We start from the raw sequence: 115,343 nt of genomic DNA on the forward strand, positions 1-115,343 counted from the left end.
GAACATCCAAAAGTATTAATATCATTTTTAAATGCAGTATTAAAACCAATTAAACCAATTATTGAAGTAGAAATAAAAAATTCGGATATAGAAAAAGAATACATAGATGATAAATTTTCAAGATTGGATGTAAAAGCAAAAACTAGTAACAATGAAATTATAAATATAGAAATACAATTAAAAAATGAATATAATATGATTCAAAGAAGTTTATATTATTGGAGTAAATTATATGAAGAGCAATTAACAGAAGGGGATAGATATGACAAACTGTGTAGAACTGTTTGTATAAATATTTTAGACTTTAAATATCTAAAAAATGATAGATTTCATAATGGATATAGATTAAAAGAAATAGAAACTAATGAAGAGTTGACAGATTTAGAAGAGATACATTTTATAGAAATACCAAAACTTAAGAAGTTAGAAAAATCAGAGGAAGTAGTTGATTTATTAGAAGGTTGGGTAGAGTTTTTAAGAGATCCAGAAAGTGAAGTTGTAAGAAAATTAGAAATGAGTAATAAAGAAATAAGAGAAGCAAAGGATGAATTATATAGATTAAGTAGAGACTCAAAGGAAAGAGAATTATACTTTATGAGAGAAAAATCTTTAAAAGATGAGATAAGTGCATTAGCTAATGCAGAAGAAAAGGGAATGCAAAAAGGAAGAGAAGAAGAGAAAATTAATATAGCTAAAAATATGATTTTAAATGGTATGAGTAATCATATGATATCAAATATAACTGGATTAACCATAGAAGAAATAGATGAAATAAGATAAACATTTATAAATTTTAAGTGAATAAAAGAGGCTTGATATTTGGATATAACCATATCAAGCCATTTTTATTGAACATCTATTTGAAGTTTTTTAGTAATTTATCATAACAATAAAAAGACTTTTCTTTGTCAAATAAGTTTATTTTACCTATAAATTTAAATCCACATTTTTTTAATAATGAGTTCATCTTAGTATTTATAGAGTAAGTATCTGTTTTTAAGTAGACAACATTATTATAATAGGCTAATTTTTCAGCAAAGTTTATAAGCTCAGTTGCTACTCCTTGTTGCCTAAATCTAGGATTTACTGCCATTCTGTGTATCATCATTGATTTATCATTAGATGACCAGTTTAAACCTTCGTATTCAACTGGTTCTATAAAGTTAACACAGATAAAACCTTTTATATGACCACAGTCGTCATCTACATATAAATCCCCATTTTCTATATCATCAGCAAAATCTTCGTCTAGAGGATAGTTTTCACCCCATTGAGTATTATTGTAAGTTTTCATTTCTTCAATTGTGGATTTTATTATTTCCATTATGGTGCTTATATCATTTAACCTAGCCTTCCTAATCATATTTAGAACACCTCCAAAAGTGCTTGAACTTTCAATTAAATAGATTCTATTATATAATAAATTATAAATAAAAATTGGATAAAGAGATATTAAAATTTATATGAAACATTGAAAATTACGTTGTTTTATAGGAGGGATATAATGAGTAAATATACAAGTGAAGAAATAGAAAATACATTAAAGATTATCGAGTCTACAATTATAAATTGTGAAAAAATACAACCTAAATTTAAAGAAGGTACACCTCAATTATCGCTTTCTAGAAATCGTATAAAAGCTTTAAATATTTCAAAAACATTAATAACAAATGATGAGCATAGTTATACACAAGAAGATTTGTCAAAAGCAGAAGTTCAAATAACTTCTATTATTAATAAAAGTAAAAAGGCCTTTATTAATGCAAAAGAAGGTACAGGCACATATACACGTTTGAAGAGAATAATAGATGCTATGACAATTTCATTAGATTATATTCAAGAAGGTATAAATAATTTAATAAAAATGTAGGTTAACTTTATAATTATATAATGAGGGAATATTATTAGAAAGTATATACGCAATTGTTATATAATGAGAAGTAACGATATTATTTATATTATATATAGTAATTTGTAAGTGAGATTATTTTAGTAAATAAGAGAGGATGTAATAAATGTTTAATACTTTAAGTTATATAGGAAAAAAGTTAAATGATGCAGGTGTAACATGGGGAGTTGGAGCATCTATACTGCTTAATAAGTTTGGTTTTATAGACAAAACTAATGATATAGATATTTTTATAAACATTGATGATATTAAAAAAGTAGATGAAATCCTTAAAAGTATTGGAGAAAAAAAAAGAAATGGGAAAAGAGTTCAACATACTCAACAAAATATTTTTATGAGTATGTAATAAATGGATTTGATGTTGATGTAATGTCTGGATTTGCAGTTAATCATAATAACGGAGTATTTAGATATATATTTGATAATAATTCTATATCAGAATTTAAATTAATTAATGGTGTAAATATACCATTTACTTCATTAGAAGACTGGTATGTAATTTATCAGTTAATTCCTAACAGACAAACCAAGGTAGATATGATAGAAACATATATTTTATCTAATGGAATTAAGAAACCAATGCTCTTAGAAAGAGCATTAGAAGGTTGTTTACCTGTAGATGTAAGATTGAAAATTGAGAATATATTAAATTCATAATTTAATATATCGATTAGATATGAGTGACAATATTAATAAATTACGAACTATAACGGTAGGGTATCAATCCTACTTTTTTATGCCTAATAATAAAGATTATTATCTAACTTAAATTAAAAATAAATATAGCCACCTTTAGCTTAGGTGGCTATATTTTGAGCAATGTACAAAGTCTTTAGTCATATTAATGAAGTAAATTTTATGTTAATACCTAGGATTTTGTTCAGAAGACTGTGCATCTGATTTAGTATTATGAACAGTACCAAAAGGATGTTTAGGTGGAGCATAAACAGAGTATACTTTAAGAGGTTCATTACCTGTATTGATTATATTATGCCATTTACCTGCAGGGATTATGATAGCAGAGTCATCATTAACTCTTCTTTCAAAGTTTAAGTTATTTTGACTATCACCCATTCTAACAATACCTTGACCGTCCTCAATACGTATAAATTGATCAGTTGTTGGATGCATTTCTAAACCTATATCGTCTCCAACATTAATACTCATTAATGTTAATTGTAAGTAACTTCCTGTCCATAAAGCTGTACGGAAAGTATTGTTTTGAGATGTGGCATCATCAATATCAATTGCAAATGGATTTGGTCCATAATCCTGTAATTGAGTATATTGTTGATTTTGAGTATATTGTTGATTAGAATTTGGAGCATACATTGGTCTATTATTCAATGAACCATATTGATAGGCATTATATATTTGTGAGTTAAGCCAAAACAAATATGGATACATATTATACATTTGTGGATTAACCATATAAGGATAGGGATATGATGTAGGAATATGATACATATTTATCACTCCTTCTTTTTTTAGACTTTATAACATTATATTGAATTATATTTATTAATATTACTATTTTTATAACTCAACTGTCTAATATCCCATTTATTAAATTATATATTTAATAAGACTATTAGGAAAAACATTTTTTATTTCAGTCATGAAGAAATCTTTCATATCAGCTAATTCCTCTTTAGTATAAACATATTTACCATATCCAAACTGACCATATTTAAACTTTCTATCATCATTGTTCATAGGTAAAGTAGTCTCTGGAAATATTTCAAGTACTCTATTCTTAGCCTTAGTAGTATATCTATGTGATATTACTTCAAATATAATTTGTTTATCAAAATCTTTAGGTAATTTTTCTTTTATACTTTTAATTAAATCTCTATATTCATCTTTCCAATTTTCATAAAGAAAAACAGGCGCTATTATAAAGCCTATTTGATATCCAGCATTAGCAACTTTTACAGCAGCCTCAATTCTTTTATTAGCAGATGCAGTATGATGTTCATGAGTATCTATTATTCTTGGAGTGTTTATACTAAATCTAATTTCTGTATGATTATTATGCTTTGCATCTAATAAGGTATCTACATCGTTATATTTGGTTACAAATCTAAATCTACCTTTTTCTTCTTTGCCTATGAATTCTATAGCTTTTTTCAATGAATTAGTATAAGGTTCAAGGGGTACAGGGTCAGATGTTGCGGCACCTTCAAATATAGTTACAGATGGAAGTCTTTCATCTATGTACTCTTTAGCTTTATTTAAAATTTCATCTATATTAACAAATACTCTTACATAAGGTTTATCACCTAATTGAGTATTTAAATAACAATATTCGCATCTTCCCATACATCCACTAACTAAAGGTAATTGATAGTTTGCAGATGGTTTACATGTTTGAAATTTTAAGCTTTTACGTTCTCCAACAACTAATGTTTCTTTACCAGATCTATATTGGTCATGTAAATTATCTCCTGGTATATGACTCTTAATTCCATTAGAACTTGCATTTATAATTTCAATTTTAGGATTATCTTTTACTTTATTATAAATGTTTTTGCCAATCTCTGTATCTAGAGAGTCTTTTTCAAATATAACTCTTTTAGGAATAAACATTATATCACCTCTTAGTATATTTTATTAATTTGATTTTATTGTTTGTTTATTTAGATTTTACATACAGATATAAATTAAAAAGATAATAAAAAAATAGCTAATAACAAATAATATAGAAATAATATAAAAAATGGACAATATAGTAGGTGACAAGTTATGAGAAAGCCAAAATTAATTATTAGCAAATGTCTTAATTCAGAAAAGTGCAGATATAATGGTCAAATTTACGATGACAAGGTCATATCTTTATTAAGAAAATATGTAGATTTAGAAACTGTATGTCCAGAAAAAGAAATAGGCCTTACAGTACCGAGAGAACCTATAAGAATTGAAAAACATGATGACAAATATAAATTAATGCAACCTAGTTCTAATATAGATTACACATCTCAAATGACTGAATTTGCAGAAGAATTCTTAAGTAAAGTAGAAGATGTAGATGGATTTATATTAAAAAGTAAATCACCATCTTGTGGTATAAAAGATGTTAAAATTTATCCTAAGAATCAAAAATGTAGCATAAGTAAAGATGGACGAGGTGTTTTCTCAACTAAAGTTGTAGAAAAATATTCAAGTATTCCAATAGAAGATGAAGGTAGATTAAGAAACTATAGCATTAGGGATGAATTCCTTACAAAAATTTTTACAATAAATAATCTAAAATGTGAAAATAGTATTTTAGATTTTCATAATAAGAATTCATTATTATTAAAATCATACAATGAAGATATTTATAATGAACTAAACACTATAGTAAGTAAAGAAAATATAAATGAAGATGATATAAATTTATATAAAAATAAGGTATATGAAATTTTAAATAACAAAAGAGATAAAAGCAGTAAATTAAATCTTGCTAGAAACTTATTTGAAAAATATACAAATTATTTAAATGAAAATGAAATAAAATACTTTAATAATTTATTAATTCTTCATGAGAATGAAAAAATACCATTTAGTTCAATTCTTGTTGCACTACAAATATATGCAATTAGATTTGATGATAAAGATTTATTAAACCAAACATTTTTTAATCCTTATCCAACAGATTTAATAAGTATAAGTGATTCAGGAAAAGGTAGAAATATATAATTTAGGAGGGTAATAATGGAAGTTAAATATGTACAAGGAAAGCCATTATTTACATATATAAATAAAAATAAAAAACAATACCCATACTTAACTGAAGATATAGAAACTGATGTATGTATAATAGGAGGAGGGGTTACGGGAGCTATAGCATCTTATTATTTTAGTAAAAATAATGTTAAAGCAGTTGTTTTAGAAAAGAAAAGAATAGCTCATTTAAGTACTAGTGTAACTACATCTCTTTTACAATATGAATTAGATGATAACTTATCAGATCTTACAGAATATACAAGTTTAGAAAATGGAATAAAGTCTTATAAATTAGGTCTTAAAGCACTTGATGAAATTGAAGAATTTATAAAAGCAAATGGTAATAAGTGTGATTACAAAAAAAGAGATACACTTTTATACACAGCTAAAAATAATGAAGTAAATGCTATAAAAATAGAGTATGATTATAGAAAAGAAAATGGACTAGATGTTGAATATATAGATGAAAGTAATAATAAATTTAGTTTTGATTTAAAAGCAGGTATGATATCAAAAAATGGTGGAGCAGAGTTAGACCCATATAAATATACAAATCAATTATTAGATGTATCTTGCAATATGGGTGCTAAAGTATATGAAAATACAGAAGTTGTTGATTTAATTCATCATGAAGATTATATAGAAGTTATAACTGAATTTGGATATAAAGTAAAAGCTAAAAAGGTTATAGTTGCAACTGGTTATAATACAAAGTTATTTACTAAGAGAAATTTTGGAACTAAAACAACTACTTTTAATATAGTTACTAAGCCTGTTTCTAACTTTGATGGATGGGAAGAAAAGATACTTATAAGAGATAACTGCGATCCTTATAACTATCTAAGAACTACAGTAGATAATAGACTTATAATTGGAGGAGAGGATGTTGATTTTATACCAGATATATTTGATGAAAAATTAGCTAATGAAAAATATGATATTTTAGAAAATAGATTAAAGTCTATGTTTAAAGATATTGATAATATAGAAGCTGAGTTTAAGTATTGTGGAGCTTTTGCTTCAACACCTGATAATTTAGGATTTGTGGGACCTGGTAGTGAGCATAAGAATTTATGGTATTTATTAGGTTACGGTGCAAATGGGATTTTATTTGCAATACTTGGTGCAATGATGTTAAGTGATTTATATAAGGGTAATGAAGATAAAGATATGAAGTTATTTAAGGTAGATAGATTTGATAAATAATTATATTTTCTGAAAATTAAGAAAATGTTATTGACATGTAAAAATAAAGATAGTATTATGTATATATAATACTTAATAAAACAAAAGCAATGACAAAGACAAAAATACTTAGAAGTGTAAATACAGAGAACCAACATTTGCTGAGAGTTGGATATTACATAAAGTATATAATGATCACTTTGTAGCTTTCATGGTGAAATTAAAGTAATCATGAACGTTTACCAGCGTTATATGGTTAGGATTAAGACTTAAAAAAGTCCGATCTGATGAGTGGTAGCTTAATTTAAGCTGCAAATAAGGTGGTAACGCGAAATTATAACTTTCGTCCTTATATTATGAAAATATTCATGTATAAGGACGGAAGTTTTTTTATTTATAGAAAAAGGTGGTGAGATAAAAGTGGACATTGATATTAGTGACATAGGACTGATACAAATTGAAAATACTGAAAATTTAGAAAATAATAAGATGAAATTATGGGGAGGAATAAGTAAAATGAGTTCTTTAAAAAAAGTAAGTGATGTAGCATCAAAATATATGGCTTTAATAGTATTAGTAGTAGCAGGATTAAGTGTACTAAGACCAAGTACATTTTTATTTGCAGCACCTTATACAAATCAATTATTAGGGGTAATAATGTTTTGTATGGGAGTAACTTTAAAGCTAGAAGATTTTAAATTAGTATTAACAAGACCAAAAGATGTACTTTGTGGAAGCTTAGCACAATATACAGTAATGCCACTTTTAGCATACCTTGTATCAAAGTTATTAAACTTACCAACAGAATTTGCAGTTGGCTTAATATTAGTAGGATGTTGCCCAGGAGGACAAACATCAAATGTAATGGCTTATATAGCTAAAGGTGATGTAGCTTTATCTGTAACGTTAACATCATTATCAACAGTATTAGCTCCACTTGTAACACCAGCACTTGTTTTATTATTAGGAGGAGAATCTGTAAATGTATCAATGAGTGCTATTTGTATGTCTATAGTTAATGTGATATTAGTTCCTATATTATTAGGATTTTTATGTAATAAATTCTTCTCAAAAGCAGTTGAAAAAGGTTTAGATGGATTACCACTTTTATCAGTAGTAGCTCTTAGTCTTATAATAGGTGGAATAGTAGGAAAGAATTCACAATTATTTATGTCTTCAGGCTTACTTTTAGTAGTAGCAGTAGGAATACATAATATGTTTGGATACTTAGTAGGTTACTTAATAGCTAAGGCAGTAGGTATGGAAGAAGCAAAAAGAAGAACAATGTCTATAGAAGTAGGCCTACAAAGCGGTGCACTAGCAACTTCTTTAGCTACTCAATATTTCTCACCGATGACTGTTATACCAGGGATTGTAGCTAGTGTTTATCATGCAATATCTGGAGCACTTTTATCTAATTACTGGTCAAGTAAGGCTTTAGATAAAAATAAAGATAGTAAAGAATATAATAAGGTATTAGTATAAAAATGAAATCATAAATTAATTATAAAGATAAGTTTATATTTAATAATGAGAAGAGCAGTATAGTATACTGCTCTTTTTGCTATGAATTAATAGTAATATTTGGAATAGAATGTTTATATAGAGTTTAAATAAAAGTAAATAAGGAGGAATAGATGAAATACGATGTTATTGTCATAGGTGCAGGTATATCGGGACTTACAGCAGCTGCCTTATTATTAAAGAGAAGATTAAAAGTATGTGTTATAGACGCACAATTTAAACCAGGTGGTTCTTGCGGAATATTTAAAAGAAAAGACACTGTATTTGAACAAGGAGCGGCTATGATTTATGGATTTAATGATAAAGGATTTAGCCCACATAGATTTGTATTTAATGCACTAGAAGAACCAATAGATATAATAAAACATGATAAGCTTTATGCTATAAACTTTGGAGAGCATAGAATAGTATTTCATGAAGATATAGATTTATTTATAGATGAATTAGCAAAAGTATTTCCAAAGGAAAAAGAAAATTTCAAAAGATTTTATAAGGATTTATCAAAGCAATATTTAAAAGTAATAGCAGAAAATCCAGCCTTTATATCTCCAGATGCAATAAAAAAAGAAGATGGATTAAAATCATTTTTAAGACATCCAATAGAGTACATAAGATTTTTAGGATATATGAATAAAAATACAGAAAGTATATTAAAAAAATACTTTAAAGATCCAAATGTATTTGATTTATTTGATAAGTTAACATCTACATATTGCTATACAAATGTAGAAGAAACACCTGCTATATTATCTTCAGTAATGTTTGTGGATAATCATTTTGGAGGTAGTTATTATCCAGCAGGCTCAACATTAAATTTAATTGGTAAGTTAGAAAAAGTGATTGAAGAAAATAATGGCGATATGATATATAATTCAGAAGTTGTAAAAATAATAGTAGAAAATAACAAAGCTATAGGTGTGAAACTAGATAATGAAGAAGCTATATATGGAGAATATATAATAAATTCTGGGACTGTTTGGAATTTATATAATAAATTATTAAAGGATAGTGCAGATGAAAACAATATAAAATGGGCAAACTCATTAGAACCATCATACAAGTCAAGTGTATTATTTGCACTTGTAAATAAAGAAGTAATACCAAAAGAAACACTTCCAATAGAAATGCTTATAGGAGATAAAACTAAATTAAATGAAGATGAAATTACAGTATACATATTAAGTATAGATGATAAAACACTTTGCGAAGAGAAGTATCACAGTATTATGGCAATAGGCCCTAGTTTAAAAGATTGGCCAAAAGGATTTAAAAATAGATATAACACTGAAGAATATAGAAATATGAAAGAAATTGAGAAAAATAGAATGCTAGATGTTTTAGAAAAAAGATTCCCAGGATTTAAAGAAAACTTATGTCATGTAGAAGTAGGAACACCTACAACATTAAATAGATATATATTAAAAGAAGGTGGAAGCGTAGCAGGTCCTAAACAAAAACTAGGGCAACATATGATGAAAAGATTAAAATCAAAAAGTGAAATAGAAAATCTTTTTAATTGTGGAGAATCAACAGTTATGGGAACAGGAACTCCTGCTGTTACAATATCAGGTATAAGTGCAGCAAACCTTATACTTAGAGAACTAAATTTAGATGAATTTGAATACAAAGAAAATATGAAAAACTATGTAAATATAGTTAAAAAGCCATTTGACTTTAATCATATCAAAATAGGAAAAAATGAAAAAGAAAATAATCTTGCTAAATTAGCTTTAAAGTGTCAGTTTTGTGATAACCCATCTTGTGAAAAAGCATGTAAATATAATATTTCAATAAGAGATATAAATAGAAGAGTTGCAGTAGGTAACTTTTATGGAGCTAAAAAATTATTAAAAGATAATAAGTCATGTAAAAACTGTGAAAGCAAAGACTGCGAAAATAAATGTATTAGAAAAAGTTACAAAGAATCTGTAAGTATAAAGGAGATAAATTCACAGCTATAGGAGGGATTTTATGTATATCCTTCAAGTAAAAAATTTGCATAAAAGGTATGATGATTTTGAGGCAATAAAAGGTATAAATTTAGATATAAAAAAATGTGAAATATATGGACTATTGGGTCCAAATGGAGCAGGAAAAAGTACTTTAATAAAATCTATATGTGGTCTTGAAAAAATAACATGTGGAGAAATAATATTTGAAGAAAAAGAAAATAACGTAAATAAATATAAAAGAAATATAGGACTTTTACCACAAGATATTGCTATATATAATGATTTTACAGCAAAAGAAAATGTATCTTTTTTTTGCTCCTTATATGGATATAATGGAAAAGAACTTAAAAAAAGAGTAAATAAAGCATTAGAATTCGTAGGGCTATTAGATGTTGAAAATAAAGTATCAAAAAACTTTTCAGGCGGTATGAAAAGAAGATTAAATATGGCTTGTGCAATAGCTCATAGTCCTAAATTAATAATAATGGATGAACCAACTGTGGGAATAGACCCTCAGTCTAGAAATCATATATTACAGTCAGTTAAAAAACTAAATGAAGAAGGATCAACAATAATATACACATCTCACTATATGGAAGAAGTAGAAGAACTATGCACTAACATATCAATTATGGACAATGGAAAAATAATAGCAAATGGAAGTAAAGAATACTTAAAGTCAAGCTTAGTTAATTACAATACATATACAATAAACTTAAAAAATGAAATATACAATATAGATAAATACATAAGAAAAATAGAAGGTGTTCAAAAAGTAGAAATAGATAAAAATAAAATAAAGTGCTATTATTCAAAGGATAAAAATATAACTCAAAAGCTTATAAACATTATATCAAATCATAGTGGTGTTATAGAAAATATAAAAAGCGAAATTCCCACATTAGAAAGTGTATTTCTAACATTAACAGGTAAAAAACTAAGAGATTAATATAACTGAGGGATGATATGATTTTAATAACTTTAATTAAAAAGGAAATTATGCAGTTTTTTAGGGATAAATTTAATGTGTTAGTAATGTTTATATTTCCTGTATTTCTTATAGTAGTAATGGGGTGTGCCTTAAATGGATTAATGAATGTAGATTACAATATATTTGAAAATAAAAAAGTATATTATAAAATAAATGATTTAAGTAAAGAAAATAAGTACTATAAAGTATTTAATAGCTTTAAAGATATCTGTGAAGAAACTATTAAAATAGAATTTAAAGAAATAAATGATGATAATAAAGCAAAAGAATATATTAATAAATCACAAGGTCTAGCATTTATAAATATACATGAAGATAAATTTGATTTTTATAGAAATGAAAAAAAAGAAAATGATTCACAAAAAATATTTAGAAGTATTTTTGAACAATATATAGAAAAATATACACTTACTGATACTATAATAAGAAAAAATCCTAATATTATAAATGATTTAATAAAAGAAAGTAATATAAAAATAAAAGAAGAAGGTACATTAAGTAGCGGAATAGATTCATTTACTTATTATACATTTTCAGAACTTGTATTAATAATACTTTACATATCTCAAATAACCTGTGTATCAACATATAAAGAAAGCTTTCAAGGTACATTGAGTAGATTAAGAATATCTAAAATTAGCAACTTTAAAATAATAATATCAAAAGTAATTTTAGGTATAATAGTAGGTTTAATACAAATTTTAGTAGTATATTTTATAAGTAGAGTTTTTCTTAATGTAAATTGGGGGCAAAATTTAGTCAAAACCTTACTTGTATTAATATCTTTAATAATATTTAGTTCAGTACTTGGAATCACAACTAGTATAATATTTAAAGATAATAAAACTTCATCTAGTTTAATTAATACATTATTAATAATTTTAGGTTTTTTAGGTGGAGCATATGTACCAATTTCACTTATAAAATCAATTAAAATAACAAACATACTATGTCAAATAACACCTACCTATTGGGCAAACATATCATTACTTAGCCAAAGCTTAAAAATAAATACTAATTATTTTTATATATCAATAAGTTTATCCCTAGGATTATCTGCGTTATTAATGATAATAGGAATTTTGGGATGTAAAGTAAGGTTAGGTGATTATAATGATTAAAATTATTATAAATACAATTAAATTATTGATAAAGAAAAAAAGCTTTATAGCTATGTCAGTAGTAGCACCAGCAATAGTTATAGTATTCTTTAGTTTTACATTTGGAGGAAACTCTAATTATAAGGTAGGAATAATAGATAAAGATAATAGTTACATATCAAATGAAATAATAAATACAATAAATGAAATAGAAAATATAGATATAGTAGATATAAGTAATGAAAGCGATGAAATGTTATTAGCATCTCATCAAATACAAGTAGCAGTAATAATAAATGATGGCTTTAGTGAAAATGTATTAAACTTAGATAAAGATAATATAATTGTAAAATCAATTTCAAACAGTGATGTTAAATCAATATTATTATCTATTATAGAATCTAAAATAGATAATCTAAATTTAATAGCTAAAGTAAGTAACAATGATATAGAAGTTTTTAAAGAATATAATGAAACATTTAAAGATAAACTACTTACATATAATATAAATAATGTTAAAGAAATAAGACCATCTATAGATAACTCACTTGGAATAGTTATTATGATGGTTCTTATAAGTGGAATAACTATTACTAATTTTTTAATAGAAGATGAAGAAAATAATACAAAATCAAGAGTATTAGTTAGTGGAATAAATAAATTTAAGTATTATAGCTCACTTTTTATAGTATTTTATTTACTATCTAGTACTAGCAGTTTTATATATTATACTGGTTGTAAAATGCTAGATTTAGATTTTAATATGGATAATACGACTAATTTTTTTATAGTTATGCTTATATTTAATTTAATTTCTATATCATTAAATTTGTGTATAGTAAGTTTTACTAGAAATAGGTACGTTGCTAGTACTGTAAATATACTGATTGTTATACCTACATGTATGCTATCAGGGATGTTTTGGGACTTTGAAGTTATGCCTACTTATCTTCAAAATATAGGAAACTTTTTACCGCAAAGATGGATATATATGTGTGTAGAGAACTTGCAAAAGTATAATAATTTAGGAGCTATAAAAGAATACATATTATATATGATGATACTATCTACAGTACTTTTTAGTATAAGTTTAATTTTATTTAGTACAATAAAAAAAGTTTGACGTCAAACTTTTTTTATTGTACTATTAGTTTGACATCAAATTAACTTAATTAACAAAGGAGAAAAATATGAATGTTATAGAAGCAATACAGGCACGTAAAAGTGTAAGAAAATTCAAAGATGAAGTAGTACCAAAAGAAGATATATTAAAGATGCTAGAATTAGCAACAGAAGCTCCTTCGCCAAAGCATCAACAAAATTGGAACTTTGTTGTATTAACTAATCGTGAAATAATAAATAAAATGGCTGATATAGTAACTGAAAGTCATGAAAGATTAGGTCAAATAGCAAAGACTGAAAAAGATAGAAAAATACATATGAGTGTAATAAAATATTATACATGTTTTAGAAATGCTCCAGCAGTAGTAATGGTATATGGTTCTGAATACAAAATGATAGAGTATAAAATACTAAAAGAGAATGATGCATCTCAAGAAGTATTAGATACATTAGTATCACCTCAATCAGCTGCTCAAGGAATAGGTGCTGCAGTTGAGAACTTCTTATTAGCAGCAACAGAAATGGGATATGGTACTTGTTATATGACAGGACCTACTCATGCTAAAGTAGAAATTGAAAATTTAATAGGTTTTGATAAGCCAGGATTTGAATTAATGTCTATGATAGCATTAGGAGTTGCTGAAGAAAATACAGCTCCTAAACCACCTCGTAAACCACTTGAAGAAGTAGTAACATTTATAGACTAAAAATAATAAAAATAGAAATGCCTATATGAATAAAGCATTTCTATTTTTCATTTTCAACCTTAAAGTTAGTATTAAGTTTTCTAAGTAATCTTAAGAATTCCTCTTTTTCCTCTGGAGTAAAGTTTTTATAAGCAGTTTCTCTTACTTGTGATGAAATAAAATTAAACCTATCTTCGATATCCCTAGCTTTTTTAGTTAAGCTTATATAAGCAACACGTTTATCTGTAATAGATTTTTCCTTTTCTATATATCCTAAACTTATAAGTTTGTTTACTAGTGGAGTTACTGTAGATTTATCTTTACCAATTTTTTTAGCTATCTCTTTCATAGTTAGCTTCTTATCACTTTCATAAAGAGCAGTTAATATATTCCCATGTGTTGGTATCAATTCAGTCAAATTATTTTCTTTTAATTTATTTTCAATAAACTTTATCATATTAGCTTTAGTTCTACTTATAAAATAAATAATATATTTATCCTTCATATTAATTCTCCAATCTAGATAAAAGTATATTCATCTTAATATATAATACCACATATAAATATATATTTAAAAAATAAAAATGCCCAGTAAATAATTTACTGGACTTTATCAATAGTTTATTTATACTACAATATTTCCACCGTTAGGATGCAATATTTGACCAGACATATAAGAAGAATCATCACTAGCTAAAAATAAAAAGCAAGTAGCAACTTCATATGGTTGCCCAGCCCTTTTCATAGGAACTTCACTAGTATATGTTCCGAAAGTTTTAACTTCCTTTGCAGAAAAAGAAGCAGGTATTAAAGGTGTCCAAATAGGACCAGGTGCAACACCATTAACTCTAATTTTTTTGTCCATTAAAGATTGAGATAATGATTTAGTAAAAGTAAGTATAGCACCCTTAGTAGAGCTATAATCAATTAACTGTTTATTTCCTTCAAATGCAGTTACAGATGTTGTATTAATTATAGAAGCACCTTTTTTCAAATAAGGAAGAGCAGCTTTAGTCATATAAAAATAAGAAAATATATTTGTTCTAAATGTTTTTTCTAATTGTTCTATAGAAATATCTAAGAAATCATTTTGAACATATTGAACAGCACAGTTATTTATTAAAATATCTATTTTTCCAAATGTGTTGATAGTATTTGTAACAACTTCATCAGAAGAATTAGGAATAGTCAAATCACAAGGATTTAATAAACATCTTCTACCTATTTCTTCAATTCTACATTTTGTTTCTTGAGCATCTTTTTCTTCACTTGGGTAATATGCTATAGAAATATCCGCTCCTTCCTTAGCAAAAAGATAAGCAACAGCTCTACCAATACCACTATCTCCACCAGTTATAATAGCAACTTTATCTTTTAACTTATCACTTGGTTTATGACAAGGATTCTCTGAAATAGGTCTTGGAACCATTAGATATTCTAATCCGGGCATAGTATCTTGGTGCTGAGGAGGGAAGGCTATATTCACATCTCTACATATTGTCTCGCTACCAATAAACTTATAAATAGGATACATATATTACACCACCTTAAAATAGTTTAGTTAACTATAAAATGTATATTAGAACTAAAGAAAAGTATTACTAAAAGTATAAAATTAAAATATATTAATAATATAATTTTAAAAATAATTGTACTTCATCAAAAACGGAACGGTATAGACATTTTTTGTCTGAAATTTATGAACGTATGTTTGGTAAAACTATTGAAATATATTTTTAAGACTGATACTATTAAATTATGAAAGGGGGGGAGATAAAATGAAAAATAAAGATTTAGAAAAAATTATAAAAATGTATGATGTAATTGAAAAATACTTTAATATTCATGGATATGCACCAAGTGTTAGAAATATAGGAGCAATGCTTGGAATATCATCAACATCCACAGTACATAGAAGACTAAATAAGTTAGAAGAATTAGGATGGATAAGTAAAGGCAAAAACATTACCAGATCAATAACTCTTAACTCTATAACATGGAAATAAAAAGGGGATAAAAAATGGCTTTGTATAGAAATGTAAATGTAGATATATGGAAACATCCAAAAATTTCTGTTGATATGAATCATAAAGAAAAATTACTTTTCTTATATATTTTAACTAATAACTCAACAAAACAAAGTGGGATTTATGTTTTACCAATAAAACAAATTGGATTTGATTTAAATATACCTCAAAAAACAGTAAAATTAATTTTAAATAAGTTTGAAAATGATTTAAATTTAATAAAATATAATTTTAAAACTCATGAAATAGCAATAAAAGGATGGGGAAAATATAATTTTAAAAATTGTGGTAAACCAATGCTTGATTGTATAAAATCAGAACTAAAAGACGTTAAAGACTTGGAATTACTTAAAGTTGTAAGTCAAAATATAAGTAAAAAAGAAGTAAAAGACTTATTTGAAAGAGCTTATAATGGTGAAAATATTCAAGAAGAAAAATTAACGTCACGTGAATTTAAAAATGAAGAAGATAAAAAATTAAAATACCAAAAAGAAAAACAAAAACAAAAACAAAAACAAGAAGAAAAAGAAAAAGAAGTTCAAAAGAAATCTAATATTAGATCTATAAATTTTTACCAACCCAAAGAAGAAGATTCACTTTATAAATTACCAAGTAAAGAAGATTTAGAAAAAGCAAAAGCTATTAGTCAAATAGATTTATAGGAGAATTAAGATGGATAAAAGTAAATATAAATGTGACAAGTGCAAGGATATGTTATTTATTTTAGATAATGATGAAGCTACACCATGTTCTTGTAGAAGTATAAGAATAGCTGAAGATTTACTCAAAAAGAGTGGAATTAGTGAAGCATTTAAAGAAAAAAGCTTTGAAAATTTCAACTATAAAGTAGATTATCAGATATTAGATGCATATACAAAAGCTAAGACATATGCACAAGATATAATAATCAATTTTAAGCAAAATAAAAGAGCTTTAACTAAAGAAAGCTCAATTATATTTATGGGACAAGTATGTTCTGGGAAAACCCACTTGTCAATGGCAATTGCCAACAGTTTACTAAACAAAGGCATAAGCGTAATATATATGCCTTTTAGAGATATTATAACACAAGTTAAACAAAATATGTTAGACGAAGAGTATTATAGAAAAACTATAGATAGATATAAAAATGCAAGAATTCTTTTAATTGATGACTTATTTAAAGGTAATATTACCAAAAGCGATATTAACATAATGTTTGAGATAATAAATTATAGATACCTAAACAAATTACCTATGATAATTAGTACAGAGTGCACAAAAGATATGTTACTAAATATTGATGAAGCTTTAGGAAGTAGAATAATTGAAATGAGTAAGGACCACATAATTGAACTTAGAGGTAAGAAATTAAATTATAGAATTTACTCATAAATATAGGGGGAAATAAATATGGGAATGTTAAATAAATTTTTTAATAAATCTGTAAAGGAAAATATATATCCTTTTGGAAGCAAAGAATGTACAAGCTATTTAAGAGAAGCTTATAAAAATAGCATAGATGACACTATATTATTAACTGAAGATATTTATGAAAAATTAGAAAAATATGATGAAATAAATAAAATGTTATGTGAATTAGAATTTGATAAAAAAGTAATAGAGCATTTCTTACAAAATGAAATGAAAGAATACGAAACAGCATTTTGTAAGGAAAGAAAAATAACTTGGAAAAGTAGTGAAAAAACAACAATAGATACTAAATCATTAAAAAAAGACAATCCTGAACTTGCAAGTAAATATTCAAAAACAACTAAATCTAGAATGTTTAAAATATATTAAGTAAAAGGAGAAATTTATATGGGAACTATGTTAGATAAAGTAAGTTTAGATGATATTCCAGAAAGCTTTAGAGAATTAGCAGAAATTATTGGGATAGATGCTTTTAAGAAGTTGGTAATTAATTATGGTGGAACTTCAATTTATGTTCCTGTAAAAGAAAGTATTAGCAGAAGCGTTAGGGATAAGATTTTAAAAGATACATTTGATGGAAATTATAAGAAAAGTGCAAGCACTTATAGAATTAGTGAATCTCATGTAAGAAGAATATTGAAAAACACTTAAATATACACTAGTATAATTTAAAATAAAAATTTCTAGTCATGTGACTTAGGGGATGCCACCAATGACTAGAAATTCTTGTTTTGATTCAAATATATGTAAATATTAAGAATTTATTTGAGAGATAAAAGGGTTTTAGATAAATCATTTATACTGTTTGATAGTGCTTGTAGTTTTCCTTCAATCCTTATAAGTAAATACATAGATAAGGCTATTGGAAATCCTACGTTGGCTATAACAGTTAAAAAATCACTATCCATAAAATCACCTACTTAAGATCGTATTCAGTAGAGTTAGTTTCAACTACTTTAGCTTTTACTACTTCTATTAAATCAACTTCACCAGGACAGAAGATATTTTTTTCTATGATTAAGTTCATAGCAGATATAACTTCACTTTCAGATAAGTTTTCTTTTGGATCATCAATTGTTAAGTTTACGTTTTTATCACCTTGAGATTTAAAAGTCATTATTAATTTTTTAGTAGTTTCCATAAATAGTACCTCCTATATTTAATAAGTATTTTTTATGATAAAGATGTAGAGTCAAGTTTTAAAACATCATACAAATCATGTTTTTGTAAAGAAGCTATAGCATTAGCTACTTCTAAAACATCATCAGCATTAGCATCTGATTTTAAATTTGAAAAAGTTTTACTACCTGTTAATGCTTTACCGTCTGTTCCAAGACCCTTGTCAAATTGTAGCTTTAAAGATGAAGCATTTTTAAATTCTGTTGCCATAAATATTACCTCCTTTTTATTTGGGAAACTTCCCTTGATTTAATTAAATGATATAACTTTTATTTATTATGGGCTGGTAATATATGATAAAAATTATTGGGGTGATTATATGAGAAATTTTATTAATATAGAAAAAGGGCTTGCTTTAGTAGAAGCTCTAGAAGGACAAACTAAACAAGATAGAATAAATGGAGTAAATAAGTATGCGAGTATTGTAGCGTTAGAAGAAGTAAAGGGATTAGAAGAAGAGATAAGTCTGTTAAGAACAAAGGCTTCTTATTTAGATAAAATTATGAATCATAAAGGTACTATTACGGTGACTACTATAGCAGATAATTATGGTATGAGTTCTAGAATTTTTAATAAGCTACTTCATGAGCTTGGAATTCAGTATAAGCAAAGTGGAGTTTGGCATTTGTATAGTAAGTATAAGGATAGGGGATATGTGAATATTAGCTATATTGAGATGAAAGATAATACTATACCTAATATGAGATGGACTAATAAAGGAGTTATGTTTTTGTATAATAAGTTAAAAAGTGTGGGGATTTTACCTGTTTTTGAGAGGGTTATATAGGAAAATAAGTAAAATTATGTATATATAAAAGAATAATGATATAATTTAATAGATATTTAATAATGTTGTTAATTAATTTTAACAACAGGGATATATAAAATATGAAAACTAACTTACACAGATGGAATATAGCACATAAAGGACATTGTAAATGGTATTATGTAGACCATAACAATGAAACAATACATATATTCAATCAAAAACACGACTTAAATATGGAAACAGAATTAGAATATATATTTGGATATCATAAAAATCATAAATGTTTAATAGAAGAATTTAAAAATAAATCTTATAATGTAATAGTTTACAAAGGTAATGAAAATAACTTATATGATGAAATCTTAGTAAATCCAACTTATTATATAGATAAAGGTAATAACATTCACTTAGAAAAATTATAACATTAAACATATGACATTAGGGGGATTAAAATGGAAACCATAGGGGAAAGAATTTATAGAAGAATGAGAGAGTTAGATTTTATCCAAAAAGAACTAGCAAAAAAATCAAATATAACAGAATCAAACATATCTAGATATATAAATGGACTAACAGAACCTAAATCAGCAGTAACAAAAAGAATAGCAAATACACTACATGTATCAACAGACTATTTATTAGGATACGAGAAGAAAATAGAAAAAGATATAAAAGTTATATTAGAGAAAGTAGCAAAAATATTAAAAGAAGATAATTTAACCTATAACGGGAAAATAGCATCTAAAGAAACAATAGATGCTGCTTTAATGACTATAAATATGGGGATTTTATATACTAATGATATTAATAAGGATACTGTAACTGAATAGACACAATTCATCAGATAGAATATAATTTATTCCTAAGGTGGAAAATAAAAATAATAGGGGGAATACTATGAGATATTGTATGTTTCCATGCAATTTAAGTAAATATGACATATTAGGTAGCTTTTTAAAAAATGGATTTGTAGATTATGGAACAAAGTTTGATTTAAACGTAGGGGATGAAGTATATATATACACAGGAGCACCATATAGTGCAATATTTTTAAAATGTTCAGTTAGGGCTATTCTTAAATATGAAGAAACTATAAATGATGAAGAATTTAGCATAGAAAATGATGAAAATCAAGAAATATCTAAGAAGCCTAGATATGTAAGGCTGGTACCTGTTAAGAATTATTTAAATAAAATAGATAAGGTTAATAGTGAAAAGTTAAGAGATCATGGAGTAAAAGGATTTTCATTCCAAGTTCAACTATCACAAGAAACTATTGATTACTTAGAAAGTATATAGTTAAGTAAAAGCTAGTCGAAAAAGACTAGTTTTTATTTTATTAAGGGGAGGTAACTTTGAAAGAAACACTAAAGAATCCTTTTGGACTTATAAATGGAGCATTATATCATGTAAAGGACATATCAAAACAATGTGATGTATATTGCTCAGAATGTGGCAATAAGTTAATTTTAAAAGATGGAGATATAATGGTTAAACACTTATCTCACAGTATAAAAAGAGATAACTGTATAAATGAGAGCATTATACATAAATATATAAAACAATATCTATATGAAAAAATAGTAAGCTTGATTATAAAAAATCATAAAGTGATATTTGAGGGAAATAAGTTAAAACTTGCAAAAGAAGAATTATTAAATATAAAAGAAAAGTATATAGAATACAGAAACTTAGATATAAACTATATACCTGATATATTTCTAGTACTTGAATGAAATTATAATGTGGCTATAGAGATATGTTATAAAAATAAAAAGGACTTAGATTATCTAAATAAGATACTAAGTAATTCAAATATAGATATAGTACTAGAAATATGTGTGACAGAGGATGATTTGATAGATTTTAATGAATATGAATTAATTAAAAAAGCTAATGTAATATACAATAAAATAGAAAGAAAATATAGTATAGCTCAGGAAAAGGTTAATAAATTAAGTATTGAAAATAAAAATCTTAAAGAAAGGATTAAAAATGATTATACTTTAGAAAATAAGAATTTATTTAAAAGAATTAAATTTCTAAATGAAGAACTAAAAAGATATAAAAGCCTTGTCCAACATTTAGGCAAAATAAGTGAAAATCAAAGAGAAGAAATAGAAAAATTAGAAGAAGAAAATGAAAGGTTAAAAAAAGAGAGTTTGATTTATGAAGAACTTGAATTAATAAAAAATTATTAGCAAAAGTTTATTCAATAATTAATGAAAATAGTGTTATAGATCAAACTTATCATATAGATTATTATAAAGTTATAAGTGAGGATATATGTAGTAGATTAAGGGATTTATCGAATAAAATAGATATTTTAGTAGAAGGATATAGGGATATTGAGGATTATATAAGTTATGATATACATAGTTTTACTAATCAAGAGATATTAAAATCATTATCTGATTGTAAGTTTAAATATGAAGTAAATGATTTTAAAAGTGTAATTGAATCAATAGTTAAGCGAGTTGAAGATATAAGTAAGGGACATAAGATAAACAAAAATATAGATTATTATAAAGATAAGGTTAAAAACCTAGAGAATACAATACAATTGCAAGAGGATATATTAAGGTATTTAGGTTTATTAGATGGCATTAGTGATAGTTTTGATAATGCTAAGAAATTAAAGCTATATATTGATAAAATTAATTTAGATAATAATATCTTAAAAAGAAAAGTTGCATATTATGAAGAAAATGGTGTCCAATCTAAATTTGTTTAGACAATATAATAAATATATTATAAAATTAATAAAGAGTGCTATAATCTTCGGGGGAATCATCAAAGATGACCCATTTCAAAGAGAGGCACTCAATTTTATCTAATTATAGTATATGTTTTGTTATTTAATTATTGCCAAGTTTTAAACTAATATAACTATACTTAAATATTATAACTATTTTTATTATAATGTCAATTGAAAAATATGCAAACCAAGGTATTTATATAAGAATATATGATATTTAAATAATAAAATAGGGAAAATAAGTGCTAAATACCTAGCACTTATTTTTATGTTAATATATAAATAGAAAATCATACAAGGGGGAATACATTTGTATCTAGGAAATGAATACACACTAGTAGAAAAACCAGCAATAGATTACCTAAGACAATTAGGATATTTATATATAAATGGAAAAGACTTAACACCAGAACATGGAGAAAGAGACACACTAAGCGAAGTAATCCTAGCAAAAAGAATGAAAACTTCCTTAAAAAAAATAAACCCATGGATAAGTGAAGAAAATATAAACAAAGTAGTAAGAATACTTCAAAGACCAGAAAATCTAGGAAGTGGCTTACTTGAAATAAATGAAAAAATATACAACTATATAATAAATTTAGAATTAACAGTAAGCGAAGTAATTGATAATAAAAAATCAACACCAACAGTTAAACTAATAGACTTTGAAAACATAGAAAATAACGACTTTTTAGTAGTAAATCAGTTTAAGGTAAAAGGAGAACAAGAAAGTATAAGACCTGATATAGTAATTTTTATAAATGGTATGCCAATAGCTGTACTTGAATGTAAATCACCATTTAAAGAAGGTAACTCTAATGAAAATGTAGGCAAAAATGATGGATATGAGCAGCTATGTAGATATATGAATAAAAGAGATGCCAATTATATAGAAGGAGCAGAAAGGTTATTTTATACTAATTTTATAACTGGAATATTAAATAAATATACAGCTTTTATAGGAACTATAAGCAGTGGTTATAAGCATTATGTAGAATGGAAAGATGCTTATCCAGTTTTAAATAGTGAAGTGAAAGATTATAAAGATAGCCCACAAAATATATTACTTCAAGGTGTATTTAAAAAAGAAAATTTATTAAATATAATGCAAAACTTTATAGTATACGATTTAGATAAAGAAAACAGTATAAAAATAAAAAAAGTTGCTAGATACCAACAATTTAGAGCAGTTGGAAAATGTTTAAAAAGAATAGAAGAAGGAAAAACACCACTAGAAAAGGGTGGGGTAGTTTGGCATACTCAAGGTTCTGGTAAATAACTTACAATGGTATTTTTAGCTAGAAATATAAGAAATACAAAGAAACTAAGTGATTCTACTATAGCAATAATTACAGATAGAACTGATTTAGATAAGCAAATATTTGAGACTTTCCAAAATAATTTAAATAATACTACTCCAGTAAGAGCTGATAGCATACAAAAAATGAAGGAGTTACTTAGAAATTCTAATGCTCAAATAATAACTACAACTATACAAAAGTTCCAAAGTGAAAAGGAAGAATTAAATATTGTAGGATTAAATGAAGAAGAAGCTAATAATATAGGAAATCTATATTTTGAAAAGGATTATGAAGTACTCTCAACTAAGAAAAATTTAATAGTAATGAGTGATGAGGCTCACCGTAGTCAATATAGCACTACTACTGCGAATCTTCGTTATGCTTTACCTAATGCTACTTTTATAGGATTTACAGGTACTCCTATAGACAAAGAGGATAAGTCTACTCCTAGAACTTTTGGTTCATATATAGATAAGTATTCTATAAAAGATGCAGTGGCAGATGGTGCAACTGTAAAAATAGTGTATGAAGGTAGAAGACCTGATTTACATATAAAAGGAGATACCTTAGAAGATATATTTGAGAAAGAGTTTAGTGATAGAAGTGATGAAGAAAAAGAAGCTATAAAAAATAAATATGCAAATAAAAGAACTGTTGTAGAAGCAGATGATAGAATAGATGAAATTGCTAAGGATATATTAAAACACTACAAAGAATTTATATATCCGAATGAATTTAAAGCTCAGATTGTATGTGTATCAAGAGAAGATTGTGTAAAGTATTATAATGCTTTAAATAAGCATATGAAAGATATTATGGATGAGGAGTTAGAGTGTAAAATTATATTCTCATCATCTCAAAATGATAAGCCATATTTAAAAGAACATCATACAACTAGTAAGCAGCAAGAGGAAATTTTAAAAGAGTTTAAGAAAAGTACAAAAGAAAGTAAGTTGTGTTTTATTATAGTTAAGGATATGTTACTTACAGGATTTGATGCTCCTATTGAGCAGGTTATGTATTTAGATAGACCACTTAAAGAGCATACATTACTTCAAGCTATTGCAAGGGTTAATAGAACTTGTGGTGATAGGAAAAAATGTGGTTATGTTGTAGATTATTATGGTGTTTTAGACTTTTTAGATGAGGCTTTAGTTATATTTGATAAAGATGAGTTGGGAAGCCCTATGCAGTCTATAGATAGTATTTATGATGATATGATGAATCTTAGAGAAAATGTTATGAGGATGTTTTCTGGAGTAGATAAAAATAATATAGATGCACTTGTAAGAGTGGTTGAGCCAGAAGATAAAAGAGCAGAGTTTGAAATTGCTTATAAAAAGTTTGTAAGTTCTGTTGAAATGCTTATGCCAGGTAATGTTTCTAAGGATATATTAAATGATGTTAAGTGGTTATCATATATTAGGGCAGCTGCTAAAATGAGATATAATCCTGAGAAAAAGCTAGATATATCAGATTGTGGAGAGAAGGTTAAGGAGATTATTTCTAAGCATTTAGAATCTAATGGAGTTATATCTTGGATTACTCCTATAACTTTATTTGAATCTGATTTTGAGAAAAAAATAGAGAATAATATGTCTGATGAAGCTATAGCATCTAGTATGGAGCATGCTATAAAGAATGTATTAAATCTTAAGATGGACGAAAATCCAGTTTATTTTACAAGTTTATTTGAAAAACTTGTTGCTATACTTGAAGAAACTAAGGCTGATTGGACTGAGAAAAAAGCTAGATTAAAAGAATTTATAGATAGAGAATTAAATAGCGAAGAAGAAGAAGCTGCTAATGATTTAGGACTTACGAAAAAAGAGTTTGCAATTTTTGAGACTTTAATAAAGGTTTTAGAAGATGGAGCAAATTTAAATTCTAAGGTTTGTGAGGAAGAAGAAGTGTATATGTCTGATTCTAGTGTAGAATTTATTAAGGAATTTTGTAAGGAATTCAATATTAAAATGATAAATGATTGGTATATGACAGGATGGAGTGAGAATCCAACTAAAGTATCACAGGTAGATAGTAAGATTTATATGTATTTAATAAGTAAGTCAGCAAAACTTAGAGAAGTTTATGGAAATGACACAATGACAAAAATAAAAGATTTAAAGGAGCAGATGGTAAATTTATCTAAGATACATTATGCAACTTTAGACTAGAGGTAAGAATATGAAGTTAGAATTTAAATATGGAACTAGGGAAATTAGTTTTAATTTAATATATAGAAAAAGAAAAACTATGAGTATTGAAGTTGAGCCAAGTGGAGAGGTTAATGTAATCTCTCCATTTGGAGTTGATAAGGATATTATTTTAGAAAAAATTAAATCAAAGGCTAGTTGGATAGTTCAAAAGCAGTATGAAGTTAAGTATGTAAATGATACTAGGATAAATAGGGAGGCAGTAAGTGGTGAGTCTTATATGTATATTGGTAGAAATTATTCTTTGGATGTTGTTTTAGATGATAGTATAAGTGATATAAGTGTGAAGTTGTTTAGAGGTAAGTTTGTAGTTAGAACTTATACTAAGGATGAAGAGGCTATCAAAGAAGCTTTAAAAAATTGGTATAAAGAAAAGACTTTATCAAGACTAAAGGAAAGAGTATCTTATTATCAAAGTTATTTTAAGGATGAGGTATCTGGCATTAAGGTAAAGGATCAAAAAAAGAGATGGGCTAGTTGTACTGTTAAAAATGAGTTACTTTTTAATTGAAGATGTATAATGGCTCCTTCTAATGTGTTTGATTATATTGTTGTTCATGAAATGAGTCATATGGAGTATAAGGATCACTCAAAAGGATTTTGGGATAGGGTGTGTTCCGTTATGTCTGATTATGATTTGAGAAGGCAGTGGCTTAAGAATAATGGTATTAAGATGGATTTATAAAGTATTTGAGTAGGATTTATGTAGAGCAGAGATATATATTATTCATTTTTATAAACATCCCTATTGACTATCCCCTAACAGGATAGTTTATTATATTATAAATAATCACATATTACAAGGAGGTCCATATGGAAAATGCATTGCAAAAGAAAGTCAAATTGACTTCATTATTAAAGTATACATTTCCAACAGTAATAATGATGGTGTTTTTTTCACTTTATACCATAATTGATGGAATGTTTATATCTAAATTTGTTGGTGCAAATGCACTTTCAGCCACAAATATAGTTTATCCGGTAATAAATATATTAATAGGAATTGGAGTTATGTTTGCCACAGGAGGTAGTGCTATAGTTGCAAAAACTATGGGGGAAAACAAAACTGAAAAGGCAAGAGAGTATTTTACGCTTATAACAGTAAGTGCAATAATTTTAGGTATTATAGTTGAAATCATATGTATACTTTTTATGAAAAATATAATATATATGCTTGGTTCTACAGACTCATTATATTTTAATTGTAGAGAATATTTATTCTTTATGATAATTTTTACTCCATTTATAATACTAAAGCTTTATTTTGATTATTTTTTAGTAACAGCAGGTGTTCCAAAGCTAGGTCTTATAAGCTCTATTTTGGGTGGAATAATAAATATCGTATTAGATTATGTGTTTATAGTTCAATTTAATATGGGAGTTAGAGGTGCTGCATTAGCAACTTGTATAGGATATATTTTACCAAGTTTAGTTGGGTTAATTTACTTCTTTAATAAAAAGAACATGCTACACTTTGTAAAGTTTGAGTTTAATTTTAAAGTTATTTTAAACAGTTGTTCAAATGGGATGTCAGAAATGGTATCGCAAATATCATCAGCTCTTACAACACTTGCATTTAATATAGTAATGATTAAGCTTTTAGGAGAAGATGGAGTTGCTGCAATTACAATTATGCTTTATATTCAATTCTTATTAAATTCAGCATATTTAGGATTTACTTCAGGTACATCACCTAGAATAAGTTATAATTATGGGAAACAAGATGAAGAGCAAGTAGAAAAATTAGTTAAATATAGTATTATAATAATTTCTGTATTTGGTATTATAACATTTGTTTTATCTAGAGTTTTAGCAGAAATTTTAATATCATTATTTGCAACAAAGGGAAGTAATTTATTTGATATATCTTATAATGGATTTATGATTTTCTCAGTAGGATTCTTAATATCAGGATTTAATATATTTACCTCTGGAATGTTTACTGCATTTTCAAATGGAAAAGTATCTGCTATAGTATCATTTTTAAGAACCTTTGGATTTTTCTTACTTGGTATAGCTATACTTCCAAAAGTTATGGGAGTAAATGGAGTTTGGCTTGTAGTTCCATTTGCAGAGATTGCAACTATTATAGTTTCATTTGCTTTTATGTACAAATATAGAAAAATATATTTATATAAAAATGCATTTACATTAAAAAAATCTATGTCTATTGATTTTTAAATAAATTAAAAAATAGACGTGTAAAATATATTTATTAAGGCATGGATAGCTAATTCTCATATCCATGCCTATATTTTGTCAAACATCTAACCTAACGAATAATTATCATAAAAATATACTACCTATAATGAAAGAGTATCTATAAAATTTCTAGATAGTTGAATTTGAGGATATTGTACTAAAAAATGGATAAAAAGTACAATAGTTTAATTTTAAAATGATATATAATATAATTTGTAGATAATTAGATAATAAAAGTTATGTATTAACTTAAAAAAGGGGAGGAGTAGAAAACTATGAAATTTACTTATAAGCATACAATGTATGCTTGTTTTACGGGATATATTGTTCAAGCAATTATAAATAATTTTATTCCATTGCTATTCTTAACATTTCAATCATCTTATAATATACCCATATCAAAAATAACATTTTTAGTAACTTTTAATTTTGGATTACAATTAATAATTGATTTTTTAGCAGCCGGATTTATAGATAAAATTGGATATAAAATATCAGCTATAATCGCTCATATTTTTGCTGCTTTAGGTCTTATATTATTAGTGCTATTACCTGAATTATTTAGCGATCCATTTATTGGTTTAATGATATCTGTTATGGTTTATGCTGTTGGAGGAGGATTAATAGAGGTTCTAATAAGTCCTATTGTAGAATCATGTCCAACAGATAATAAAGAATCAGCCATGAGCTTACTTCATTCATTTTATTGTTGGGGGCATGCAGGAGTAGTATTATTATCTACTTTATTTTTTGCTATATTTGGAATAGGAAATTGGAAACTACTTGCTTTTATATGGGCTATTATTCCAGTAGCTAATGCATTTTTTTTTATGAAAGTTCCAGTACTTCATTTAATTGAAGATGGAGAAAATGGATTATCAGTCAAAGGTTTATTATCAAAAAAGCTATTTTGGATAATGGTATTATTAATGATATGTGCTGGTGTTAGTGAACAGTCAGTTAGCCAATGGGCATCAACTTTTGCTGAAAAAGGGCTTGGAATTAGTAAGACTGTTGGGGATTTAGCAGGTCCTATGATTTTTGCAATAATGATGGGTATATCAAGACTATTATATGGAAAGTTTGGAGAAAAGATAAATCTTCAAAAGACTATGCTTTGTAGTGGAATTTTATGCTTAATTAGTTATTTAATAATTTCATTATCATCTTGGCCTATATTAGGACTTATAGGGTGTAGTATAAGTGGTTTTTCAGTTGGTATACTATGGCCAGGAACATTTAGTATTTCTGCATCAGAAATAAAAGGAGGCGGAACCGCTATGTTTGCTTATTTAGCTTTAGCTGGAGATTTAGGGTGTTCATTAGGTCCAACTATTGTAGGAAGATTCTCAGGTATGTTTAATGATAATATTAAAATTGGAATTTTAGCAGCGAGTATATTTCCGATTTTATTGATTATAGGAATTATTATAAATAAATATATTCAAAAAGATAAGGATAATGTATCGATAAGAATATAATAAAAGTAAGGGCATATGTCCTTACTTTTATTATTAAAATAGTTTATAAAATTATTATGATATTAAAATAAGATGTTTTATTAATATTTAAATCTTTTTAGGTAATATTATTGTAAAGGTTGACCCTTTGCCTAATTCACTTGTAACAGTAATATCTCCACCATGGAGCTCAATTAATCCTTTTGTAATAGTAAGTCCTAGACCGCTACCTTTTGAAAATTCTCTTTTTGAACTTACAACTTGGCTAAACCTATCAAATATACTATCTATTTTTTCTGGTGGTATTCCGCTACCATTATCACTTATTTCTATAGTTAATATATCTTTTGAATCAACTATATTAACAAGTATTTTGCCATAAGAATCGGTAAATTTTATAGCATTACCAACAATATTTATAATACATCTTTCAATAGCATCTTGATCAAATTTCATAATACAATCTTCTATATTTGTATCGACAATAAGGTCTATTTCTTTTTCTTCAGCTAAACTTTTTAACGATAAAGCTGCCTCTTCAACTACATATATAATATCATTTTCTTCTAAAAGTAGATTATAAATACCTTCATTCATTTTAGAAGAATCAATTAAATCATTAATAATATTTAAAAGTCTTTTTAAATTATTATCATTTATCTTCATATATCTTGATAGTTCATTTGAAGAAATAGATCCTGTTTTATTAAGATTAACTATCAATTGTTGGGTTGCTCCTATAACATTTAATGGAGTTCTAAGTTCATGTGACATATTGATCAAGTAATTATTTTTACGTTTTTCTAATTCAATATTTTTCTGAAGAATTTCATTTTTTTCATTTATTTCTTTAGCTAATTGCTTATTTTTTAGAGTAATAGCATTCTTCAAATGTACTATTTTAAATGAAACATATATTATAATTATAAAAAATAGTAAGAAATAAATAAATTTAGCAAATTTACTTCTCCAAAATGGCGGATTTACATAAAAAGAAATACTTTCAATTTCACTATGATTTCCATTAAAATTTTGAGCTATAAAATCTATAGTATATTTTTTATCAGCTAAATTTGAGAGTGTAACTTCATTATCATGCATTAATGTCCATTTATCATTATTTATACGATAATAAAAATCAATATTTTGCACATTATTATAAATATTAGTAAATAAACTCATGGTAATAAAGTTTTCTTTATAGTCCATGGAAATATTATTTGAATCATTTATATCTACTCCATTTATAGAGACATTGTCAAAGTGTAGCACAGGAGAAGTTGTATTACTTTCTATAATATTTGGATCTATAACATATATACCACTAATAGATCCCAAAATATATTCTCCGTTTTTTGTTTTTAAAAATGAGTTTATAGAAAATTCTACTTTATTTAAATATTTTTTTACAGTTGTTAATTCATCATTTTTAAACTCTAAACAGTTTATCCCTGAATTTGTACTTATCAATATTTTATCATTAAAAGGGATAATACTATAAATAGTATTATTAGAAAGTCCATCTTCAATGGAATATGATTTGAATTCTTTAGTCAACCTATTATATTTATTCAGAGCACTTTCAGTACCAAACCATAAATTTCCTTTAGAATCTTCAGTAATCGATAAAATAGTATTATCAGAAATACTATTTTCAAACTCATTATATTTGAAGAGATTTACAGAGTTATTATTAGGGTCAAATTGTATCAAACCTTCTTTACTTGCACCACCAAGCCAATAAATACTTTGTGAATCTTTAAAAATAGGTCCACCTAAGTTAATATTTATGTTATTTTCAGTAAGCAGTTTGTTAATACTTTTTACGCTAAAGTCATTTAAATCAACAATATCAAAACCACCTATAGTTCCAACCCATAGATAGTCTCCATCTACATATAAGGTATGGCAAAATTTATTGTCCAATAAACTTTGTACTTTTAAAGTTTCTCTATTAATAATATTTAACCCAACGGAGGATGTAGCAAAAACATATTTTTCATTACCTTTTATATCCCAAATAGTATCAGAATTTAATTTGTTATCAGTTTTAGTATTCAGTTGTTTGATAGTATTATTTTTTTTATCCAATATACTAATACCATTTCCATAAACCCCAAGCCATAGATTTTCGTTAACATCTTCATATGTACCAACTATAATGTTATTTTTTACATCTGGGTCAACAACAAAATTATCATAATAGCTTATTCCTAAAGTACAGTCTACTGTACTTATTCCACAAAATGTACCTATCCATAAAAGTCCGCTAGAATCTTTCATAATGTAAGAAATATTATTATTAATTAATGAATATTCATCATACGAATTATTTGTAAAATGTTTTGGGAAATCGTTTTCTTTATATATATATAATCCGTTAGTTGAGCCGACATAAATTCCTGTATTATCATTATAAATATGGTTAATAGTATGGGAATTACCACTATCGTCATTAATATATAACTTATATTTATTATCAATTTCTTTAGTGCTAATATTATAAACATATAGACCATCATATTCAGTTCCTAAGTATATAGCATCTTTATATAATGATAAAGTTGTAAAAATAGCATCTTCAGTTAAGGATTTAATAATGCTATATTCGTTATTGATCATGTCATATTTTAAAAGGTGATTTTTTGATATCATATAAATTTCATTATCATTATAAAACTCTATAGATAATATCTTTGAATATGAAAGTTTAAAGTCTTGTTTAACTAAAGAAATAAAATTATCTTTAGTATGATCATAGATATTTAATCCATTTGATGTAGCAATTATAATATCACCTTGATTATTAATTTTGATATCCATAATTTTATTTGATGAGAGTGAACTATTAGTTACAGTGTAATTAGTTATTTTCTCAGTTTTTAAATTAATCTTACTTAAACCATCATGTGTTCCTACCCATAAATTATTATTTAAGTCTTCGTTTAGACATGTAATATAGCTATCAATAATATTTCGTTTTTCACTAAAGCCTTTATTATAAATTTCAAATTTAAAGCCATTGTATCTATTTAGGCCATTTTTAGTACCAATCCAAATATAATCTGAGCTATCTTGATAGATAGAATTTATTGAAGCTTGTGATAATCCATCTGATGTTGTAAGATTATAAAACATAAATTCAGAGGCATGAGCTATTGCAGGCAAGCCTATACATATTAAAAGCAGTGTCATAAATGTTATTATCTTATCCCTATTCATAAATATACAAATACTCCCCTTAAATATAATTATATTTTAATTAAATATTATTTTATATACTTTGTCATATCATGTCAATTGATTTATAGGGAATTATGAAGTGAGAAAATAACATAATTCGTAATGTATAGAATTATTTTGAAATATATTGCATATAAAGTATGATAAATATAGAATTGTCAACTGAATATACAGAGACTAATAAAAATATTAGAAGACTTTAACTATATATTTAATTTTAGCATTAAGAAATCAAGTATTTATTTAGACACAAGCCTAAGGATTTTATCATCAAATTCATTAGGGTTTCCTCGACCATCTCTATTACTTGTTGAAATATAAATATATCCGTCGTTTCCTTGAATTACTTCACGTAATCTACCATAATTATTCTTAAAAAATGATTCTATATTTATAACTTCTGTTTTATTATCATTTAATGACATCACCAGTAGTTGTTGACCATGAAGATTAGCAACTAACAGTTTATCTTTCCAATCACCTTTATTTGCAAAAGCAATACCAGATGGAGCCCACGTTTCTTCTTGACTATGAACTAAAGGTTTTTGAATAGTAATGACATTAGAATCTTCATAACCTTGAACAAGAGGCCATCCATAATTACCTCCTGGGATTATTAGATTTATTTCATCATGAGCAGATTGACCATGTTCTGATGAGTATAATACATTATTAGAACTCCAAGCTAAACCTTGTGGATTTCTATGACCTAAACTATAAACAGGTGAGTTTGGAAATAGATTATCTATAGGGATATTACCATTAAGTTCAATTCTAAGTATTTTTCCAGCCAAACTTGATGTGTCTTGAGATAATGATGGATTTTGAGCATCTCCTGTTGTTATATATAATTTTCTATCAGGACTTATTTTTATTCTTCCCCCATTATGAAATTGATTATCAGGAATTTGATCTAAAAGAATTTTATCAATTGATAGAGTATTATTTCTTTCAAGTAGTCTTATTACTCTATTTAATATTTTATTATTATCACTATATGAATGCATAACGTATATATAATGATTTTGTGAATAATTAGGGTCTAGTGCAATTCCCATAAGGCCACCTTCACCTTGAGCTACAAATGGAAGTTCAAATCTTATAAGTGGATTTGGATTTAGTATATTATTTTCAATAACTCTAATTGATCCAGATCTTTCTGTAAAATATATTCTTTTATCATTGCTTATATCTATTGCCCAGGGGACATTTAAATTTTGTGCAATGACTTCTATTTCATAGGTAATTTGTCTTGATAATATAAGTTTATATATGAAATTATAGATTTTTTTCTTCATAATGAGATATCCTCCAAATTATATAGGTATAATATCATTACTTTAATATATGAGTATTGATACCTCAAATTGATTTATTGAGTATAGATTGGAGAACTGTATCAAAAGTAAAAGAGTATTGTAAATTTAAATATAGAGTAAAAGTAATTAACATGTTGTAGTATACTATAATTAAATAAGCTTAAGATAAAGGGAGAATAGAGATGTGTGAAATAAAAAATAATTGCAAAAGATTATTATTAAATATAAAAAAATGTGAACAATCTATTACAATTGATGGATATACTGATGCAGGTATTATAGGATATTTTCTTAAAATACCTTTTAAAAAAAGTCATACAAAGCGTTTTTTACAAATTGAATCGGATATTAAAAATATAAAAATATATATAAATGAAAATAATATAGATATAGACATAGATACATTTGAAGAGTATAGCAATTCATCAATAATCTATAATTCAAATCAATTATATACATTATCATATAAACAATATGAACATAGAATAGATTACTTAAATAATTTAAAAGAAAAAATCCTTATTTTGATGGAAAGAATATAATTAAGTTATTTAAAATTAAAAAAAATATATAATATATATTTAAAAATGTTTATATAAAAAATAGCTGGGTATATTTTAAATAATTAAATGTATATATAAAATACACATTAAAAAAAGGAGAAAATAAATATGTTAAATCAAAAAACAATAGATATAGTAAAAAGCACAGTACCAGTATTAAGAGAACACGGATTAGAAATAACAAAAACTTTTTATAAAACAATGTTTGCTAATAATCCCGAAGTAAAAGAAATGTTTAACATGGATAAGCAAGAATCTGGAGAACAACCAAAAGCACTAGCAATGACAGTATTAGCAGCAGCTCAAAATATAGATAATTTAGAAGTATTATTACCAGCAGTAAAGAAAATAGCAAGTATTCACGTTAATTCAAAAGTAAAATCAGAACATTATCCAATAGTAGGTAAGAACTTATTATTAGCAATAAAAGAAGTTCTAGGGGATGCAGCAACAGAAGATGTTTTAAATGCATGGGAAGAAGCTTATGAAGTTATAGCTAAAGTATTCATAGATGTAGAAAAAGAAATGTATGTAAATCAAATATGTGTAGATAATCAAATACATCAAAGAATGTAACTTAATAAAAGCTCCTTAAAGTATTGATATTTATATCACTACTATTAAGGAGCTTTTATTAATCCCTTGTAATTATTAAACTTACTATGATGATTACCATTCATTTATGATTAAGAATAAAAACTTGTCTATTTTTGTGAAAACCCCTAATATTATTAATATAATTTCAATTTATATATTTAAAGAAAAAACATATTAAATTTATAGCTATAATAAGTGGAGGTTTTTATGCAAAATATGAGATATTATTATGATTTTTCTGGTCAAAAATTCGGATATCCTTTAAGCTTAAGCATTAATAGCTTTAGCAGACAAGTGTTTTCCCGTCATAGAAGCCTAGAAATAACCTACGTTTTAAAGGGAGAATATGAGGCTATTACAGAAAACTTTTCTCATACAATTAAAGAACATGAACTAGTAATAATTGCTCCGAATGATATTCATATGATTCGTCAAAATTCTAGAGAAGAAAATGTGATTTTAACTATACATATTGATTTTTCTCTATTTCCATCAGCAATGATAGGAGAAATAAAGCATTCTTACGAATCAATTGTTTGTACTGATAATAATAATTTTAAATTATTGAAAAAATTAAAGATTCAAATAGGTAAATTAATTGGAGTTTTGTTACGTGGCAATAATAATCTATTTGAGTTAAATACAATAATGATGGAAATTATTAATATAACTTCTAATAACATGCAGTACCCTATTGAACATTTGCCTCTTCAGTCTACTCATAGAGAAAATTATATTAAAGCTATTCAATATATAGATAGTCATTATAAAGAGGATATACGTTTAAGTGATATAGCAAACACACTTATGTTTAGTATTTCTTATACGTCTAAACTATTTAAAAAATATACAGGCATTCCATTTGTAAAATATGTTGCTCTTGTAAGAGTACGTGAATCTATAGAATCTTTATTGGAAGGGAAAAAATCTATTGAGCAGATTGCTGATGATTGTGGCATGCCAAATTCTAAAGCATATACTACAGCTTTTAAGGAACTATATGGAATTGCTCCTAGCCACTATCGAAAAAAGTTTGTCAATAATATTAAATTTAATGAAGATAAAAGAGAGCAATTAATGTATTTAGATTATAACCAAATGGAGCTGCTTCAACATCTATTAGAAGAATCAGAAAACATAATTTATGAAAATGTTGGTATAAAAATTAAAGAAAAAGAAGGACATATTCTTTGCTTTATTAAAACGTCTAAAGATGTAAGAAGTACTATGACTCACTGTAATGATGAAATTATTATAGATATTGCTAAAGATTAAAATCTACATTAAGACTTTCTATTATAAGTCATTTTTTCTTTAATTTTATCTCCTTTCGTCTTTAATCTTCAAATACAAGGACATATTTTGACCCTTAACATCAAGCTTGAACAAGGAAAGTAATCAAAAAATATGATAACATCAAATAAAAAGGAGATGAGGATATGAAAAAATATAGTCATTTATTTTCGCCTATTAAAATTGGTGAAACCATAGTTAAAAATCGTATTTTTATGCCACCAATATCTACAAATCTAGCAGATAAAGGTTATGTAACAGATACTTTAGTTGAGCATTACGCGGCAAGGGCAAAAGGTGGTATTGGTCTTATTGTAACTGAAGTAACTACTGTTGAACCTGTTTATACATATTTACCTGGAGATATGTCCATAAGTGATGATTCTTATATTCCTGGTTGGAAAAAGTTGACGGAGGCTGTACATAAGTATGGTGCAAAAATACTTCCACAATTGTTCCATCCTGCTTATATGGCATTTCCTGTTCCAGGAACACCTCGTTTAATTGCACCATCAAATGTTGGACCTTCCTATGCAAAGGAAGCTCCAAGACCAGTAACTATACCAGAATTAAAAACTATTATAAAGCAGTTTGGTGAAGCCGCATTAAGAATTAAAATTGCTGGAGGAGACGGTGTTGAAATTCATGCGGCCCATGCTCATGGTCTATTAGGAGGTTTTTTATCTCCAATATATAATAAAAGAACTGATGAATATGGAGGAGATATTAATGGCCGTTTGAAATTAACACTAGAAGTTATTGAAGAAGTTCGTAAAACATGTGGAAAAGATTTTATTATTGATGTAAGAATTTCTGGTGATGAATATTGTGATGGTGGTTTAAATATTAATGATGGAATATATATTGCTAAGCAGTTAGAAAAACATGGAGCTGATATGATTCATGTATCTGGAGGAACTACTATCATGCGTGGTAGCTCAATACCTGCACCTGGTACAAAGCAAGCCTCTCATGCTAAGCTATCAGAAGAAATTAAAAAACATACGTCAATTCCGATAGCTACTGTTGGAAGAATTACAGAGCCTTGGATTGCTGATGAATTAATTGCAAATGGAAAGTCAGATATCTGTATGATTGGAAGAGCTAATTTATGTGATCCTGAATTTGCTAATAAAGCAGAAAAAGGGTTAGACAAGGATATACGTCCATGTATTGGATGCCTTCGTTGTCTAAATGGTATTATGTTTGGAAATCGTATAGCTTGTACAATAAATCCATCTCTTGAAATTGAAAATGAAGATACTCTTAAGTTATCTGATACAAAGAAAAAAGTTCTTGTTATTGGTGGGGGACCTTCTGGTATGGAAGCGGCTTATGTTGCAAAGAAAAGGGGACATCATGTAGTTCTTTGTGATAAGAATGAAGAACTAGGGGGACTTATGCGTATAGCTTCTATACCAATTGCTAAGCAAGATCTTTCAAAAGTTACACAATACATGGTTAGAAAACTAGATGAAAGTGGAGTTGAAGTTCGTTTAAACTGTAATGTTAATAAAGAACTATTGCAAGATGAATTTTCTGATTATGAAGTGATTGTAAGCAATGGAGCTTCCCCTATTGTTATTCAACAATTTACAGCCTTTAAACATTGGGCAACAGCCGATGATATTTTAGATGGCAAGGTATTTCCTGGACATAAAATTGTTATTATTGGAGGTGGTTCTGTAGGTTGTGAAACTGCAGATTATCTTGCACCTTTAGTTTATGATCGTTTTCCTAGAGATAGAAAAGTTACTGTAATTGAAATGGGTAAAGAAGTCATGGAAACAGAAACAGGTCCAGGGAGAAGTTTACTTGTGCAGCGTATGATGAAAAAAGGTATAGAGTTAATCTGCAATGCTAAGGTTGAAAGTGTAGAAGAAGATAAAATTTATTATAGTAAAGACTGTGAAATCCACTGTATTGATGATTGTGATACACTTATATTCGCAGTAGGTTACAAAGCAGACTCTAGGTTAGTTGATACCTTAAAGGAACTTCAAATGACTTATCATACTATAGGAGATGCAAACAATGTTGGAACAATAAAAGATGCTATTAATGCAGGATATGATATTGCTAAAAAGTTGTAATATAAACAATCTAGGAGATGGATTGAAAATTTATTTTATATTAAATATAACTTAATATAAAATAAATTTATAAAAAATACTGTAGATAAGTTTGATTATTACAAATCTATCTACAGTATTTCTTTATAGATTATAATTTTTAAATTCTTTTGGAGATATTTTATATTCTTTAGTAAACGCTTTATAAAAAACAGAGTAATCTGAAAAACCACACTGATGTGGAATCTCTTTTAAAGGAACATTGTCCATAATTAGTTTTTTAGATGTTGTAAGTCTTTTTTGTGTTATTAATTTATATACACTAGTATTAAAATTCTTTTTAAATAGCTGATTAACACTAGACTCACTTATATGAAAATGATCAGCAATAGATTTAATAGTGATTTTTTGTGATAAATTATTTGATATATAGTGTAATATCTCATCTAGTAATATGGTTTTTTCTGGCTTAGAATAAGATAAATTTTTATAACAATGAGCTCTATAAAATAAACAATATAATTGAACAAATAAGCTATAACAGAAAAATTCGTTAGATGGATTTGAATTAGCTTTTTCTTGAAGTAAAAGCTCTATAATTTGTTCTACTTGTAAATAAAGTGTGCTATATGTTTGAAGAACATAGTGACCATTTAACATGGGGTCATGTTCAATTTTTTCAGTTAATTTAAGCATTTTACTACATTGATTATAAAAATTTGAGTTGATCCATATTACTGTACGATGATAAGTTTCTTTTGAGGCTTCACATAGCAGTGGTCGATGAGAAGCTCCAGGTGGAATAATTATTATACTTCCTTTTTGAATATTGTATCTATCATCCTCTATTAAATATTGAATATTTCCTGACTTACAAAAGATTATTTCATAAAATCCATGATTATGTAAAGTTACAGTGTCTTTTTCAGAATCAATCATATCATGTGCATCAATAAACGAGCTATTCATTTCTATATCTTTATATCCAATGTAGCTTCCATCATCTGTCAATATGCCTAAAAAATCTGTTCTTTTTTGATTTACTATTTCATTAAGAATTTCTGTATCATTTATTACACTTATCTTGTTTAATCTTATTAACTCTTCAATTTCAGAAAGTTTCATATATAATTTCTCCTATTAAATTAACAAAATTTAAATTACTAATTACTAATAATAGTAATGATTTTATGTAATATTTGCAATGTTTTTTGTAAATTATGCAATTTAAATTGCAAATAAAATAGATTATTATAGAGTTGTAAACGTTTTACTAAAAATCATTAAATTATTTAGGGGGAAGATATATATGGTAAACAAAAGCGTGCGTCCTTTTGGTAAAAAGGATGAAATAGGTTATGTATTTGGAGATATGGCAGGGAGTTTTGTTAATTTATTTGTAGATGCATACTTTTTAATATTCTGTACTTATGTATTAGGAATTAGTAGTGCATGGATGGGGACATTATTCTTAGCAGCTAGATTATGGGATGCTATTAATGACCCTATAATGGGTTCTTTACCAGACAGATGGATGATTGGTAAATCAGGTGATAAGTTTAAGCCATGGATTAAAATATTTATGGTTCCACTAGCATTATCAGGAGTATTGTGTTTTACTAGTGTTCCATTCACTGGAGTTGCATTACATGCTTGGGTAGCTTTTGTATATGTATTATATGGAATGAGCTATACAGGAACTTCAATGCCTTTTGGAGCTATGGCAAACGTTGTTAGTACAGATCCAATTGATAGAAGTAAGTTATCAAGAGCAAGAAGTATAGGTGGTACACTTGTTGGTATAGGGGCTTTATCTTTTGTACCAGTTATATGTTTTGATGCAAATAGCAATATTATCCCAGAAAGATTTACATTATTAGGAATTATATTTGGTATTTTAAGTATTATTAGTTATTCTCTTTTATTAAAAAATACAGAAGAGCGTGTTCGTGTTGAAAAGAAAGAAAATGGTGAGAAGTTTAATTATGGAAATGTTTTAAAAGCAGTTGTTAAAAATAGACCATTAATAGGAGTCATGATAGCAACTATAGGTAGTATGCTTTATATAACTGGCTCTAGCCAAATAAGAAGTTATATATTTAAAGAGTATTATCAAAATACTTCTATAATGACTTTACTTAGTTTTGCATCAGTGCCAATTCTTTTACTTTGCTTCCCACTTGTTCCAAAACTTGTTGAAAAGTATGGTAAAAAGGCAACTTTAATGGCAGGAATTTTATTTAGTACTGTATTCAGTGTTATTCCATTTGTAGTTGAAATAAAGAATGTATATGTATATTCAGCTTTATACTTAATAGCGATGATAGGTCAAACTGCATTTACTATGTTAATTTGGGCATTAGTTACAGATTGTCTTGATTATAGCGAATGGAAATTTAACGAACGTAGTGACGGTTCTATGTACTCTTTATATACATTTAGTAGAAAAATAGGATCAACTATCGCTTCTGCATTTGTATCATTTGGATTAGGAGCAATAGGATATGTATCAGGAAGCAATGTAGTACAAACTGCAGAAACTATAAATGGTATATATCTTCTTGTAACATTACTACCAGTTATAACTTGTGTATTACAAGTAATAGGAATTGGATTTATATTTAATCTTAATAAAAGTAAAACAGAAGAAATGTATGATGCATTAAAACAAAAAAGAGAGAAAAACATTAAAGAAGTGGGGAATTTATAAAATATGAAAAAAATAGATATCCATCTTCATTTAACTTTAAATCAATACCCTAAAACTGATAAGATGTTTATTTCAAGTGCAGAAAATATGATACCTCACTTAAATAAATTAAACATTGAAAAAGGCATTCTAATGTCAGCTGGAGAAAACAATAATTCAATGATGCCAATTGGTTATAATGACGAATGTAGAAAAATATGTGAAATATTTAAAGATAAATATGTTTGGATGTGTAATTTAGATTATAATAATGAAGATAGTATATATGAAAGATTAAGTTTATACAAAGAACAAGGTGCAGTTGGTATTGGAGAATTTATGATTAATCGTAAATTAAATGATACCTTTATACAAAAAGTATTTGAAGCTGCAGAAAAATTAGATTTACCCATTTTATTTCATATGAGTCCCAAAGAAGGATATCAGTATGGTATTGTAGATGATAGTGGACTTTTCATGTTAGAAGAAGCATTAAAGAAGTATCCTAAATTAAAGTTTATTGGTCATAGTCAACCATTTTGGCATGAAATAAGCAAAGACCCAGGAAACTCTTTAGAAGAAAGAATGAAATGGGGAAGTGGCAAGGTTACTTTAGGAGGTAGACTACAATATTTATTTGAAAAATATCCTAATTTATATGGTGATTTATCTGCAAATAGTGGTGGTTGTGCTATTATGCGTGATGAAGGGTTTGGATTAAATTTTTTAAAGAAATACAATGATAGATTATTATTTGGAACTGATATGGTTAACAATGAAATGGAATTTCCACTTGGAAAGTGGCTTGATGAAAAGTATGAAGAAGGTTCTTTAGATAAAAAAACTTATGAGAATATTTGTAATAGAAATTCAGTTAAATTATTTAATTTATAAGTAGGGGAGATAAAAATGCGTACAAGAATATTACCAAAGATGCTTAATGATGAAGTTGAAGAGTATCTATCAAGAAATGATATTATTATAGTTCCAGTTGGAACAGTAGAACTTCATGGAGGATTTCCACTAGATTGTGAAACTACTATTAGTGAAGCTTATGCACTAAAAATGGCAGAGGCTTGTGATGGCTTAGTATTAACAGGTCTTCCATATTTTTATGCAGGAGCTACTGCAAGTGCAAGAGGTACAGTTCAAGTAAGTGTAAGAGAAGGAATCGATTATCTTGGAGCAATAGCAAGAAACTTACTAAGATTAGGATTTAAACGTCAAATTTATATAAGTTTCCATGGTCCAGCTCACATGACATGTAGTCCAATGATAAGAGATTTTATGGATGAAACAGGAGTTCCTATATTATATATGGATATGACAATGCATGTAATGAAAAATGCTCAAGATTTATTTAAATCTCTAGATAGCTTTCATGCTATTAGTGTTGGTGCTTATAAAATTATGAATAGAATAGAAGATGTTCCACTTACAACAAAATATGAACATAAAAATCCTCAATCGTGTAAACAATTTGATGATATATTTGGTATGGCATATCAAAGTGGCTCTATAGGATATTATTTCAAAGAAAAAGGAGATCATATGAGTACAACTGCTGTGCCAGATGAAGAAACTAGAAATAAATTAGCTAATGAAGGTGAAGAGCTTATTGAACAAATGGTAGAGAGAATGAACTTAACTCATGTTGTAGAGCAAATGAGAAAGCTTGAGGAATATAATAAGGAAGTAGAAGAAAAATGCCCTTGGGTACCATCTAATTTTAATAAAAATAGATTTTAATATAGTATAATTATAAAAATATGTCTAAAAATTTCTGCAATGAAACTTATTAGGCATATTTTTATTTATTATGTAAATTAAAATTTATTTAATTTATGAATTATATTTATAATGACAAGATACTTGATACAAAGCACTTTCTAATAAGTATAACTTGCCCTTTTTTTCTATACTTGAATTTAATCCATGTATCGTCTATATCAATTATTGTTCCTTTAACTTCACATATACCTAAAATAGTAATTTTACATTCATTACCTATTATATCTAAAAGTAACTTACTCATATCATTTCTCCTGTTGTATAAATAATTTGTGGTCAGTATTTCTTATCTAATAATAACAATACGTGATATTTTATATTTTAAACTTGATTAAAAAATTTAACAACAGAAAAGTGGAATCTATATAAAAAAGGAGACTATTCATAATTATATGAATTTAACAAGAATTTTACCTGGGATAGTTTGATAAACTGTAAAAAATATATTATGATAATAACATAATTATAGGAAATATTTGGATTTAAGATTCGAGTAATTAGTGATAATCTAAATTATATAAGGAGGAATTTAATGACAGAATTGATGATAATTAGTGGTTTAGTATTGATCATCTGTATAACTTCAACTAAGGTTTTATATAAATTTGGAGTACCAATGCTTCTTATATTTATTGTCCTAGGTATGTTATTTGGATCAGATGGACTAGTTGGAATTTACTTTGATAACTATGAGCTAACTAGTACATTATCTTCACTAGGATTAGTATTTATTATGTTCTATGGAGGTTTTGGAACAAATTGGAAGATGGCTAAGCCTGTAGCACTTCCATCAGTATTGATGTCTTCATTAGGTGTTATAATGACGGCAGGTCTTACAGGTTTATTTTGTCATTTAGTAATAAAGACTACTCTATTAGAAGGAATTTTAATAGGAGCAATAGTAGCATCTACAGATGCTGCATCAGTATTTGCTGTTTTAAGAGCTCAAAAACTAAATTTAAAAGGTTCATTAGCATCACTTTTAGAAGTTGAAAGTGGAAGTAATGATCCAATTGCATATATGATGACTCTTATAGTACTTACAATGATGAAGAGCTCAGGAGATTTAAGTATAAGTACGGTGTCACCTATAATAATTAAGCAGATTGTATTTGGATTGATAGTAGGTTTTTTACTTGCAAAGAGTACGGTTTATATACTTAAATACTCAAACTTTGAAGTAGATGGATTTTATACAATATTTGTAACTGCTGTTGCAATACTTTCATATTCACTTAGTGAGTTTTTAGGTGGAAATGGATATTTGAGTGTATATATAGCAGGAATAATAATTGGAAATAGTAAAGTACCTAAAAAGAAAAGTATGTTTCATTTTTTTGATGGAGTATCTTGGATTATGCAAATAGCATTATTTTTTATATTAGGTCTGTTATCTTTCCCATCAAGGCTACCTTATGTTACATCAACGGCAGTATCTATATCTCTATTTATGATATTAATCGCAAGACCATTAGCTACATTTATAATACTTAGTCCATTTAAATTTACAGCTAAAGAAAAAATATTTATATCTTGGGTTGGGCTTAGAGGAGCTGCGTCAGTTGTTTTTGCAATATTTGCAGTTACATATGGCGTTAGTATAGAGAATGATATATTTCATATTATATTCTTTATAGCTTTATTCTCGGTTGCAATACAAGGAACACTTATACCTAAGGTGGCTAGTGTATTAGATTTAGTTGATAATGAAGATGAATCTTTGGTATTGAAAACTTTTACAGATTACACAGGTGAAATAAATACTGATTTATTAGAGGTTAGCATAACAAGAGATAATCAATGGGTAGATAAAACGATTATGGATTCAAATATACAGGAAGATATACTCATTGTTATGATAAAGCGAGATAATAAAATATTAGTTCCTAAAGGGTCTACAGTAATAAGAGATGGAGATACATTGGTTTTAAGTGGAAATAATATAAAACATTTAATATAAAAGTAAAATATGTATTACAAGTGAATAATATATTTTAAAGATAATTTAGGCATAAACTAATCTCTATATAAAATAGAGATGTTTATGCCTAAATTACTTTTCATCTAAAAATAATCAATTAATAGCCCAATAGTTTTATTTAAATTAAGGAATTATCCTTATGATATAATAAAAGTGTATATATATTTAAATATGAATTGATCTAATACTTATAAAAAAGTATAAAATAACATAACTGATAAAAATATTTAGAAAGGTGAACATTTATGATATATAGTACTAATTATATAATTGGATTAGAAGATATAGGACAGAATAACGAAGCTACAAACAAAGCACTTCTTAAAATAATGGAAGACGTATCAGGATTTCATTCAGCATCTATAGGGTATGGGGTATTTGAAGTAGAAAGTAAAAGAAAGGCATGGATGCTTTTAGACTGGAAAATGAAAGTCATAAAAAGACCTAAATATAATGATGAAATAAAAGCTCAAACATGGTCAAGGGGATCAGATAGATTATATGCATATCGTGATTTTCAGATTATGGATAAAGAAGGTAATGTAATTGCTATAGCTACATCAAGATGGATATTTGTAGATATAGATAGAAGAAGACCCGTAAGACTTACACCAGAGTTAATTGATTTATATGAATCAGAACCTGATAAAAGAGTATTTGATGAAGATTTAGAAGACATAAAATGTGAAGATTACATATTTAAAAAAGAATATTATATACAAAGAAGAGACATAGATATAAATGAGCATATGCACAATTTAAGCTATCTTGATATGGCATATGAAATTTTACCTGAAGATATTTATAAGACTATAGTGTTTGACAATGTAAGAATAATATACAAAAAAGAGATTGTATATGGTGAAATGGTTGAGTGCTATTATACTGTAGAGGATGACAAGCATATTATTACAGCTAAAACTAAGGATAAATTAAATGCGGTAATAGAATTATCATAAAATAAATAGAAAAAGCCATCCAAAAGGATTTATTGGATGGCTTTTTCTATTTATATTTTTTTATTTCATTATAATATTCTTTTGGTGTAACTCCAAACTCCTTTTTAAAAGCACGGAATAAATTATTATAACTTCCTATTCCGCAAATATTTGCAACGTCTACTATAGACATTCCTTCTGCTATAAGTTTTTTTGATAAATCTAATTTAGCTTTTACTATATAACGATGTAAAGTTAATCCCGTAGTTTTTTTGAATTCTCTAGATATATGAAATTTACTAACATAAAATTCTTTTTCAAGATCATCAAGAGAAATTTCTTCTGTAATGTGGTTGTTAATATATGCAAAAATATCATCTATTAAAAATGGTTTACTTCTTTTTATTTTTTGCTTTGGTTCTGCATATATACAGGATCTTAGTATTAGAACTAGAACTATTGATAACATACTTTTAATATATAGGTTGTTAGCAAACTCATAATTTTCCTCTTTTAAATAAGCAAGCTTTTTTAATATATTTTTTGTTAACATATTGGTTTCTGTATTTGCATCTATAACTGCACACTCAAAAGGTACAGTATTAAAACTTTTAACAAGGTCTGTTTCTTCATCAGATAATTTATATAGTAATTCTGCTGTAACTGATAGTTCATAGACTATTAAAAGTTGTTTTGATTTTGATTCTATATCAATAAAATTATTAGGACTTATTAAAATAATATTATCAGTGCTACACCTTTGAGATTGATTATTTAAATTTAAATTACAATCTCCCGAAAATACAAATAATATTTTATAATATTTATTTGAGTTAATTCTTTTAGTTTTTATATTATTAAATTTAAATTCCCTTACAAAATAATCTTTTTTATCAATCATTAATACCCCCCCTTTTATAGTTTAATAGCTAATATATCAATTTTTGTTAATATTATATCAAGATATGAATATAATTTTATTTTACAATATGAGATAATAAAAATACAAATAAATATGACAGTTTTGTTAAATTTATTTACAATCTATTTTTTATCAATAACAAGGGGGTACTTTATGCAAAAGTTTTCAATGAAAGATAAGATTGGTTATACTCTGGGGGATTTAGGGTGCTGCTGTACGGAACAGTTTAGGGCTATGTTTTTAACAGTATTTTATACATTAGTTCTAAAAGTTAACCCTATCCATGTAGGTACAATAATGCTAGTAACAAAATTTTGGGATGCTATCAATGACCCTATAATAGGAGCTATTATAGATTCTCGTAAAGCAAAACCTGGTAAAAAATTTATACCTTGGATTCGTACATTTTCAATACCTTGTGCAATTTTAATGTGTATTGGATTTTTAAATGTTTCTAATTTAAATTATGGTTTAAGATTAGCTTATATCTTAATTACTTATGTTTTATATGAAGCTATGTATACTTGTGTAAACGTTCCATTTGGATCATTATCAAGTGTTATGACAGATGATACTAATCATCGTACAGATTTATCAAGATATAGAAGTTTAGGTGGAACTATTTTTATGACTGTAATAGTTATCGTTGGACCATTATTTTTATATAAAGATAACAAACCTGTACCTTCAAACTTCTTACTATTAGCTATTATTTGTGCTTGTGCAAGCGTTTTCTGTTTACAAATTACATCTGTATGGTGTAAGGAACGTGTTGAGTTACCTCATATAGAAAAGGAAAAATTTAGTTACATTGAAGTATTAAAAAATATATCAAAAAATAGAGCTTTATTAGGAGTTATAATTGCTAGTTTAGTTGGTATGATATCAGCTAGTGTTGTTAATGGATTAAATACATATTTATTTAAAGATTATTTTGGTAATGTAAAAATAATGGCTGTTTCAGGAATGTTAAGTACAGTTTATTCAATAATTACATTCATTGGAACTAAGTTTGTTGCTAATAAATTTGGTAAAAAAGAATGGTGTATGTATGGAGCTGGTTTTGCTGCGATAGTGTATGGAGTTTTATTTTTCTTCCCAATAGATAATCCTATAATGTTTATAATAATCAATGGGGTTTGCTATATAGGAGCATCAGGTTTCCAAATACTAATTTGGGCTATGGTAAATGACTCAATAGATTATCAAGAGTTACAAACTGGAACTCGTAATGAAAGTATAATTTACTCTACATATTCATTCTTTAGAAAACTTGCTGCTGCATTAAGTGCTAGTTTAAGTAGTTTTATACTTGCATTTATAGGATATAACGTACATGCTTCTACTCAAACAGCAGAAGTTGCTTCAAAGCTTTGGAAATCGTATACAGGAATTTATTCTATAGGATATTTAATAGCAATATTAGCATTATTCTTTATATATCCTTTAAGTAAGAAAAAGACTCAAGAAATGTTACAAGAGTTATCAATTAAAAGAAAGAATATAAAAAACATTTAAAATATGCTTATTTAGGAGAGATATGATGATTAAATTAATAGAAATAAAAAATCGTAAAAATAATACATTAAGAGGTGTACTTACCCTTCCTGATAATATAGAAAATCCTTTTATAGTGTTAAATCTACATGGATTTGGAGGAAGTATGTCAGGGCATAGATATGCTCATGCTCATTTATCTAGAATACTTGATTTTAATGGATTCGGATGTGCTAGATTTGACTTTTATGGCTGTGGTGAAAGTGATGGAGAATTTGAAGAAATGACTTTTACTGGTCTTATAGAAGATGCTATTGACGTATATAATTGGTTAGTTGATTCAAAAATAACGACTTCTGATAAAATCATATTATCTGGTCATAGTATGGGTGGTTATGTAGCTGCATGTGTTGCTCCAAAGTTACAACCAGCTGCTTTAATTCTTATGTGCCCTGGTGCTGGAATGTGGTACGGTTGTAAAGAACGTGCAGATGAGCTGAAAGATAAATCAATACAATATGCTAATATGGAAGGATTAAAATTTAATATTGACTTTAATTATGATTTATACAACTATGAGCCATTCTCAAGTGCTATGGGATATGACAAAGAAGTTCTAATTATAAGAGGGACTGAAGATAAATTAGTTGATGATCGTACTTGCCAAACTTATTTAGATTGTTATAAAGATAATAAAACAACATATATACAAATTGAGGGTGCAGGTCATAACTTTGAAAATATAAATGCTAGAAGTGAATGTGAAGATGCAATTATCGATTTTTGTAAATTAATTAATAATAAATAAATGTAAAATAATTAAGAATAAATTTAGGGGGGATTTATATGAAACTTTTAGAAACAATCAATGTAGGAAATATTACACTAAAGAATAGAGTTATGTTTCCACCATTAACTACTGGTTATGAGGGGAGAGATGGTAGCATAACTAAACAAAGTATTGAATTTTATGAAAGATTAGCAAAAGGTGGTGTTTCATACATAGTAATAGGTGATGTTTCTCCGATTAATAGTTTTTCTCCTACACCAAAACTATATGATGATAGCCAAATTGAAGGTTTTAAAAAATTATGCGATTCAATACATAAACATGGGGCTAAAGTTTCTGCTCAGATATTTCACACAGAATATGACTGTGATGCTATAAATAAGATGTTTGCAAGTGGTGATATGAAAGCAGTAAGAGAAAAATTACATCACGATATGAAGCACTTTGTTAATGAAGTAAGTGAAGAAGGCTTAAATAATATTATAAAAAAAATGTGTGATTGTGCAATTCGAGCTGAAAAAGCTGGTGTTGATATTATTCAAATACATGGTGATAGATTAGTTGGATCATTATGTAGTACTATATTAAACAAAAGAAATGATAAATTTGGAGGAACTCTAGAAAATAGAACAAGATTTGCACTACAACTTGTAAAAGCATTAAAAGAATCAGTTCCTAATATGCCTATTGATTATAAATTTTCAGTTGTTACACCGCAGAGAGGTAAAGGTGGCATAAATTTAGATGAAGCACCTACTTTTGCTAAATGGCTAGAAGAAGCTGGAGTTGATATGCTTCATGTAGCTCAAGCTAATCATACTGGTAATATGGCAGATACTATTCCTCCAATGGGGGTTCAACCTTATGGGTTCTTTGTTGATATTGCTGCTCAAATCAAGAAAGTAGTGAATATACCAGTTAGTACAGTTGGTAGAATATTTAATCCTAAAATGGCTGAAAGCATTCTAGAGTCTAATAAAGTAGATATAATTGGACTTGGTAGAATTTTACTTGCAGATCCTGATTGGGTTAACAAAGTAAAAGACAATAAATTTGAAGATATACGTGAATGTATATGTTGTAATAAGGGATGTACTGATAACATACAAGAGCGTAAGTTTTTAAGTTGTATACTAAATGCTGAAAATGGATATGAAGGAACTAGAAAAATAACTAAGGCTGAAACTAAGAAAAATGTTATAGTAGTAGGTGGAGGACCTGCAGGACTTGAAGCTGCTCGTGTAGCAAGTCTAAAAGGTCATAATGTTACTTTATTTGATGAAAATACATCTTTAGGAGGTCAATTAAATTTAGCATGTATACCTCCTAGAAAAAATGAAATACGTAGAGCTATTAGATTTTTAACACATTCAGTAACATCTCAAGATGTAAAGTTAAGACTTGGAAAGAAGGTAAGTCAAGAAGATATATTATCTTTAGAACCAGATGCTGTATTAGTTGCAGTAGGTGCAAGTAATATTATTCCAAGTATAGATGGTCATAGTAATCAAATGGTATGTGATGCATGGAAAATATTAAGTGGAGAACAACAAGTATTTGGTAATATAGCTGTTATTGGCGGAGGTATGGTAGGTTGTGAAGTAGCTGAGTACCTATGCCTTCAAGAAGGAAATAAGGTTTCTATAATTGAAATGGATGATAATATAGCTAAAGGTGAAAGTAGTACAATACTTCCAACTCTAATGGAAAACTTCAATAAAAATAATGTTAAGATATATACAAATCATAAGGTTAATAAGATAAACAAAGAAAATATAGTATGTGAAAATGATAATAAGGAAATTGAAATACCTTGTGATTATGTAGTTATGGCAGTTGGTGCTAGACCTAATAGTTTTGATATTGATAAGTTATTAGAAAAGAATATCAAAGTTGTTAAAATTGGTGATTGTAAGGATAGAGCATCTGATATTGAGAATGCAATTAAAACTGCTTATGATACTGCTAACGAAATATAAAATAATAAACCCCTAGGTAATATATTACCTAGGGGTTTATTATTTTATATTTGTTCAATTAATCCATAACCATCATGTCTTTTGTAAACTATATTTAAATCTTCAGAATCTAAATTTCTAAATACAAAGAAATTATGTCCTAATAAATCCATCTGCATAATAGCATCTTCAGTAGTTAGAGGTTTATCAAGATTAAACTTCTTAACCCTTTTTATAATACTATCACTTTCTATATTTATATCATCATATTTATCTATATTATTGAATCTAATACTTTCATTAGATTTATTTTTATTAATAAGTTGAGTTTTTAATCTTCTTATTTGTTTATATAACTTATTATAAACTACATCTATAGCGTTATATAAATCATCTTTTGAATCTTCAGCTCTGATTATAGTCCCATTTTTAGTGAATATAGTCACCTCTATTTTCTGACTTCTCTTAGTAACATCTAATTTTACATGTACATCTGTATCATCACTTAGATACCTTTCTAAGTTATAAAAAGTATTTTCTATTTTTTCTCTAATAGAATTTGTTAGTTCAACTCTTTTTGAAACGATATTAATTTTCATAATTATGTACCTCCAATATTAAATGTTTGTTTTACTAATTCTAAATATCCACTTGGATGGAAATAGTAAGTTTTTGTCTATGTCCTGCAGGAAAATTATTTATTATAATCTAATGTCATATTGGAATGATTTGGATTATATTATTATAATAATATGAAAATGTTTTCAAGAAAAGACTGTTTTTTTATGGAATTTTCTGATAATATATTGATTATACGGTGTATTTATAGTTGAACTACTAATAAATCTAATAAATAACTGCACCTAATATTTTCAAATATTGAAACTACTAAAGTGCAGCTATTTTTATATTAAAATCTTTTAGTTCGATAAAATCTATAAAGAAAATCCTTTTCTAAAGACTTATTTAAAATAGCAGTCTTATCAAAATTAATAAAGCGAATTTCTAGAGATGACTTATTAATAGGTACTACTTTATGAATTAACTTTAAATTGACAATATATTGTTTATGTGTAGCAAAAAAGTTAGGTGGCAACCTTTTAGATAAATCTTCAAAACTCTCATAAAATTTTATTATATCGTGATCTTTAGTATAGAGATTAATAGCTCTAGAATTTTTTTCAAAGATAACAATATTATCAAAATTAATCATATGGATTTGTTTTCTTACTTTATAAACAAATAATGTATCTTCAATAAAATTAGTTTTAGCCAATTTATGAGAATTAATATGATCTATGGCAATATTTAAAGAGTCTAAGATTTTCTCGTTAGTAAAGGGTTTAACTATGAAATCAACAGGATGAACTTTGAAACTCTCTAAGCTATAATCAGCAAAACCAGTAACAAATATTATATGAACATCTTCATCTATTTTTTTTATTTCCTTAGCACAATCAATACCATTTTTATAAGGCATATCTATATCTATTATAAGTAAATCTATTTTTTCACTTTTAATAAATTCTATGGCATCTATTCCGTTTTTTACTTTCTTTACATAGTCTACATAGTTAGAATCTTTTATTATTTTTTCTATATCATCTCTAATAATTTTATCATCATCACATATTAAAACTTTTATCATTAAAAAATCTCCTTTTAGCAGTATTTCGGTATTAAAATAGTAAATTCAGTTAAAAATTCATCACTACTTGCAAAGATATGGTAACCATACTTATTTAGAATATTTTTAACTAAATAAAGCCCATAGCCTCTGTTATTACCATCTTTAGTAGAAAAACCTTCTTCAAAGATACTCTCTGTATTGTATATTTTAGGTCCATTATTTTTTATTGATATAACGTACTGGAATTCATCCTCATATACAAAGAGTTTTATATATTTATTATCTTTTTTTATTGTAGATAAAGAATCAATAGCATTATCAATAATATTTAAAAGTACAGAACTCATATCACTGGGTTCTATTATAAGATTATCAATAAAATCTTGAATATAAACATCAAATGTAATATTTTTTGTAAGGCATTCTTCGTATTTTAATGAGGCTATAGCATCTAAATATGATACTTTTCCATATCTAGAAGTCTTAGATCTAAAGCTATTAGAGATATTTATAATATAGTCTTTTGCATCGATATTTAAATTATTATTAAGTAGAGAATAAACTACTTGTAAATGCTTAAGATAATCATGTTTTTGACTTCTAAGTTTGGAGATAATATTATCTTTATGTTCTACTTTATTATTTAATTTATTTAATTCAGATTTATATTCATAATTTATATTTATAATTTTTGTAAATTTATATCCAATACATAAACAGATAATCATTACTGTAAATGCTAATATTGATGTGAAGATACCCTTTATCAATAAATTTTCATTTAATCTATACAATGTATAAGTAAACATTTTATAAACTATTAAAAATGATAACGATGATATAAATAAAGTGAAAATATTTCGCTTTCCTAAATTCATTTCATTATAAAAATTATATCTATATAAAATTAGACTAAATAATATAAAAAAGACTAATAAGCCTACTGTAAATATAAAAACATTATACATATTTAACTCCTTAACTATTCATTTATAATAGAAGTATATCATTTATAAAAAGATATGTAAAAAGTTGAAACTTACATAAATAAGGACAAAATCTGCACATAAGTTATTATAAATGAACAAAGAACTATAATAAATTTGCAAAAACTCAATTTGATAGAATTATTTTTCATGGATATAATGAACTTGTTCAAGATAAGAAGTTATTTGTATGAAAGGAAGTGAAATAAATGATGGAAGACTTTAATATGGTAATAAAGTATATAAAAAGCTTTAAATCAAGATCATTGGCAATAGTGCTAAGCATAATTTTAGGAACATCACTTATTGTAGGTGTAGGTACTTTATCAAAAAGTGCGCAACAAGCTGGATTGGATAGGGTAAAAAGGGAAACGGGTACATATCACGTAGCTTATAAAGATATCGATAAAAAACAATTAAATATTATAAAAGAAGGTAGTGATATAAAAAATATTGGGGTAACTTCTTACTATGCATCTACAGATATAGGTGAAAAGCTACCTATTAATATAATTTATGCTGATAATAATTACCTAAATGATGAATCAGAAATTATAAAAGGTAGATTGCCAAAAGGCGAAAATGAAGTTGTATTAGAGGGTTGGATATTAAACAGTATGGGATTAGAAGAAATTGTAGGACAAGAGCTAACCTTTAAGCTTTATAATAAGGATAATGAAGAAACTTTTAAAGTTGTAGGAATATTAAAAGATAGATATAAAGATAAAAGTGTTGGAAGATGCGAAATGTTTTTAAATCTTGATAAAGAAAATATTAGTAATTTTACAGCAAATGTGGAGTTCAATGAAGGTAGCACAATTAGTAAAAATATACAAGGTATAGCTAAAAAAGCAGGAATTGACCTAAAAGATCAAGTGGGTGTTAATTCAACACTAGTGGGATCTGTAGAAAATAATGGGGGACTTGATATTGAAAGTAGAAATACCGCTATAGCTATGAGTATATTTGCTGGTTTAGTAATTTATAGTATTTATTCAATATCTGTTTATCAAAGAATAAGAGATTATGGAATGTTAAGAGCAGTTGGAGCAACTAATTTTAGAGTATTTAAGCTTATGCTATATGAGCTATTATTATTAGCTTTGATATCTTTACCTATAGGTATAGTATTTGGTATGGGTGGAGCTCAGATATTTAATAAACTTGGTGGAAATATAAAGTCAACTTCTTTTGTAATACCAACCAGGATAATAATATTATCTATAGCTTGTACATTAATAATGATATTTATAATAAGTATATTAACGTATATAAAAATAAGAAAAATATCACCTATAGAAGCTATAAAGAGAAACTTTGGATCAGATAAAAAAGTAAAGAAAAGTAATTTTATAATTAATAAATTAATTAATAAAATATATGTAACTAAAACAATATCAATAAAAAATATATTTAGAAATAAAAAATCATTAATACTTATTATGATATCAATGAGCATAGGTGGAATACTTGTAATAAAGAATGATTATGCATACTCTAGATCACAAGCTATGTATAAAGATCAACAAAGATGGTTGTTTATGAATGGTGACTTTGTCTTAAAAGTAAATGGATCAACTGATGAGGAAAATGGACTTAGTGATGATGAGATAAATGAAATCAAAAATATAGATGGAATAAGTGAAGTTAAGACAGCTAGAATACTACATACTAGGATGATATTAGATAAAGAAGATATACTAGATATGAAATTTATAGAAGAGTTAGGTAGTGGTGGATATACTGGAAATGTATTGAATGGTTTATTAGATGAAGATAAAGAAACTGGTAAGTACTTATTAAAACAGAAGTTAAAAGGTTTTAATGATGAAATGTTAAAGTCACTGGATGAATATGTGATAAGTGGTAACATAGATATAGAAAAAATGAAAAAAGAAAACTTAGCAGTAATTTATATGCCACATATTATTGATACTTTTTATGGAACAAAGGATGTAGTTGTAGGTAAAGGAAAACCACTTTCTAATATAAAGGTGGGAGACACTGTAACAGTAAAATATCCTAAAGGTAAAATAACTGATGGAGAGGCGTATTGGAAAGCAAAAGATAATTATGAGTATGAAGAGTATGACTTTAAAGTAGGGGCTATTGTTAATTATCCATTTGCAGATGATAGTATGTATAGTTCAGATAATGGTATAGACGTTATAACAAGTAATAATTATTTAGAAAGATTATTTGGCAAAAACAATTATGATGTAGTTTATGCAAATATGAAGAAGGGTGAAAATCATCAAGAGATAAATAAAGAACTTGGTAAAATAGGAAGTAAAGTACCTGGAACAATTACTACAGATATGGTTCAGGATAAAATAGCTAATGATAAGAACTTAAAGCAAGAAAAACTATATACTTATGGAATAGTGGCAATCTTGTTTGTAATAAGTATATTTAACATAATAAATAATGTAAGCTACAATTTAACATCACGAACAAGTGAATTTGGTATGCTTAGGGCAATTGGAATAGGTGAAAAAGATTTTAGAAAAATGATAACATATGAAGGTTTATTTTACGGAATAGTTTCAAGCATAATAGTCGTAGTTGGAGGAATACTCTTACAAATTAGGATGTATAAGACTTATGGCTTTGCAGATTTTGGTATGGACTTTCTTATAAATTATAAATTATATATTTTAATAATAGTTGCAAATATAATAGTTGGATTATTGGCAACTTATTTACCAGCTAGAAGAATAAAAGAAAGTAGTATAGTAGAATCTATAAATATTTTAGAATAGAGGTGTCATTATGGTTATATTAGAAACTATTAATTTAGGTAAAATATATGGAAAAAAGCAAACAAAAGTAGATGCACTTAAAGATGTTAATTTGAAAATAGATAAGGGTGAATTTGTAGCAATAGTAGGTCCAAGTGGTAGTGGTAAAAGTACATTTCTCCATTTAATAGGTGGATTAGAACGTCCTAGTAATGGAACTATAAAAGTTGATAATAAGGATATTTGTTGTTTATCTGAAGGAGAATTAGCAAAGTATAGAAGACAAAAGGTGGGATTTGTTTTTCAACAATATAACTTAATACCAGTGCTTAATGTGAAAGAAAATATAGAATTACCATTAAAGCTTGATAATCAAAAAATAGACAAAGAGTATATAGAAGATCTTATGAAATTATTAGGAATAGAAGATAGAAAAAATCATCTTCCAAATCAATTGTCAGGAGGTCAACAGCAACGTGTTGCTATAGCTAGAGCACTTGCAAATAAGCCAAGTATAATTTTAGCTGATGAGCCAACAGGAAACTTAGATAGTAAGACTACAGAAGAAGTAATGGATTTATTGAAGCAATCTATTAAAAAATATAATCAAACTTTAATAATGATAACTCATAATAATGAAATTGCAAAAAAGGCTGATAGAGTAATATCTATAATAGATGGAAAATTAAACAATAAGATAAGCGTTTAAGTTAATGAATAAGATAAAATAGAATTTTACTAAGGAAAAAATACCTATAAATTAAGTATAGAAAGGACTTATTTTATAGGTATTTTTTATAGCATATAAATTATTTATTCATATACACCTAAAAGTTAAATATTTTACAATTATTAAGAAAACTGATAGTTATAATTTATAACTATTCACTGATAATATATGATATAATAAAGCCTCATGATTTATAACTTTATATTTAATTTAAAATTAACATATGTATACAATATATTGTGAACTAATTTTTAAAATAAATAGTGGTAATAAATAATCAATATGATATACTATATAGTATAATAAAAAGAAAAAAATATATACTAATTAGGGGTATGGAGGAAAAATGTTCAATTTAAATGCTATAAATGATAAAATATTTAAAAAAGTAATAGTAAATCCAAATAAAAAAGAATTAAGAAGCTTAGCAAGTGATGTAGAAGTAACTACTGAGTTTAAAAATGCTAGTTATAAAAGTGAAGTTAAAAATAGAAGTGCAAAAAATACATACATAGTTGATGAAATAGAAGTAGGGGTAGATCAAAAGGGAATTTCAAAAGATAAAGCTGATGAAATAGCAGCTAAAGTATTTGAATATATAAAAGAAAAAGAAGTAATAAGAGTAGATAGAAAAATGGGAATGAATGAAAAATTTTCTTATAATTGTAGATTATACATATCAAAAGAATTTGCTAGAATAGCTCATATGTGGCATGATACATTATTTAATCCAGATGATAGTGAAAATCCAGATTTAGTAAGTATATATATACCTGAGTGGCCAGAAAGAATAATGATAGCATATCCTGAAACTGGAGTTACTTTTATATTAGGTAGTGATTATTTTGGAGAAGCGAAAAAGTCATTTTTAAGAATGGCGATGTATAAGGTAAAGAAATCAGGTGGATTAGGATTCCATGCAGGAAGTAAGGTATTAAGAGTATTAGATAAAAATAATAAAATAAAAGATGTTGGATTTATAATGTTTGGACTAAGTGGAACTGGGAAGACTACTTTAACAATACATGACCATGAATTAACTGGTGAAGAAAAAGCAATAGTTAGACAAGATGATGTTATATTTATGGATGAAGATGGTTATTGTATAGGAACTGAAAATGGATTTTATATAAAAACAGAAGGGTTAAATCCAGCTAATCAAGGGATATTATACAAAGCTGCAACTAGTGAAAATGCAACTTTAGAAAATATAATGGTTAGAGAAGATTCTACAGTAGATTTTGATGATGTATCTATAACTTCTAATGGTAGAGGAATAATTTTAAGAGAAGATATAGACACTACAGATGATACAGTAGATTTAGAAAAAGCTCATAAGATATTATTTATAACTAGAAGAAATGACATAGTTCCTCCAGTTGTAAAATTAAACCCAATGCAGGCACTAGATGCATTTATGTTAGGCGAATCAATAGAAACTTCTGCAGGAGATCCAAGTAAAGCAGGTCAATCAAAAAGATGTGTTGGAACTAATCCATTTATAATGGGTTCTGAAATAGAAGAAGGAATGAGATTAAAAGAAATATTACAAAAGAATAAAGATATGGAATGCTTTATATTAAATACAGGTAGTGTTGGAGCTAAAGAAGATTTCAAAGGTGAAAAATTAACTATAAATGTTTCTACAACTATAATGAAAGAAATAGCTAAAGATAATATCGAATGGATAGAAGATAAAGAGTGGGGATATATGATACCTAAAGAGGTTAAGGGAATAGATATAGAAAAATATAATCCAAGAAACTTCTACACTAAAGAAGAATATGACAATATAGCAAATATGTTAAGAGAAGAAAGAAAAGCTTGGTTAAGTAAATATGAAAATCAAGCTATGAAAGAAGTAGCTATAACAATCTAATATAAAGATAAAAATATATTAAATCCGTTGAAGATATAGTGTTGATTTAATTTTAATAGAATGATATAATTTTTAAAAATTTAGTTTTATATTTTAGTTTTCTAGGGTTCCGCAGTTTATAGCTGGCTGGTCCGAGAGAAAACGCATAGTTTACTGTGTACACGGAATGATAAAAGCCTGGGAGATATTTTTCATAATACTCCTATGGCTTTTTTTTATTATTATTTTTGAGGAGGCATAATTAAAATGAAAAAATTTATAATTGAAGAAGAATTTTGGGGTGTATTTCCAAATACAAAGATAGGTATAATAACTTGTTATAATATCGATAACACTATAAAAGATGAGAATAAATATGAAGATATGCTTAAAGAAGCTCAAAAAGAAGCTTTAAAACATTTAACAGATGAGGAATTTAGCAATAATGATGTTATAAAAGTTTGGAGAGATGCTTTTAAACAATTTAAAACTAAAAGAGGAGTAAGATCATCTATTGAAGCATTATTAAAAAGAGTTCATAGTAACAAAGGGTTAGGAACTATAAATCCTTTAGTTGATATTTATAACACTATATCATTAAGATATGGTTTACCTTGTGGTGGAGAAGATATAGATACATTTGTTGGAGATGTTAAATTAACTAAAGCAGTTGGAAATGAAGGTTTTATTACATTAGGATCAAATGAAAATACGCCACCTTATGAAGGGGAAATCGTGTATAAAGATGATGAAGGAGCAATTTGTAGATGTTGGAACTGGCGTGAATCAGTAAGGACTATGTTAACTGAACATACAAAAAATGCTTTCTTATGTATAGAATTAGTTGATGAAAATAGAGTAGAAGATTTTGAAAATGCTTTATCTGATTTAAAAAGATTAGTACAAGAAAACTTAGGTGGAGAATGTAAAGTTACTATACTTGATATTAATAATAAAGAAATGACAATAATATAGATTTAAGGAGGTAGATTGAATAAATGAATAGTTTTACGTATAAAGATGTCTATATTGAAGATGGAAAAAGGATATTAGAAATTAATATACTACCAGAAAAGTATTGTAATTTTGACTGCATATTTTGCCCTATAGGAAGATCAAAAAATAGACACTCAAATATCATTTGAAGAAATGGATAGCTCATTAAAGGAACTAGAAAATGTTATAGAAGATACAAAAGCAGAATTAATTTTTATTAATTCAAAAGGTGAAGCACTTGTAAATGAGAAGATTAGTGATATTATCGATTTTATAAAAAATAAAGGTCTATCTGTAAGGTTACTTTCTAATGGATATATATTAGGTAGAGAAGAATATAAATGTATTGCTAATAAATGTGATGAAGTTATTGGAGAAATAAAGGTAATAACAGAAAAAGACTTCCAAAAGATACAAAGGCCAATTGAAGGATATACATTAGAAGAATATATTTCAAATATGGCTTTATTTAATAAACAATACAATGGTAAGTTTATATTTGAAATTACCATTATCAAAGGATATAATGATGATGATGAGTCAATTAATAAGTTAAAACATATTATCAAAGAAATATCTCCAAATGAAGTTAAAATTGAACGAATGGATGATGATATATTTAAGAAAAAGCTTGGTATATCAGATGAAAGGTATGAAGAAATCTTATCCATGTTGTTTTAATTTTTAGTATGCTATTTTTAATAAATGGAATTTGGATTTCATTTTTAATAAAGCTAGCAAGATAATTGCTAGCTTTTATTTTAGTAAAATTTGGATATTAATTATAAACTCATCATAAAAAATTGCATAATTGTTGATACAAATACTATAACTAGTCCAATAGCTATTTCATAATGAATTAACTTAAATCTTTCAATTAAATCCATAGGAACACTTTTCGTACTTGCATGGAATAAAGCACCGTGAGGTAAATGTTCAAACACACATGCACCAGCATTTACCATAGATGCACCAGCAATACCAGATAAACCAGAGTTTAAAATAGCACTAGAGAATGTTGAAGATGCTATTGTTGCTCCACCTGTAGTAGAAGCCGTAGCAAGTGACATTACCATACCTGATATAGGTGCTAGTAAAAATTGTGGAATACTCAACGTATCTAATAAAGATATTGTACTATGTTGCAAATTAGACATTTGAATTATTCCAACTAAAGTACCAGTACCAAGTAGTAATATACATACTCCTTGCATCTTTTCAACTCCGTAGCTTAAATATTCCTTTGTATGAACTAAATTTTTAGTAGCTATTATACAAACTATAGCGCCAACAGGTAAAGCAACTAACGGATCCACAACTATACTAGATACATTACCTAAAAATAATAAACAAATGGCTACAATAGGTCCTATAATAGATGCAAATAAGCTAGGTAAGTTTTCATCTTCTTGAATATCTATATCTATATTAATTTTACTTACTTTATTAATTAAAGTTTTTGCTAATACTGTTGTAACTAAAACACCACATATAGCAGGAACTATATTAGCAAGCATAACACTTGATAAATCTACATTAAAATTAGTTGCAGCAGCTAAAGTATTTGGGTTTGGAGATATAATATTTCCGGCTTTACCTCCACCTAATGCTGCTAAAAGTATAGCTAATTTTGAATACCCTAATTTATGTCCTATAGACATACCAATAGGTCCAACTGTAAGAACTACAACGTCTAAATCAACTCCAACAGCTGATAGTACCATAGCAGAAAGTACGATTCCTAAAATTGATTTTTTAATTCCTAAAATTTTTATTATTTCCTCTGAAATTCTATCTACAGCACCTGTTTTTATTAATGTTGCAGCTAGAAATCCTGATGTCATTACTCTTAGAATAGCAGGGGCCATGCTTTGAGCTCCATTTGCCATATACTCAACTGTACTTACTAAGTCAGCTCCACCTACAATTCCACCAACTAATGCACCGAATACTAAACAGTAAAATGGTTCAAACTTTTTAATTATAAGAATAATAGATACACTTAAACCAATTATCGCCCCAAAAGTTGTTATTGTCATATTATTTCACCTTCTTATCGTTAAATTTGTTAATACTTATATTATACAATGAATATAAAAGTGTCAAATATAATTTAATTAATTTAATAATATTTAACAATGTTGTAATACTATGATATAATAAATTTAAATAATAATATAAATTCATTAAGTGTAAAAAACTAAAAAATAGATTAAGATATATATAAATTTAAGGAGAATGAAATGTCTGATATAAATATAGGTAAAAAAATAGCACAAATAAGAACTAATAAAAACTTAAGTGTAAGAAAGCTAGCAGAGTTATCACATGTAACTGCATCTATGCTTAGTCAAATAGAAAGAGGAAATGCAAATCCTTCTGTAAATTCATTAAAATCAATTGCATCAGCTCTAGAAGTACCACTATTTACTTTTTTCACTTCAGAAGTAGCAAAAGAAGATTTAATAGTAAGAAAAGATAGTAGAAAAAAAGTTATTTTGCCTGAAAGTGATAATGTTATATATGAAATATTAGCTCCTGGATTTAGTGATAATTTTGAATTTGCTATTATGACACTTGAACCGAATACTTCATCTAGTAATGGTGATATAAGTCATATAGGATATGAGCTAGCTTATGTTCTTGAAGGAGAAGCTACTGTATATCTTGATAATGAGGAGTTTACTATGAGTAAGGGTGATAGTATAAAGATATCAGCAGGAATTAATCATAGATGGGAAAATAACACAAATGAAGATGTGAAAGTTATTTTTGCTGTTATACTATAACAATTTTAAGATGAGATTAATAGAGCTTAGCATTTTATGTTAAGCTCTATTAAAGTATTTCTAATAATCATATCTACACTTTAGTATATATAAATCAAAAGAATTCAAATATATAAGAATATATCTAAAATAATCTTTTAAAATTAGTTTACATTACAAAAATGTAATGGTAATGAAATATACATTCATATCTAAAAAAATAAAACGCGTTTATAATAAATTTATGATAAATAAACAAAGGAGATAAAATAAAATGAAAAATGTATTAAGTGTAGAAAGTGTAGAAAAGTATTATGGAAATAAAGACAATGTTACAAAAGCTATAGATAATATAAGTTTTAAAGTTAGTGAAGGTGAGTTTGTTGGAATAATGGGGCCTAGTGGAAGTGGTAAGACAACATTACTTAACTGTATATCAACAATAGACAATGTAACAACAGGAAAAATAATAATAAATGATAATGATATTACAAGATTAAAATCTAACAAATTAGATAAGTTTAGACAAGATGAACTTGGATTTATATTCCAAGATTTTAACTTATTAGATACACTTACTGCTTATGAAAACATAGCATTAGCATTAACAATAAAAGGAGAAAAAACTTCTCTTATAGATTCAAAAATAAAAGAAGTGGCAAAATATTTAGAAATTGAAAAAATATTAAATAAATATCCTTATCAAATGTCAGGAGGACAAAAGCAAAGAGTAGCATCAGCTAGGGCTATAGTAACTAATCCATCATTAATTCTTGCTGATGAACCAACAGGAGCATTAGATTCAAAATCAGCTAGATTATTACTTGAAAGATTTGAAGATTTAAATAAATCTTTAAAATCAACTATATTAATGGTAACTCATGATGCTTTTACTGCAAGTTATGCTCATAGAATATTATTTATAAAAGATGGAAAAATCTTTACAGAATTAGTAAGAGGAAGTGACTCAAGAAAAGAGTTCTTTAGTAGAATTATGGAAGTTATTTCTCTAATAGGAGGGGATGACAACAATGTATTCTAATATGGCATTAAAAAATGTGAAAAAAAGCTTTAAAGATTATAGTATATATTTTTTAACATTAACATTAGCAGTTTGTATATTTTATAGCTTTAATTCTATAGAATCACAAAAAGCTATGATACAGATGAATGCTTCAGGTAAAGAATATACAGAAACTCTTGTTAAGATAATATCTTATGTATCTGTATTTGTAGCTTTTATATTAGGAAGTCTTATTCTTTATGCTAATAACTTTTTAATAAAAAAGAGAAAAAAAGAACTAGGAATTTATATGACATTAGGTATGTCAAAAAATAAAATATCTAGAATTTTAATACTAGAAACTATAATAGTTGGAATACTGTCATTAATAAGTGGTTTAGTATTAGGATTAATAGCTTCTCAAGGTTTATCAATACTTGTATCAAAGCTATTTGAATTTCAAATGTCAGGATATACTTTTATAATATCGAAAACAGCTATTCTTAAGACTATTTTATATTTTGGAATAATGTTTTTAGTAGTAATGATATTTAATTCTTTCGTAATATCAAAATATAAAATAATTGATTTATTAACAGTTGGAAGAAAAACAGAAGAAATAAAATTTAGAAATCCATTTGTATATTTAGTTACATTTATTTTATGTGTAATTTCATTAGGTTTAGCGTATAAGTTTATTATAGATATAAATTTAAATATAAATGATAGCAGATTTCTTATGTCAATAGGACTGGGGGTAATAGGTACACTTTTATTTTTCTTTAGCTTATCAGGATTTATTTTATATATTGTAAAGAAAAATAAAAGTATTTATTTCAGAGGACTAAATATATTTATAGTGAAGCAAATAAATAGTAAAGTTAATACAAACTTTATATCAATGTCAGTAATTTGTTTAATGCTGTTTATAACTACTGTTATGTTATCAACAGGATTTAGCTTTAAGAAAGCTTTAGAATCAGGGCTAGAAGAAGCTACTCCATTTGATGCTAGTGCATATATGTATGTTAGTCCACAGGATAAAGCACAAGATATAGAAAAATCCCTTGAATATATAGGTGTAAAATTTGATAAGGACGATAAAGTAGCTTATTATAATGAATATATGGATGGAAGTAAAATATATGATATTTTTAATGTAAATGATATTTCACAAAATATGAATTATGAAGTGGAATATATAAAAGTATCAGACTATAACAAAATAATGGAATTAGACAATGAAAAGATAGTAGATTTAAAAGAAAATGAAGTATTAATTACATCTAACTTTTCAAGAGTATTACCAGTAATAGAAAATTATATGAAAGATAATAATACTATCAAAATTCAAAACAAAACTTATAATATAAAAAATAAAGAAGTTATAGAACATAACTTGAAGACTGAGTTTATGAAAACTAATCTGTTAACTGTTATAGTAAATGATAAACTATGCGATGATATGAATATATCTTCAAGCTCTGTAAATGTTAATTTTGCAGGGAATAATAAGGAAAAACGTGAAGCTGATTTTACTAATGCAATATATTCATACAAAACTGAAGATACAGATTATGATAAAATAGGATTTGTAATGGGAACTAGTAGAGATGAAATTTATGAAGGAAATAAAGGTACAACTACTATTGTATTATTCGTAGGAATCTATATTGGAATAGTATTTTTAATAAGTAGTATGGCAGTTCTTGCTCTTCAACAATTAAGTGAAGCAAGTGACAGTATGGATAGATATACTTCATTAAGAAAATTAGGAGTTAATATGAAAGGAATAAATAAGACTATATTTATACAAACTTTAGTTTACTTTAGTATTCCAGTATTATTATCAGTAGTGCATTCAGTTGTAGGAATAAAAGTTGCAAATCAATTTATATCAATGTATGATCAACCCGATATAGGAGTAGCATCTTTTATAACCGCAGGAATTTTTATAGTTGTATATATAATATATTTCTATACAACTTATGTAGGGTATAAAAATATAGTAAAAAACAATATATAAACCTTATAAAATCTATTTAAAGTAGTAAACTATTTTAAATAGATTTTTTTGGTATAATAAACTACAAGATAGTATTTAGGAGTGATTAAATATATGGAAAAAATAATAATAGTTGAAGATGATGAAATAATTAGAGATGAGCTTAAAAATTTTTTAAATAAATATGGATATGAAGTGATTGCACCAAAAGAATTTGAAGATATAGTTAAGTTTATTTTAGATGAGAATGCTAACTTAGTTTTATTGGATATAAATTTACCAATTTTCGATGGATACTACATATGTAGAGAAGTTAGAAAAGAGTCAGATGTGCCAATAATAGTTGTAACAAGTAGAGATAGTGATATGGATGAATTAATGAGTATGAATTTAGGTGCTGATGATTTTGTAACAAAGCCTTATAATACCCAAATACTATTGGCAAGGATATCAGCATTATTAAAAAGAAGTGGATGTAATGTAACTTCAAGTAATATATTAACTTATAAAGACCTTAAGTTAAATTTATCAAATGCAACGATTACATATAAGGACAAAGAAATTGAATTAACTAAAAATGAAGTTAAAATACTTTCTTATATGATAAATAATAAAGGACAAATTATATCTAGAGATTTGCTGATGGAGCACTTATGGAACTCAGATTATTTTGTAGATGATAGTACATTAAATGTTAATATAGCAAGACTTCGTAAGAAATTAGATGAAGTAGGAATGGAAAATATCATAGAAACAAGAAGAGGACTAGGTTATATAATGCCATGAAAATATTAAATTACATAAAAGATAAAGGGATATTCTTAAGTATAAATCTACTTATTTTTATAATAACTGCATTTATTATGTATTTGATAAATACAAGTGTAGTTATAATTTTTAGTGTATTTTGTATATGGTTTTTCCCTTTATTAAGCTATATGTTAATAGAGTTTTTTAAATATAAAAGATATTTTAATTCTGTTAAAAATATACTAGAAAACTTAGATAAAAAATACTTATTACCTGAAGTCATAGATGATCCAAATTTTATTGAAGGTATACAAATGAATAATATATTTAAAATATTAAGTAGAGATATGCATGAACATGTTAAATATTATAGGGTTATGCAAGAAGAATATAGAGAGTATATTGAAATGTGGGTTCATGAAATAAAGACACCTATGGCATCAAGTAAGCTTTTAATAGAAAATAATAACAATGATATTACAAGAAAGATTAATACTCAACTGGATAGAATAGAAAATTTTGTAGAACAAGTATTATACTATTCTAGAAGTGATGAGGTTGGTAAGGATTATATTATAAAGAAAGTAGAGTTATCTACAGTTGTAAAAAGTGTAATTAATAAAAATAAAAGAGACTTTATAAATAAAAGAATAAGGTTACAACTAGATGATATTAATGAGACTATATATACTGATGTAAAATGGGTTGAATTTATATTGAATCAAATAATAGGAAACTCTATTAAATACTCAAAATTAGAAGATGCTAAGATAAGTATCAGTTCAAAAAAAGTAGATAATTCAATAGTATTAATTATAGAAGATAATGGTGTAGGTATTATTGAAAAGGATGTAAATAAAGTATTTGAAAAAGGATTTACAGGAGAAAATGGTAGAAAATTTGGTAAGAGCACAGGTATAGGTTTATACTTATGTAAGAAACTTTGCGATAAATTAGGTTTAGGATTAAATTTAAAATCAACTGTAAATGAAGGAACTAGTTTAAGTATAGTATTTCCTATATATGAAAACTTAACTAATTAGTATATAAATTTTATATGTTAAAATCACTCTTATTAAATAGTAAGAGTGATTTTTTTATTTACTAAAAGTATCTAGTTTTAACGTCTTACTACTATAAATTTACCTCTTAGTCAAAATTCGTTTACACAAAAATATTAAAGGATATAATTAATACTGTGGAGAGTGGATAAATGAAAATACGAATTGAAATTGATGAAAAAATAAAAGAAGACGAAGTTATTATAAAATGTAGTAAGTTAACTGATGAGATAAATAAAATACAAGGCATGTTAAAAGAAATAATATCTAAAAAAAGTAGTATGGTATTTTACAAAGATAATATAGAGTATTTTATTTCTTTAGAAGAAATACTTTTCTTTGAAACTGAGGCAAGTATTATATTTGCACATACAGTAAATGATGTATACCAAGTAAAATATAAGCTTTATGAATTAGAAGAAATTTTACCAAATAATTTTATGAGGGTTTCAAAGTCTACGATTTTAAATGTCGATTATATTTATTCAATAACAAGAAATCTTACAGCATCAAGTATAGTTGAATTTCAACATACCCATAAAAAGGTGTATGTGTCGAGAAACTATTATAAGCCTTTAAAATTTAAGTTGTTAGAAAAGAGGAGATAGTATGAGAAAAGAAAGAATATTTTGGGGTGTGCTACTTATACTTGGAAGTATATCGCTAATAGTTAATAAATTAGGATATTTTGGTGATATCAATATGGTTAGTATAATAATTAGCATTGTATTAATTGGAATTATGATAAAAAGTATATTTTATAAAAGTTTTGCAGGTATTTTATTTCCACTTGCTTTTATATGTATAATTTTTGATGATAAGCTTGGACTTACTGCAATTACTCCGTGGACAGTTTTAATTGCAGCAGCTTTAGGTAGTGCAGGACTTTCAATGATTTTTCATAAAAAACCTAAGTGGTATGATTATAAACAAAACTATAATTGGAAGGAAGACAACTACGATACTATAGATTTTGAAGATGATAATCGTATTAGACTTGATACTAGCTTTGGTGGTAGTATAAAATATATTAATACAGAAAGTTTTGAAAGAGCTGATTTAAGTTGTAGTTTTGGATCTATGAAAATTTATTTTGATAATTCAAAGTTGAAAAATGGACGAGGTGTTATCAAGTTAGAAGCTTCTTTTGCAGGAGTGGAGCTTTATATACCTAAAACTTGGACTGTTGAAGATAGAACCAGTCAAGCTTTTGGAGGACTTAGTGAGAAAAATAAAAACTTTCCAAGCAAAGATGATATACTAACTTTAGTTGGTTATATTAGTTTTGCTGGTGTTGAAATAATTTATATATAGAAAGGCTTTAATAAATATGGTAAAAGAAATTGTAAGAGATATATTATTTTTAGAACAAAAATCAGAACTTGCAACAAAGGAAGATGCACAAGTTATAAATGATTTAGTAGATACACTAAGAGTAAATTTAGATAGATGTGTAGGATTAGCAGCTAATATGATTGGAGTTAAAAAGCGTATATTAGTATTTACTATAGGTGGAGGAATTATAGTTCCTATGGTAAATCCAGTTATATTAAAAAAAGAAAATAGCTATGAAGCAGAAGAAAGCTGTTTATCTTTAGATGGATTTAGAAAAACTATAAGATATGAAACTATAGAAGTAGAATATTTTGATGTGAATTTTGAAAAGAAAAAACAAGTATTTAAAGGATTCCCTGCACAAATTATACAGCATGAAATGGATCACTTTGAAGGGATTATAATATAATAAAAAAACTCTTAGCTTATAAACTAAGAGTTTTTTTATTGGCGGGAATAACAGGGCTCGAACCTGTGACCCATTGATTAACAGTCAATTGCTCTACCAACTGAGCCATATTCCCGTGTCTTTATAATAAGTAGAAATTATCTACTTGATCTTTACAGTTATTATTGTAACCGGTTTATTTAAATTTATTAATATTTTTTTCAATAAACTTCTTATCTTTAATTAGATAATATTAATCTAATTTATAAGCTATTTTTATTTATATAGTAGTGCTCTTTTCAGGATTGTATTTAGCTTTTGATATTAACTGAGTCATTGTACCCATTGGGCAATATACACACCAAGATCTTGGCTTAAATAGAAGCATGGTTATTATGCCTAAAATAGTAGATGTAAGCATCATACTATAAAATCCAAATGCAAACTGAGCAACCCATGGTGCAACAATACTAGTATCAACCCAATTCCAAGGTACCTTAAAAGTCCAAAGTAATTTAATAACTTCTTTTAAATTACTAGCACCTATAAATACTAGATAAGTATTAAATAACATAACTACAAACATAGTCATAAAAAATGTTAAAAATCCATATCGAAAATATTTGCTTCTTAAAAACTTAGGTATATCTTTATATCTAGACAATTTTAACTTATCACCTATTAAATTTAATAATTGACCTCTACCACAGTAAGTATTACAATATGTTTTTCCATGACCAGAAATTGAGATTATTAAAGGTATTAAAAAGCATAGAAGCCCTAACCATGCAAATAGTATATTAAATAGTCCAAGTATTAAGTAAGTTGCACTTATAATCCACATGTAATCTGTAAATGATTTTTTCTTATTTTTCATATTAAGCTTCTACCTCCACTTTTTCAATTTTTATAATACAAGCAGGACAAGCTTTTGCACATTTACCACAACCAACGCATTTATCAGAGTTTATTTGTGCAAACACACCTTGTTCTATGTGTATAATTTGTAGTGGACATACTTTTGTGCATGTGCCACATGCCACACAATATTCTTTATCAATTACAGCTTTTCTTTTTATTTTTGCCATCAATTATCCCTCCATATAACTTATTGATATTATTATATAGATTTATTGATATAGGTTCTGTGACTAAATCACATAAATGTTTCAATATAAGTGATATATATCATGGAGTAATTCAATAATATTTATATTTACTTCAACTTACTCTTGTTTTGATTTTTTTAAACTAGCCATAGTTTTTTCATCCTCATCTAAAATACTAAGAATATGCCTAGCTCCATTAATATATATTTTACCTGCATCGGTTAAAAGTAATTTTCCATTATGTCGATAAAATAAAGGAGGTATACCTTCTTTTTTTAATTTGGCTAAATGTTGAGATAGAGCAGCTTGTAATACATAAAATTTTGCAGTAGAGAATCCTTTTGTAGATGATAAGGCATGGGGGAAGTATTTAGATGAAAAAATGGATGAGATGATTAAATTTATGGAAGATAGTAAAAATAATTAAGAAATAAAAAGTCCAGCAATATTATATGCTGGACTTCAATTTGTAAAATATTATTAATTTAATAATAACAAAATATATAACAAGCATACTAATCCAACTGTAGCAATAAAAGCAAGTGTGTTAAATATACTAACAGTTTTACTTTTAAAGACTTTACTAGATATAGAGTATATTCCAATACCTATTACCCCACCTAAAGTATTTCCTATAAGATCTGTTATATCTGTTGCTCCAATAGCAAAGATAAATTGTAAAACTTCAACAGATAAACTAATTAAAAAAGCTACTGAAGTTTTTTTAGTAAAAGACCAATCTTGTTTTAACATACATGTGTAAATTCCAACAGGAACGAATACCAGTATATTATTAATAATTTCACTGATATATATTTTTCCGTTAACAATAACTGAGCCAGAAAAAGGAATTATATTAATACTTCTATTGTTATCAATCTCACTAAATGATAAATTCATTTTAAATAAAATAATCCATATTAATATACAAAAATATATTGCAGACAAAATCATAGTTAAATTAAGTTGTTTTTTATTTTTCATTTAAGTTCTCCTAAATATTTAATTATAGTATAAAAATATAAAATATCTTTCATTTTGATTAAACTCAGTAAATAAATGACAAAAAATTTAATCAAAACTTATTCTATAATATTTATGGCGATATTCTTTAGGCGTAAGACCTGTTTCATTTTTAAATACGCGAATAAAGTAACTTTGAGAGCTAAAAGAAAGATATGAGCTAATATCTGAATAGGAATAATCCGAGAATTTCAACATATTTTTAGCTGCTTCAATGCGTTTTTTTATTATGTAATTAGTAATAGTAATTCCAACTTCTTTTTTAAAAAGAGTAGAAAGGTAGCTAGGATTTAAATCAACATACTCTGCAAGTTTAGTAACATTGATAACTTCATTTAAGTGATAATAAACATAATCCATGCATAGAACAATTGGTTTAGAGTAAATATTTTTCTTTTGTAACTCATTCATATGTTTAGTAAAAAAAGTAAACATTTCTGTATGTATATCTTTTACCTCATTAGTACTTTTACATTTATCTATTTTTTGTATAAATAAATCGCTAGCATTATAAGCTGTTTCTGGTTCCATTCCACCTTCTATTGCAAAACGAGTTGCTAATGTAATAGATGCAACAAATAAATATTTTATATTATTAATAGGATTATCTGAAAGTACACCTACTGTTGAAGATGAGAACATTTTTATACTTTCTTCAATAGCCTTTATTTTGCCTTCTTTTAGATATTCATATTGAAGCATCTCCTCATCATAGGTATGATGTCTATATTCATTTTCTCTATTTATAAATGCCATATATTCAAGTTGCTTTTTATTTATAGATTTATTTTTACTAATCACTATTACCAACTCCTTTTATGTGAGAATTATACCATAGAACTAATAAATTTATTATAAATATTTTATTGAGAATGATATATTGAAGTAAATAAATTATTTAATAAATATGGTGTTGGATAGGAGAATTATTATGAGAAAAGTTTCAGAAAGCATAAAAGATATTTTGAAGAAAAATTTAATAAACTTAATACCTTTTGAAGAAAATCAACTGTATAAAGAAATTTATATAGATTTTCTAAAAGAGATGATATATAAGTAAAGTAGATAGAATTATATTAACAAAAAATAGCCCTAATAAATAAGGGCTATTTTTAATTTTAATCAAGATTTAACAATAATGTCTTTTATGATAATGATAGATAGCTTAGAATTTAAATGTGTATATAAAATAAAAATAATAAATTTATTTATAAAAAGTGTAACGAAATGAGTTTTTTTATCACTAATATCATGAAAGGAGATTTATGTTACTAAAAAAAATATACGAAGAATATAAGCAAGATGTATTTAAATATCTTGTAACCTTAACATATGATACCTCACTTTCAGAAGATTTAGTGTCTGAAACTTTTCTAGGTGCATTAAAGTCATTATATAAATTTAAAGGAGAATGTAGTATTAAAACATGGCTTTTTTCAATTGCAAGAAATAAATGGTACGAGTATTTACGCAAACAAAAGCCAACTATTTCTATAGATGACTTAGCTTATAACTACCTTTTAAGTGAAAATGATTTAGATGGTTCTTTAATAAAAAAGGAACTTGCAAGTAAAATAAATACATTACTTGATAATGAATCATCTAGAACAAAAGATATTATTTTTATGAGAATTGAGGGATACTCATATTTTGAAATAGGAAAAAAGTACAATATATCTGAAGGCTCTGCAAGAGTAATAGATTATAGAACTAAAAAGAAAATTAAAGATACTTTGATGAAGGAAGGAGTAGTATATGAATAAAATATCATGCGATATTTGTATGGATCTAATTCCATTAGTGAAGGATAAAGTAGCTAGTGAAGATAGTCAAAATGCAGTAATTAAGCATATAGATAAATGTAGTCAGTGTAGAAGTTTATTTAATGAAACTAATACCAAAAATCATAATATAGATGATAAAAAAATTATATCTAAAATAAAAAAACAACTTATACTGGTATCAGTTATATTAGTTATACTAGGCTCATTTATAGGTATAGCAATTACTGAAAGTGAAAATATGTTTTACAATATACTAATTATGCCTACCATAGGAGCTTTATCATACTTTGCTCTTAGAAAAAAATCATACATTACCTTAGTAACCATGTTTGCTTTTACATATGTATATAATTTAATTAAATATATAATAGGTGGCATATTTGATAAATCTCAATTGTTATCATATATAACAGCTCCTATATTGTGGGCTATAATATATACCGGACTTTGTGCTATTGGGATTTTAATTGGATTTTTACTTTATATTGCGTTAAAAAAGGAGAAAAAATAATGAAAAAATCTATAAAAATTTTATCAGGGGGATTAGCTTTTTTATTAATAATAGTTATACTGTACTTTGCAAATGGTTTATTAGGAAATCCTATATCTAAGACAGTAGCAAATAATGTGTCCAAAGAATATATAGCTAAAAATTATCAAAATATGAAATTAAATTTATCAAATGCTTCTTATAGTTTTAAAACAGGTGATTATTATGTTCAAGTAAAGTCTCCTATAAGTAAAGATACACATTTTTCACTTACCATATCACCTCTTGGAAAAATAATAGGGGATACTTATGAAAGTGATGTACTTGGTAAGTTTAATACTTTAACAAGAATAGATAAAATTTATAATGATAAAGTAAATAATGTTATTGAAAGTAAGGAATTTACATATAAAAGTGATATTTATTTTGGTGAATTGAGTGAAGATATGTTAGATAGAAATAAGTTAGAGTTAGATAAGGATTATAATTTATATGAATTAGGTAAAAAGGCAGGTCATATTGTTCTTTATATTCAAGATGAAGATGTTAGTTTTAAAAAAGCTAGTGAAATTTTACTTGATATAAAATCTATGCTTGATAAGCAAAGTGTATCATTTTATTCTATTGATTTTACTTTACAAAAGCCGAGAAATGAAAATGGAGAATTAAGTTCAGATGATAGCTATATAAGTGTAGAAAAGTTTTTATATAAAGATATATATGAAGAGGATTTAGAAAATCGTGTATTAAAAAGTTACGAAGATTTACAGAAGTATTATAAAGAACAAGATTTGAAAAAGGAAGAAATATTAAATTAAAAAAGACAGGTTCCGATTCCTGTCTTTTTTAGTGGAGAATTATAAAAAATACAAAAGATATTGTTATATTTAAATCATTAACATAAATACAAATATTATACATATAAAATAAAAATATTTATATTAATTTAATAATAAATAAAAAAAGAAACTTTTAATAAAAGCATCTTAATTGATGAATTTAACAACCTTTGATATAATTAATATCTAGAATTAATAAAAAATTACTAACAAATAGTAAGGTATAATTATAAAATGAAAAAAATACAAATATACACAGATGGCGGATGCCGAGGCAATGGTAAAAAATCAAACATAGGTGCATGAGGAGCGTACCTAATATATGGAGAACATACAAAAGAAATAAGTGGAGGAAGTAAAGAAACTACAAATAATATAATGGAACTAATGGGATGTATAGAAAGTTTAAAAGCAGTAAAGAAAAAGAATATACCAGTAGAGGTATATGTAGATAGTTCCTATGTATTAAATGGAATAACATCTTGGATTTATGGATGGAAAAGAAATAATTGGATATCATCAAATAAAGAACCTGTTAAAAATAAAGAATTATGGATTGAACTAGATAATTTAAAAAATCAATTTAAAGATATAAAATTTATAAAGGTAAAAGGTCACTCCAGCTGCATAGTAAACAATAAAGCAGATGAACTATGTAATAAATACATGGATAAAATGCTAAAATAAATATAATTAATATTAAAGCTTTATTACGCTAAAGACTATATATAGATTTATTTTTTATAAATCTATATATAGTCTTTTTTATTTAAAAACTAACTATTAAAAATAGAAAATCATAGATAATAATTAAAGTAGTATATATTCACAAGAAAAAACCACTTTTAAATTAAATATATTTCTAATTTATATGAAAAGGAGAATATAAATTCATGACAGATAAGAAACAAGTTCCACATGATAAAAGTTTAGATAATACTATTGACCTATTGCAAGAAGGATACTTGTTTATTAAAAATAGGATTGAACAATATCATTCTGACATATTTGAGACTCATTTACTTGGTCAAAAAGTAATTTGTATTACAGGAGAAGAGGCAGCAAAACTTTTTTATAATCCAAAATTATTTTATAGAAAGAATGTTTGTATTACTAGATGTTTATGGTATTAATCATGATTCTAGGGTATGGAATGAACCTTATAAATTTTATCCTGAGCGTTTTAGAGATCGAAAGGAAAATTTATTTAACTTTATACCTCAATGTGGAAGTGACCCATCAAAAGGGCATAGATGTCCAGGTGAAGGAATTACTATTGAAATAATGAAAGCTAGTTTAGATTTTCTTGTTAATAGTATTGAGTATGACGTTTTAGATCAGGATTTAAGTTATAGTATAGAAAAATACCTACTTTACCTGGAGGTAAATTTATAATGAGTAACATAAGAAGAAAGATATAAAGTGACTAAAAAATATATATAACTTTAATTAAATTTAAAATATAACTAAAGTCTATCAAGTAGATAGACCTTTTTTAGTGTATATACATATTTATTTAAAATGAGATTAATATAATTAAAATATATAGATTATAAAAATAACATTGTGATTACTGTAAAAATATGGTAGAATAAATTAAAATTTCATAGGCAAATCTAGAGAAATCTAGAGACGCAAAGCTAAAGGGGCTAAGGTTAATTATTAACTATGCCAGCCAGTTGCCGAAGAATACAAATTCTTTGTTCGTATAAAAATCTTATGCTCACTTATGGTAAAAGATAATTTTATGATGTTTATTTTTGATGGCAACTATCCTTTTTGAGGGTAGTTTTTTTATTAAAAATAATAATAGAATTAAATTTTTAGGCTTGGTAGTACAACCCTTAGTTACAAGAAATATAAAACTAGAATAATAGTCGAGGGAAATATTATGAAGAAAAAAATATCAGCAATACTAGTAGCATCAATTGTAGTAAGCAATGCCTCTCCAGCATTAAATGTATATGCTAATGAAGTGGTAAAAGAAAAAGTTCAAGCAGTAGAAGAAAAAGTAGTAAGTGAAGCAAAAATATCGGCCTTTAATTTAAGTGAATACACTAATTTTGAGGGTTACAATTCAGAGTTTAAAATTCTAAGAGAAGAAATCAAATCAATATCTAACAATGGTGGTCAATATGGATCAAGTTCTATAGATAAAGCTATAGATGGAAATCTTTCAACTCACTGGGAAACAGGAAAGTCAAACAGCTCAACTTTCCAAAATGAAGTTGTTGTAGAATTTAATGAAATAGAATCAATTGATAGAATTGCTTATGCAACAAGACAAGATGGAGCGAAAGGGAAAGGATTCCCAACTCAATTTGAAATATATGCTTCAACAACAGGAGAAGATTCAGATTTTGAATTAGTTTCTACAGGAGCACATTCATCAACTGGCAATATGATGGAATTTAAGTTTGATACTATAACAGCTAAGAAAGTTAAGTTTGTATTCAAAGAAGCAAATCAAGGATGGGCAAGTGCATCAGAGTTTTATTTCTATAGAGAAGATAAATCAATTGATAAGTTAAACTCTATATTTACAAATGAAAATATGAATGAAATAAGTGAAGAATTTAATACATTAGATAAATTATCTGATTTTGAAAATAAAGTCAAAAATCATCCGCTTTATGAAGAATTTAAAACATATATAAATAATGCAAGATTAATACTAGAAGGAAATAATGTAGAATATAAAGATGCCGTAATAAACAAATTTAAATCGTTTAACGATGAAGCTTTATTAGAATACAATAAATTATTTAAAATAAATCCTTCTTCTATAAGTACTAATGGTAGCCATTATGGAAGTAGTAATATAGAAAAAGCAATTGATGGAGATATAAATACTTCTTGGCACTCAGGAAAACAAAACAGCTCAAGCTTTATAAATGAAGTTATTATAAGCTTAGATAAACTTGAAACTTTAGATAGGGTAGTATATACAAGTTTAAACAGCAGAGGATTTGCTAATTCATTTGATATATATACTTCAAAAACAACTGAGGGAGATACATTTGAAAAAGTAACTTCAGGAAGTAGTAGTATAACAAAAGATTCTTTAGAAATAAAGTTTAATCCAACTGAGGCAAGAAGAGTTAAATTTGTATATAAACAATGTTATGAAAACTGGGCATTAGCATCTGAATTTGCTTTATATAAAGAAGATAAACTTAAGGATAAAATGGGAAGACTTTTTACAGATAATAGTATGAGTAAAGTTAGTGAAGAATTTAATACAGTAGATAAAATAAATGCATTAGAGGAAGAAGCTAAGTCACATCCATTCTATGAAGATTATAAAGAAGATTTAAGCAATGCTAGATTACTTGTTGATAATAGCAATGTTCAATACACTGATGCAAAAGTATCTAAATTTTTAGATATAAATAGCAAATTACTTTCAGGTTATGATGAGGTTTACAAATTAGATATAACCAAAATAAAATCAATAACTGCTAATGGCGGTCATTATGCAAGTGAAGTAATATCAAAAGCTATTGATGGAGATTTTAATACTAAGTGGCATTCAGGAAAACAAAACACAGATACATTTACGAATGAAGTTGTAATGGAGTTAGATGAACTTACAACATTAAATAGAATAGTTTATACAGCCCCTAGAGGTTCAAATAGAGGATTTGCACAAGAGTTTGAAGTTTATGCTTCTAGAACTACTAAAGGAGATAATTTTGAAAAAGTGTCTGCAGGATCATCTAGTGTTACTCAAGATTCAGTAGAAATAAGATTTAATCCAACTGAGTTTAAAAGAGTTAAATTTGTATTAAAAAAAGGATATGAAAATTGGGCTTGTGCAGCAGAAATTAGTTTATACAAGCAAGATGAAATATCAGAAAAAATGGAAAAATTATTTACAAATGGTTTATATAATCAGCTAAGTGAAGAGTTTAATTCAGTTGAAGCTATAAACAAATTAGAAGAAGAGTTATCAACGCATCCACTAAAAGAATTATATTCAAATGATATAGAATTAGCTAAAGATTTAGTAAATAATCCAGATAAATTTGAAAATGTGACTATTATAACAGCAGAACAAAGAGGAAAATATACTCAAGAAATTGGCATAAGAAGTATTAATGGTGCCGCATACTCTTCATTCCAATCAACAGGACTATATGTAACACAAGGTGAAGAAATTACAGTTTATGTTGAAGCTGATGAAAATGGAGTAATGCCTAGAATATGCTTTGGTCAATCTGGTAAAGGTCAAGGAGACTGGAGAAGATGGGCAAATCTACAACCAGGTAAAAATGTAATAAAAGCACCATCTGGAATAAATCCTAGTGCAGTATATATAGTAAACGATGCATTACCAAAAGACCAAGCTTTTGCTCCAAAGTTAAGAATTGAAGGTGGAAATAAGTTCCCTACATACATTCATGGAAAAACAGATGCAAATGAATTTGCAAATGAAGTAAAAGAATACGCACAAAAGGTTGAATATAATGATAATGCATTTACAAATGGAAACCCAGAAGGTAAAGTATTTAATATAGTAGAGTTAGTATCTGAAAACTGTATAATAACAACTAGTGCAGCAGGTGCTGTAGAAGCTCTAAAAACAATGGAAAAAACTAATTTAACAGTAGAAGATACTATGAATGAATGGGAAGAAATGTATGATATGTTCCAAACATTCCAAGGCTTTGAAAAAGATGCAAAAGAAGAAAAAGATAGTTACTTCCCTAATAAATTTATAGCTAGGGTATTCCAAAATGTACCATTAGGATTTGCAGACCATGGATACACTGGTTATCTAGGTTCAAGTAATATAGAAAGAAACGGTGGATTCTTTAAGCAAATAGTATTACCTATAACTCATAGAGATAATGACAACTGGTGTTATACTCATGAGTTTGGACATATATTCAATACAAAATATGTTGTCGATGGAGAAGTAACTAATAACCTTTATGCACAAGAATTTAGAAGGATTAAAGGTTTAGGTGGAGATAGAGATAACTGGAATGAAATTATGAAGAGATTTAATGGACAAGAGTTTGCTATGCATTATTTTGAAAGACTAGCTGTATTATCTCAAATAAATATAGCTTATGGATATGATGCTTATGCAAAAATGTCTACATATGTAAGACATAATACTTCACAAATATCTTCGGTAAAAGGTTCAGACCAACAAAGATTAGCTGTGGCATATTCATTAGCATTAAATGTAAATTTACTTGATTTCTTTGAGGGTTGGAATTATATAACAGTTACAGATCAAATGAGAGAAGTTGTAGCCAATTTACCAAAACTTGATAAAAAGATAGAGTATTTACATGGCGGTGCTTATGACTATAAAGGAAATGGATTCGATGAAAATTTAAAAATAGAAGTAAGTTCTAAATTAAATGAAGAAAATGCAACTAATACTTTATCATTTACTATAGATAGTGAAAATAGTGATGATTTACTAGGATATGAAATTTTAAAAGACAATGAAGTTATAGGATTTACAAGAGGTAATAACTTTGTAGTTAAAAGTGTTGATGTAAATGAAAATACAATATATGAAGTAGTTGCATATGCAAAAGATTTATCAACAGCAAAAGGTGTAAGTGTAAAAGCATTTTCACCAATATTAAGTGTACAACAAGATAATATGATGGTTAGCTTAAATAGCCAATTTAATGCAGAAGATTTTGCAAAGGCATTAAATTATAAGGGTGAGGATATAAGCTCTAATATAATAATAGAAAGTAATGTTAATACAAGTAAAAAAGGTAATTATCAAGTTAAGTATACTTTAGTAGATAATGAAGTAGAACTTTCTAAAACTGTTGATATAGAAGTAGTAAGCTCATTTGATTATTTATCTGATAGTGATTGGGAAAGTGTAGAAACTCAGCATGGAACACCAAGAAGAAATAGCAATCTAAAAGGTAGAGTAAATGGAGAAATAAAAGCATTTGATAAAGGGATAGGAATACATGCAAATGGTAAGGTTGTTTATAATTTAGAAGGAAAAAATTATGATACATTTGAAGCACTTGTAGGTGTTGACGGAACAATAGCAGCACAAGATAATTCAAGTATAACATTTAAAGTTGTAGCAGATGAACAAACAGTAGCAACTACAAGAGTCTTAAAGTATAGTGATAATATGGTTTATATAAGTGTACCAGTAAGTGGTATTAGTAAATTAGAAATACAAGTTAATAATGGTGGAAATGGAAATACATCAGACTATGGTGTAATAATTAATCCAAAATTAAGTAATAACAATATGAAACCAAGTATAGATATATCTAAGACTTCTGATATTGTAAAATTAGGACAAGAGTATGATTTAACAGAAGGTGTAACTGCTAGTGATATTGAAGATGGAGAGTTAACAAAAGCTATAAATATTAATTCTAATGGCTTTACAACTAATAAAACTGGAAGATACATTATTGAATATACAGTAACGGATAGTGATAATAATACTACGACTGTTAGTAAAAACATAGTAGTGTATAGTGATGTAGTTTATGCTAGTAATACAGATTGGCAATCTGCAACAACTGATTGGCAAAGTGTAAGAAAAGATAAATCAAGTTCTAATGGAACTATAAAAGTTGGTATTGATGGACAAACTAAAGAATTTGAAAAAGGAATAGGAACACATGCTAATTCTACAATAATTTATAATGTAGAAGGTAAAGGATATGAATACTTTGAAACACTTGTAGGTATTGATAGAAATATATCACAACAAAATAACTCAAGTGTAATATTCCAAATATTTGCTGATGGAGAAAAAGTATTCGATAGTGGTTTAATGAAATGGAGCGATAATGCTAAACTAGCTAGAATAAAATTAGATGGAGTTAGTGAGTTAAAGTTAGTAGCTAATAATGGTGGTAATGGAAATACATCAGACCACGCTAACTTTGCAGATGCAAAATTCTTAATAACAAATTCTAAACCTACGATAGATATAGCTAGTGAGGGGATAACTACAAAGCTTGGTGTAGAAGTAAGCTTAGATAGTGAATACAGTGCAACTGATGCAGAAGATGGAGACTTAACTAATAAAGTAGTAGTAGAAGATAATGTTAACTTCAATAAAGCTGGTAAATACGAACAAACTTTCACAGTTACAGATTCAGATGGAAATACAACTATAAAAACTAGATATATAAAAGTAGTAGATATGAATGATACTACATATATAAGTGATATAGACTGGACATCAGCTCAAATAGGTTGGAATACAATTAAAAAAGATAAGGCAGTAAGTGGAAATGCCTTAAGGCTTACTGATGAAAGTGGAAGAGAGGTTTCTTATGAAAAAGGAATTGGTACTCATTCTACATCTACTATAAAATATGATTTAACTAATGATGATTATGGATATTTCACTAGCTTTGTTGGAGTAGATAGAACAATGTATGGAAGTGTTGGTTCAGTAACATTTGAAATTTACTTAGATAATGAAAAAGTATACGATAGTGGATTAATGAGCTCAAGAGATGCTCAAAAATATGTTGAAATAAATCTTAAGGATGCTAAAGAATTAAAACTTGTAGTAACTGATGGAAAAAATGGGAATGGATCAGACCATGCTAACTTTGCAGATGCGAAGCTTCATTTTGCAAATTCAGAAAGTGTAGAAGTAAATAGAGTAAACCTTGATGAATTAATTGAAAATGTAAATAGTATAAATGAGGCTAATTATACAATAGAAAGTTATAAGGTAGTAAAAGATACATTAGCTGTAGTAGAAAATTCATTAAATGATGGTTATAATCAAGTAGAGATAGATGAATTATATAACACTTTAAAAGAAGCTTATGATAATTTAGTTTCATTAATAAATTGGAATGATCTTATAGATGCTATAGAAAATAATAATGAATATAATGAGTTAAATTATTATAAAGATGTAATGGAAAGTCATAAGAATTTAATTAATGAAGCTAGAAATATGATAGAAGAAAATCAATCTACACAAGAAGAAATAGATTCTATGTGCAATAGAATATTAGAATCATCTAAAAACTTAGTTGCTAGAGAAAATAAAATAGCTCTTAATAAAGCTATAGAAAAAGCAGAGTCTATAGAAAATGTTAATTATAATTCTATTAGGTGGAAAAATTTACAAGATGCTTTGGTAGATGCAAAAGTAATTTATAATGATGTAAATGCAAGTGATATAGATGTAGAATCATTTACTTTCTTAATGAACTACTTAATAGATGAATTAAAGTAAATATTTAAGAATAAAATTGCTGGAATATAAATTTTCAGCAATTTTATTTTTTATATATATTTGTTATAATAATTAATAAATAAAAATGAATTAGGAGGATGTTATGGCAGGGAATATATTTGGAAAAATGGCAGCAGATACATTAGGCTTATCTGATATAGGTAAGATAATAGATCCAAAGGATTTTAACAAAGTTGATGGTGATGATTATATAATGAACGAAGATGGAGAAAAGATATACTTCGTTATAAAATCAAAGTCAGATGAGTATGTATTTACAAATAGAGGACTAATTCATGTAGATGGAGCATCTGCAGTAAGCAAAAAAAGAGTAGTAAAAAGACATGAGTTTAGAAGTGAAAATGTGCACTCAGTAACTTTAGAAACAGCTGGAACAGTAGACTTAGATGTTGAAATAAAATTTAGTTTTGGAAGTGAACACTTTAGTATAGATGTAGATAAAAAACAAATAGAGCAATTAAAAGATTTGTATAAAGCTTTATTTGAAATTGGAACAGTTCAAAATAGAAATAATCAATCATATGAATATGGTATGAATAGTTTAAACATGGCTAATGAATCTATAAAAAGAGCTCATATAGATGGAAATATAGCTACAATGATTGAAGAAGTAACAAGATTTAATTTTAATTGGATGCAAAATGTTAAGGATACTTATAATAACAAAGACTTTGGATATGTTTTTGAAAAATATATAAATAACTAATAAATTAAGTGCATTATATGCAAATTATCACAAATAGATGTTGCAATCATAATATATATAAAGATATATAGGAAGTAACATCATGAAAATAAGATTAGACATGAATACATCATATATAAGAGTATTACATGCGGCACCAAATGCACCAGCTGTAGATGTATATGCAGGAGATATGATATTATTTAGCAATTTAACATTTGAACAATTCTCATCATATATACCAGTACCACAAGGAAGTTATACTATCAATGTTTATATTGCGGGAACAGAAGAAAATCCAGTAATTAGTCAAAATGTAGATGTACCGGGTGGCAGTATGATAACTGTAGCATCAACAGGTAACTTAAATAATCTAACATTAGTTCCATATATAGAATCAAATCCAAGAAACCTTCAAGATGGAAAATCAAGAGTAAGGGCTATACATTTATCACCAAATGCACCAGAAGTTGATATATATGTAAATGGAAATGAAATGTTTAGTGACGTGGAATTTAGAGAAGCTACAGATTATATAGATGTTAATTATGGGGAATATAGGATAGAAGTTAAGGTAGCTAATACTGATAATATAGTTTTAAGTAGCAATGTAAATTTAAAAGATAGAAAGGTTTACTCATTGTATGTTTTAGGAGATGTACCGAATTTAACTTTAGTTCAGTCTTTGGATGGATGCACGTATATGTTGATGCAATAAATTTATTAGTATAAAAAAGGCATTTCTATTTATATAGAAATGCCTTTTCATATATATAAAACTTATAAATTTTTTATAAGTTTTATAATCTATCTAACATACCTTTTAACATACTAGCATGTCTAGCTTCATCTCTAGCAGCATGATCTATAAATGTATATAGTTCTTCAAGATCTGAATTCTTAGCTTTTTGAGCAAGCTCTGATTTATATTTATTAGAACCAACTTCACCTTTAATCATGTTTGATATATTAGTTTTAGTACAATCTGAAACTTTACCAAGAAGTTCAGCATATTGAGCAGCATGTTCAGCTTCTTCCCAAGCTATGACTTTAAGTACCTCAGCTATTTCTGCGTAACCTTGTCTTTGTGCAACTCTTGCCATAGCTAAGTATAAACCAACCTCAGCAGTTTCACCATTAAATTGTCCTTGTAAGCTTTGTTTAAATTCTTCATTATCTTTTACTAAACCAAGTTGATTTTCTTTTTCAAAATTTAATTTTTCCATGTTAAAAATATTCCTTTCAATAATAGTCTAAGCATATTTTTAACTTACACGTTTGAAAATATTCTATGATAATTTTGTAATATAAATCTATTTTATATATTCATTTAATATGTCTAAATTATATAATTAATAATTGACAATATAAAAAAATATATTACAATTAAATTATAAGTAAATAATTAATGCTAGGGGTGCCATTGGCTGAGAGGTTTATACCGACCCTTATTACCTGATCTGGTTAGTACCAGCGTAGGAAAGCAAGAGTAGATATTAATATAATAATCTAGTAAATTAATTAGAGAGTTATAATAATTTTGAATTTTGAAGCTATACCTAATCAGGTATAGCTTTTTTATTTATAATTCATTTATTTATTTATTGAGGAGGTAAGGGAATGGTAAACACAATAATGTTAATTATATGTTTAATACCTATAGCTTATTATTTATTAAACATAAAGAAAATTAAGCTAGATACAAAAACAATGATAGTTGTATCTTTATTTGCTGCATGTAGCTTTATTTTATCTAAAATAAAACTAATCCAATATCCACAAGGAGGAGGTATTGAATTATTATCATCAGTGCCAATTTTAATGATTGGTTTACTTTATGGGCCTATTACTGGTATGACTTGTGGGTTAATTACAGGAATACTAGGTTTAATAGGTTCGGCATATATAATTCATCCAGCTCAATTTTTACTAGACTATATATTACCAACTATGTTACTTGGACTTAGTGGACTATTTGATTGTAATAAAAAGAGAAATATATTTATAGGATGCATATTAGCCGTGCTTTTAAAGCAACTTTCTCACATACTTTCAGGATGTATTTATTTTGCAGATTATGCATGGGAAGGATGGAATCCAGTTGCTTATTCAATAGTTTACAATTTATCAGGTACAGGATTAGAAGGATTGCTTAGTAGTATAGTTTTAGTTACAATGCCATTATCTAAAATTAAAAGAATGGCAAATATACAAACTATAACAAAAGAACATTTAGAAGAAAGTTATGATAAATAATTATAAATAAAAAAATCCAATAGTTAACCTATTGGATTTTTTTATTAATTTAGTATATATTTATTAATAATTAAGCTTGTTTAGTCTTAGATTTAAATTGTTTTTTTATAGTATTGAATCCTTCTATCATAAGAATAATAGCAAGAATTACTAAAAGTAAAGCTAGGATAGTACGTATATAACACCAGCCAAGTCCAGTACCGCCAGACATAATAGCTAGAACATTAGATTTAATAGTAAGCACTAAAGAAGTAACAGTTACTACAAGCATAAATACCATTGGTATAAAGAACATCTTATTGTTTCTACCGATATTACCAAGCCATGTAGCTATAGCAAGCAAACCAAGTGCAGCTAATAGTTGATTTGCAGCTCCAAATAAAGCCCATATATTTGCATATCCAGTAAGACCAAGACTTATACCTAATACAACAGTAATAAGTGTTGCTACATATGGATTTGTTATAGCCTTTTTAAATCCTGAAACATCATCTCTAGTTTCACCAGGGGCAAGCCAAAATTCTTGGAACATATAACGAGCAAGACGAGTTGCAGTATCTAATGAAGTTAGGCAGAAAACTGAAACTGTTAAAACTAATAAAGAGTATGCTATGTTATAAACATTAGAAAGGCCAGGGATTTTACTTAACATAGATGCTATGCCAGATGCGAATACTACTGTAGGAGTAACTGTTGTTCCAGTTGAATAATCTTTCCATATATATCCTACTGCGCATACAGAAATTAATGCTAGAGCACATTCTATTAACATAGAACCATAAGCTATAGGACGAGCGTCTGCTTCTTTATCTAATTGTTTTGCAGTAGTACCAGAAGCAACTAAAGAATGAAATCCGGATATAGCACCACAAGCAATTGTAATAAATAAAGCAGGGAATAAGTACCCAAGAGAAGTTCCAGTAGGAGCTATAGTATCAGTAAAACCAGTAAATGCAGGTATATCTAATGTTGGATGGCATCCTATAATCCCAACTATAGCAATGGCTATCATACCGTATAATAAAAATGAGCTTAAATAATCACGGGGTTGAAGTAAAATCCAAACTGGAGTTACAGATGCAATTAATATATATATACCAACTATAATCATCCAAGTATTTGAACTTAAGTAAATAGGATGGAAATTAAGACCTAAAGCTATACATATAATTATAGCTACAATGCCTATAACAGTTGAAACTCCTAAAGAAGCATTTCTTCTATAAACTAAAAATCCAAAAGCAATTGCTAATAATATAAACAAAAGAGATATCATAGCAGTAGAAGCATTAGCTGAGCTTGCAACATAATCAACAGCACCAGATTGAGTAAATGTAGCCTTAAAAGTATCTGCAACTATAGATGCAAATGCAGCAACAACTAATATTAGTGTTAAATAGGAGAATGTAAGAAATAGTTTTTTAGCCCTAGGACCTATATTTTGGCCTATAACTTCACCAATGGATTGACCTTTATGACGAATAGATGCAAATAAAGCACCAAAATCATGAGTAGCACCAAAGAATATTCCACCAATTAAAACCCAAAGTACTACAGGAACCCAACCAAACACAGCAGCTTGAATAGGTCCATTAATTGGCCCTGCACCAGCTATAGATGAAAAGTGATGACCAAGTAAAACTGGTGTTTTTGCAGGAACGTAGTCTATGCCATCTTCTAATTCATGAGATGGAGTTGTACGTTTTTCATCAATTCCCCACTGTTTAGCTAGCCATCTACCATAAGTAACATAGCCAACGAATAAAACTATAATTCCTAAAAATAAAATAAATAAAGCGTTCAAAAATTTTCCCCCTTTTACAAAAAATTATAGTTATTTATATAAATTTAATAACTATCTAAATGTAGAAAAATTCTGAAAATATAATTTAAAAAATATATTGAATAGTAAACTACACAACTTAAATATTTTTAGACAGTAAATTTTTAAAAAACTTAGTAGTATCTTTTCCAGACTTATTTCCATAAATTTTACTATCACTAATATTTAAGCAACAAGTACGAAAATCCATCCAACCATTAAAAGAGAACTTAAAATTTTTAAATATTTTACATTTTTTTATAAGTTTATCTACACCTTCTTCGCAAGAATTGCATACAAATAAAGTCGTAATATATGAATACATATGACCTGGTTTGGGATTAATTAAACTCATACCATTTTCATAAGCATAATTCTTACACTTTATAAAAAGTTCTTTTGTTAAATTATCAACTTCAAAAATATAAACATATTCATTTGAGTCAGCTTCCCATAAGGTAGCTTTTTTTACTAATACATATTTTTGATTATGTACATGAAATTCACACTTAGCTACAAGTGGTATATGTGTATTAGTACATTTTTCGATATCATAATAAACATTATAGCTTTGTAAGATTTTAGACACAACTTCATGTGTGTTTAGTAGTGATGACATGGTATACCTCCATTAAAAAGTTTAGCTTAATTATATTTAAACTCTATGATATATAAATAGATAAAAGACCTAATTAGGTAAAGATATAAAAAATCCTAAAAGTTCAAAGTGAACTTTTAGGATTTAGAATCATTTTCCATATTTTTTATACACTCACCAATTATTTTTATTCCTTTTTCTATATCATCTAAAGATAATCTAGAAAATCCTAGTCTTAAAGTATTATCACCATTATCATTAATAGAGAATATATCCCCAGGCATAAAAATAACACCTTTTTCATAACATTTATTTAATAAATCTCTAGATTTAATATTTTTAAGTTTAACAAAAATATGAAGACCACCATCACCAAGAATATAATCATGTGGAATATGTTTTAAGGCACACTCATAAGCAAAATTAAATTTATCACCATAAAACTTACGGACTTTTTTTATGTATTTTTCAAAACCGCCATTATGCAAATAATCATAAAGGATACCTTGATCTAAAAAAGAAACATGAATAGTTTTACATCTTTTTACACTTTCAAGTTTTGAAATAATGTTTTTATCAGCAAGTATCCATCCTATTCTAAGCCCAGGGAATAAAATTTTTGAAAAACTGCCTATATAAACAACTCCATTACTAAAATTATCAAGAGATGCAATAGGGAATATATGAGAACTAGAGTATAGAAGTTCCTCATTAAATCCATCTTCAATAATAGCAATATTATTATCTTTCATTAAATTATAAAATTTATACCTACTTTCAGGTGACATAACAGTTCCAGTAGGGTTATGATAAGAAGGCGTTATATAAGCAAATTTAATTTTATCTTTATATTTAGAAACTTTATTTTTTAGCATGTCAAAATCTAAGCCATTTTTATTTATGTCAACATTAATAAGATTTAAATTTAAAGCTCTCATAATTTTAAGTGTAGTATTATGAGTTGGGTTTTCACAAATTATATAATCTCCAGGAGATGTAAATGAAGATAGCATAATTTCTAATCCTTCTGTAAAGCCATTTGTTATGAGTATATCTTTATTAGAAGTATCGACTCCTTTATTATTCATATATTTTAATAAATAATCTATTAAAGGTTTATAACCTTGTGCGTATCCATAATTAAGAAGTTTATCTCCTTCAAGGGAAATTCTATTTAGAAAAGATTTCTTTAATTCATCTATATCAAACATAGAACCATCAGGAGAAATACTTTTAAAAGATATTAAGTCAGACCTCCAGGGAATTTCATTTTTTATAATGTCCATTTTATTTGCAGTTTTAGAATAACTATTTTCAAGCGAGTCCCAATTTATACACCAATTACCTTTAGGTATATTGACGTTTGAACTTACAAAAGTTCCTTTGCCAGAAACTGAATATATATATCCTTCAGATTTTAGTTCTTCATAAGCTAAAACTATAGAGTTTCTACTAACTTTAAGAAGTTGACTAAGCTCCCTTGTAGAAGGGAGCTTACTATTATCAGGTATAAGTCCTTTTAAAATCATATCTATTATATGATTTTTTATTTGTATATAAATTGGCTCATTGTCATCTATATTGAGATTAGAGAATAACAATTTATCACCTCAGTTTTATTAATAATTTAATGAAGCGACTTTACTGGGAGTTAAAGAGTATTCTATTATTTTATCTAATAAATCACTAAATCCAAGACCTTTAGCAGCTGCACTTTTAGGAATTAAGCTAGCTTTAGTAAGTCCAGGAAGTGTGTTTAACTCAAGTACATAAGGAACTCCATCATGTATAATCATATCAATTCTTACATAGGCTTTGCAATAGAAAATATCCCAGCATATTTGTGAAATTTCATTTATTTTATTTTGTAAGTTTTCTTCTAGATAAACTACTTCTTCTAAAGCACCATTATCATTATATTTTGCAGTATAATCAAAGAATTCAGAGTTAGCTTTTATTGATATAGTAGGGTAAACTTCATTATTAAGTACAAATGATGTATATTCTCCACCTGAAATGTATTCTTCTATAATTGCGTATTCATCAACTTCTAAAACTTTTTCTATAGCAGGCTTTACCTCTTCCTTTGAACGTACACAAAATGTTGCAACGCTAGAACCACCACTATTTGGTTTTATAAATACAGGATACTTGAAACTTTCTATTTTATCATAATCTATATTTTCACATGTATTAGTAACAAACCATTTAGCAGTTGGGATATTTGAATTTTTTAATATCTTTTTAGTAATATTTTTATCCATACACATCCCACTTGATAGAGGACCACATCCTGAATATGGTATACCTTTTGCGTGTAATATTGATTGTATACATCCATCTTCGCCAAATTTACCATGAAGTGCAATAAATGCAAAATCAATATCATTTGTAAGCTTTGTAAATATATCTTCTGTTTTATCTATAATAATTTTAACTACGTCATATTTATTTCTATCTAAACCATTAAAAACTTCATTACCTGAATTTAAAGAGACTTCTCTTTCTGAAGAGATACCTCCCATTATAACTGCTACTTTCATAAAACCACTCCTAATATATTTAAATTTTCTTTGAATATTAATTCTAAAGAATTTACTTTTCTTAGTTTTCTTAATTTTATTTATACCTAATTATATTAATATGTAGGTCATATCGAAAGTACCACTAGTTATTAAGTTTAAATATAGAGTGGTATATACTATAAAAATAAAATTTTATAACTTAAATTGTTGCAAGTATTTAAAAAGACATATATAATTTAATTGTAATTAATAAGGCGACATGGCCAAGTGGTAAGGCAGTGGACTGCAACTCCTTGATCCTCAGTTCGAATCTGGGTGTCGCCTCCAATAAAAATGTGGGCTTTTTCGAAAAATAATTTTGTTCAGGGGTCGGGCAGACATATATATTTTCTAGTCATGCAATTTAAGTGATGTTGCAAATGACTAGAAAATATATATTGTCTACCTTGACCCAGGTATAAAATAATTTATTCGAGAGAAGCCCTTTTGTTTTTATGTGGAGATTTAGATAATAGTTAAAGTAAGAAAAATACATTAAAAATATATATTTGGTTTAAATTATATTTGAAGGAGTGGATTAAGATGAAAGCTGAGATTTTGACTGTTGGTACTGAGATTCTTTTGGGGGATATTGTTAATACGAATTCTCAGTACTTAGCTTGTGAGTTAGCTAATTTAGGAATTGATGTTTATTATCAAGGTACTGTTGGAGATAATGAAGACAGATTACTTGACTGTCTAAAAGAGAGTTTAGATAGAAGTGATATTGTTATTACAACTGGTGGTCTTGGACCAACGAAAGATGATTTGACCAAAGAAACTGCTGCTAAATTTTTCAATCAAGAATTAGTTCTTCATGAGCCATCATGGAATAAGATTGAGAAGTATTTTAATAAGCTATGTAAAACTCCAAGTGAGAATAATAAAAAACAAGCTTATTTTCCTAAGGAAGCTATAATTCTTGAAAATAATAATGGTACAGCGCCTGGGGCTATTTTAAAGAAAGATAATAAAACTATAATAGTACTTCCAGGACCTCCAAAGGAAATGAAGCCTATGTTTGATGAAAGTGTTAAACCTTATTTAAAAGATTTAACTGATGAAGTTTTAGTTTCTAAGACACTTAGATTTTATGGTATTGGAGAATCTTTATTAGAACATGAGATAATGGATATAATAAAGGCGCAGTCAAACCCAACTGTAGCTCCTTATGCAAAGGAAACTGAAGCTACATTAAGAATTACTGCAAAGGCTAAAAATGAAGATGAAGCTATTAGTTTAATGAACCCTGTTATAAATAAAATATATGACAGAGTAGGAAAGTATATATATGCTCAAGGTGAAGTTACTTTAGAAGATACTGTTGCTAAGTTATTGGTTGACAAGAATTTAACTATTAGCGTTGCAGAATCTTGTACTGGTGGTATGGTTTCTTCTAATCTTATAAATTACCCAGGGATATCATCTGTTTTTATGGAAGGGTGCGTTACATATTCTAATGAAGCTAAAATAATGAGTTTAGGAGTAAATAAAGAGACTTTAGACAAATTTGGAGCAGTTAGTTATGAGACCGCTAGAGAAATGGCTATAGGAGTAGCTAAAAGACATAATACTAATATGGGTATATCAACTACAGGGATAGCAGGTCCACAAGGTGGAAGTGAGGAAAAACCAGTAGGACTAGTTTATTTTGGTATTTATATAAATGGTAAGACAATAGTTAAAAGATATTTATTCAACGGAAATAGAGAACAAGTAAGATTAAGAGCAACAAAAACAATATTAAATGATTTAAGATTAGAAATTATAAATCTTTAATTAAATTTTGGAGGCAATTTATGATAAAACATATATTTTGTGACTTAGATGGAACTCTGTATCATCATGGAATAAGTGATGATGATATAAAGGCTATAGAAGCAATAGAGAAAAAGGGTGTTGTATTTAATATAGCAACTGGTAGAGCTTTTAAACAAGCTTCTAAAATGATTAAAGGCAAGTTAGATTTAAATGGATATTATATATGCCAAAATGGTGCCTTTGTATATGACAAAAATCATAACGAAATCTTAAAAGAAGTAATAGATGATAATTTAGTAAAAAAGGTAGTTAATAGATTTAAATCTGATGATGCTTATATATTCTTTATGCATGACGGAAATATAGTAATATCTGGAGGAGAGGATATACTAGATGAGTTTGACAGGGAGTGTATAAATGATCCGGATTTTTTTAAAAAAGATAGCTTTGACAACTTAGTAGGAAATATAGGGATTTTATCGAGAAATGAAGATGAATTAGGAAGAATGGAGACATATTACAAAAATGAATTTGAAGGAATATTAGATGTTTATTTATCTGGGAAATATGTCTTAAATATATCTCCAAGCCATATATCAAAAGGGAATGCAATAAAGCATGTATGCAGTATCTTAAATGTAAATTTAGATGAAATAGCAACAATAGGAGATTCTCCTAATGATATATCTATGTTAAAAGGTTTTAAATATAGTTTTTCAATGGATAGTAGTAGAGAAGATGTTAAAAAAAGTTCAGCTTATACTGTGAAAAGTGTAAAAGAAGCAATTGAAGTTATAGAAAAAACAAATGGTGTTGAAAATTAATTCAACACCTAAACACAATTTATAAATTTATTACAATTAGCTGTATTAATTAATATACAGTCTAATATATAATTTATTACACTATTACATACATAATTTGAAAATAATAAATCATTTTCGTATTCTGTTATTCCTTGATATTCTAGATATAATGAATCAAAGAATTCTTTAAATGTATTAGTTTTAATTTTATCTCCCTTAAACTTTAATAAATTAGTTTCTTTAGCAACCATAGCAAGTTCTTTCTCATAGTTAATATGTTTACTCATACTATGAGACATTTCCCAACGTCTACTATGAGGTACACAGAAAAAGTCACATAAAAAGTGACATATAACACCTAGTTCTTGATTAAATTTACTTATTGAAAAATATTTACTTATACAATCTAAGTCTAAAGTGCATAAGTAGTCTATTTTTTTTAATATCATATCAAGAGATTCTTCCATATAATGCTTTTGTAAAACATATTTAGATGATATGTCTGGTTTTATATTTCCATAAATAAAGTTTTTATCGCTTATAAAAAAAGATTTATTTTCATCTATATTTTCAATTAAAGACTTACCTATTAAAAGATGAGTATTTATAAACATTGCATCACCTCATTATCTTAATTAACGTATATAACTATATATTTAACTTTAATGAAAGATTTTATTATAAATTTGAAAAGCTTTCTACTAATTAAATAATAACAATAAGTAATATACGTTTCAATGAGTAAGAAATTCCAAATAAGTATATAATCCCTAATATCATTTTATTATAATCAAAATTTTAGTAAATTCAGTACTATGTATACTAAGTTTCGTGTATAAATTTAGAACATATAATTAAGATTTTATTTCTAACTATAATAAAAATATTATGATATAATTAGGAAGTATTTTACATCTAAAGGAGAAGACAATGAAAGAAAGAAACAACGGTTATATCTTTATAGCCATAGCCGGTATACTATGGTCAACAATAGGTTTATTTTCAAATAGCTTAATGGAAAGTGGATTAAATCCTAGTCAAGTTGCATTTGGAAGACTAACACTAGGATGTTTATTCTTAAGTTTATACTGCATGATAAGTAAACCACGATTATTAAAGATAAGTAAAAAAGGATTAATATATTCAATAGTAATAGGACTTATATGTCAGGCATTATTTAATTTATGTTATTTAAGTTCAATACAAAGTGTAGGAGTATCAGTAGCAGCGATACTACTTTATACATCACCATTATTCTTAGCTATATTTTCAAAAGTAGTATTTAAAGAAAATATAAACAAACATAAAATAATATCATTAATACTATGTTTTATAGGAGCGATATTAGCAGTAACAGGTGGAAAATTAGATACAAGTAGCTTAAATCTAACAGGAGTTGGAATAGGAATACTATCAGCAATAGCATATGCACTAATGCCGATAATAAATAAGAATGCATTAAAGGAAAATGAAAGTATAACATTAGTATTATACTCATTCTTATTTGGAGCATTATTTATGTTACAAATATCAAATCCAAGTGAAGTAATAATAAAAATGGCAAACTCATCAATATTATTTAATATGTTATCATTAGGGCTTATGCCAGCTGCACTTGCATACATATTTTACATGATAGGCATATCAAAAGGAGTAGAACTATCAGTAGCAGGAGTAATAGCCTCAGTAGAATTAATATTTGCTCAATTAATAGGTTGGTTTATATTAAAAGAAGCATTCTCAATAATAAAACTATTAGGACTATTATTTATGATAGCATCAGCTATAGTAGCAATAAAAGGATCAGACTCAACAGACACAGATAGTGTATCTGAACCTACCAAAGAAGTATGCTAAAAAATATATTATGATATACCCAGGCGAAAAGTGTAAAATAAAAATTAGCTTCCATTTGTAGCGTAACTTTGCTGCATGGAAGCTAATTTTATTTTACACTTAGCCCGTATAGCGAGTATTTTTACTCTCCAGCATAATTTGATCCTTGGAAAGTACCTCTTCTTTTTAATTCAGCATCAATATCATTTAATACATGCCATTTTTTTAAACTCCATAAAGGACCTACAAGGTCTTCTCTTTTTCCATCACCAGTAAGCCTATGGACTATCATTTCCTCAGGCAAAACCTCAAGTTGGTCACAAACTAACTTAATATATTCTTCTTGAGTCATTAAATTTAACATACCATTGTTAAGCATTCTCTCCATAGGAGTATCCTTAATAACATGAAGTAGATGTATCTTTATACCATCAACGCCAAGTTTACCAACTGCTTTAGCCGTTTCCATCATCATATTATAATCTTCACCTGGAAGTCCATTTATAATATGAACAACTACTTTAATATTTTTAGCTTTTAACTTTTCAACACCTTCAAGGAATGTTTGATAATCATGACCTCTATTTATTAATTTAGACGTTGAATCATGGATAGTTTGAAGTCCAAGCTCAACCCAAAGATTTGTTCTTTCATTAAGCTCTCCTAAATATTCAACTACATCATCTGGAAGACAATCAGGTCTTGTAGATATAGATAAACCTATAACATCTTCTAAACCTAATATAGTCTCATATTTTTCTTTTAAAACTTCAAGTGGAGCATAAGTATTAGTAAATGCTTGGAAATAACCTATATATTTTGCTTTAGGCCATTTTTTTAGCATCATTTCTTTAATATCATAAAACTGTTTAATTAAATCATCCTTAGGATTTCCAGCAAAATCACCGGAACCTTCCTTACTACAGTAAGTACATCCACCATAAGTTACTTTTCCATCTATGTTAGGACATGTGAATCCAGCATTTATAGAGACTTTAAAAATTTTTTCTCCAAATGTATTTCTAAGATAATAGTTCCATGTATGGTATCTTTTATTGTCAAATGCATATTTAAATTTTGTCAATATTATCACCTTTTCTAATAGTTATTAATTGTAATTATATTATTGATATATTACCATAAAAAAATTATATATACAAATTAATAAAATTAAAAATACTAACACATTTATAGTCATATACATTAATTAGTTGATAGTAACTAATGATTTAGAGGGGGATGAATATGGATAAAGATCAAAACAATATAAATAATAGTCATAAAGATGAAGTTGAAAAATTAAATGAAGAAAAAGATGTTGTAGACGCGGAAGATATTACAATTAACTATGAAAATGAAGAAGTTAAACCTGAAGATGAAAAGTTTAATAAAGAAGGGTCAGAAGAAATAAAAGAAGAATTAGAGGAAGAATCTAAAAAAGAGGAAGTAAAAGAAAATAATGATTGTAAGCAGATGAAATTTAAATTTGATAAAAAATCAAAAATAATATCTGCAGCATGTGTAGGGGTAATTATAGTAGGCAGTATAATAGCAAGCAACGTTACATCTAAGTATAAAGCATTAGTATTTCCAGGAACAAAGTTATATGAAGTAAACATATCAAAACTAGATAAAGACAATTTAAATGAAAAAGTAAGTAATATAAAAAATGAAATAGGTAGTAATAAAATAAAAATAAAAGCTAAAAATGATACATATAATTTAGAATTTAAAGATTTAATAAAAACTTATAATGAAGATAAATTAGAAAATGAAGTTATGTCTTATGGGAAAGATGGAAATACACTTCAACAGTTTGGAATGATAATTATAGGTATAGCTAAAAATTATGAATTTGATATAAAAGTTAATGAAAATAAGTTAAATGAATTAGTAAATAAAATATATGATGAAAATAGTAAAGCACCAGAAGAACCTAAAATTTCTATAAATGGAGATGATATAGAGATAACAGAAGGTAAAAAAGGTAATGTTGTTGATAAAGAAAGCTTAGTAGCTACACTAAAAAATATGATAGAAAATTATGATGGTAATAATGAAGCTAAAAATATAGAAGTAAGTTATATAGAAGAAGATCCCAAAATAAGTGTAGATGATTTAAATAAAGTAAATACTAAAATATCTAGTTATTCAACTACATATGGAACTGGTGGAGGAAGAGGAAAGAATATAGAAGTTGCAACAAATAAAGTTGATGACTTATTATTAATGCCAGGTGAAGAATTTTCTTATGAAGCTACAGTAGGTCCAGTAGAAACTAGTAATGGATATACATATGCTCCAGTTATTTCAAATGGAACACTAACACAAGGCGTTGGTGGTGGAGTATGTCAAGTATCAACTACTATATATAATGCACAATTAAGAGCTGGTATATTACCTACGGAGAGAAGAAATCATTCAAAGGCAGTAAGTTATGTTCCAAGAGGTATGGATGCTACATTAGCATCAGGTAGTATAGATTATAAGTTTAAAAATACATACGATTACCCGCTTGTAATAAATACATATACATCTGGCGGAACTATTCATATAGAGTTTTGGTCAAATAAAGATGCAACTAATGGTTTAACATATGAAGCAGTTAGTTATGCTAGTGGAAATGTAGCTAACACTTATTTATATGGATACGATTCAAATAACAATAAAGTTTATGAAAAGCATGTAGATACAAGTGTTTATAGATAATAAAAAAGTATTACTGGATAAAAATATCAGTAATACTTTTTTTATTAAAATCTCAAATGGCACTATAAAATTTTTATAATTCTGAAAATTTTAAATTTAATATCAACATCTAGTATGTTATAATTTATGTTAAATAAATTTATAATTTGTAATAATTTAATATTATTTATGATATTTTAATCTAAGGGGATTTCAAATAAAAATAAATATTTGAAGATTTATTGAATTAATAGAAATAAAAGGAGGGTATATGTATATAGAAAATAATGATATATTAACTTTTCTAGGATATAAAAATCAAAAACTAGATGATTCTATTTTAAATATGATAAATTCATGCAAAGAAGAGGCAATTAATCTTATAAATGAAAGATTTATATACGGAGTTTATGATATTGAAGAAGATAAAGATATAAGGCTACTTAATACTAACATAGTTTTAAGTGGAGAAAGTATAACTAGACATTTAAAAGACTGTAATAAGGTTATACTATTTGCATGTACCCTTGGAATTGATATAGAAAGAAAGATAAGATTATATGAAAAGATAGACCTAACAAAAAGTATAATACTAGATGCATGTGCTAGTATATTAGTTGAATCTCTTTGTGATGATATAGAGAAAATAATAAAAAAAGGTTTAAACAAAGAATATAGATATACTTTAAGGTTTAGTCCTGGATATGGAGATTTAGATATAAGTTCACAAAAGAAAGTTATAGGATTACTAGATGCTAATAGAAAAATAGGTTTAACTTGTAGTAGTAATTTTATACTTATGCCAAGAAAATCTGTTACTGCAATAATAGGTATATCAAATAATGATATTAAAAGTGAGTACGATATATGTGATAGTTGCCATGCAAGAGAAAATTGTATGTATAGAAATAATAATAATAAATGTGCAAATTATAATAAATAATGTTTAAGGGGTATGAATATGGATTTAAGAAAATATATAAAAGATAATATATTAATATTTGATGGAGCTATGGGAACTATGCTTCAAAGAGAGGGAATGATTGGCGGGGAGATACCTGAATTTTATAATATTGAAAAAAGAGATATTATAAAGAATATACATAAAAAATATTTAATGGCAGGAAGTAATGTAGTCACAACGAATACGTTTGGTGCAAATAGAATAAAGCTTGAGCATGAAAAATACAGCGTAGATGAAATTATAACATCTGCTATAAATATTGCAAAAGAATCCATAAAAGAAGTTAAAAAAAGTGCTAATATTTTTCTTGATATGGGACCATTAGGAGTTTTAATTGAGCCAATAGGAACTTTAAAATTTCAAGAGGCTTATGAAACATATAAAGAGATTGTACAAATTGGTCAAAGAGAAGGCGTAGATGGATTTATAATTGAAACTATAAGTGATTTATATGAAGCTAAAGCTGCTATACTTGCATGTAAAGAGTACAGTGATAAACCAATATTTTGTACAATGACATTTGATGAAAATAAAAGAACTTTAACAGGTTGTGATACACTTACGATGGTTACAGTTTTAGAAGCTTTAGGAGTTGATGCTCTAGGCGTTAATTGTTCACTAGGACCTAAGGAATTACAAATTGTTATAGATGAAATCTTATCTTATTCATCAATACCAGTTATTGTTCAACCTAATGCAGGTCTTCCTAAGATGAAAAGCGGAGAAACTTACTTTGACATAGATTCAAAAGAATTTACAAAAGAAGTAAAAACAATGATTGAAAAAGGTGTAAGAATAGTTGGAGGATGTTGTGGAACTGATGATAAGTTTATACAAGATTTATCTAAAGAAGTAGCTAATTTAAAACCGAAAACTATAACACTTAAAAATAATACTACAGTATCTAGTGGAAATAAAACTGTAATAATAGGTGAAAATAAAGTTTTAATAGGAGAAAGAATAAATCCAACTGGAAAGAAAAAATTAAAAGAAGCTTTGCAAAATGAAGACTATGACTATATATTAAAAGAAGCAATAAATCAAGTGGAAAGTGGATCTGATATATTAGATGTAAATGTAGGATTACCGGAAATAGATGAAAAAAATACAATGGTAAAAGCTATAAAATCTATTCAAGAAATTATAAATGTGCCACTTCAAATAGATAGTACCGATAATGAAGTTATAGAGGAGGCCTTATTTATATACAATGGAAAACCCATTATAAATTCTGTAAATGGAAAAAAGGAATCTATGAAAAAGATATTCCCTTTAGCTAAAAAGTATGGAGCAGCAGTAATTGGTCTTACTATTGATGAAGATGGAATAAAAAGTAAGGCGGAAGAGAGAGTAAAAATAGCGAAAAAAATTATTGATACAGCAAAAGAGTATGGAATAGATAAAAAAGATATACTAATAGATGTTCTAGCATTAACAGCATCAGCACAACAAAAAGAAGTGCTTGAAAGTGTTAAAGCAATTAAAATGATAAAAGAAGAACTTGGTGTATGCACAGTCCTTGGAGTAAGTAATGTTTCTTTTGGTCTTCCGAATAGAAGCTTATTAACATCTACATTTTTAATGATGTGCTTTACATGTGGACTTGATGCACCGATACTAAATACATTAGACAAAGATGTAGTAAAGTCAATAAAAGCATATAGAGTTTTAGTTAATGAAGATAAAGAAAGTAAAGAATATATAAATCACTGTATGAATTATACAAAATCAGAAGATATAAATTTTATTGAAAAAGAAAAATCAAAGCACTCTTTAATAGATATGATAAAAAAGGGCTTAAAAAATGAAGTAAAAGAAGAAACTAAAAGGCTTCTAAAAAATTATAAGCCTTTAGAAATAGTTGATAATTATATAATTAAATCATTAAATGAAGTTGGAGATGATTTTGAAAAAAATAAATTATTCTTACCTCAACTTATAATGAGCGCAGAAACTGTAAAAATTGCTTTTGATGAAATAAAAGAAAATTTAAATAAAAGTGGAGAAAAGTCTCATAATAAAGGCGAAATAATACTTGCTACAGTAAAAGGAGATATTCACGATATAGGTAAAAATATTGTGAAAGTTCTTTTAGAAAACTATGGATTTAAGATTTATGATTTAGGTAAAGACGTTGATATAGATGAAGTAATTAGAGTTGCCAAAGAAAAAAATATTAAACTCATAGGTCTTAGTGCTCTTATGACTACAACTGTAGTGAATATGAAATCAACTATAGATGCTCTTAGAGAAAATAACATTGATTGTAAGGTAATGGTTGGAGGTGCTGTACTAAATCAAGAGTATGCTAATATGATAGGTGCAGACTATTATGTAAGAGATGCTAGAGAAAGCGTAAAAGTAGCACAAGGTTTATTTTTAAATCAAGTTGATAACACTATACAAAAAACAATTAAATAAAAAATGATTGTACTTTAATAAAGTACAATCATTTTTTATTTAATCTATATACTAAATAATAGATCACCATAAGTTGGATATGGCCAATATTTATCACTAACTATTAATTCTAATTCATCAGCAACGGCTCTTACTTCTTGCATAGCAGGAATTATATTATCTTTATAATATTTTGCAGTACTTAAAGTTCCTTCATAATCTTTAGAATTTATAAGAAGATTATCCAAAGTATCTAATCTTTTTGATAAGCAGCTATTTAATGAAGAAAGTTTTGATACTAAATCAATTTCTAAGCTACAATCTATATCAGAAGAAAGAGATTTTTTTGATAAAGCAGTATCACTTAATTCTTTTATATACTCACAAACTGCTGGTATAACATCTTTTTTTATCATATCGCATAAAGTAAGTGCTTCTATATTTATTGTTTTAGAATATTCATCTAAAAGTATTTCATATCTAGACTCAATTTCTTCCTTAGTATATATACCATGTTTTTCGAATAATTTTATATTTTTATCTAATGTATAATAAGGAAGAGCATCAACTGTAGTTTTTAAGTTAAACAAACCTCTTTTATTGGCTTCTTCTACCCATTCATCAGAATAATTATTTCCATTAAATATTATATTTTTATGTTTTAAATAAGTATCTCTTATCAAATTATTTACATCACTTTCAAAGTCATCAGATTTTTCAAGCAAGTCAGCAAACTCACATAATGAATTACCTACTATTGTATTTAAAATAGTATTCGGACAAGCAATAGAAACTGTTGAACCTAACATACGGAATTCAAATTTATTTCCTGTAAATGCAAATGGTGAAGTTCTATTTCTATCAGTAGAATCTTTTTTAAATGAAGGTAGTACATCTACAGCAATTTCCATCTTAGCAGCAAGGGATTGATTATATTCAACATTATCTTCTATAGATTGTAAAACTGCCTCTAAATCAGAACCTAAGAACATAGAAACTATTGCAGGTGGAGCTTCATGTCCTCCTAAACGATGGTCATTTCCAGCACTTGAAACGGATATTCTAAGTAAATCTTGATATTCATCTACTGCCTTTATTACAGCTACTAAGAATAATAAAAATTGAGTATTATCTCTAGGATTCTTTCCTGGGCTTAATAAATTCTTACCAGTGTTAGTACATAAAGACCAGTTATTATGTTTACCACTACCATTAAGGCCAGCAAATGGTTTTTCATGTAAAAGACAAACTAGGCCATGTTTAATTGCGATAGTTTTCATTAAATCCATTACAAGTTGATTATGGTCACTTGCAACATTACTATTAGCAAATATTGGAGCTAATTCATGTTGAGCAGGAGCAACTTCATTATGTTCAGTTTTTGATAATACTCCTAATTTCCAAAGTTCCTCATCTAGTTCCTTCATAAATGCAGCAACTCTAGGCTTTATAGCTCCAAAGTAATGATCATTAAGTTCTTGACCTTTTGGAGATCTTGCACCTAATAAAGTTCTTCCACAAAATTGTAAATCTTCTCTTTTATCATAAAGCTTTTTATCTATTAAGAAATATTCTTGTTCTGGACCAACTGTAGTTGTTACTCTAGTTGTAGTAGTATCACCAAATAATTTTAGTATTCTTAAAGATTGTTTATTTATAACTTCCATAGATCTAAGTAAAGGAGTTTTCTTATCTAATACTTCCCCTAAATAAGAGCAAAATACAGTAGGTATACATAAAGTATTATCTCTTATAAATGCATAAGATGTAGGATCCCAAGCTGTATATCCTCTAGCTTCAAAGGTACTTCTAAGCCCTCCAGATGGAAAACTTGATGCATCAGGTTCACCTTTTATAAGTTCTTTTCCAGAAAACTCCATTATCACAGATCCATCAGATGTAGGAGAAATAAAACTATCATGTTTTTCAGCAGTTATGCCAGTCATAGGTTGGAACCAATGAGTAAAATGAGTAGCACCTTTTTCAATAGCCCAATCTTTCATAGAATTTGCAACTATATTTGCTATATTTATATCAAGAGTTGATCCATCATCTATTGTTTCTTTTAATTTTTTATAAACATCCTTAGGTAATCTTTCTTTCATTACCTTATCATTAAATACCATACTTCCGAATATATCTGGAATATTTATCATAATAAATTACCCCCAAATTATTATAGTAGTTAAATATAAGAGAACTTCTTTGTATCTTATATTTTATTTTTAAAATAAAAAAAGCGCAGTAGGTAATAACCTACAGCGCCTTTGCTGTTTTATTTATTATTTATAGTGTCATTGTATGAAAATAATTTTAGATTGTCAACATAAAAAAATATATCTATAAATAAATATTTTTTTATTATTGAAAATAATCGAAATAATCGGAATATATTGACACAAATATATATCTGCTTTACAATTATACATATTAAAATGAACAAAGGTGTTCATCATGAGGTAAAAGTCTGTATTTTTATCTTTTGATGAGCACCTTTTTATTATTTTTAGGAGGACGTTATGAGTTATAAAGAGAGTGAAGTAATGGAGTTTATTGAAGATAACGATGTTAAATTTATAAGACTTGCATTTTGCGATATTTTTGGAATGCAAAGAAATATATCTATAATGCCAAATGAGTTAGAAGATGCGATAAAATATGGAGTAAAATTTGATGCATCTTTTATGAGTGGATTTATGAATATAGAAGATAGTGACTTATATTTATATCCGGATCTAAAAACTTTATCAATACTTCCTTGGAGACCTCAACATGGAAGGGTTATAAGATTTTTTTGTGATATAAAGTATCCTGATGGTCGTCATTTTGAGGGTGATGGAAGACATATAATGAAGTCAGTAATAGATAAAGGACGTGATTTAGGTTATTTATTTAAAGTAGGTTCAGAGTGCGAGTTTTACCTATTTGAACTAGATGAAAATGGAAGCCCTACAAATATACCACAAGACTTTGCTAGTTACTGCGATATAGCACCATTGGATAAAGGTGAAAACATTAGAAGAGAAATATGCCTAATATTAGATGAGATGGGAATAGAGTTAAATAATTCACATCATGATCATGGGCCGGGACAAAATGTAATAAATTTTAAAATCTGTGGGCCACTAAGTGCTGCAGATAATATTATTAATTTTAAATCAGTTGTGAAAACAACAGCATCTACAAATGGATTATTTGCATCATTTATGCCAAAGCCACTTGCAAATGAAAGTGGAAGTGGATTACATCTTAATTTTATGATTTGCAAAAATGAATTAAATTTATTTGAAGATCCTAAAATGGTAGATAAAGAAACGGCTGATAAGTTTATTGCAGGAATATTGAATAGGTTAAAGGAGATAACTTTATTTCTAAATCCAATAACGAATTCATATAATAGATTTGGAAATTTTCAAGCACCTAAATTTATAACTTGGTCTAAAAGAAATTTATCACAACTTATAAAAGTTCATATAAGAGATGGTGAATATACAAATATTGAAGTTAGATCATCTGATTCATCTTGTAATCCATATATAGCATTAGCTCTAATAATAAGAGCTGGACTTGAAGGAATAGAAAATAATTTACAGCTTTGTGAAGCTTGTGATGTAAATTTAAATAAAATATTACAAAAAAATTTAAATGATATAGATGCATTGCCTAAAAATCTTTTTGAAGCTATAAATTTGTCAAAAAATAGCCGATTTATAAAAAGTATATTACCTGAAAATGTAATCAACACATATATAGAGACTAAGGAGTATGAGTGGAGAAAGTACGACGCAAGAACAGACAAAGAAAAGGTAGAAAGAGAATTATATTTCTTAAGTGTTTAAGGTATATCTTTTAAGAAATGGATGGTGTATATATGTCAAGTGCCTTAATCGTATCGAGTTCAGAAAAGGGGAAGAGTATTCTTTCTGAAATTATAAAAATGAGTGGATTTTCTAAGATAGAAACTGTAAGCAATGGAAGTGAAGTACGAAGAATTCTTATACAAAATAATTTTGATATAGTACTTATAAACGCACCATTAACTGACGAATTTGGGCATGATTTAGCTTTAAATATAACTGAAAATACATCATCAGGTGTAATACTTATGGTAAAAAGTAATATTGCAGATGAGATATCTGCAAAAGTTGAGGATTTTGGTGTATTTATTGTTGAAAAACCTTTAAATAAACAACTATTGTATCAAGCAATTAAGTTAATATCCACTTCAACAAAAAGAATAACAAAACTGAAGGAAGAAAACTTGAAACTAAAAAATAAAATAAGTGAAATTAGGTTAATAGATCGAGCAAAATGTATTTTAATACAATACTTAAATATGACAGAGCCTCAAGCACATAGATATATAGAAAAGCAAGCTATGGACAGAAGAATTACTAAAAAAGAAGTAGCTCAAAATATACTTAAAACTTATGAAAATTAAAATATAAAATATGGAGGAGTAAATAATGACAAAATTTATATTTGTAACAGGTGGAGTTGTATCTGGCTTAGGAAAAGGAATAACAGCAGCATCTTTAGGACGATTATTAAAAAATAGAGGACTTAAAATAGTTGCTCAAAAACTAGATCCTTATATCAACGTAGATCCAGGTACTATGAGTCCATATCAACATGGGGAAGTTTTTGTTACAGACGATGGAGCAGAAACTGATTTAGATTTAGGTCATTATGAAAGATTTATAGATGAGAATTTAAATAAATATTCAAACTTAACAACTGGAAAAGTATACTGGAATGTACTTATGAAAGAGAGAAATGGTGAGTATTTAGGGGAAACGGTACAGGTAATTCCCCACATAACTAATGAAATAAAAGATTTTGTATATTCCGTTGGAGAAAAAAGCAATGCAGATATTGCTATAGTTGAAATTGGGGGAACAACAGGTGATATAGAAAGTCAACCATTTTTAGAAGCGATAAGACAAATATATCAAGAAGTTGGAAGAAATAATTGTATATTTATACATGTTACATTAATACCTTATATAAGTAGTTCTGGTGAGTTTAAATCAAAGCCAACTCAACATTCAGTAAAAGAACTTCAATCCTTTGGAATAACACCACATATTATTGTGGCTAGATCTGATGAGGCAATTGATGAAAATACAAAACAAAAAATAGCACTATTTTGTAATGTGAAACCTGACTGTGTTATAGAAAATAATAATACAGATGTGCTTTACAAAGTGCCAATTATGTTAGAAGAAAATGGGTTATCGAAAGTTGTATGTAGAGAGTTAGGAATAAAATATGATGAGTGTAATTTAGCTGAATGGAACAATATGATAGATAGAATTGATAATAGAGAAAAGAGTATAAAGATATCTTTAGTTGGTAAATACACAAAATTACATGATGCATACTTATCTGTAGTAGAAGCTCTTAACCATGCAGGATATGAAAATAAATCAAATATAGAGATAAACTGGATTGATTCAGAATATGTTAATGATATTACAGTAGATGAGTTATTAAAGGATAGCGATGGTATATTAGTTCCTGGAGGATTTGGAGATAGAGGGATAGAAGGTATGATTAGAACTGCTAGATATGCTAGAGAAAATAATATACCATATTTGGGTATTTGCTTAGGTATGCAAATAGCAGTAATTGAGTTTGCAAGAAATGTATTAAAATTACATGAAGCGAATTCTAGTGAATTTGTATACTATGGTAAGTATCCTGTAATAGATTTAATGCATGATCAATATGGAAACCTACAAAAGGGAGGTACTATGAGATTGGGAGCATACCCTTGTAAAATAAAAGAAAATACTCAATTGTTCAAGTCATATAAAACTAGTGAAATATTAGAAAGACATAGACATAGATATGAGTTTAATAATAAGTATAGAGCGATTTTTGAAAATTCAGGAATGATTATATGCGGAACATCGCCAGATGATAAATTAGTAGAAGCTGTAGAGGTAGAAAATAATGATTTTTATGTAGGAGTTCAATACCATCCAGAGTTTAAGAGTAGACCAAATCGTGCAAATCCGATAATAAAACAATTTATAAAGGTATCTTTAGAGAATAAAGAAAGAAATATAGAAGTAGAACTTAATAGTTTATCATATCAAAATATATTTTAATTAATATAAAAAGTGATAGATAATTATACCTATCACTTTTAAACTTAATTTATCTTAGGCTATTACCTTTAGCAAATAAACTTAATCCTATCATTAGCACGATAAAAGACATAATAGAAGATATAAATCTAGATAAGAATAATGGAGACATAATCAAAGTTATTCCAAAGAAAATAACAATTACATTCCATAAACCAAATCTAAAGTAAGGATTGTTTTTATTAGTAATGAATTTTAATAATTGATTAACTAATAAATATGCACCTATTACGGATGAAATAAAACCTTGGATTTTAGTTGGAAATAAAAATAAAAGTACAACTAAAATTAATAAGATAGTTTGACTTTGTTTATAAGGTTTAAGTTCTTCTTTTGGAGTGTATCTAGATAGTTCATTAATATTTTTTAAATTTAAATATGCTATAAATAAAAGTGATAGTCCTAATATCCAAGATACTAATTTAATTCCAAATCCTTTAGATACTAAAGATAATGTACCTAAAATAATTAGTATTAGACCAAGTGCTATGAACTTAGTGGCATTTTCTCTTTTATTTAAACCATCTAAATTGATATTAAAAAATTGAAACATAAATTCACCTCATTATATATAATACAAATAAATATTTTATAACATTATAACATAAAATTATTATTTGTAAAAAAGTAAGCATGATAGATTATGGACAAGAATATTAATTAATATAGAGCTTGTATTATAGAGTTTATTAATAATGAGGAGGTTTAATTTTGTCTAATTTAGGAGCAGTAATATTTGCAATATTAGCAGGTCTTTCTACCACATTAGAAGCATTTTTTAATGGAGAATTAGAAAAACATACAACAGCTATGACAGCTACGTTTATAAGTTTAGTTGTAGGAGCGGTATTTTTTTTAATAAGCATATTAATAACTGGAGATTTTAAAGATTTAATGAAATTAGAAAATATAAATCCAATATTATTATTAGGTGGTATATTTGGGGGATTAATAATTTACTTTACAGTAAGAGCAATACCATCTCTTGGTGTTTCAAATACATTGACCTTAATAGTAGTTTCACAAATTATATTAGGATTTGTAATAGATAGCATTATATTAGGTAAGAATACTACACATTTGTACAATTATATAGGAGCAGTATTATTATTCATAGGAGTATTTTTTATGTTAAACTAAACATATAAGGCTTATGCTAAATTTTTACAAATAAAATATATAAAGGAGATTTAATATGAACGATAAATTTGTAATGTCTTTTAGTGGTGGAAAAGATAGTATGCTAGCTTTACATAGAATGATTAAAAATGGGAATACTCCAGTTGCTCTTTTAACTACTGTAAAAAAAAATCAGGATTCATCTTGGACACACGGTATAAATAATAATTTTTTAAATAAAGTAAGTGAAAGTTTGGGTATAGAACTTATAACTGTAGAGTGTGAAGTTGAAGAATACGAAAAAGAATTTGAGAAAAAATTATTAGAAGCTAAACAAAAAGGTGCTAACGTTTGTGTTTATGGAGATATAGACATAGAGCATCATAAACAATGGGGAGTAGATAGATGTAATGTATCTAATATGAAAGCTGAATTTCCTTTATGGCAAGAAGATAGAGAGAAATTAGTTTATGAATTTATTGATAGTGGATATAAAGCAACAATAAAAAAAGTTAACTTAGATAACTTAGGTGAGCAATTTTTAGGGAAGGTATTAACTAAAGAGTTAATAGAGGAGATAAAAGCCACTGGATCTGATGCATGTGGGGAAAATGGAGAATACCATACATTTGTAAGTGATGGACCATTATTTAAAAATCCTATACAATTTAAAATTGATAAAATTACCTTAGATAAAAATTATGGTCATTTAGATATTATATAATGCAAAGACAATATTAAATAGGTTAAAACCTATTTAATATTGTCTTTTTTTACTTGAAAGCTATTTCTTTTCCCAAGCTATCATGACATAATCTTTTCCAGTTTCCTCTTTTACTAAATGTTCAGCTTTGTCAATAGCTGCTTTTTCAGATGAATTAAGATTAGCTAATTCAAAATGTCCATGATTACAATTACATCCTGAACTACAAGTCGATTTGTTTTCCATATTAAGTCCTCCTTAAGATGAATTAGTTATATTTTATGAATTAATAAGAAATATATAAGTAAATAAAATTTGAATTTTTAGAAATAATAAAAAGTTATTATAAAATTTGCTAGATATTTATTTTGTAATAATACGTATAAGTATCAAAACTAAATGCATATATAAATAAGGTAGGTAAAAATGTAAAATATAAATTTTGAAGAAAATTATCATATAACTATGATTTATAGAGGATATTACATCAACAGTAAAGAATATATATGGTGTATGTGTAACTTTGTAAATAAAATAATTATTAAATAATAGGAAATGCTATTGATATATACGATATATTTTTTTATAATTAGGTCAAGTCCACTAAAATTTTTTATAATTAATAGGCTTATTAGTTGTAAAAAGATAAGGGGGGAATACTTTTGATTACAAAAGTAAATGAAAGCTTAGAAAAAGCGTTTTGGGAATATGTATCGCATGAAGAGCGTATTAATTTATTCATAATAGGCGATGTTGAAAATTATGGATTAAATACAGAATTTCAAGAAGTTTGGTTTCAAATTTGCAACGAAAAGATTGCTGCTGTAATGCTAAGATATTACAAATCTTTAGTAATTTATAGTTATGAGAATGATTTTGATGTAGATGAAATGATAAGTCATATAAATACTTTGGATATAAAAGAGATTAGTGGGAAAAAATCGGTTATAGATAAATTATTAGACGGATATGAAGATTATAAAGAATTTAAAGAAACTTATTTTTGTAGCTTAAAAAGTTTAAATAATATAGAAACTTTAGTAGGTACAGAAAATAAGATTCAAAAAGCTGAAGTAAAAGATTTAGAAGAATTAAATAAATTCTTAAGTCAAATAGATGGAATGCATGCACCAGATTATATACCATCAAAGACTAAGCAATTAAATGAGAAGAATACAAGGATTTATTTTGTAAAAGATAATGATAAAATAATAAGCACAGTATCTACAGGAATAGAGACAAGCTTTTTAGCTATGATTTGTGGTGTAGGTACAGATATAAATTATAGAAATAAAGGGTTAGCTACATATATGGTATACACATTATCAAAAGAATTATTTAATGAAGGTAAAGTACCTTGTTTATTTTATAATAATGAGTACGCAGGCAGAATTTATAAAAAAATAGGATATGAAGTAGATGATAAGTGGAGCATTTTATTAAAATAATCACCAGGAGATTAAAATGGAAAAAATATATAGATTAAAGCAATATGGATTAAAAGCATTAAAAGAGACTGTTATAATAGTATTAGTAAGTTTAATTTTACTTTATTTAGGTTTAAAATTAGATAATTCTATAATTTTAGATTTACTAATTAACTTTAAAAATATAGTACTTATTGCAGGTATAGTTTTATTTGTAATTTGGTATTTTATTATATTAGGTGTTAACTATATATATGGAGAAATGGATATAAGATCAAAAAAAAATAAAAAGTAAATTAAAAGCGAGTATGTAAGTACTCGTTTTTTTAGTTAAATAAATGAAGTTGATGCAAATAGTAAAGTTGGATAAAGTACTTACCATTATAATATATTTGATAGATACACATAATAATACTGCAATTAAAAATATTTTATTGAAGGAGTACTATATGAAAAAGTCCTTTAAAACAAATTTAAAAATGTTTTTAATTATTTTTACTTTAATAGTATTATTTCCAAGTTGTATTCATTCAATGCAAAAAAAAGAAGAAATTCCTTCAGAAGTTATTATAGGAGGAGAACTTTTACAGATTAATATGGATACTCAAAAAGTTATGTATTATAAAAGAGATAACAAATTTAAAAATTTGGAAAACTTCGATTTAATATGTAAAATAGATAATAAAAAAATAAAAAATAGAAATGATATTTTTAATTATATTATCTATAACAAAGCTAAAAATTATAAGGTTTTAATATTAAGAAATGGAAAGTATGAAAACATAATGTTAAGTAAAGAAGAACTTAATCCATCCTATTTTACAGAATACATTCCATTTTGCGCTACATTAACTTATATAGATCCAAAAGAAAATACATTTGGAGCTGTAGGACATAATATAAGAGTTAATGAACTAAATGATATAATTTCAAAACAAGGTAAGATATATTTATGTAATGTAGTAGAAATAAAAAAATCTAATAAATGTGAAATTGGTAGTATTTATGGAAAAATGAAAGACAAAAGTCAAGGTAATATATATAAAGTAAATGACTTTGGAGCAAAGGGAAAAATAACTTGTGATAATTTTAAAGATAAACAAATTTATAAGGTAGGTAAAGTTGAAGATGTTCAATTAGGACATGCAAGTTTAGTTATAAGTAATAGTACTGAAGAAAATAAAAAGTTTTATGATATTAATATAACTAAAATAAACAATCAAGATGAGCCAAGCACTCAAGGATTTGAATTTGAAGTAGTTGATAAAGATTTTATAAATTCATATGGTGGTATACTACAAGGTATGAGTGGCTCACCAATAATACAAAATGGAAAAATAATAGGTGCATTATCACATGTATTAGCTACAAATACAAAAGAAGGTGTTGGTTTATATATAGAGTGGATGATGGAAAAATAAATTCCATCATCTTATTTTTACCCATATAGGAGCAGTAATTGATATCTTATTATTTTGTTGTATTATTTTAGCATAATAAAATGCATCTTCTTTAGCCTTGATAGTAAAATCTAATTTAGCAAAATTAGAATTAAAGCTTTGTTTTTTTATAATTGATCCATTGTTACTTATAATTTGAATATCTTTAATAGTATCACTATTATCATTATCTATAGCACTAACAGAAAAATTTAATTTCGATGGTTTTTTTAGCGTAGAACCTAAGGGTGAATCATTTATTGTATAATCTATCTTTATGTTCTTATCTTCTGTTGCATATACTCTCATATGTCTTAATCCATCATATAAAGCATCCTTTGTTAAGTCAGTAGATAAAATAACTGTTCTAAACTCATTTGCTATACCAAAATCAACTTTGTGATTATCTTGATTACATGTAGGTGCAACGTGCCAACCTTTATCTAAAGCATATTGATACATATCATATGCTTTTATATTTTTATCCATAGATTTATTATATCCATTACCTATTTCTAATAAGCAAATTACTTTATCTGCAGCTTGTGAATATTTAAAGTCATTAAACTTACCAAACTTATCACATGGATGATTAAATTGTCCTATTAAATCTTCGTAGTTAGATATAATTTGGTAAAATCTATCTAAGTCTAAACTGGTATCATTAGAAGAAATAAATCCATCTGTATTTAATACATTAATATGTCCTTTTGGATTTTCATCATTCATATCATATGTCATTTCAAATCCAGATAATGCTATAAATTCACCATTACTTGAATACTTATCAGCACAAGTTATTAAGTTATTCCATTTTTTAGAAGGTGATGAATCATTTAAAGTACACATTAAGTCATTATCTAAATAATTAGAATGGTCTGTTATAGCAAAAAAATCTAAATTAGCTTTATATTTTGCTAAATAATAAGCATCTTCATAGGTACCATGGCCATCGCTATTTTCTGTATGAGCATGAAGTAAACCTCTATAGTGAGTATATACAGGAGTACCAACTGTAAAATACCATTCAAATTCTTTTTTATTATTAGATAAGTCACTTAATTCAATTTTTACTATTTGGTTACCTCTTTTAAATTTAGTTTTAGGCGTATAAGTAATCTTTTCATTTGTAATTGTACAATCACTTGTAACATCTTTATAATTTACAAAAAATTTTACTGATGATAAATTTATACCAGTATCATCTTTATAAGACACTGATATTGTAGGTTTTCCAACTATATATTGTTGGCATTTAGATGGATTTACTTTTTTTATAATCGGTGGAGTTAAATCATCTTTTATTTCATTTATAGCACTTACAGTATCATCATTACTTTCATGTATAAAGACTAACAATAAAAGTATTGGTACTATTAAAAATATTATCTTTTTCACATTCATTAAATCATCCCTTAATAACTAATTTTAAACTCTAAAAAATCAATAGAAGATTTATTTTTAAAGTAAGAATCTAATTTTATAGAAGTATCTAAAAATATATCTAAGCTATTATTGTATATATCTAAAAAAGAGCAGTTATGCTTTTTTAGGGTAATAGGATCTACCCATACAGAGTGATTTTCATTGAGTAAATCATTTACACAATGTGAATAGTTAGAATATATTTCATTATCTATAAAACTATTTTTTACAGTTGTGTTTTTTATATTTAAATAAATTTTAGAAAATAGGTTATATGATGTATTTAATTTTTTTTCTACTTTTTTAAATGTATAATATGATTTTTTTATATCGTCATAAGTGATTTTTTTATTATACACATAGCTTAGTAAATAACTATACATATCACAAATTACTAATAAATCATCATTACTAATATCAATATTTAAATAATCTTTAAAGTCATATGGTTTTAAGCTTTTAAATTTGAATAATATTAATTTATCAATATGAGTTTCAATACTTTTATGAAGAGCTACAGCACTTTTATATTTATATTTTTCCTTTAGCGTTTTTTGTAAACTATATATATATGGATGAGCGTATTCATCTAATATATAGTGAGATAAAAAACCGTATATATATGAGATACAAACGTTTTTAAAGTTTGTGTCATTAAATAAATGTTCTAAATTATTTTTACTATTACAATACATAACCATATTATTAAAAAAAATATTAGTATCTTTATTGTGAATAAGAGCACTTAATAGAGAAGTATTTTTTTTATTCAAAAAGGATAAATCATTATAATAATTAAAAAAATTAGAACCTTGGCTCCCTAAGTTATATACATTAATATTTTTTTTTATTATATTTTGTGTTTTTATATCTAAATTATTAAAACAATCATTAGCAAATAAATAGTGTGTAATAGCCCTTGGCATTTTTTTATCCTCCAATTCATAATTGTAATCATTATGATATGTAAATTTAAAAACCTATATACATTAGAACAAGCTTATGGATAATATAATTTATTAAGTAAATAAATAAAATCATCCTGGGAGGATATTTATGTTAGTGGATTCTATAAAAATAAATGTAAAAAAGAAAGATGCTATTAGAAAGATATTTAATAAAACACCTTTAATTAGTAAAGTAATACAATTTAATAATAAGGCTCAAGATATACATCTAGAATATATAGAGTTTAAAATTTTAAAGTATCAAATAACTAGCAAAAAGGGGAGTATGAATTTATTTAGAAATAGTTCTAAAAAGTTCGATGTAACCATGGTAGTAAATACATATAGCGGATATTCTGAGTCTGTAGATTCTATTCCAATTACAGTAAAAAGATATGTACCAAAAAGTTGTATAAAAAAATCTAAAGTTGATGACTACGAAATTATTGAAGAAGTGAAAAATCAAATTATAAAGTTTATGGAAAAAAAATATAAAAATGATATGTTAGATAATCTAAATATACAAAATATAAAGCTACTAGAAATAAAAAGTATATATAAACCATACTGGGTAGCAGAATATAAAGGAAAAAATATATTAGTAGATGCTTAAATTAAAAGTATAAGTAAAGATCTTAAATTATTGAAATATATTTATTTAAGACCTTTACTTTATATTTAATTTTTATTTGATTTAACTAAATAATCAAATGTTTCTAATCTATATCCTTCTTTTTCCCAGTGAGTAAGAACTTCATCAAGTATTTCGCTATTTGTTTTTGAATTAGGATGAAGTAAAACTATTGCACCTGGATGTGTTCTAGAATAGATTTTTTCTTTTGCAAACTCTGGAGT

The 115,343-nt window shown here is 26.5% G+C and carries 112 protein-coding genes, 2 tRNA genes, 2 pseudogenes, 3 riboswitches and 1 other annotated feature (2 of these 120 cut by a window edge); of the genes and pseudogenes, 81 read left to right on the plus strand and 35 right to left on the minus strand.

From position 1 onward, the window contains the following. A protein-coding gene (locus tag I2A66_RS02235; RefSeq protein ID WP_122639543.1) for an Rpn family recombination-promoting nuclease/putative transposase crosses the window boundary here: on the plus strand, positions 1-780 show its 3' portion. Its footprint begins 63 nt before the window's first position; 780 of the gene's 843 nt are visible here — the last part of the coding sequence; its start codon lies beyond the left edge, outside the window; the stop codon is at positions 778-780. A gap of 76 nt (positions 781-856) precedes the next feature. On the opposite strand, the gene I2A66_RS02240 is transcribed toward I2A66_RS02235, so the two are convergent. After that, a complete protein-coding gene (locus I2A66_RS02240) occupies positions 857-1,363 on the minus strand; it encodes a GNAT family N-acetyltransferase (protein ID WP_195250861.1) in 507 nt (168 codons plus the stop codon). Positions 1,364-1,504: 141 nt separating this feature from the next. On the opposite strand from I2A66_RS02240, the gene I2A66_RS02245 reads away from it, so the two are divergent. The 3 genes from I2A66_RS02245 (at position 1,505) to I2A66_RS17060 (ending at position 2,566) form a co-directional block, all read left to right on the plus strand. Beyond that, positions 1,505-1,870, plus strand: a complete 366-nt coding sequence (locus tag I2A66_RS02245) for a hypothetical protein (protein WP_122639541.1) — start codon at positions 1,505-1,507, stop codon at positions 1,868-1,870. Between the two features lie 145 nt (positions 1,871-2,015). Beyond that, positions 2,016-2,255, plus strand: a complete 240-nt coding sequence (locus I2A66_RS17055; RefSeq protein ID WP_243238628.1) for a hypothetical protein — start codon at positions 2,016-2,018, stop codon at positions 2,253-2,255. A 23-nt stretch (positions 2,256-2,278) separates the two neighbouring features. Continuing rightward, on the plus strand, positions 2,279-2,566 hold the full coding sequence (locus tag I2A66_RS17060) for a hypothetical protein (RefSeq protein ID WP_243238629.1): 288 nt from the start codon (positions 2,279-2,281) through the stop codon (positions 2,564-2,566). A 204-nt stretch (positions 2,567-2,770) separates the two neighbouring features. On the opposite strand, the gene I2A66_RS02255 is transcribed toward I2A66_RS17060, so the two are convergent. Together I2A66_RS02255 and splB are read right to left on the minus strand one after the other, a co-directional pair. Next, complete coding sequence (locus tag I2A66_RS02255; protein ID WP_122639540.1) at positions 2,771-3,376, minus strand: cupin domain-containing protein; 606 nt, start codon at positions 3,374-3,376, stop codon at positions 2,771-2,773. A 99-nt stretch (positions 3,377-3,475) separates the two neighbouring features. Then, a complete protein-coding gene (gene splB, locus I2A66_RS02260; protein ID WP_195250863.1) occupies positions 3,476-4,498 on the minus strand; it encodes a spore photoproduct lyase in 1,023 nt (340 codons plus the stop codon). Between the two features lie 156 nt (positions 4,499-4,654). On the opposite strand from splB, the gene I2A66_RS02265 reads away from it, so the two are divergent. From I2A66_RS02265 to I2A66_RS02300, 8 genes are all read left to right on the plus strand, one after another. Further along, positions 4,655-5,590, plus strand: a complete 936-nt coding sequence (locus I2A66_RS02265; protein ID WP_122639538.1) for a YbgA family protein — start codon at positions 4,655-4,657, stop codon at positions 5,588-5,590. Positions 5,591-5,605: 15 nt separating this feature from the next. Further along, on the plus strand, positions 5,606-6,823 hold the full coding sequence (locus tag I2A66_RS02270) for an NAD(P)/FAD-dependent oxidoreductase (protein WP_122639537.1): 1,218 nt from the start codon (positions 5,606-5,608) through the stop codon (positions 6,821-6,823). A gap of 80 nt (positions 6,824-6,903) precedes the next feature. Next, positions 6,904-7,156, plus strand: a binding site (T-box leader). Between the two features lie 66 nt (positions 7,157-7,222). Next, positions 7,223-8,287: a bile acid:sodium symporter family protein gene (locus I2A66_RS02275; protein ID WP_330615437.1), complete on the plus strand. Its 1,065-nt coding sequence runs from the start codon at positions 7,223-7,225 to the stop codon at positions 8,285-8,287. Between the two features lie 152 nt (positions 8,288-8,439). Beyond that, positions 8,440-10,287, plus strand: coding sequence for a phytoene desaturase family protein (locus I2A66_RS02280; RefSeq protein ID WP_122639536.1), 1,848 nt, complete (start codon positions 8,440-8,442; stop codon positions 10,285-10,287). A 10-nt stretch (positions 10,288-10,297) separates the two neighbouring features. After that, positions 10,298-11,227 carry an ABC transporter ATP-binding protein gene (locus I2A66_RS02285; RefSeq protein ID WP_122639535.1) on the plus strand — a complete coding sequence of 310 codons (930 nt, stop codon included), beginning with the start codon at positions 10,298-10,300 and terminating at the stop codon, positions 11,225-11,227. A 17-nt stretch (positions 11,228-11,244) separates the two neighbouring features. Continuing rightward, positions 11,245-12,390, plus strand: a complete 1,146-nt coding sequence (locus I2A66_RS02290) for an ABC transporter permease (RefSeq protein WP_147515477.1) — start codon at positions 11,245-11,247, stop codon at positions 12,388-12,390. Beyond that, on the plus strand, positions 12,383-13,492 hold the full coding sequence (locus I2A66_RS02295; protein WP_207734714.1) for an ABC transporter permease: 1,110 nt from the start codon (positions 12,383-12,385) through the stop codon (positions 13,490-13,492). The genes I2A66_RS02290 and I2A66_RS02295 overlap by 8 nt, the downstream gene beginning before the upstream one ends. Positions 13,493-13,559: 67 nt before the next feature. Beyond that, positions 13,560-14,198: a nitroreductase family protein gene (locus I2A66_RS02300; RefSeq protein WP_195250867.1), complete on the plus strand. Its 639-nt coding sequence runs from the start codon at positions 13,560-13,562 to the stop codon at positions 14,196-14,198. 40 nt (positions 14,199-14,238) lie between these two features. Here the strand turns inward: I2A66_RS02300 and I2A66_RS02305 are convergent, their stop codons facing one another. Both I2A66_RS02305 and I2A66_RS02310 read right to left on the minus strand, forming a co-directional pair. After that, the gene (locus I2A66_RS02305; protein ID WP_122639530.1) at positions 14,239-14,682 is read right to left on the minus strand and encodes a MarR family winged helix-turn-helix transcriptional regulator; all 444 of its coding nucleotides are present in this window, start codon (positions 14,680-14,682) and stop codon (positions 14,239-14,241) included. 120 nt (positions 14,683-14,802) lie between these two features. Then, on the minus strand, positions 14,803-15,711 hold the full coding sequence (locus I2A66_RS02310; protein ID WP_122639529.1) for an SDR family oxidoreductase: 909 nt from the start codon (positions 15,709-15,711) through the stop codon (positions 14,803-14,805). A gap of 244 nt (positions 15,712-15,955) precedes the next feature. On the opposite strand from I2A66_RS02310, the gene I2A66_RS02315 reads away from it, so the two are divergent. From I2A66_RS02315 to I2A66_RS02335, 5 genes are read left to right on the plus strand one after another with little or no spacing between them, the layout of a single operon-like run. Beyond that, positions 15,956-16,183 carry a LexA family protein gene (locus I2A66_RS02315; RefSeq protein WP_122639528.1) on the plus strand — a complete coding sequence of 76 codons (228 nt, stop codon included), beginning with the start codon at positions 15,956-15,958 and terminating at the stop codon, positions 16,181-16,183. A gap of 14 nt (positions 16,184-16,197) precedes the next feature. Then, positions 16,198-16,866: a hypothetical protein gene (locus I2A66_RS02320; RefSeq protein ID WP_195250869.1), complete on the plus strand. Its 669-nt coding sequence runs from the start codon at positions 16,198-16,200 to the stop codon at positions 16,864-16,866. Positions 16,867-16,876: 10 nt separating this feature from the next. Next, positions 16,877-17,578, plus strand: coding sequence for an ATP-binding protein (locus I2A66_RS02325; RefSeq protein WP_195250871.1), 702 nt, complete (start codon positions 16,877-16,879; stop codon positions 17,576-17,578). Between the two features lie 18 nt (positions 17,579-17,596). After that, complete coding sequence (locus tag I2A66_RS02330) at positions 17,597-17,986, plus strand: hypothetical protein (RefSeq protein ID WP_122639526.1); 390 nt, start codon at positions 17,597-17,599, stop codon at positions 17,984-17,986. Positions 17,987-18,004: 18 nt separating this feature from the next. Beyond that, entirely contained in the window at positions 18,005-18,268 is a 264-nt protein-coding gene (locus tag I2A66_RS02335) for a Mor transcription activator family protein (protein ID WP_122639525.1), read from the plus strand. 110 nt (positions 18,269-18,378) lie between these two features. Here I2A66_RS02335 and I2A66_RS02340 read toward each other — a convergent pair whose 3' ends face one another. From I2A66_RS02340 to I2A66_RS02350, 3 genes are read right to left on the minus strand one after another with little or no spacing between them, the layout of a single operon-like run. Then, positions 18,379-18,525, minus strand: coding sequence for a YvrJ family protein (locus I2A66_RS02340; protein WP_122639524.1), 147 nt, complete (start codon positions 18,523-18,525; stop codon positions 18,379-18,381). 8 nt (positions 18,526-18,533) lie between these two features. Next, entirely contained in the window at positions 18,534-18,758 is a 225-nt protein-coding gene (locus tag I2A66_RS02345; protein WP_122639523.1) for a DUF2922 domain-containing protein, read from the minus strand. A gap of 32 nt (positions 18,759-18,790) precedes the next feature. Then, positions 18,791-19,006, minus strand: a complete 216-nt coding sequence (locus tag I2A66_RS02350; RefSeq protein ID WP_122639522.1) for a DUF1659 domain-containing protein — start codon at positions 19,004-19,006, stop codon at positions 18,791-18,793. A gap of 109 nt (positions 19,007-19,115) precedes the next feature. Here I2A66_RS02350 and I2A66_RS02355 point away from each other — a divergent pair, with 109 nt between their 5' ends. The 11 genes and pseudogenes from I2A66_RS02355 to I2A66_RS02405 all read left to right on the plus strand — a co-directional run bounded on the left by I2A66_RS02355 (position 19,116) and on the right by I2A66_RS02405 (position 29,520). Then, positions 19,116-19,583 (plus strand): phage antirepressor KilAC domain-containing protein, encoded by a 468-nt coding sequence (locus I2A66_RS02355; protein WP_147515471.1) that lies wholly within the window; start codon positions 19,116-19,118, stop codon positions 19,581-19,583. Between the two features lie 101 nt (positions 19,584-19,684). Beyond that, positions 19,685-19,987: a hypothetical protein gene (locus I2A66_RS02360; RefSeq protein WP_122639520.1), complete on the plus strand. Its 303-nt coding sequence runs from the start codon at positions 19,685-19,687 to the stop codon at positions 19,985-19,987. A 30-nt stretch (positions 19,988-20,017) separates the two neighbouring features. After that, on the plus strand, positions 20,018-20,395 hold the full coding sequence (locus I2A66_RS02365) for a helix-turn-helix domain-containing protein (RefSeq protein ID WP_122639519.1): 378 nt from the start codon (positions 20,018-20,020) through the stop codon (positions 20,393-20,395). A gap of 67 nt (positions 20,396-20,462) precedes the next feature. Continuing rightward, complete coding sequence (locus I2A66_RS02370; protein ID WP_122639518.1) at positions 20,463-20,864, plus strand: hypothetical protein; 402 nt, start codon at positions 20,463-20,465, stop codon at positions 20,862-20,864. A 56-nt stretch (positions 20,865-20,920) separates the two neighbouring features. Next, entirely contained in the window at positions 20,921-21,301 is a 381-nt protein-coding gene (locus I2A66_RS02375; protein ID WP_147515470.1) for a competence protein CoiA family protein, read from the plus strand. A 9-nt stretch (positions 21,302-21,310) separates the two neighbouring features. Then, complete coding sequence (locus I2A66_RS02380) at positions 21,311-21,766, plus strand: hypothetical protein (RefSeq protein ID WP_122639516.1); 456 nt, start codon at positions 21,311-21,313, stop codon at positions 21,764-21,766. A 362-nt stretch (positions 21,767-22,128) separates the two neighbouring features. Further along, positions 22,129-22,299 carry a hypothetical protein gene (locus I2A66_RS02385; protein WP_195250873.1) on the plus strand — a complete coding sequence of 57 codons (171 nt, stop codon included), beginning with the start codon at positions 22,129-22,131 and terminating at the stop codon, positions 22,297-22,299. Between the two features lie 334 nt (positions 22,300-22,633). Beyond that, positions 22,634-25,798: pseudogene (locus I2A66_RS02390) on the plus strand (type I restriction endonuclease subunit R). Positions 25,799-25,877: 79 nt separating this feature from the next. Continuing rightward, positions 25,878-26,522, plus strand: a pseudogene (locus I2A66_RS02395) (M48 family metallopeptidase). Positions 26,523-26,650: 128 nt separating this feature from the next. Next, the gene (locus tag I2A66_RS02400; protein WP_122639515.1) at positions 26,651-28,018 is read left to right on the plus strand and encodes an MATE family efflux transporter; all 1,368 of its coding nucleotides are present in this window, start codon (positions 26,651-26,653) and stop codon (positions 28,016-28,018) included. A 296-nt stretch (positions 28,019-28,314) separates the two neighbouring features. Continuing rightward, positions 28,315-29,520: an MFS transporter gene (locus tag I2A66_RS02405; protein WP_195250875.1), complete on the plus strand. Its 1,206-nt coding sequence runs from the start codon at positions 28,315-28,317 to the stop codon at positions 29,518-29,520. Between the two features lie 87 nt (positions 29,521-29,607). Here the strand turns inward: I2A66_RS02405 and I2A66_RS02410 are convergent, their stop codons facing one another. Beyond that, positions 29,608-32,721, minus strand: coding sequence for a ligand-binding sensor domain-containing protein (locus I2A66_RS02410; protein ID WP_195250877.1), 3,114 nt, complete (start codon positions 32,719-32,721; stop codon positions 29,608-29,610). 260 nt (positions 32,722-32,981) lie between these two features. Next, positions 32,982-34,040 carry a PQQ-dependent sugar dehydrogenase gene (locus I2A66_RS02415; RefSeq protein WP_195250879.1) on the minus strand — a complete coding sequence of 353 codons (1,059 nt, stop codon included), beginning with the start codon at positions 34,038-34,040 and terminating at the stop codon, positions 32,982-32,984. Between the two features lie 203 nt (positions 34,041-34,243). Between I2A66_RS02415 and I2A66_RS02420 the strand changes: the two genes are divergently transcribed. The 4 genes from I2A66_RS02420 to I2A66_RS02435 all read left to right on the plus strand — a co-directional run bounded on the left by I2A66_RS02420 (position 34,244) and on the right by I2A66_RS02435 (position 38,607). Next, positions 34,244-34,603, plus strand: coding sequence for a hypothetical protein (locus I2A66_RS02420; RefSeq protein WP_122639511.1), 360 nt, complete (start codon positions 34,244-34,246; stop codon positions 34,601-34,603). 129 nt (positions 34,604-34,732) lie between these two features. After that, positions 34,733-35,200, plus strand: a complete 468-nt coding sequence (locus I2A66_RS02425; protein WP_195250881.1) for a globin domain-containing protein — start codon at positions 34,733-34,735, stop codon at positions 35,198-35,200. A 315-nt stretch (positions 35,201-35,515) separates the two neighbouring features. Then, on the plus strand, positions 35,516-36,496 hold the full coding sequence (locus I2A66_RS02430) for an AraC family transcriptional regulator (RefSeq protein ID WP_330615438.1): 981 nt from the start codon (positions 35,516-35,518) through the stop codon (positions 36,494-36,496). A gap of 164 nt (positions 36,497-36,660) precedes the next feature. Then, a complete protein-coding gene (locus tag I2A66_RS02435) occupies positions 36,661-38,607 on the plus strand; it encodes an oxidoreductase (RefSeq protein WP_122639508.1) in 1,947 nt (648 codons plus the stop codon). A gap of 123 nt (positions 38,608-38,730) precedes the next feature. Here the strand turns inward: I2A66_RS02435 and I2A66_RS02440 are convergent, their stop codons facing one another. Continuing rightward, positions 38,731-39,711 carry a helix-turn-helix domain-containing protein gene (locus I2A66_RS02440; RefSeq protein WP_122639507.1) on the minus strand — a complete coding sequence of 327 codons (981 nt, stop codon included), beginning with the start codon at positions 39,709-39,711 and terminating at the stop codon, positions 38,731-38,733. Between the two features lie 184 nt (positions 39,712-39,895). On the opposite strand from I2A66_RS02440, the gene I2A66_RS02445 reads away from it, so the two are divergent. The 3 genes from I2A66_RS02445 to I2A66_RS02455 are packed head-to-tail and all read left to right on the plus strand — an operon-like array spanning position 39,896 to position 43,024. Next, positions 39,896-41,296, plus strand: coding sequence for an MFS transporter (locus tag I2A66_RS02445; RefSeq protein WP_122639506.1), 1,401 nt, complete (start codon positions 39,896-39,898; stop codon positions 41,294-41,296). 3 nt (positions 41,297-41,299) lie between these two features. Beyond that, a complete protein-coding gene (locus I2A66_RS02450; protein ID WP_147515464.1) occupies positions 41,300-42,169 on the plus strand; it encodes an amidohydrolase family protein in 870 nt (289 codons plus the stop codon). Positions 42,170-42,184: 15 nt separating this feature from the next. Then, positions 42,185-43,024, plus strand: a complete 840-nt coding sequence (locus I2A66_RS02455; RefSeq protein WP_122639504.1) for a creatininase family protein — start codon at positions 42,185-42,187, stop codon at positions 43,022-43,024. A 106-nt stretch (positions 43,025-43,130) separates the two neighbouring features. Here the strand turns inward: I2A66_RS02455 and I2A66_RS02460 are convergent, their stop codons facing one another. Then, complete coding sequence (locus I2A66_RS02460; protein ID WP_147515463.1) at positions 43,131-43,310, minus strand: hypothetical protein; 180 nt, start codon at positions 43,308-43,310, stop codon at positions 43,131-43,133. Between the two features lie 288 nt (positions 43,311-43,598). On the opposite strand from I2A66_RS02460, the gene I2A66_RS02465 reads away from it, so the two are divergent. Both I2A66_RS02465 and I2A66_RS02470 read left to right on the plus strand, forming a co-directional pair. Continuing rightward, complete coding sequence (locus I2A66_RS02465; RefSeq protein ID WP_195250883.1) at positions 43,599-45,026, plus strand: potassium/proton antiporter; 1,428 nt, start codon at positions 43,599-43,601, stop codon at positions 45,024-45,026. Positions 45,027-45,292: 266 nt separating this feature from the next. Then, positions 45,293-46,006 (plus strand): acyl-[acyl-carrier-protein] thioesterase, encoded by a 714-nt coding sequence (locus I2A66_RS02470; RefSeq protein WP_122639501.1) that lies wholly within the window; start codon positions 45,293-45,295, stop codon positions 46,004-46,006. A 46-nt stretch (positions 46,007-46,052) separates the two neighbouring features. Here I2A66_RS02470 and I2A66_RS02475 read toward each other — a convergent pair whose 3' ends face one another. Then, complete coding sequence (locus I2A66_RS02475; protein WP_122639500.1) at positions 46,053-46,886, minus strand: helix-turn-helix domain-containing protein; 834 nt, start codon at positions 46,884-46,886, stop codon at positions 46,053-46,055. Between the two features lie 174 nt (positions 46,887-47,060). Here I2A66_RS02475 and I2A66_RS02480 point away from each other — a divergent pair, with 174 nt between their 5' ends. Genes I2A66_RS02480 through bilR form a run of 3 tightly spaced genes read left to right on the plus strand, consistent with a single transcriptional unit; the run spans position 47,061 to position 51,173 of the window. Beyond that, positions 47,061-48,425, plus strand: a complete 1,365-nt coding sequence (locus I2A66_RS02480) for an MFS transporter (protein ID WP_122639499.1) — start codon at positions 47,061-47,063, stop codon at positions 48,423-48,425. A 25-nt stretch (positions 48,426-48,450) separates the two neighbouring features. After that, on the plus strand, positions 48,451-49,212 hold the full coding sequence (locus tag I2A66_RS02485; RefSeq protein ID WP_122639498.1) for an alpha/beta hydrolase: 762 nt from the start codon (positions 48,451-48,453) through the stop codon (positions 49,210-49,212). 38 nt (positions 49,213-49,250) lie between these two features. Next, positions 49,251-51,173: a bilirubin reductase, long form gene (gene bilR / locus I2A66_RS02490; protein ID WP_147515461.1), complete on the plus strand. Its 1,923-nt coding sequence runs from the start codon at positions 49,251-49,253 to the stop codon at positions 51,171-51,173. A gap of 44 nt (positions 51,174-51,217) precedes the next feature. On the opposite strand, the gene hpf is transcribed toward bilR, so the two are convergent. The 3 genes from hpf to I2A66_RS02505 form a co-directional block, all read right to left on the minus strand. Continuing rightward, positions 51,218-51,751 carry a ribosome hibernation-promoting factor, HPF/YfiA family gene (gene hpf, locus I2A66_RS02495; RefSeq protein WP_147515460.1) on the minus strand — a complete coding sequence of 178 codons (534 nt, stop codon included), beginning with the start codon at positions 51,749-51,751 and terminating at the stop codon, positions 51,218-51,220. Between the two features lie 311 nt (positions 51,752-52,062). Then, positions 52,063-52,800, minus strand: coding sequence for a LytR/AlgR family response regulator transcription factor (locus I2A66_RS02500; protein WP_147515459.1), 738 nt, complete (start codon positions 52,798-52,800; stop codon positions 52,063-52,065). 14 nt (positions 52,801-52,814) lie between these two features. Beyond that, positions 52,815-53,750, minus strand: a complete 936-nt coding sequence (locus tag I2A66_RS02505; RefSeq protein WP_122639495.1) for a sensor histidine kinase — start codon at positions 53,748-53,750, stop codon at positions 52,815-52,817. 227 nt (positions 53,751-53,977) lie between these two features. On the opposite strand from I2A66_RS02505, the gene I2A66_RS02510 reads away from it, so the two are divergent. From I2A66_RS02510 to I2A66_RS02530, 6 genes are all read left to right on the plus strand, one after another. Then, positions 53,978-56,530 (plus strand): ABC transporter permease, encoded by a 2,553-nt coding sequence (locus tag I2A66_RS02510; RefSeq protein ID WP_195250885.1) that lies wholly within the window; start codon positions 53,978-53,980, stop codon positions 56,528-56,530. A 10-nt stretch (positions 56,531-56,540) separates the two neighbouring features. Continuing rightward, a complete protein-coding gene (locus I2A66_RS02515) occupies positions 56,541-57,218 on the plus strand; it encodes an ABC transporter ATP-binding protein (protein ID WP_147515457.1) in 678 nt (225 codons plus the stop codon). Positions 57,219-57,585: 367 nt separating this feature from the next. Then, positions 57,586-59,118, plus strand: coding sequence for a phosphoenolpyruvate carboxykinase (ATP) (locus tag I2A66_RS02520; RefSeq protein ID WP_195250887.1), 1,533 nt, complete (start codon positions 57,586-57,588; stop codon positions 59,116-59,118). 90 nt (positions 59,119-59,208) lie between these two features. Continuing rightward, a riboswitch (guanidine-I (ykkC/yxkD leader) is annotated at positions 59,209-59,304 on the plus strand. Between the two features lie 60 nt (positions 59,305-59,364). Beyond that, positions 59,365-60,072, plus strand: a complete 708-nt coding sequence (locus I2A66_RS02525; RefSeq protein WP_122639491.1) for a B3/B4 domain-containing protein — start codon at positions 59,365-59,367, stop codon at positions 60,070-60,072. Positions 60,073-60,095: 23 nt separating this feature from the next. Continuing rightward, the gene (locus I2A66_RS17545) at positions 60,096-60,242 is read left to right on the plus strand and encodes a hypothetical protein (protein ID WP_330615439.1); all 147 of its coding nucleotides are present in this window, start codon (positions 60,096-60,098) and stop codon (positions 60,240-60,242) included. A 4-nt stretch (positions 60,243-60,246) separates the two neighbouring features. Further along, the gene (locus tag I2A66_RS02530; protein WP_330566192.1) at positions 60,247-60,774 is read left to right on the plus strand and encodes a hypothetical protein; all 528 of its coding nucleotides are present in this window, start codon (positions 60,247-60,249) and stop codon (positions 60,772-60,774) included. A 101-nt stretch (positions 60,775-60,875) separates the two neighbouring features. Here I2A66_RS02530 and I2A66_RS02535 read toward each other — a convergent pair whose 3' ends face one another. Beyond that, on the minus strand, positions 60,876-62,132 hold the full coding sequence (locus I2A66_RS02535) for a GntP family permease (protein WP_195250889.1): 1,257 nt from the start codon (positions 62,130-62,132) through the stop codon (positions 60,876-60,878). A 204-nt stretch (positions 62,133-62,336) separates the two neighbouring features. Here I2A66_RS02535 and I2A66_RS02540 point away from each other — a divergent pair, with 204 nt between their 5' ends. The 8 genes from I2A66_RS02540 (at position 62,337) to I2A66_RS02575 (ending at position 69,424) form a co-directional block, all read left to right on the plus strand. Continuing rightward, positions 62,337-62,882 carry a cupin domain-containing protein gene (locus I2A66_RS02540; protein WP_147515454.1) on the plus strand — a complete coding sequence of 182 codons (546 nt, stop codon included), beginning with the start codon at positions 62,337-62,339 and terminating at the stop codon, positions 62,880-62,882. Positions 62,883-63,135: 253 nt separating this feature from the next. Beyond that, on the plus strand, positions 63,136-63,903 hold the full coding sequence (locus I2A66_RS02545) for an ABC transporter ATP-binding protein (RefSeq protein ID WP_147515453.1): 768 nt from the start codon (positions 63,136-63,138) through the stop codon (positions 63,901-63,903). Continuing rightward, positions 63,893-65,890, plus strand: coding sequence for an ABC transporter permease (locus I2A66_RS02550; protein WP_195250891.1), 1,998 nt, complete (start codon positions 63,893-63,895; stop codon positions 65,888-65,890). The genes I2A66_RS02545 and I2A66_RS02550 overlap by 11 nt, the downstream gene beginning before the upstream one ends. 93 nt (positions 65,891-65,983) lie before the next feature. Next, on the plus strand, positions 65,984-66,655 hold the full coding sequence (locus tag I2A66_RS02555) for a response regulator transcription factor (protein ID WP_195250893.1): 672 nt from the start codon (positions 65,984-65,986) through the stop codon (positions 66,653-66,655). After that, the gene (locus I2A66_RS02560) at positions 66,652-67,662 is read left to right on the plus strand and encodes a sensor histidine kinase (RefSeq protein WP_147515450.1); all 1,011 of its coding nucleotides are present in this window, start codon (positions 66,652-66,654) and stop codon (positions 67,660-67,662) included. Before I2A66_RS02555 ends, I2A66_RS02560 begins: the two co-directional genes overlap by 4 nt. A gap of 170 nt (positions 67,663-67,832) precedes the next feature. Further along, positions 67,833-68,288, plus strand: a complete 456-nt coding sequence (locus I2A66_RS02565; RefSeq protein WP_122639485.1) for a LytTR family DNA-binding domain-containing protein — start codon at positions 67,833-67,835, stop codon at positions 68,286-68,288. A 1-nt stretch (position 68,289) separates the two neighbouring features. Continuing rightward, on the plus strand, positions 68,290-68,994 hold the full coding sequence (locus tag I2A66_RS02570) for a LiaF transmembrane domain-containing protein (RefSeq protein WP_195250895.1): 705 nt from the start codon (positions 68,290-68,292) through the stop codon (positions 68,992-68,994). A gap of 16 nt (positions 68,995-69,010) precedes the next feature. Further along, complete coding sequence (locus I2A66_RS02575; protein WP_122639483.1) at positions 69,011-69,424, plus strand: peptide deformylase; 414 nt, start codon at positions 69,011-69,013, stop codon at positions 69,422-69,424. A gap of 39 nt (positions 69,425-69,463) precedes the next feature. Here the strand turns inward: I2A66_RS02575 and I2A66_RS02580 are convergent. The 5 genes from I2A66_RS02580 to I2A66_RS17465 all read right to left on the minus strand — a co-directional run bounded on the left by I2A66_RS02580 (position 69,464) and on the right by I2A66_RS17465 (position 72,336). After that, positions 69,464-69,539, minus strand: a tRNA-Asn gene (locus tag I2A66_RS02580). 144 nt (positions 69,540-69,683) lie between these two features. Further along, entirely contained in the window at positions 69,684-70,280 is a 597-nt protein-coding gene (locus I2A66_RS02585) for a 4Fe-4S binding protein (RefSeq protein ID WP_122639482.1), read from the minus strand. Position 70,281: 1 nt separating this feature from the next. Beyond that, entirely contained in the window at positions 70,282-70,491 is a 210-nt protein-coding gene (locus tag I2A66_RS02590) for a 4Fe-4S dicluster domain-containing protein (RefSeq protein ID WP_122639481.1), read from the minus strand. A gap of 501 nt (positions 70,492-70,992) precedes the next feature. Beyond that, positions 70,993-71,496: a VanZ family protein gene (locus I2A66_RS02595; protein WP_122639480.1), complete on the minus strand. Its 504-nt coding sequence runs from the start codon at positions 71,494-71,496 to the stop codon at positions 70,993-70,995. Positions 71,497-71,583: 87 nt separating this feature from the next. Further along, the gene (locus I2A66_RS17465) at positions 71,584-72,336 is read right to left on the minus strand and encodes a helix-turn-helix domain-containing protein (protein ID WP_206425645.1); all 753 of its coding nucleotides are present in this window, start codon (positions 72,334-72,336) and stop codon (positions 71,584-71,586) included. A 130-nt stretch (positions 72,337-72,466) separates the two neighbouring features. On the opposite strand from I2A66_RS17465, the gene I2A66_RS17360 reads away from it, so the two are divergent. From I2A66_RS17360 to I2A66_RS02645, 10 genes are all read left to right on the plus strand, one after another. Further along, positions 72,467-72,595 carry a hypothetical protein gene (locus I2A66_RS17360; RefSeq protein WP_279265827.1) on the plus strand — a complete coding sequence of 43 codons (129 nt, stop codon included), beginning with the start codon at positions 72,467-72,469 and terminating at the stop codon, positions 72,593-72,595. 205 nt (positions 72,596-72,800) lie between these two features. Then, complete coding sequence (locus I2A66_RS02605; protein WP_147515447.1) at positions 72,801-73,298, plus strand: RNA polymerase sigma factor; 498 nt, start codon at positions 72,801-72,803, stop codon at positions 73,296-73,298. Beyond that, complete coding sequence (locus I2A66_RS02610) at positions 73,291-73,830, plus strand: zf-HC2 domain-containing protein (RefSeq protein ID WP_122639478.1); 540 nt, start codon at positions 73,291-73,293, stop codon at positions 73,828-73,830. The genes I2A66_RS02605 and I2A66_RS02610 overlap by 8 nt, the downstream gene beginning before the upstream one ends. Further along, positions 73,830-74,627 (plus strand): YfjL-like protein, encoded by a 798-nt coding sequence (locus I2A66_RS02615; protein ID WP_147515446.1) that lies wholly within the window; start codon positions 73,830-73,832, stop codon positions 74,625-74,627. The genes I2A66_RS02610 and I2A66_RS02615 overlap by 1 nt, the downstream gene beginning before the upstream one ends. Positions 74,628-74,966: 339 nt before the next feature. After that, positions 74,967-75,335 carry a ribonuclease H family protein gene (locus I2A66_RS02620; RefSeq protein ID WP_279265829.1) on the plus strand — a complete coding sequence of 123 codons (369 nt, stop codon included), beginning with the start codon at positions 74,967-74,969 and terminating at the stop codon, positions 75,333-75,335. Positions 75,336-75,541: 206 nt separating this feature from the next. Then, a complete protein-coding gene (locus I2A66_RS17550; protein ID WP_164489009.1) occupies positions 75,542-75,781 on the plus strand; it encodes a hypothetical protein in 240 nt (79 codons plus the stop codon). Further along, positions 75,750-76,043: a cytochrome P450 gene (locus tag I2A66_RS17555; RefSeq protein ID WP_330566187.1), complete on the plus strand. Its 294-nt coding sequence runs from the start codon at positions 75,750-75,752 to the stop codon at positions 76,041-76,043. Before I2A66_RS17550 ends, I2A66_RS17555 begins: the two co-directional genes overlap by 32 nt. Positions 76,044-76,247: 204 nt before the next feature. Then, positions 76,248-76,335, plus strand: a riboswitch (cyclic di-GMP riboswitch). A gap of 204 nt (positions 76,336-76,539) precedes the next feature. Further along, the gene (locus I2A66_RS02635) at positions 76,540-82,872 is read left to right on the plus strand and encodes an NPCBM/NEW2 domain-containing protein (protein ID WP_195250897.1); all 6,333 of its coding nucleotides are present in this window, start codon (positions 76,540-76,542) and stop codon (positions 82,870-82,872) included. A gap of 103 nt (positions 82,873-82,975) precedes the next feature. Beyond that, positions 82,976-83,599 (plus strand): PH domain-containing protein, encoded by a 624-nt coding sequence (locus I2A66_RS02640; protein ID WP_122639475.1) that lies wholly within the window; start codon positions 82,976-82,978, stop codon positions 83,597-83,599. Positions 83,600-83,681: 82 nt separating this feature from the next. Further along, positions 83,682-84,296: a DUF4397 domain-containing protein gene (locus I2A66_RS02645; protein WP_195250899.1), complete on the plus strand. Its 615-nt coding sequence runs from the start codon at positions 83,682-83,684 to the stop codon at positions 84,294-84,296. 82 nt (positions 84,297-84,378) lie between these two features. Here the strand turns inward: I2A66_RS02645 and I2A66_RS02650 are convergent, their stop codons facing one another. Continuing rightward, entirely contained in the window at positions 84,379-84,804 is a 426-nt protein-coding gene (locus I2A66_RS02650) for a ferritin-like domain-containing protein (RefSeq protein WP_147515443.1), read from the minus strand. A gap of 177 nt (positions 84,805-84,981) precedes the next feature. Continuing rightward, positions 84,982-85,077: riboswitch (TPP riboswitch) on the plus strand. Between the two features lie 121 nt (positions 85,078-85,198). Here I2A66_RS02650 and thiT point away from each other — a divergent pair. Beyond that, positions 85,199-85,834 (plus strand): energy-coupled thiamine transporter ThiT, encoded by a 636-nt coding sequence (gene thiT / locus I2A66_RS02655; RefSeq protein ID WP_122639472.1) that lies wholly within the window; start codon positions 85,199-85,201, stop codon positions 85,832-85,834. Positions 85,835-85,904: 70 nt separating this feature from the next. On the opposite strand, the gene I2A66_RS02660 is transcribed toward thiT, so the two are convergent. The 4 genes from I2A66_RS02660 to I2A66_RS02675 form a co-directional block, all read right to left on the minus strand. Next, the gene (locus tag I2A66_RS02660; protein ID WP_195250901.1) at positions 85,905-87,638 is read right to left on the minus strand and encodes a carbon starvation CstA family protein; all 1,734 of its coding nucleotides are present in this window, start codon (positions 87,636-87,638) and stop codon (positions 85,905-85,907) included. A 118-nt stretch (positions 87,639-87,756) separates the two neighbouring features. After that, positions 87,757-88,275 (minus strand): hypothetical protein, encoded by a 519-nt coding sequence (locus tag I2A66_RS02665; RefSeq protein WP_147515442.1) that lies wholly within the window; start codon positions 88,273-88,275, stop codon positions 87,757-87,759. Between the two features lie 116 nt (positions 88,276-88,391). Continuing rightward, complete coding sequence (gene pdxR, locus I2A66_RS02670; protein ID WP_122639469.1) at positions 88,392-89,855, minus strand: MocR-like pyridoxine biosynthesis transcription factor PdxR; 1,464 nt, start codon at positions 89,853-89,855, stop codon at positions 88,392-88,394. An 18-nt stretch (positions 89,856-89,873) separates the two neighbouring features. Then, on the minus strand, positions 89,874-90,797 hold the full coding sequence (locus tag I2A66_RS02675; protein WP_147515441.1) for a D-alanine--D-alanine ligase: 924 nt from the start codon (positions 90,795-90,797) through the stop codon (positions 89,874-89,876). A 235-nt stretch (positions 90,798-91,032) separates the two neighbouring features. Between I2A66_RS02675 and I2A66_RS02680 the strand changes: the two genes are divergently transcribed. The 3 genes from I2A66_RS02680 (at position 91,033) to I2A66_RS02690 (ending at position 93,403) form a co-directional block, all read left to right on the plus strand. Continuing rightward, a tRNA-Cys gene (locus I2A66_RS02680) sits at positions 91,033-91,106 on the plus strand. Positions 91,107-91,361: 255 nt separating this feature from the next. Further along, positions 91,362-92,597, plus strand: coding sequence for a competence/damage-inducible protein A (locus tag I2A66_RS02685; protein WP_147515440.1), 1,236 nt, complete (start codon positions 91,362-91,364; stop codon positions 92,595-92,597). A gap of 20 nt (positions 92,598-92,617) precedes the next feature. Continuing rightward, a complete protein-coding gene (locus I2A66_RS02690) occupies positions 92,618-93,403 on the plus strand; it encodes an HAD family hydrolase (protein WP_195250903.1) in 786 nt (261 codons plus the stop codon). Positions 93,404-93,411: 8 nt separating this feature from the next. Here I2A66_RS02690 and I2A66_RS02695 read toward each other — a convergent pair whose 3' ends face one another. Further along, positions 93,412-93,999 (minus strand): zinc dependent phospholipase C family protein, encoded by a 588-nt coding sequence (locus tag I2A66_RS02695; protein WP_122639465.1) that lies wholly within the window; start codon positions 93,997-93,999, stop codon positions 93,412-93,414. 316 nt (positions 94,000-94,315) lie between these two features. Here I2A66_RS02695 and I2A66_RS02700 point away from each other — a divergent pair, with 316 nt between their 5' ends. Next, complete coding sequence (locus tag I2A66_RS02700) at positions 94,316-95,242, plus strand: DMT family transporter (protein ID WP_195250905.1); 927 nt, start codon at positions 94,316-94,318, stop codon at positions 95,240-95,242. Positions 95,243-95,363: 121 nt separating this feature from the next. Here I2A66_RS02700 and I2A66_RS02705 read toward each other — a convergent pair whose 3' ends face one another. Next, complete coding sequence (locus I2A66_RS02705) at positions 95,364-96,305, minus strand: TIGR01212 family radical SAM protein (protein ID WP_122639463.1); 942 nt, start codon at positions 96,303-96,305, stop codon at positions 95,364-95,366. 161 nt (positions 96,306-96,466) lie between these two features. Here I2A66_RS02705 and I2A66_RS02710 point away from each other — a divergent pair, with 161 nt between their 5' ends. The 3 genes from I2A66_RS02710 (at position 96,467) to I2A66_RS02720 (ending at position 101,294) form a co-directional block, all read left to right on the plus strand. Next, positions 96,467-97,930, plus strand: a complete 1,464-nt coding sequence (locus tag I2A66_RS02710; protein WP_164489008.1) for a VanW family protein — start codon at positions 96,467-96,469, stop codon at positions 97,928-97,930. 250 nt (positions 97,931-98,180) lie between these two features. Continuing rightward, complete coding sequence (locus I2A66_RS02715) at positions 98,181-98,852, plus strand: vitamin B12 dependent-methionine synthase activation domain-containing protein (protein WP_195250907.1); 672 nt, start codon at positions 98,181-98,183, stop codon at positions 98,850-98,852. A gap of 18 nt (positions 98,853-98,870) precedes the next feature. Beyond that, positions 98,871-101,294 (plus strand): homocysteine S-methyltransferase family protein, encoded by a 2,424-nt coding sequence (locus I2A66_RS02720; RefSeq protein ID WP_122639460.1) that lies wholly within the window; start codon positions 98,871-98,873, stop codon positions 101,292-101,294. Between the two features lie 44 nt (positions 101,295-101,338). Here the strand turns inward: I2A66_RS02720 and I2A66_RS02725 are convergent, their stop codons facing one another. Further along, positions 101,339-103,429 carry a glutamine synthetase III family protein gene (locus I2A66_RS02725; RefSeq protein WP_147515436.1) on the minus strand — a complete coding sequence of 697 codons (2,091 nt, stop codon included), beginning with the start codon at positions 103,427-103,429 and terminating at the stop codon, positions 101,339-101,341. Positions 103,430-103,792: 363 nt separating this feature from the next. Here I2A66_RS02725 and I2A66_RS02730 point away from each other — a divergent pair, with 363 nt between their 5' ends. From I2A66_RS02730 to I2A66_RS02740, 3 genes are read left to right on the plus strand one after another with little or no spacing between them, the layout of a single operon-like run. Next, positions 103,793-105,112, plus strand: coding sequence for a glutamine synthetase family protein (locus I2A66_RS02730; protein WP_122639458.1), 1,320 nt, complete (start codon positions 103,793-103,795; stop codon positions 105,110-105,112). A gap of 32 nt (positions 105,113-105,144) precedes the next feature. Beyond that, positions 105,145-105,714 (plus strand): ANTAR domain-containing response regulator, encoded by a 570-nt coding sequence (locus I2A66_RS02735; protein ID WP_122639457.1) that lies wholly within the window; start codon positions 105,145-105,147, stop codon positions 105,712-105,714. Positions 105,715-105,739: 25 nt separating this feature from the next. Then, positions 105,740-107,389 (plus strand): CTP synthase, encoded by a 1,650-nt coding sequence (locus I2A66_RS02740; RefSeq protein WP_195250909.1) that lies wholly within the window; start codon positions 105,740-105,742, stop codon positions 107,387-107,389. A 49-nt stretch (positions 107,390-107,438) separates the two neighbouring features. Here I2A66_RS02740 and I2A66_RS02745 read toward each other — a convergent pair whose 3' ends face one another. Further along, positions 107,439-107,981 carry a DUF308 domain-containing protein gene (locus I2A66_RS02745; RefSeq protein ID WP_122639455.1) on the minus strand — a complete coding sequence of 181 codons (543 nt, stop codon included), beginning with the start codon at positions 107,979-107,981 and terminating at the stop codon, positions 107,439-107,441. Positions 107,982-108,139: 158 nt separating this feature from the next. Here I2A66_RS02745 and I2A66_RS02750 point away from each other — a divergent pair, with 158 nt between their 5' ends. Together I2A66_RS02750 and I2A66_RS02755 are read left to right on the plus strand one after the other, a co-directional pair. Continuing rightward, the gene (locus I2A66_RS02750) at positions 108,140-108,568 is read left to right on the plus strand and encodes a DMT family transporter (RefSeq protein WP_122639454.1); all 429 of its coding nucleotides are present in this window, start codon (positions 108,140-108,142) and stop codon (positions 108,566-108,568) included. A 55-nt stretch (positions 108,569-108,623) separates the two neighbouring features. Next, the gene (locus tag I2A66_RS02755) at positions 108,624-109,271 is read left to right on the plus strand and encodes a diphthine--ammonia ligase (RefSeq protein ID WP_122639453.1); all 648 of its coding nucleotides are present in this window, start codon (positions 108,624-108,626) and stop codon (positions 109,269-109,271) included. A 60-nt stretch (positions 109,272-109,331) separates the two neighbouring features. Here I2A66_RS02755 and I2A66_RS02760 read toward each other — a convergent pair whose 3' ends face one another. Further along, the gene (locus I2A66_RS02760; RefSeq protein ID WP_164489006.1) at positions 109,332-109,496 is read right to left on the minus strand and encodes a hypothetical protein; all 165 of its coding nucleotides are present in this window, start codon (positions 109,494-109,496) and stop codon (positions 109,332-109,334) included. Between the two features lie 416 nt (positions 109,497-109,912). Between I2A66_RS02760 and I2A66_RS02765 the strand changes: the two genes are divergently transcribed. From I2A66_RS02765 to I2A66_RS02775, 3 genes are all read left to right on the plus strand, one after another. Continuing rightward, a complete protein-coding gene (locus I2A66_RS02765; RefSeq protein WP_122639452.1) occupies positions 109,913-110,698 on the plus strand; it encodes a GNAT family N-acetyltransferase in 786 nt (261 codons plus the stop codon). Positions 110,699-110,714: 16 nt separating this feature from the next. Beyond that, positions 110,715-110,972, plus strand: coding sequence for a hypothetical protein (locus I2A66_RS02770; RefSeq protein WP_122639451.1), 258 nt, complete (start codon positions 110,715-110,717; stop codon positions 110,970-110,972). Between the two features lie 154 nt (positions 110,973-111,126). Further along, positions 111,127-112,098 carry a SpoIVB peptidase S55 domain-containing protein gene (locus tag I2A66_RS02775; protein ID WP_195250911.1) on the plus strand — a complete coding sequence of 324 codons (972 nt, stop codon included), beginning with the start codon at positions 111,127-111,129 and terminating at the stop codon, positions 112,096-112,098. Between the two features lie 6 nt (positions 112,099-112,104). On the opposite strand, the gene I2A66_RS02780 is transcribed toward I2A66_RS02775, so the two are convergent. Beyond that, positions 112,105-113,520, minus strand: coding sequence for a CehA/McbA family metallohydrolase (locus I2A66_RS02780; RefSeq protein WP_122639448.1), 1,416 nt, complete (start codon positions 113,518-113,520; stop codon positions 112,105-112,107). Positions 113,521-113,531: 11 nt separating this feature from the next. Next, complete coding sequence (locus tag I2A66_RS02785; protein WP_122639447.1) at positions 113,532-114,467, minus strand: zinc dependent phospholipase C family protein; 936 nt, start codon at positions 114,465-114,467, stop codon at positions 113,532-113,534. A gap of 130 nt (positions 114,468-114,597) precedes the next feature. Between I2A66_RS02785 and I2A66_RS02790 the strand changes: the two genes are divergently transcribed. Next, on the plus strand, positions 114,598-115,101 hold the full coding sequence (locus I2A66_RS02790; protein WP_122639446.1) for a hypothetical protein: 504 nt from the start codon (positions 114,598-114,600) through the stop codon (positions 115,099-115,101). A 65-nt stretch (positions 115,102-115,166) separates the two neighbouring features. Here the strand turns inward: I2A66_RS02790 and pdaA are convergent, their stop codons facing one another. Continuing rightward, on the minus strand, positions 115,167-115,343 hold the 3' portion of the coding sequence (pdaA, locus tag I2A66_RS02795) for a delta-lactam-biosynthetic de-N-acetylase (protein WP_147515432.1). It continues 654 nt past the right edge of the window; 177 of the gene's 831 nt are visible here — the last part of the coding sequence; its start codon lies off the right edge, out of view; the stop codon is at positions 115,167-115,169.

The organism is Romboutsia sp. 1001713B170207_170306_H8 (assembly GCF_015550495.1).
Classification (GTDB): Bacteria; Bacillota; Clostridia; order Peptostreptococcales; family Peptostreptococcaceae; genus Romboutsia_E.

Excerpts from the sequence above, each read along its gene's own strand:
- I2A66_RS02240 (WP_195250861.1), bottom strand. The coding sequence starts at position 1,363 with ATGATTAGGAAGGCTAGGTTAAATGATATAAGCACCATAATGGAAATA.
- I2A66_RS02245 (WP_122639541.1), top strand. The coding sequence starts at position 1,505 with ATGAGTAAATATACAAGTGAAGAAATAGAAAATACATTAAAGATTATC.
- I2A66_RS17055 (WP_243238628.1), top strand. The coding sequence starts at position 2,016 with ATGTTTAATACTTTAAGTTATATAGGAAAAAAGTTAAATGATGCAGGT.
- I2A66_RS17060 (WP_243238629.1), top strand. The coding sequence starts at position 2,279 with ATGTCTGGATTTGCAGTTAATCATAATAACGGAGTATTTAGATATATA.
- I2A66_RS02255 (WP_122639540.1), bottom strand. The coding sequence starts at position 3,376 with ATGTATCATATTCCTACATCATATCCCTATCCTTATATGGTTAATCCA.
- splB (WP_195250863.1), bottom strand. The coding sequence starts at position 4,498 with ATGTTTATTCCTAAAAGAGTTATATTTGAAAAAGACTCTCTAGATACA.
- I2A66_RS02265 (WP_122639538.1), top strand. The coding sequence starts at position 4,655 with ATGAGAAAGCCAAAATTAATTATTAGCAAATGTCTTAATTCAGAAAAG.
- I2A66_RS02270 (WP_122639537.1), top strand. The coding sequence starts at position 5,606 with ATGGAAGTTAAATATGTACAAGGAAAGCCATTATTTACATATATAAAT.
- I2A66_RS02280 (WP_122639536.1), top strand. The coding sequence starts at position 8,440 with ATGAAATACGATGTTATTGTCATAGGTGCAGGTATATCGGGACTTACA.
- I2A66_RS02285 (WP_122639535.1), top strand. The coding sequence starts at position 10,298 with ATGTATATCCTTCAAGTAAAAAATTTGCATAAAAGGTATGATGATTTT.
- I2A66_RS02290 (WP_147515477.1), top strand. The coding sequence starts at position 11,245 with ATGATTTTAATAACTTTAATTAAAAAGGAAATTATGCAGTTTTTTAGG.
- I2A66_RS02295 (WP_207734714.1), top strand. The coding sequence starts at position 12,383 with ATGATTAAAATTATTATAAATACAATTAAATTATTGATAAAGAAAAAA.
- I2A66_RS02300 (WP_195250867.1), top strand. The coding sequence starts at position 13,560 with ATGAATGTTATAGAAGCAATACAGGCACGTAAAAGTGTAAGAAAATTC.
- I2A66_RS02305 (WP_122639530.1), bottom strand. The coding sequence starts at position 14,682 with ATGAAGGATAAATATATTATTTATTTTATAAGTAGAACTAAAGCTAAT.
- I2A66_RS02310 (WP_122639529.1), bottom strand. The coding sequence starts at position 15,711 with ATGTATCCTATTTATAAGTTTATTGGTAGCGAGACAATATGTAGAGAT.
- I2A66_RS02315 (WP_122639528.1), top strand. The coding sequence starts at position 15,956 with ATGAAAAATAAAGATTTAGAAAAAATTATAAAAATGTATGATGTAATT.
- I2A66_RS02320 (WP_195250869.1), top strand. The coding sequence starts at position 16,198 with ATGGCTTTGTATAGAAATGTAAATGTAGATATATGGAAACATCCAAAA.
- I2A66_RS02325 (WP_195250871.1), top strand. The coding sequence starts at position 16,877 with ATGGATAAAAGTAAATATAAATGTGACAAGTGCAAGGATATGTTATTT.
- I2A66_RS02330 (WP_122639526.1), top strand. The coding sequence starts at position 17,597 with ATGGGAATGTTAAATAAATTTTTTAATAAATCTGTAAAGGAAAATATA.
- I2A66_RS02335 (WP_122639525.1), top strand. The coding sequence starts at position 18,005 with ATGGGAACTATGTTAGATAAAGTAAGTTTAGATGATATTCCAGAAAGC.
- I2A66_RS02340 (WP_122639524.1), bottom strand. The coding sequence starts at position 18,525 with ATGGATAGTGATTTTTTAACTGTTATAGCCAACGTAGGATTTCCAATA.
- I2A66_RS02345 (WP_122639523.1), bottom strand. The coding sequence starts at position 18,758 with ATGGAAACTACTAAAAAATTAATAATGACTTTTAAATCTCAAGGTGAT.
- I2A66_RS02350 (WP_122639522.1), bottom strand. The coding sequence starts at position 19,006 with ATGGCAACAGAATTTAAAAATGCTTCATCTTTAAAGCTACAATTTGAC.
- I2A66_RS02355 (WP_147515471.1), top strand. The coding sequence starts at position 19,116 with ATGAGAAATTTTATTAATATAGAAAAAGGGCTTGCTTTAGTAGAAGCT.
- I2A66_RS02360 (WP_122639520.1), top strand. The coding sequence starts at position 19,685 with ATGAAAACTAACTTACACAGATGGAATATAGCACATAAAGGACATTGT.
- I2A66_RS02365 (WP_122639519.1), top strand. The coding sequence starts at position 20,018 with ATGGAAACCATAGGGGAAAGAATTTATAGAAGAATGAGAGAGTTAGAT.
- I2A66_RS02370 (WP_122639518.1), top strand. The coding sequence starts at position 20,463 with ATGAGATATTGTATGTTTCCATGCAATTTAAGTAAATATGACATATTA.
- I2A66_RS02400 (WP_122639515.1), top strand. The coding sequence starts at position 26,651 with ATGGAAAATGCATTGCAAAAGAAAGTCAAATTGACTTCATTATTAAAG.
- I2A66_RS02405 (WP_195250875.1), top strand. The coding sequence starts at position 28,315 with ATGAAATTTACTTATAAGCATACAATGTATGCTTGTTTTACGGGATAT.
- I2A66_RS02410 (WP_195250877.1), bottom strand. The coding sequence starts at position 32,721 with ATGAATAGGGATAAGATAATAACATTTATGACACTGCTTTTAATATGT.
- I2A66_RS02415 (WP_195250879.1), bottom strand. The coding sequence starts at position 34,040 with ATGAAGAAAAAAATCTATAATTTCATATATAAACTTATATTATCAAGA.
- I2A66_RS02420 (WP_122639511.1), top strand. The coding sequence starts at position 34,244 with ATGTGTGAAATAAAAAATAATTGCAAAAGATTATTATTAAATATAAAA.
- I2A66_RS02425 (WP_195250881.1), top strand. The coding sequence starts at position 34,733 with ATGTTAAATCAAAAAACAATAGATATAGTAAAAAGCACAGTACCAGTA.
- I2A66_RS02435 (WP_122639508.1), top strand. The coding sequence starts at position 36,661 with ATGAAAAAATATAGTCATTTATTTTCGCCTATTAAAATTGGTGAAACC.
- I2A66_RS02440 (WP_122639507.1), bottom strand. The coding sequence starts at position 39,711 with ATGAAACTTTCTGAAATTGAAGAGTTAATAAGATTAAACAAGATAAGT.
- I2A66_RS02445 (WP_122639506.1), top strand. The coding sequence starts at position 39,896 with ATGGTAAACAAAAGCGTGCGTCCTTTTGGTAAAAAGGATGAAATAGGT.
- I2A66_RS02450 (WP_147515464.1), top strand. The coding sequence starts at position 41,300 with ATGAAAAAAATAGATATCCATCTTCATTTAACTTTAAATCAATACCCT.
- I2A66_RS02455 (WP_122639504.1), top strand. The coding sequence starts at position 42,185 with ATGCGTACAAGAATATTACCAAAGATGCTTAATGATGAAGTTGAAGAG.
- I2A66_RS02460 (WP_147515463.1), bottom strand. The coding sequence starts at position 43,310 with ATGAGTAAGTTACTTTTAGATATAATAGGTAATGAATGTAAAATTACT.
- I2A66_RS02465 (WP_195250883.1), top strand. The coding sequence starts at position 43,599 with ATGACAGAATTGATGATAATTAGTGGTTTAGTATTGATCATCTGTATA.
- I2A66_RS02470 (WP_122639501.1), top strand. The coding sequence starts at position 45,293 with ATGATATATAGTACTAATTATATAATTGGATTAGAAGATATAGGACAG.
- I2A66_RS02475 (WP_122639500.1), bottom strand. The coding sequence starts at position 46,886 with ATGATTGATAAAAAAGATTATTTTGTAAGGGAATTTAAATTTAATAAT.
- I2A66_RS02480 (WP_122639499.1), top strand. The coding sequence starts at position 47,061 with ATGCAAAAGTTTTCAATGAAAGATAAGATTGGTTATACTCTGGGGGAT.
- I2A66_RS02485 (WP_122639498.1), top strand. The coding sequence starts at position 48,451 with ATGATTAAATTAATAGAAATAAAAAATCGTAAAAATAATACATTAAGA.
- bilR (WP_147515461.1), top strand. The coding sequence starts at position 49,251 with ATGAAACTTTTAGAAACAATCAATGTAGGAAATATTACACTAAAGAAT.
- hpf (WP_147515460.1), bottom strand. The coding sequence starts at position 51,751 with ATGAAAATTAATATCGTTTCAAAAAGAGTTGAACTAACAAATTCTATT.
- I2A66_RS02500 (WP_147515459.1), bottom strand. The coding sequence starts at position 52,800 with ATGATAAAAGTTTTAATATGTGATGATGATAAAATTATTAGAGATGAT.
- I2A66_RS02505 (WP_122639495.1), bottom strand. The coding sequence starts at position 53,750 with ATGTATAATGTTTTTATATTTACAGTAGGCTTATTAGTCTTTTTTATA.
- I2A66_RS02510 (WP_195250885.1), top strand. The coding sequence starts at position 53,978 with ATGATGGAAGACTTTAATATGGTAATAAAGTATATAAAAAGCTTTAAA.
- I2A66_RS02515 (WP_147515457.1), top strand. The coding sequence starts at position 56,541 with ATGGTTATATTAGAAACTATTAATTTAGGTAAAATATATGGAAAAAAG.
- I2A66_RS02520 (WP_195250887.1), top strand. The coding sequence starts at position 57,586 with ATGTTCAATTTAAATGCTATAAATGATAAAATATTTAAAAAAGTAATA.
- I2A66_RS02525 (WP_122639491.1), top strand. The coding sequence starts at position 59,365 with ATGAAAAAATTTATAATTGAAGAAGAATTTTGGGGTGTATTTCCAAAT.
- I2A66_RS17545 (WP_330615439.1), top strand. The coding sequence starts at position 60,096 with ATGAATAGTTTTACGTATAAAGATGTCTATATTGAAGATGGAAAAAGG.
- I2A66_RS02530 (WP_330566192.1), top strand. The coding sequence starts at position 60,247 with ATGGATAGCTCATTAAAGGAACTAGAAAATGTTATAGAAGATACAAAA.
- I2A66_RS02535 (WP_195250889.1), bottom strand. The coding sequence starts at position 62,132 with ATGACAATAACAACTTTTGGGGCGATAATTGGTTTAAGTGTATCTATT.
- I2A66_RS02540 (WP_147515454.1), top strand. The coding sequence starts at position 62,337 with ATGTCTGATATAAATATAGGTAAAAAAATAGCACAAATAAGAACTAAT.
- I2A66_RS02545 (WP_147515453.1), top strand. The coding sequence starts at position 63,136 with ATGAAAAATGTATTAAGTGTAGAAAGTGTAGAAAAGTATTATGGAAAT.
- I2A66_RS02550 (WP_195250891.1), top strand. The coding sequence starts at position 63,893 with ATGTATTCTAATATGGCATTAAAAAATGTGAAAAAAAGCTTTAAAGAT.
- I2A66_RS02555 (WP_195250893.1), top strand. The coding sequence starts at position 65,984 with ATGGAAAAAATAATAATAGTTGAAGATGATGAAATAATTAGAGATGAG.
- I2A66_RS02560 (WP_147515450.1), top strand. The coding sequence starts at position 66,652 with ATGAAAATATTAAATTACATAAAAGATAAAGGGATATTCTTAAGTATA.
- I2A66_RS02565 (WP_122639485.1), top strand. The coding sequence starts at position 67,833 with ATGAAAATACGAATTGAAATTGATGAAAAAATAAAAGAAGACGAAGTT.
- I2A66_RS02570 (WP_195250895.1), top strand. The coding sequence starts at position 68,290 with ATGAGAAAAGAAAGAATATTTTGGGGTGTGCTACTTATACTTGGAAGT.
- I2A66_RS02575 (WP_122639483.1), top strand. The coding sequence starts at position 69,011 with ATGGTAAAAGAAATTGTAAGAGATATATTATTTTTAGAACAAAAATCA.
- I2A66_RS02585 (WP_122639482.1), bottom strand. The coding sequence starts at position 70,280 with ATGAAAAATAAGAAAAAATCATTTACAGATTACATGTGGATTATAAGT.
- I2A66_RS02590 (WP_122639481.1), bottom strand. The coding sequence starts at position 70,491 with ATGGCAAAAATAAAAAGAAAAGCTGTAATTGATAAAGAATATTGTGTG.
- I2A66_RS02595 (WP_122639480.1), bottom strand. The coding sequence starts at position 71,496 with ATGAAAAATAAAAAACAACTTAATTTAACTATGATTTTGTCTGCAATA.
- I2A66_RS17360 (WP_279265827.1), top strand. The coding sequence starts at position 72,467 with ATGAGAAAAGTTTCAGAAAGCATAAAAGATATTTTGAAGAAAAATTTA.
- I2A66_RS02605 (WP_147515447.1), top strand. The coding sequence starts at position 72,801 with ATGTTACTAAAAAAAATATACGAAGAATATAAGCAAGATGTATTTAAA.
- I2A66_RS02610 (WP_122639478.1), top strand. The coding sequence starts at position 73,291 with ATGAATAAAATATCATGCGATATTTGTATGGATCTAATTCCATTAGTG.
- I2A66_RS02615 (WP_147515446.1), top strand. The coding sequence starts at position 73,830 with ATGAAAAAATCTATAAAAATTTTATCAGGGGGATTAGCTTTTTTATTA.
- I2A66_RS17550 (WP_164489009.1), top strand. The coding sequence starts at position 75,542 with ATGACAGATAAGAAACAAGTTCCACATGATAAAAGTTTAGATAATACT.
- I2A66_RS17555 (WP_330566187.1), top strand. The coding sequence starts at position 75,750 with ATGTTTGTATTACTAGATGTTTATGGTATTAATCATGATTCTAGGGTA.
- I2A66_RS02635 (WP_195250897.1), top strand. The coding sequence starts at position 76,540 with ATGAAGAAAAAAATATCAGCAATACTAGTAGCATCAATTGTAGTAAGC.
- I2A66_RS02640 (WP_122639475.1), top strand. The coding sequence starts at position 82,976 with ATGGCAGGGAATATATTTGGAAAAATGGCAGCAGATACATTAGGCTTA.
- I2A66_RS02645 (WP_195250899.1), top strand. The coding sequence starts at position 83,682 with ATGAAAATAAGATTAGACATGAATACATCATATATAAGAGTATTACAT.
- I2A66_RS02650 (WP_147515443.1), bottom strand. The coding sequence starts at position 84,804 with ATGGAAAAATTAAATTTTGAAAAAGAAAATCAACTTGGTTTAGTAAAA.
- thiT (WP_122639472.1), top strand. The coding sequence starts at position 85,199 with ATGGTAAACACAATAATGTTAATTATATGTTTAATACCTATAGCTTAT.
- I2A66_RS02665 (WP_147515442.1), bottom strand. The coding sequence starts at position 88,275 with ATGTCATCACTACTAAACACACATGAAGTTGTGTCTAAAATCTTACAA.
- I2A66_RS02675 (WP_147515441.1), bottom strand. The coding sequence starts at position 90,797 with ATGAAAGTAGCAGTTATAATGGGAGGTATCTCTTCAGAAAGAGAAGTC.
- I2A66_RS02685 (WP_147515440.1), top strand. The coding sequence starts at position 91,362 with ATGAAAGCTGAGATTTTGACTGTTGGTACTGAGATTCTTTTGGGGGAT.
- I2A66_RS02690 (WP_195250903.1), top strand. The coding sequence starts at position 92,618 with ATGATAAAACATATATTTTGTGACTTAGATGGAACTCTGTATCATCAT.
- I2A66_RS02695 (WP_122639465.1), bottom strand. The coding sequence starts at position 93,999 with ATGTTTATAAATACTCATCTTTTAATAGGTAAGTCTTTAATTGAAAAT.
- I2A66_RS02700 (WP_195250905.1), top strand. The coding sequence starts at position 94,316 with ATGAAAGAAAGAAACAACGGTTATATCTTTATAGCCATAGCCGGTATA.
- I2A66_RS02710 (WP_164489008.1), top strand. The coding sequence starts at position 96,467 with ATGGATAAAGATCAAAACAATATAAATAATAGTCATAAAGATGAAGTT.
- I2A66_RS02715 (WP_195250907.1), top strand. The coding sequence starts at position 98,181 with ATGTATATAGAAAATAATGATATATTAACTTTTCTAGGATATAAAAAT.
- I2A66_RS02720 (WP_122639460.1), top strand. The coding sequence starts at position 98,871 with ATGGATTTAAGAAAATATATAAAAGATAATATATTAATATTTGATGGA.
- I2A66_RS02725 (WP_147515436.1), bottom strand. The coding sequence starts at position 103,429 with ATGATAAATATTCCAGATATATTCGGAAGTATGGTATTTAATGATAAG.
- I2A66_RS02730 (WP_122639458.1), top strand. The coding sequence starts at position 103,793 with ATGAGTTATAAAGAGAGTGAAGTAATGGAGTTTATTGAAGATAACGAT.
- I2A66_RS02735 (WP_122639457.1), top strand. The coding sequence starts at position 105,145 with ATGTCAAGTGCCTTAATCGTATCGAGTTCAGAAAAGGGGAAGAGTATT.
- I2A66_RS02740 (WP_195250909.1), top strand. The coding sequence starts at position 105,740 with ATGACAAAATTTATATTTGTAACAGGTGGAGTTGTATCTGGCTTAGGA.
- I2A66_RS02745 (WP_122639455.1), bottom strand. The coding sequence starts at position 107,981 with ATGTTTCAATTTTTTAATATCAATTTAGATGGTTTAAATAAAAGAGAA.
- I2A66_RS02755 (WP_122639453.1), top strand. The coding sequence starts at position 108,624 with ATGAACGATAAATTTGTAATGTCTTTTAGTGGTGGAAAAGATAGTATG.
- I2A66_RS02760 (WP_164489006.1), bottom strand. The coding sequence starts at position 109,496 with ATGGAAAACAAATCGACTTGTAGTTCAGGATGTAATTGTAATCATGGA.
- I2A66_RS02770 (WP_122639451.1), top strand. The coding sequence starts at position 110,715 with ATGGAAAAAATATATAGATTAAAGCAATATGGATTAAAAGCATTAAAA.
- I2A66_RS02775 (WP_195250911.1), top strand. The coding sequence starts at position 111,127 with ATGAAAAAGTCCTTTAAAACAAATTTAAAAATGTTTTTAATTATTTTT.
- I2A66_RS02780 (WP_122639448.1), bottom strand. The coding sequence starts at position 113,520 with ATGAATGTGAAAAAGATAATATTTTTAATAGTACCAATACTTTTATTG.
- I2A66_RS02785 (WP_122639447.1), bottom strand. The coding sequence starts at position 114,467 with ATGCCAAGGGCTATTACACACTATTTATTTGCTAATGATTGTTTTAAT.
- I2A66_RS02790 (WP_122639446.1), top strand. The coding sequence starts at position 114,598 with ATGTTAGTGGATTCTATAAAAATAAATGTAAAAAAGAAAGATGCTATT.